At 69.6% G+C, this 109,364-nt stretch carries 99 protein-coding genes, 1 tRNA gene and 1 pseudogene; 51 read left to right on the forward strand and 50 right to left on the reverse strand.

Annotation, left to right across the window (positions count from 1 at the left end; genetic code table 11):
• A pseudogene (locus tag NJ4_RS07115) lies at window positions 1–241 on the forward strand (hypothetical protein); the annotation flags it as partial.
• Window positions 242–269: 28 nt separating this feature from the next.
• Here the strand turns inward: NJ4_RS07115 and NJ4_RS07120 are convergent.
• The 3 genes from NJ4_RS07120 to NJ4_RS07130 all read right to left on the reverse strand — a co-directional run bounded on the left by NJ4_RS07120 (window position 270) and on the right by NJ4_RS07130 (window position 3,969).
• Entirely contained in the window at window positions 270–1,178 is a 909-nt protein-coding gene (locus NJ4_RS07120) for a sulfite exporter TauE/SafE family protein (RefSeq protein WP_067432274.1), read from the reverse strand.
• A 107-nt stretch (window positions 1,179–1,285) separates the two neighbouring features.
• Complete coding sequence (locus tag NJ4_RS07125) at window positions 1,286–3,202, reverse strand: FtsX-like permease family protein (RefSeq protein ID WP_067432276.1); 1,917 nt, start codon at window positions 3,200–3,202, stop codon at window positions 1,286–1,288.
• Entirely contained in the window at window positions 3,199–3,969 is a 771-nt protein-coding gene (locus tag NJ4_RS07130) for an ABC transporter ATP-binding protein (RefSeq protein WP_067432277.1), read from the reverse strand. Before NJ4_RS07130 ends, NJ4_RS07125 begins: the two co-directional genes overlap by 4 nt.
• A gap of 108 nt (window positions 3,970–4,077) precedes the next feature.
• Between NJ4_RS07130 and NJ4_RS07135 the strand changes: the two genes are divergently transcribed.
• Together NJ4_RS07135 and NJ4_RS07140 are read left to right on the forward strand one after the other, a co-directional pair.
• Complete coding sequence (locus NJ4_RS07135; RefSeq protein ID WP_067432279.1) at window positions 4,078–5,379, forward strand: sensor histidine kinase; 1,302 nt, start codon at window positions 4,078–4,080, stop codon at window positions 5,377–5,379.
• Window positions 5,361–6,017: a response regulator transcription factor gene (locus NJ4_RS07140; RefSeq protein WP_169799227.1), complete on the forward strand. Its 657-nt coding sequence runs from the start codon at window positions 5,361–5,363 to the stop codon at window positions 6,015–6,017. Before NJ4_RS07135 ends, NJ4_RS07140 begins: the two co-directional genes overlap by 19 nt.
• A gap of 6 nt (window positions 6,018–6,023) precedes the next feature.
• Here the strand turns inward: NJ4_RS07140 and NJ4_RS07145 are convergent, their stop codons facing one another.
• Window positions 6,024–6,863, reverse strand: a complete 840-nt coding sequence (locus tag NJ4_RS07145) for a PhzF family phenazine biosynthesis protein (RefSeq protein WP_067432282.1) — start codon at window positions 6,861–6,863, stop codon at window positions 6,024–6,026.
• 84 nt (window positions 6,864–6,947) lie between these two features.
• On the opposite strand from NJ4_RS07145, the gene NJ4_RS07150 reads away from it, so the two are divergent.
• On the forward strand, window positions 6,948–8,144 hold the full coding sequence (locus tag NJ4_RS07150; protein ID WP_245644494.1) for an MFS transporter: 1,197 nt from the start codon (window positions 6,948–6,950) through the stop codon (window positions 8,142–8,144).
• Here the strand turns inward: NJ4_RS07150 and NJ4_RS07155 are convergent.
• Together NJ4_RS07155 and NJ4_RS07160 are read right to left on the reverse strand one after the other, a co-directional pair.
• Complete coding sequence (locus tag NJ4_RS07155) at window positions 8,137–11,949, reverse strand: S8 family serine peptidase (RefSeq protein ID WP_067432285.1); 3,813 nt, start codon at window positions 11,947–11,949, stop codon at window positions 8,137–8,139. The genes NJ4_RS07150 and NJ4_RS07155 overlap by 8 nt on opposite strands.
• A 129-nt stretch (window positions 11,950–12,078) precedes the next feature.
• Complete coding sequence (locus NJ4_RS07160; protein ID WP_067432289.1) at window positions 12,079–13,050, reverse strand: helix-turn-helix domain-containing protein; 972 nt, start codon at window positions 13,048–13,050, stop codon at window positions 12,079–12,081.
• Between the two features lie 123 nt (window positions 13,051–13,173).
• Between NJ4_RS07160 and NJ4_RS07165 the strand changes: the two genes are divergently transcribed.
• The gene (locus NJ4_RS07165; protein WP_067432292.1) at window positions 13,174–13,926 is read left to right on the forward strand and encodes an IclR family transcriptional regulator; all 753 of its coding nucleotides are present in this window, start codon (window positions 13,174–13,176) and stop codon (window positions 13,924–13,926) included.
• A gap of 53 nt (window positions 13,927–13,979) precedes the next feature.
• Window positions 13,980–16,454, forward strand: a complete 2,475-nt coding sequence (locus NJ4_RS07170; protein WP_067432295.1) for an amidohydrolase family protein — start codon at window positions 13,980–13,982, stop codon at window positions 16,452–16,454.
• Here the strand turns inward: NJ4_RS07170 and NJ4_RS07175 are convergent, their stop codons facing one another.
• Entirely contained in the window at window positions 16,455–16,946 is a 492-nt protein-coding gene (locus NJ4_RS07175) for an SRPBCC family protein (protein WP_067432298.1), read from the reverse strand.
• Between the two features lie 499 nt (window positions 16,947–17,445).
• Between NJ4_RS07175 and NJ4_RS07180 the strand changes: the two genes are divergently transcribed.
• From NJ4_RS07180 to NJ4_RS25575, 7 genes are all read left to right on the forward strand, one after another.
• On the forward strand, window positions 17,446–21,027 hold the full coding sequence (locus NJ4_RS07180; protein WP_067432301.1) for a (Fe-S)-binding protein: 3,582 nt from the start codon (window positions 17,446–17,448) through the stop codon (window positions 21,025–21,027).
• Window positions 21,028–21,181: 154 nt separating this feature from the next.
• Window positions 21,182–23,113: a CocE/NonD family hydrolase gene (locus NJ4_RS07185; RefSeq protein WP_067432304.1), complete on the forward strand. Its 1,932-nt coding sequence runs from the start codon at window positions 21,182–21,184 to the stop codon at window positions 23,111–23,113.
• Between the two features lie 137 nt (window positions 23,114–23,250).
• The gene (locus tag NJ4_RS07190; protein ID WP_067432307.1) at window positions 23,251–23,724 is read left to right on the forward strand and encodes a SigE family RNA polymerase sigma factor; all 474 of its coding nucleotides are present in this window, start codon (window positions 23,251–23,253) and stop codon (window positions 23,722–23,724) included.
• On the forward strand, window positions 23,724–25,244 hold the full coding sequence (locus tag NJ4_RS07195; protein ID WP_067432310.1) for a PASTA domain-containing protein: 1,521 nt from the start codon (window positions 23,724–23,726) through the stop codon (window positions 25,242–25,244). Before NJ4_RS07190 ends, NJ4_RS07195 begins: the two co-directional genes overlap by 1 nt.
• Window positions 25,245–25,315: 71 nt before the next feature.
• Complete coding sequence (locus NJ4_RS07200; protein WP_067432313.1) at window positions 25,316–25,861, forward strand: toxin-antitoxin system HicB family antitoxin; 546 nt, start codon at window positions 25,316–25,318, stop codon at window positions 25,859–25,861.
• 83 nt (window positions 25,862–25,944) lie between these two features.
• Window positions 25,945–26,769 carry a DUF4097 family beta strand repeat-containing protein gene (locus NJ4_RS07205; protein ID WP_067432314.1) on the forward strand — a complete coding sequence of 275 codons (825 nt, stop codon included), beginning with the start codon at window positions 25,945–25,947 and terminating at the stop codon, window positions 26,767–26,769.
• Between the two features lie 27 nt (window positions 26,770–26,796).
• Complete coding sequence (locus NJ4_RS25575; protein WP_157550876.1) at window positions 26,797–26,964, forward strand: hypothetical protein; 168 nt, start codon at window positions 26,797–26,799, stop codon at window positions 26,962–26,964.
• 27 nt (window positions 26,965–26,991) lie between these two features.
• Here NJ4_RS25575 and NJ4_RS07210 read toward each other — a convergent pair whose 3' ends face one another.
• A complete protein-coding gene (locus tag NJ4_RS07210; RefSeq protein ID WP_245644495.1) occupies window positions 26,992–27,939 on the reverse strand; it encodes a siderophore-interacting protein in 948 nt (315 codons plus the stop codon).
• 89 nt (window positions 27,940–28,028) lie between these two features.
• A complete protein-coding gene (dcd, locus tag NJ4_RS07215; RefSeq protein ID WP_067432316.1) occupies window positions 28,029–28,604 on the reverse strand; it encodes a dCTP deaminase in 576 nt (191 codons plus the stop codon).
• A 75-nt stretch (window positions 28,605–28,679) separates the two neighbouring features.
• On the opposite strand from dcd, the gene NJ4_RS07220 reads away from it, so the two are divergent.
• The 5 genes from NJ4_RS07220 (at window position 28,680) to NJ4_RS07240 (ending at window position 32,869) form a co-directional block, all read left to right on the forward strand.
• Window positions 28,680–29,444: an SGNH/GDSL hydrolase family protein gene (locus NJ4_RS07220; protein ID WP_067432318.1), complete on the forward strand. Its 765-nt coding sequence runs from the start codon at window positions 28,680–28,682 to the stop codon at window positions 29,442–29,444.
• Window positions 29,445–29,532: 88 nt separating this feature from the next.
• A tRNA-Gly gene (locus tag NJ4_RS07225) sits at window positions 29,533–29,608 on the forward strand.
• A gap of 287 nt (window positions 29,609–29,895) precedes the next feature.
• The gene (locus NJ4_RS07230; protein ID WP_067432321.1) at window positions 29,896–31,161 is read left to right on the forward strand and encodes a C39 family peptidase; all 1,266 of its coding nucleotides are present in this window, start codon (window positions 29,896–29,898) and stop codon (window positions 31,159–31,161) included.
• A complete protein-coding gene (locus NJ4_RS07235; RefSeq protein WP_067432323.1) occupies window positions 31,161–32,231 on the forward strand; it encodes a hypothetical protein in 1,071 nt (356 codons plus the stop codon). Before NJ4_RS07230 ends, NJ4_RS07235 begins: the two co-directional genes overlap by 1 nt.
• On the forward strand, window positions 32,228–32,869 hold the full coding sequence (locus NJ4_RS07240) for a DUF2461 domain-containing protein (RefSeq protein WP_067432326.1): 642 nt from the start codon (window positions 32,228–32,230) through the stop codon (window positions 32,867–32,869). The genes NJ4_RS07235 and NJ4_RS07240 overlap by 4 nt, the downstream gene beginning before the upstream one ends.
• 1 nt (window position 32,870) lies before the next feature.
• On the opposite strand, the gene NJ4_RS07245 is transcribed toward NJ4_RS07240, so the two are convergent.
• From NJ4_RS07245 to NJ4_RS07255, 3 genes are all read right to left on the reverse strand, one after another.
• Window positions 32,871–33,653 (reverse strand): hypothetical protein, encoded by a 783-nt coding sequence (locus NJ4_RS07245; protein WP_067432329.1) that lies wholly within the window; start codon window positions 33,651–33,653, stop codon window positions 32,871–32,873.
• A gap of 10 nt (window positions 33,654–33,663) precedes the next feature.
• Entirely contained in the window at window positions 33,664–34,167 is a 504-nt protein-coding gene (locus NJ4_RS07250; protein ID WP_056683310.1) for a SigE family RNA polymerase sigma factor, read from the reverse strand.
• A 90-nt stretch (window positions 34,168–34,257) separates the two neighbouring features.
• The gene (locus NJ4_RS07255) at window positions 34,258–34,704 is read right to left on the reverse strand and encodes a nuclear transport factor 2 family protein (protein WP_067432525.1); all 447 of its coding nucleotides are present in this window, start codon (window positions 34,702–34,704) and stop codon (window positions 34,258–34,260) included.
• 174 nt (window positions 34,705–34,878) lie between these two features.
• Between NJ4_RS07255 and NJ4_RS07260 the strand changes: the two genes are divergently transcribed.
• Window positions 34,879–35,466 (forward strand): hypothetical protein, encoded by a 588-nt coding sequence (locus tag NJ4_RS07260; protein WP_067432332.1) that lies wholly within the window; start codon window positions 34,879–34,881, stop codon window positions 35,464–35,466.
• A 108-nt stretch (window positions 35,467–35,574) separates the two neighbouring features.
• Here NJ4_RS07260 and NJ4_RS07265 read toward each other — a convergent pair whose 3' ends face one another.
• The gene (locus tag NJ4_RS07265; protein WP_067432335.1) at window positions 35,575–36,033 is read right to left on the reverse strand and encodes an RrF2 family transcriptional regulator; all 459 of its coding nucleotides are present in this window, start codon (window positions 36,031–36,033) and stop codon (window positions 35,575–35,577) included.
• 160 nt (window positions 36,034–36,193) lie between these two features.
• Here NJ4_RS07265 and NJ4_RS07270 point away from each other — a divergent pair, with 160 nt between their 5' ends.
• On the forward strand, window positions 36,194–38,089 hold the full coding sequence (locus tag NJ4_RS07270) for an acyl-CoA dehydrogenase (RefSeq protein ID WP_067432338.1): 1,896 nt from the start codon (window positions 36,194–36,196) through the stop codon (window positions 38,087–38,089).
• A gap of 153 nt (window positions 38,090–38,242) precedes the next feature.
• Window positions 38,243–38,467, forward strand: coding sequence for a DUF6458 family protein (locus tag NJ4_RS07275; RefSeq protein WP_067432341.1), 225 nt, complete (start codon window positions 38,243–38,245; stop codon window positions 38,465–38,467).
• An 18-nt stretch (window positions 38,468–38,485) separates the two neighbouring features.
• Here the strand turns inward: NJ4_RS07275 and NJ4_RS07280 are convergent, their stop codons facing one another.
• A complete protein-coding gene (locus NJ4_RS07280) occupies window positions 38,486–40,237 on the reverse strand; it encodes a serine/threonine-protein kinase (protein ID WP_157550879.1) in 1,752 nt (583 codons plus the stop codon).
• 175 nt (window positions 40,238–40,412) lie between these two features.
• Between NJ4_RS07280 and NJ4_RS07285 the strand changes: the two genes are divergently transcribed.
• From NJ4_RS07285 to mnhG, 6 genes are read left to right on the forward strand one after another with little or no spacing between them, the layout of a single operon-like run.
• On the forward strand, window positions 40,413–43,283 hold the full coding sequence (locus NJ4_RS07285; protein WP_067432347.1) for a Na+/H+ antiporter subunit A: 2,871 nt from the start codon (window positions 40,413–40,415) through the stop codon (window positions 43,281–43,283).
• Window positions 43,280–43,735, forward strand: a complete 456-nt coding sequence (locus NJ4_RS07290) for a Na(+)/H(+) antiporter subunit C (protein WP_067432350.1) — start codon at window positions 43,280–43,282, stop codon at window positions 43,733–43,735. The genes NJ4_RS07285 and NJ4_RS07290 overlap by 4 nt, the downstream gene beginning before the upstream one ends.
• Before the next feature lie 2 nt (window positions 43,736–43,737).
• Window positions 43,738–45,429 carry a Na+/H+ antiporter subunit D gene (locus NJ4_RS07295; protein ID WP_067432353.1) on the forward strand — a complete coding sequence of 564 codons (1,692 nt, stop codon included), beginning with the start codon at window positions 43,738–43,740 and terminating at the stop codon, window positions 45,427–45,429.
• A complete protein-coding gene (locus NJ4_RS07300) occupies window positions 45,426–45,968 on the forward strand; it encodes a Na+/H+ antiporter subunit E (RefSeq protein WP_067432356.1) in 543 nt (180 codons plus the stop codon). Before NJ4_RS07295 ends, NJ4_RS07300 begins: the two co-directional genes overlap by 4 nt.
• Complete coding sequence (locus NJ4_RS07305; RefSeq protein ID WP_067432359.1) at window positions 45,965–46,249, forward strand: monovalent cation/H+ antiporter complex subunit F; 285 nt, start codon at window positions 45,965–45,967, stop codon at window positions 46,247–46,249. Before NJ4_RS07300 ends, NJ4_RS07305 begins: the two co-directional genes overlap by 4 nt.
• Window positions 46,246–46,614 (forward strand): monovalent cation/H(+) antiporter subunit G, encoded by a 369-nt coding sequence (gene mnhG / locus NJ4_RS07310; RefSeq protein ID WP_082748269.1) that lies wholly within the window; start codon window positions 46,246–46,248, stop codon window positions 46,612–46,614. Before NJ4_RS07305 ends, mnhG begins: the two co-directional genes overlap by 4 nt.
• A gap of 55 nt (window positions 46,615–46,669) precedes the next feature.
• Here the strand turns inward: mnhG and NJ4_RS07315 are convergent, their stop codons facing one another.
• Window positions 46,670–48,415, reverse strand: a complete 1,746-nt coding sequence (locus NJ4_RS07315) for an NHL domain-containing thioredoxin family protein (RefSeq protein WP_067432362.1) — start codon at window positions 48,413–48,415, stop codon at window positions 46,670–46,672.
• Window positions 48,416–48,542: 127 nt separating this feature from the next.
• On the opposite strand from NJ4_RS07315, the gene NJ4_RS07320 reads away from it, so the two are divergent.
• Both NJ4_RS07320 and NJ4_RS07325 read left to right on the forward strand, forming a co-directional pair.
• Complete coding sequence (locus tag NJ4_RS07320) at window positions 48,543–49,349, forward strand: maleylpyruvate isomerase N-terminal domain-containing protein (protein ID WP_067432365.1); 807 nt, start codon at window positions 48,543–48,545, stop codon at window positions 49,347–49,349.
• Window positions 49,346–50,266, forward strand: a complete 921-nt coding sequence (locus tag NJ4_RS07325) for an oxidoreductase (RefSeq protein WP_067432368.1) — start codon at window positions 49,346–49,348, stop codon at window positions 50,264–50,266. The genes NJ4_RS07320 and NJ4_RS07325 overlap by 4 nt, the downstream gene beginning before the upstream one ends.
• Here the strand turns inward: NJ4_RS07325 and paaN are convergent.
• Window positions 50,263–51,939 carry a phenylacetic acid degradation protein PaaN gene (gene paaN / locus NJ4_RS07330; RefSeq protein ID WP_067432371.1) on the reverse strand — a complete coding sequence of 559 codons (1,677 nt, stop codon included), beginning with the start codon at window positions 51,937–51,939 and terminating at the stop codon, window positions 50,263–50,265. The two genes, NJ4_RS07325 and paaN, sit on opposite strands and share 4 nt — an antisense overlap.
• Before the next feature lie 60 nt (window positions 51,940–51,999).
• On the opposite strand from paaN, the gene NJ4_RS07335 reads away from it, so the two are divergent.
• The 5 genes from NJ4_RS07335 to NJ4_RS07355 all read left to right on the forward strand — a co-directional run bounded on the left by NJ4_RS07335 (window position 52,000) and on the right by NJ4_RS07355 (window position 57,418).
• The gene (locus NJ4_RS07335) at window positions 52,000–52,539 is read left to right on the forward strand and encodes a GNAT family N-acetyltransferase (protein WP_067432374.1); all 540 of its coding nucleotides are present in this window, start codon (window positions 52,000–52,002) and stop codon (window positions 52,537–52,539) included.
• A 66-nt stretch (window positions 52,540–52,605) separates the two neighbouring features.
• The gene (locus NJ4_RS07340; protein WP_067432377.1) at window positions 52,606–54,123 is read left to right on the forward strand and encodes a M1 family metallopeptidase; all 1,518 of its coding nucleotides are present in this window, start codon (window positions 52,606–52,608) and stop codon (window positions 54,121–54,123) included.
• A 95-nt stretch (window positions 54,124–54,218) separates the two neighbouring features.
• Window positions 54,219–55,202 (forward strand): NAD-dependent epimerase/dehydratase family protein, encoded by a 984-nt coding sequence (locus NJ4_RS07345; RefSeq protein ID WP_067432381.1) that lies wholly within the window; start codon window positions 54,219–54,221, stop codon window positions 55,200–55,202.
• Entirely contained in the window at window positions 55,199–56,677 is a 1,479-nt protein-coding gene (locus NJ4_RS07350; RefSeq protein ID WP_067432384.1) for a carboxyl transferase domain-containing protein, read from the forward strand. The genes NJ4_RS07345 and NJ4_RS07350 overlap by 4 nt, the downstream gene beginning before the upstream one ends.
• Before the next feature lie 33 nt (window positions 56,678–56,710).
• Complete coding sequence (locus NJ4_RS07355; protein ID WP_082748272.1) at window positions 56,711–57,418, forward strand: GTP pyrophosphokinase; 708 nt, start codon at window positions 56,711–56,713, stop codon at window positions 57,416–57,418.
• A gap of 6 nt (window positions 57,419–57,424) precedes the next feature.
• Here the strand turns inward: NJ4_RS07355 and NJ4_RS07360 are convergent, their stop codons facing one another.
• The 6 genes from NJ4_RS07360 to NJ4_RS07385 form a co-directional block, all read right to left on the reverse strand.
• Window positions 57,425–58,765, reverse strand: coding sequence for an LLM class flavin-dependent oxidoreductase (locus tag NJ4_RS07360; protein WP_067432387.1), 1,341 nt, complete (start codon window positions 58,763–58,765; stop codon window positions 57,425–57,427).
• Window positions 58,766–58,787: 22 nt separating this feature from the next.
• The gene (locus NJ4_RS07365; protein WP_067432390.1) at window positions 58,788–59,627 is read right to left on the reverse strand and encodes an ABC transporter permease; all 840 of its coding nucleotides are present in this window, start codon (window positions 59,625–59,627) and stop codon (window positions 58,788–58,790) included.
• A complete protein-coding gene (locus NJ4_RS07370; RefSeq protein WP_067432393.1) occupies window positions 59,620–60,465 on the reverse strand; it encodes an ABC transporter ATP-binding protein in 846 nt (281 codons plus the stop codon). Before NJ4_RS07370 ends, NJ4_RS07365 begins: the two co-directional genes overlap by 8 nt.
• A 1-nt stretch (window position 60,466) precedes the next feature.
• Window positions 60,467–61,516, reverse strand: coding sequence for an ABC transporter substrate-binding protein (locus NJ4_RS07375; protein WP_067432396.1), 1,050 nt, complete (start codon window positions 61,514–61,516; stop codon window positions 60,467–60,469).
• Window positions 61,517–61,637: 121 nt separating this feature from the next.
• Window positions 61,638–62,618, reverse strand: a complete 981-nt coding sequence (locus NJ4_RS07380; protein ID WP_067432399.1) for a DUF2804 domain-containing protein — start codon at window positions 62,616–62,618, stop codon at window positions 61,638–61,640.
• Window positions 62,608–63,519, reverse strand: coding sequence for a serine/threonine-protein kinase (locus NJ4_RS07385; protein WP_067432401.1), 912 nt, complete (start codon window positions 63,517–63,519; stop codon window positions 62,608–62,610). Before NJ4_RS07385 ends, NJ4_RS07380 begins: the two co-directional genes overlap by 11 nt.
• Before the next feature lie 151 nt (window positions 63,520–63,670).
• On the opposite strand from NJ4_RS07385, the gene NJ4_RS07390 reads away from it, so the two are divergent.
• Window positions 63,671–64,609 (forward strand): TauD/TfdA dioxygenase family protein, encoded by a 939-nt coding sequence (locus NJ4_RS07390; RefSeq protein ID WP_067432404.1) that lies wholly within the window; start codon window positions 63,671–63,673, stop codon window positions 64,607–64,609.
• A gap of 98 nt (window positions 64,610–64,707) precedes the next feature.
• Here the strand turns inward: NJ4_RS07390 and NJ4_RS07395 are convergent, their stop codons facing one another.
• From NJ4_RS07395 to pdhA, 3 genes are read right to left on the reverse strand one after another with little or no spacing between them, the layout of a single operon-like run.
• The gene (locus NJ4_RS07395; protein WP_067432407.1) at window positions 64,708–66,222 is read right to left on the reverse strand and encodes a dihydrolipoamide acetyltransferase family protein; all 1,515 of its coding nucleotides are present in this window, start codon (window positions 66,220–66,222) and stop codon (window positions 64,708–64,710) included.
• Between the two features lie 3 nt (window positions 66,223–66,225).
• Window positions 66,226–67,209, reverse strand: coding sequence for an alpha-ketoacid dehydrogenase subunit beta (locus NJ4_RS07400; RefSeq protein ID WP_067432409.1), 984 nt, complete (start codon window positions 67,207–67,209; stop codon window positions 66,226–66,228).
• Window positions 67,209–68,360, reverse strand: coding sequence for a pyruvate dehydrogenase (acetyl-transferring) E1 component subunit alpha (pdhA, locus tag NJ4_RS07405; protein ID WP_082748274.1), 1,152 nt, complete (start codon window positions 68,358–68,360; stop codon window positions 67,209–67,211). Before pdhA ends, NJ4_RS07400 begins: the two co-directional genes overlap by 1 nt.
• A gap of 264 nt (window positions 68,361–68,624) precedes the next feature.
• Between pdhA and NJ4_RS07410 the strand changes: the two genes are divergently transcribed.
• Both NJ4_RS07410 and NJ4_RS07415 read left to right on the forward strand, forming a co-directional pair.
• Entirely contained in the window at window positions 68,625–69,020 is a 396-nt protein-coding gene (locus NJ4_RS07410; protein ID WP_067432412.1) for a hypothetical protein, read from the forward strand.
• Complete coding sequence (locus NJ4_RS07415; RefSeq protein WP_067432415.1) at window positions 69,020–69,958, forward strand: hypothetical protein; 939 nt, start codon at window positions 69,020–69,022, stop codon at window positions 69,956–69,958. Before NJ4_RS07410 ends, NJ4_RS07415 begins: the two co-directional genes overlap by 1 nt.
• Before the next feature lie 28 nt (window positions 69,959–69,986).
• Here NJ4_RS07415 and NJ4_RS07420 read toward each other — a convergent pair whose 3' ends face one another.
• The 6 genes from NJ4_RS07420 to NJ4_RS07445 form a co-directional block, all read right to left on the reverse strand.
• Window positions 69,987–72,035 carry an iron ABC transporter permease gene (locus NJ4_RS07420; RefSeq protein WP_067432418.1) on the reverse strand — a complete coding sequence of 683 codons (2,049 nt, stop codon included), beginning with the start codon at window positions 72,033–72,035 and terminating at the stop codon, window positions 69,987–69,989.
• A gap of 10 nt (window positions 72,036–72,045) precedes the next feature.
• Entirely contained in the window at window positions 72,046–73,032 is a 987-nt protein-coding gene (locus NJ4_RS07425; protein WP_217996795.1) for an ABC transporter substrate-binding protein, read from the reverse strand.
• A gap of 28 nt (window positions 73,033–73,060) precedes the next feature.
• Window positions 73,061–73,876 carry an ABC transporter ATP-binding protein gene (locus NJ4_RS07430; protein WP_067432422.1) on the reverse strand — a complete coding sequence of 272 codons (816 nt, stop codon included), beginning with the start codon at window positions 73,874–73,876 and terminating at the stop codon, window positions 73,061–73,063.
• A gap of 68 nt (window positions 73,877–73,944) precedes the next feature.
• On the reverse strand, window positions 73,945–74,871 hold the full coding sequence (locus NJ4_RS07435; protein WP_067432425.1) for a cation diffusion facilitator family transporter: 927 nt from the start codon (window positions 74,869–74,871) through the stop codon (window positions 73,945–73,947).
• Window positions 74,871–75,206, reverse strand: coding sequence for an ArsR/SmtB family transcription factor (locus tag NJ4_RS07440; RefSeq protein ID WP_245644496.1), 336 nt, complete (start codon window positions 75,204–75,206; stop codon window positions 74,871–74,873). Before NJ4_RS07440 ends, NJ4_RS07435 begins: the two co-directional genes overlap by 1 nt.
• A gap of 103 nt (window positions 75,207–75,309) precedes the next feature.
• The gene (locus tag NJ4_RS07445) at window positions 75,310–76,830 is read right to left on the reverse strand and encodes an MFS transporter (protein WP_245644497.1); all 1,521 of its coding nucleotides are present in this window, start codon (window positions 76,828–76,830) and stop codon (window positions 75,310–75,312) included.
• Window positions 76,831–76,918: 88 nt separating this feature from the next.
• Between NJ4_RS07445 and NJ4_RS07450 the strand changes: the two genes are divergently transcribed.
• Window positions 76,919–77,458, forward strand: a complete 540-nt coding sequence (locus NJ4_RS07450; protein WP_067432431.1) for a TetR/AcrR family transcriptional regulator — start codon at window positions 76,919–76,921, stop codon at window positions 77,456–77,458.
• A 45-nt stretch (window positions 77,459–77,503) separates the two neighbouring features.
• Here NJ4_RS07450 and NJ4_RS07455 read toward each other — a convergent pair whose 3' ends face one another.
• From NJ4_RS07455 to NJ4_RS07465, 3 genes are read right to left on the reverse strand one after another with little or no spacing between them, the layout of a single operon-like run.
• Window positions 77,504–78,505, reverse strand: coding sequence for a glutathione S-transferase family protein (locus tag NJ4_RS07455; RefSeq protein ID WP_067432434.1), 1,002 nt, complete (start codon window positions 78,503–78,505; stop codon window positions 77,504–77,506).
• A gap of 57 nt (window positions 78,506–78,562) precedes the next feature.
• Window positions 78,563–79,639: a histidinol-phosphate transaminase gene (gene hisC, locus NJ4_RS07460; RefSeq protein WP_067432437.1), complete on the reverse strand. Its 1,077-nt coding sequence runs from the start codon at window positions 79,637–79,639 to the stop codon at window positions 78,563–78,565.
• 5 nt (window positions 79,640–79,644) lie between these two features.
• Window positions 79,645–80,235, reverse strand: a complete 591-nt coding sequence (locus NJ4_RS07465) for a VanZ family protein (protein ID WP_067432440.1) — start codon at window positions 80,233–80,235, stop codon at window positions 79,645–79,647.
• Between the two features lie 47 nt (window positions 80,236–80,282).
• Between NJ4_RS07465 and NJ4_RS07470 the strand changes: the two genes are divergently transcribed.
• The 7 genes from NJ4_RS07470 to NJ4_RS07500 all read left to right on the forward strand — a co-directional run bounded on the left by NJ4_RS07470 (window position 80,283) and on the right by NJ4_RS07500 (window position 86,575).
• Window positions 80,283–80,657: a phage holin family protein gene (locus NJ4_RS07470; RefSeq protein ID WP_067432443.1), complete on the forward strand. Its 375-nt coding sequence runs from the start codon at window positions 80,283–80,285 to the stop codon at window positions 80,655–80,657.
• Window positions 80,657–81,160, forward strand: coding sequence for a low molecular weight protein-tyrosine-phosphatase (locus tag NJ4_RS07475; RefSeq protein ID WP_067432446.1), 504 nt, complete (start codon window positions 80,657–80,659; stop codon window positions 81,158–81,160). The genes NJ4_RS07470 and NJ4_RS07475 overlap by 1 nt, the downstream gene beginning before the upstream one ends.
• A complete protein-coding gene (locus tag NJ4_RS07480) occupies window positions 81,157–82,011 on the forward strand; it encodes a fructosamine kinase family protein (RefSeq protein WP_067432449.1) in 855 nt (284 codons plus the stop codon). The genes NJ4_RS07475 and NJ4_RS07480 overlap by 4 nt, the downstream gene beginning before the upstream one ends.
• An 82-nt stretch (window positions 82,012–82,093) precedes the next feature.
• Window positions 82,094–82,798, forward strand: coding sequence for a response regulator transcription factor (locus NJ4_RS07485; RefSeq protein ID WP_067432452.1), 705 nt, complete (start codon window positions 82,094–82,096; stop codon window positions 82,796–82,798).
• A gap of 131 nt (window positions 82,799–82,929) precedes the next feature.
• On the forward strand, window positions 82,930–84,183 hold the full coding sequence (locus NJ4_RS07490; RefSeq protein WP_245644499.1) for a sensor histidine kinase: 1,254 nt from the start codon (window positions 82,930–82,932) through the stop codon (window positions 84,181–84,183).
• A 3-nt stretch (window positions 84,184–84,186) separates the two neighbouring features.
• Complete coding sequence (locus NJ4_RS07495; RefSeq protein WP_082748276.1) at window positions 84,187–84,939, forward strand: M50 family metallopeptidase; 753 nt, start codon at window positions 84,187–84,189, stop codon at window positions 84,937–84,939.
• A gap of 97 nt (window positions 84,940–85,036) precedes the next feature.
• On the forward strand, window positions 85,037–86,575 hold the full coding sequence (locus tag NJ4_RS07500; RefSeq protein WP_067432458.1) for a S1C family serine protease: 1,539 nt from the start codon (window positions 85,037–85,039) through the stop codon (window positions 86,573–86,575).
• A gap of 74 nt (window positions 86,576–86,649) precedes the next feature.
• Here NJ4_RS07500 and pabB read toward each other — a convergent pair whose 3' ends face one another.
• The 7 genes from pabB to NJ4_RS07535 form a co-directional block, all read right to left on the reverse strand.
• Window positions 86,650–87,954, reverse strand: a complete 1,305-nt coding sequence (gene pabB, locus NJ4_RS07505) for an aminodeoxychorismate synthase component I (RefSeq protein WP_067432460.1) — start codon at window positions 87,952–87,954, stop codon at window positions 86,650–86,652.
• Window positions 87,951–88,541, reverse strand: coding sequence for an anthranilate synthase component II (locus NJ4_RS07510; protein ID WP_067432463.1), 591 nt, complete (start codon window positions 88,539–88,541; stop codon window positions 87,951–87,953). Before NJ4_RS07510 ends, pabB begins: the two co-directional genes overlap by 4 nt.
• A 41-nt stretch (window positions 88,542–88,582) precedes the next feature.
• Complete coding sequence (locus NJ4_RS07515; RefSeq protein WP_157550890.1) at window positions 88,583–90,256, reverse strand: sulfatase-like hydrolase/transferase; 1,674 nt, start codon at window positions 90,254–90,256, stop codon at window positions 88,583–88,585.
• Window positions 90,257–90,504: 248 nt separating this feature from the next.
• A complete protein-coding gene (locus NJ4_RS07520; protein WP_067432469.1) occupies window positions 90,505–92,412 on the reverse strand; it encodes an anthranilate synthase family protein in 1,908 nt (635 codons plus the stop codon).
• A 141-nt stretch (window positions 92,413–92,553) separates the two neighbouring features.
• On the reverse strand, window positions 92,554–93,972 hold the full coding sequence (gene pntB / locus NJ4_RS07525; RefSeq protein ID WP_217996796.1) for a Re/Si-specific NAD(P)(+) transhydrogenase subunit beta: 1,419 nt from the start codon (window positions 93,970–93,972) through the stop codon (window positions 92,554–92,556).
• Between the two features lie 18 nt (window positions 93,973–93,990).
• Window positions 93,991–95,514: a Re/Si-specific NAD(P)(+) transhydrogenase subunit alpha gene (locus NJ4_RS07530; protein WP_067432475.1), complete on the reverse strand. Its 1,524-nt coding sequence runs from the start codon at window positions 95,512–95,514 to the stop codon at window positions 93,991–93,993.
• Window positions 95,515–95,717: 203 nt separating this feature from the next.
• Window positions 95,718–97,838, reverse strand: a complete 2,121-nt coding sequence (locus tag NJ4_RS07535; RefSeq protein WP_082748281.1) for an MMPL family transporter — start codon at window positions 97,836–97,838, stop codon at window positions 95,718–95,720.
• Window positions 97,839–97,936: 98 nt separating this feature from the next.
• On the opposite strand from NJ4_RS07535, the gene NJ4_RS07540 reads away from it, so the two are divergent.
• Complete coding sequence (locus tag NJ4_RS07540; protein ID WP_067432477.1) at window positions 97,937–98,710, forward strand: TetR/AcrR family transcriptional regulator; 774 nt, start codon at window positions 97,937–97,939, stop codon at window positions 98,708–98,710.
• Here NJ4_RS07540 and NJ4_RS07545 read toward each other — a convergent pair.
• The 3 genes from NJ4_RS07545 to NJ4_RS07555 are packed head-to-tail and all read right to left on the reverse strand — an operon-like array spanning window position 98,699 to window position 100,783.
• On the reverse strand, window positions 98,699–99,397 hold the full coding sequence (locus NJ4_RS07545; protein ID WP_245644498.1) for an NAD-dependent deacylase: 699 nt from the start codon (window positions 99,395–99,397) through the stop codon (window positions 98,699–98,701). The two genes, NJ4_RS07540 and NJ4_RS07545, sit on opposite strands and share 12 nt — an antisense overlap.
• Window positions 99,398–99,431: 34 nt before the next feature.
• A complete protein-coding gene (locus NJ4_RS07550) occupies window positions 99,432–100,052 on the reverse strand; it encodes a DUF4333 domain-containing protein (protein WP_067432480.1) in 621 nt (206 codons plus the stop codon).
• Window positions 100,053–100,111: 59 nt separating this feature from the next.
• Entirely contained in the window at window positions 100,112–100,783 is a 672-nt protein-coding gene (locus NJ4_RS07555) for a VOC family protein (RefSeq protein ID WP_067432483.1), read from the reverse strand.
• Between the two features lie 118 nt (window positions 100,784–100,901).
• On the opposite strand from NJ4_RS07555, the gene NJ4_RS07560 reads away from it, so the two are divergent.
• Together NJ4_RS07560 and NJ4_RS07565 are read left to right on the forward strand one after the other, a co-directional pair.
• Window positions 100,902–101,201: a type VII secretion target gene (locus NJ4_RS07560; protein WP_169799228.1), complete on the forward strand. Its 300-nt coding sequence runs from the start codon at window positions 100,902–100,904 to the stop codon at window positions 101,199–101,201.
• 31 nt (window positions 101,202–101,232) lie between these two features.
• The gene (locus NJ4_RS07565) at window positions 101,233–102,297 is read left to right on the forward strand and encodes a hypothetical protein (protein WP_067432488.1); all 1,065 of its coding nucleotides are present in this window, start codon (window positions 101,233–101,235) and stop codon (window positions 102,295–102,297) included.
• 7 nt (window positions 102,298–102,304) lie between these two features.
• Here the strand turns inward: NJ4_RS07565 and NJ4_RS07570 are convergent, their stop codons facing one another.
• The gene (locus NJ4_RS07570; protein WP_067432491.1) at window positions 102,305–102,784 is read right to left on the reverse strand and encodes a hypothetical protein; all 480 of its coding nucleotides are present in this window, start codon (window positions 102,782–102,784) and stop codon (window positions 102,305–102,307) included.
• A 128-nt stretch (window positions 102,785–102,912) separates the two neighbouring features.
• Between NJ4_RS07570 and NJ4_RS07575 the strand changes: the two genes are divergently transcribed.
• Window positions 102,913–103,197, forward strand: a complete 285-nt coding sequence (locus NJ4_RS07575; protein ID WP_157550898.1) for a Fic family protein — start codon at window positions 102,913–102,915, stop codon at window positions 103,195–103,197.
• 231 nt (window positions 103,198–103,428) lie between these two features.
• Here NJ4_RS07575 and NJ4_RS07580 read toward each other — a convergent pair whose 3' ends face one another.
• Complete coding sequence (locus NJ4_RS07580) at window positions 103,429–104,373, reverse strand: 1,4-dihydroxy-2-naphthoyl-CoA synthase (protein ID WP_067432497.1); 945 nt, start codon at window positions 104,371–104,373, stop codon at window positions 103,429–103,431.
• A gap of 184 nt (window positions 104,374–104,557) precedes the next feature.
• Here NJ4_RS07580 and NJ4_RS07585 point away from each other — a divergent pair, with 184 nt between their 5' ends.
• On the forward strand, window positions 104,558–104,995 hold the full coding sequence (locus NJ4_RS07585; protein ID WP_067432500.1) for a nitroreductase family deazaflavin-dependent oxidoreductase: 438 nt from the start codon (window positions 104,558–104,560) through the stop codon (window positions 104,993–104,995).
• Between the two features lie 53 nt (window positions 104,996–105,048).
• Window positions 105,049–105,540, forward strand: coding sequence for an FBP domain-containing protein (locus NJ4_RS07590; RefSeq protein WP_067432503.1), 492 nt, complete (start codon window positions 105,049–105,051; stop codon window positions 105,538–105,540).
• 47 nt (window positions 105,541–105,587) lie between these two features.
• Here NJ4_RS07590 and NJ4_RS07595 read toward each other — a convergent pair whose 3' ends face one another.
• The 4 genes from NJ4_RS07595 to recD all read right to left on the reverse strand — a co-directional run.
• Window positions 105,588–106,202, reverse strand: coding sequence for an ACT domain-containing protein (locus tag NJ4_RS07595; protein WP_067432506.1), 615 nt, complete (start codon window positions 106,200–106,202; stop codon window positions 105,588–105,590).
• Window positions 106,203–106,244: 42 nt separating this feature from the next.
• Entirely contained in the window at window positions 106,245–106,841 is a 597-nt protein-coding gene (gene thpR / locus NJ4_RS07600) for an RNA 2',3'-cyclic phosphodiesterase (protein WP_067432509.1), read from the reverse strand.
• A gap of 105 nt (window positions 106,842–106,946) precedes the next feature.
• Window positions 106,947–108,092, reverse strand: a complete 1,146-nt coding sequence (locus NJ4_RS07605) for an acyl-CoA dehydrogenase family protein (protein ID WP_067432512.1) — start codon at window positions 108,090–108,092, stop codon at window positions 106,947–106,949.
• Between the two features lie 68 nt (window positions 108,093–108,160).
• Window positions 108,161–109,364, reverse strand: a 1,204-nt coding sequence (gene recD, locus NJ4_RS07610; RefSeq protein ID WP_082748282.1) for an exodeoxyribonuclease V subunit alpha, incomplete at its 5' end; no start/stop codon positions are given.

The raw sequence follows: 109,364 nt of genomic DNA on the forward strand, positions 1-109,364 counted from the left end.
GACGGCCCAGCCGGGCGCGACGGCCCAGCCGGGACCGACGGCCCAGCCGGGCCCGATGACCCAGGCCGAGACCGGCCAGCACGCGGCAGCACCCCCCGCTGCGGGTCAGCCCACGGGCGAGGCCGTGCACCCCGAGGGCACCCTGCTCAACGCCGACGGCACGCTGACCTACCCCGACGGCAGCCTGCGCAACAGCGACGGCAGCCTGCTGGGCGGGGGAGGCCCCGGCCTGCGCCCCTGACGGTGGCCTGACCCGCGAGCCCGCTGCCTCAGACGGTGGCGGGCTCGTGCACGTCGGCGTCCGCCTCGGCCGCCAGGTCACGAGCCAGGCGCTCCTGCTTGACCGCCCAGACGATGCCGGAGATCCAGGCCGCGGCCAGACCGGCCACGATCGCCCAGACGGTGCCGGCCCCGAGACCGGTCGACTCCAAGATGGTGCGGGCGTTGGTGACCACGATCAGGCCACCGGCCGCGACACCGAGCACGCGTGCGGGCAGGATCCGCACGAGCCAGGCAGCGACCGGCGCGGCGACGACACCACCGGCGAGCAGCGCAGCCGCATAGCCCCACTCGATGCCCGACGAGCCGAGCGCGAGGATGAAGCCGAGCGAGCCACCGACGGCGACGACGAACTCCGAGGTGTCGATGGAGCCGATCACCTTGCGCGGCTCGAGCCGGCCCGACGACAGCAGCGAGGTCGTGCCGACGGGGCCCCAGCCACCACCACCGATCGCGTCGAGCGCACCGCCGAAGAGCCCCATCGGCGCGAGGAACCCGACCGAGGGCCGCTCCTTGAACTGCGGACGACGCCCGCCGAGCGCCAGGAATCGCCAGATCACGTAGGCACCGAGCAGCAGCAGGATCACGCCGACGATCGGCTTGGCCGCGTCGCCGTCGATGCTGACCAGGAAGGTCGCCCCGGCGAAGGCGCCGACGAACCCGGGCACGGCCAGGATGCCGACCGTGCGCCAGTCGACGTTGCCGAACTTGGCGTGCGAGAAGCCGGAGACCAGCGAGGTGCCGATCTCGGAGAAGTGGACCGCGGCAGAAGCTGCGGCCGGCGCGACGCCGGCGGCCAGCAGCAGGGTCGAGGAGGTCACGCCGTAGGCCATGCCGAGCGAGCCGTCGATGAGCTGGGCGAGGAGGCCGACGAAGCCGAGGACGAGGAGTTTCCGCACGGGTCGGGTCCCTTCAGTAGTAGATCAAGGCGATAGGTTTTGTTTATATAGTGAACAAGTAAAGATTATCGCCTTGGTGTACGTCAAGTCGGTGGCTCCGATCACCGTCAGCCGGTTGCCGCCCGGGCCGGCGACGCCTCCTTCAGCACGGCGCGCGCCGGCGCCACGGCCGCAACCATCGGGATCACCAGGCAGGCCACGACAATCGAGGCCAGGCTGAGCCAAGGAATCGTGAGGGGTACGTCGTCCAACCCCTCGGTCATCGGCATCCTCAGCAGCGAGCCGACCATCACCGTCGTGACGGCCCCGAGCACCAACGCGACGGCGGCGACCAGCCCGGCCTCGATGACCACCAGCCGTCGTACCTGGTGCTCGGTGGCACCGACCAGCCGCGTGGCGACGAACTCGTGTCGCCGTTGCATGCTGCCCATCAGGAGGGTGTTGGCAATCGCGATGGCCGCATACAACGAGCTCGGCCCGAGCACCAGAAACAGGCTCAGGGTGTTGTCGTCACGGGTGTCCCGGTCGCGATCGGCCACCCACTGGTCGGCCGGCATCGCCACGCCGTCCGTCAGGTCCTCCGAGAGCTCGTCGACCAACGTCCCGGCCCGGTTGCCGGGCGACGGCACCACGAACCACGTGTCGGACGGCTCGCCGCCGTGGCGCGCGGCCAGCGTGTGCGGGAGCAGGAAGGTGGCCTGCAGGTTGTTGGCGTCCTCGACCTCTGCCACCACCGTCAGCCGCATCCGGGTCCCGTCCTCGAAGCGGACCGGCACCGTGTCCCCGAGCCGGATCCCGTAGTCCCACGCCACTGATCGCGCGATCGCCATGCTCCTGCCCGTCAGCCCGTCGAGCTGACCCTTGCGCGCTCGGGTTCCTCGCGCGTCCGCGGCCAGCGTGGGGTCGACTCCCTCGAAGGTCTCGTCGTCCCACTCGCCGTCCCGACCGATCGCCACCTGCACCAGCAACCCGTTGTCGGCGACGGCGACGTTCCCACGCTGCCGGATCGTGTCGCCGTCGGCCGGTGAGGCGCCGCTGACCACCACCGGCGCCTCGAGCTGCTGCCTGGTCACGCCGTTGTCCCAGTCGGCGGCGAAAGAGAGCGACAGGATGAGGCTGCCCGCGATCGCCGAGATCGCCAGGATCGGCGACGCGAGCGACGTCGTACGCCGCGGCATCGCCACCAGGTTGTCCCGGGCCAGCGCGACCAGCACGTTGCCCCGCAATCCGAGTGTCAGCAGCCGCACGAGCTGCGGGATGAGCAACGGGCCGAGGCAGACCAGTCCGATCACGATCATCTCCGGCACGAAGAGCGCCAGCACCATGGCGAGCTCCGGGTTCCCGGCCCGGACCCCCACCAGCATCGTCACCGCACCGGCGAGACACGCCACGCCGACCAGCGCTCGCCACACCCCGATCCGGCCCCGCTCGGCATCCGCTTCTCGCAGGGCCTGCACCGGCGCGACCTTGGCCGCTCGCCTGGCCGCCACCCGGGCTCCGAGGAACGCGACGGAGATCCCGATGCCCGAGGCGATCACCATCGGCCACCAGGGGGCGGCCAACGGGACCGCGTCCGGCGCCAGGCCGCGACGGTGCAGCCCCCAGAGCACGGCGGGCGAGAGCAGCCAACCCAGAGCACACCCGGCCACGGAGGCGAGGACGCCGACCACGAGGGACTCCCCCAGCACCATGCGCCGGACCTGCTTAGGGGTCGCGCCGACCAGACGCAGCAGCCCGATCTCGCGCTGCCGGGCGTTGACCGCGAAGCTGAACGTGCTGGCCACGATGAATATCGCCATGAACCCGGAGAAGCCCGAGACCACGCCGAGCATCGCCATCAGGTCGTCGAGCGCGAGCAGGAGATCGGTCTCGGAGGGGTCCACCGTGGCGGTGTAGGCCTGGACCGACCAGATCAGGATCACGCTCAACGCCAACAGCGCCACACCCAGTCCCAGCGCCACGAAGGAGCCGGCGAAGAGCGTCCAGTTGCGGCGTACGTTCCGCTGGCTCAGGCGCAGCATCATCGCTCGAGCTCGCTCATGTGGGCCGCGATCTGCGCGCCGTCCGCACCGACCAGGTTGCCGACGACCTGCCCGTCCTCGAGGAACAGGACGGAGTCGGCGTACGACGCGGCCACCGGATCGTGGGTGACCATCACGACCGTGAGTCCTTCGGTGTCGACGGTCGAGCGGAGCAGCTCGAGAACCTGTCGACCGGTGCTCCGGTCGAGGGCGCCGGTGGGCTCGTCGGCGAACACCACATGGGGCCGTGAGACCAGCGCCCGGGCGATCGAGACCCGCTGCTGCTGGCCACCGGAGAGCTCGGAGGGGCGGCGATGGTGGAGCTCGGCCAGGCCGACGCGGGCCAGCACCTGCCGCACCGTCGACCGACCGGGTGCGGCGCCGGCCAGTCGCAGCGGCAGCGCGACGTTGTCGTGGGCGGTCAGGGCGGGCAGCAGGTTGTAGGACTGGAAGACGAAGCCCATCGTGTCCCTGCGGAGCCGGGTGAGACCCACCTCGGACAGCCCGGCCAGGTCCACCCCACCGACCCGGACCCGTCCCGACGTGGGGCGGTCGAGTCCGGCGGCGCACTGCAGCAGCGTCGACTTGCCGGAGCCCGAGGGACCCATCACCGCGGTGAACGAGCTGGGCGCGAACGTGTGCGTCACCCCCCGGAGTGCGTGGACCTTGCCGGCCTTCGACGAGTAGGTGCGGGTGATGCCGTCGAGGATCACGGGGTGGTCGATGGTTCTTGCGCTGATGTCCTGGTCGTCCCGGCTGCGAAGTTTCATGTCTCCAGAGAACCGTCGCTCGTGCCCACGATCGATGGCCTGTGCGCGAGACCCGGGGTAGCGCCAGCGCTACCGACACCGGTGCCCCGGGCACCTAGGCTCGTGTCCATGAGTCGACCAAGGACAGCCGGCGTCGCGCCGACCGCCTGGGCCGCACTCGCCGGGAACCCGGCCAGGTTCCTGCTCTCCTCGTGGCCGTTCCGGGCGTGGGCCTACCTCGCCGGCGCGTCCGTGATCGGGCTCGTGACGTTCGTCGGCTTCTTCACGCTCGTGGTGATCGGCATCGTGACCAGTCTGGTCGTGGTCGGACTGTTCCTGCTCGCCTCGATCCCTGTGCTGTTCGTGGCTCTCGGTGCGCTCGAACGCAGGCGATTGGCCGTCATGACCCCCGGGCAGCCGTCCCTCAGGAGCCCCCACCCGGCGACGACGGAACCGGGATGGCGGTCCTGGTTCCGCCAGCGTCGGGCCGAGCCGCTGCCACGGCGCGAGCTGGGGTACGGCGTACTGCTGGCCACCCTGCTCTGGTGGATCGACCTGGTGGTCGCGTTCAACGCCGTGCTCTTCCTCGCGCTGATGGCGTTGGCCCCCCTGATCGCCCACTACGACGAGTTCGTCGTGCTCGGGTGGGCGGCCGACTCCCCGCTGGAGGCGCTGCCGATCGGCCTGGTCGGGCTGGTCGTCTCCTACGTGTTCTTCGCGTACGTCGCCACGGCGCTCGCCGCCGCACAGGTCGCCCTGGCGCGGATCCTGCTCGGCGCCGACCAGGAGCAGCTGGAGCAACGGATCACCGAGCTGCGCCGCTCCCGGCTGGACCTGGTCGACGCCTTCGAGACCGAACGGAAGCGGATCGAGCGGCACCTGCACGACGGCGTCCAGCAGCGCCTGGTCGCCCTGACCATGACGTTGGGCCGTGCGGAGCTCGACGTGCCCGAGGGAGCCGGCCTGGACCTGGTCCGCCAGGCGCACGGCGAGGCCGAGGCCGCGTTGGCCGACCTGCGCGAGGCGGTCCGCGGCATCCATCCCCGGGTGCTGGTCGACCACGGCATCGAGGCGGCGGTGCGGGAGGTGGCCGACCGGATGCCGATCCCGGTCGCGGTCGACATCACCCTCCCCGAGAGACTGCCGGCGCCGGTCGAGGCGGCGGCCTACTTCGTGGCCAGCGAGACCGTCACCAACGTCGCCCGGCATGCCGGGGCCACCACCTGTCGGATCACCGGATGGGTCGAGGAGGACGACCTGGTCCTGACCGTGATCGACAACGGAATCGGTGGCGCCCGGGTCGGCGCCGGCACCGGGCTGGCCGGGCTGGTCACGCGCCTGGATGCGCTGGGTGGAAGGCTGCAGGTCGACAGCCCCGCCGGGGGACCCACCCGGATCAGGATGGAGTGTCCGTGCCGGATCGATCCTTGAAGGTCGTGATCGCCGAGGATCTCGCCCTGCTGCGTGAGGGCCTGGTCGGCATCGTCGAGCGCGGCGGCCACGAGGTGGTGGCGGCCGTCGACAACGCGGACGCGCTGGTCACCTGGGTGCACAACGACCCGCCGGACGTCGTCATCACCGACGTCAGGATGCCGCCCGGGCTCTCGGACGAGGGGTTGCGCGCGGCCGCACGCATCCGCGAGGAGCACCCCCAGGTCGGCATTCTGGTGCTCTCGCAGTACGTCGCCGACGCCTATCTCACCTCGCTCCTCGAGGCTCCGGGCCCCGGCGGCACCGGCTACCTCCTCAAGGACCGGGTCGGCCACGTGCGCGAGTTCCTCGACAGCATCGACCGGGTGGCGGACGGCGGGATGGCCGTGGACCCGGAGGTGGTCCGGCAGCTTCTCGGCCGGCGACGCGACGACGGCCCGCTGGCCGGCCTCACGGCGCGCGAACGCGAGGTGCTGGCGCTGATGGCCGAGGGGCTCACCAACGGCACCATCGCGGCTCGCCTGGTGGTGAGCGAGGCCGCGATCCGCAAGCACGTCGGCAACATCTTCGCCAAGCTCGACCTGGAGCAGGGCACCGATCGACGCGTCTCCGCGGTGCTGACCTACCTACGGGGCTGAGCGCCCTCAGAGCGCGACGGTGCCCCGGACCACGGTGGTCGAGGCGCCGCCGACCCACTGGTCCCCGGCGGCGTCGGTGGTGATGCGTACGTCGCCCGCACGGCCCAACGCCGTGCCCTGCCTGACCGTGTACGACGACCGCGCCACCCCGGCACCGATCAACCAGACCGCGAAGCCGGCGTTCAACGAGCCGGTGACCGGGTCCTCGGGCACAGCCAGCTCGGGACAGAACGCGCGCACCTCGAAGTCGGCCGGCCCGCCGGGGGCATGCGGTCCGATGACGCCGAGGTCGAGGTCGCCGATCGCCGCGTGGTCGGGAGCCAACGCGAGCACGTCCTCGGCACTGTCGAGCAGCAATCCCAACCAGCCGGGACCGTTGTCGATCCAGTTGGCGGCACGCACCTTCTCCGGTGGCACCCCGAGCGCGGCGACCGCCCTGGCCAGGGTCGCGTCGTCGACCGTGCCCGAACGCAGGAACCCCGGTGCCCGGAACGCCAGCGCGGAACCGTCGCGACGCAGCTCGACCAGACCGATGCCGCACTCCTGCACGACTCCGTCGCGCGAGGCCGGCGTACCGCCGTTCTCCAACCAGGCATGGGCGGAGCCCAACGTGGGATGCCCGGCGAAGGGCAGCTCGGCGGACGGCGTGAAGATGCGCAGCCGGTAGTCGGCGCGCGGGTCCGTCGGCGGCAGCAGGAACGTGGTCTCCGACAGGTTCGTCCACCGCGCGAACGCCGCCATCTGCTCGTCGGTCAGTCCGATCGCGTCGTGCACCACGGCCACCGGGTTGCCGGTCAGCGGAGCCGTTGCGAACACGTCCACCTGGGAGAAGTCGTAGCTCGTCATGCCTCCAACCTAGGGCGACGCATCTCACGGGTCACCTGACGAGACCGGGCAGCGTCCACGCGGCGCAGGGCGTTGACTCGGGCCGTGACCTCCACACCCCAGCGAACCGCCGAGATCTCGGACCTGCGCCGCTGGGCGATGCTCGCGGCCAGCACCGTCGCCCAGGCGGCCGGTGCGGTGATGATCCACGGGCCCGCGTTCCTGATCCCGGTGCTGCACGACCAGCGCGACCTGAGCCTGGCCACCGCGGGACTCGTCGCCGCGGCGCCGACCGTCGGCGTGATGCTGACCCTGGTGCTGTGGGGGCTGGTCGTGGACCGGTCGGGGGAACGCTTCGTGCTGCTCGCCGGTCTGGCCGGGACCACCGTCGCCGGCGTCGGCGCCGTCCTGGTCGACAGCACCGCACTGCTCGCGCTCACCCTGCTGCTCGCCGGAGCGGCCGCCGCCTCGACCAGCTCGGCCAGTGGCCGGGTCGTGGTCGGCTGGTTCCCGGCCGAACGCCGCGGGCTGGCGATGGGCATCCGGCAGATGGCCCAGCCCGTCGGGGTCGGCATCGCGGCGATCAGCATCGCCGTCATCGCCGACCGGCACGGGGTCGCCACGGCACTCCTCGTGCCCACGGTCGCGTGTGGCCTCGCCCTGCTCGTGGTCGCGGCCGTCGTCATCGACCCACCCCGACCGGAGCGCAGGGCGGGCGACGCCCCCAACCCCTATGCGACCGACGGCTACCTCTCGCGCATCCACGGAGTCTCGGTGCTGCTCGTGGTGCCGCAGTTCCTGGTCTGGACCTTCGCCCTGGTCTGGCTGGTCAAGGACCGCGACTGGTCACCGGCGGCAGCGGGCACCCTCGTCGCCACCGCCCAGATCGCCGGAGCCTTCGGGCGGATCGCCGTGGGTCATCTCTCGGACGTGGTGGGCAGCCGGATGCGCCCGCTGCAGTGGGTCGCGATCGGCGCCGCGGTGAGCATGCTGCTGCTCGGCATGACCTCCGGCGCGGACTGGCCGGTGGCGGTCGGCCTGATGGTGGTGGCCACCGCGATCACCGTCGCCGACAACGGCCTCGCGTTCACCGCGGTCGCCGAGCGGGCCGGCCCGTTCTGGTCGGGCCGGGCCCTCGGCATCCAGAACACCGCACAGTTCCTGGCCGCGTCCGCCGTACCCCCGATCGCGGGTCTCGCGATCACCGAGTGGGGCTACTCCGCCGCCTTCGCCGCGGCCGCACTGTTCCCACTGCTGGCCATCGGCCTGGTCCCGGTGCGCGACGAGGCCGCCCTCACTTGAGTCGGTAGGCACGCACCAGGGTCTGGTCGAAGGTGGTGCCGTGCACGTCGCTCGCGGCCACCCGCAAGGACACGAACTCCCCCTTGCGTGGGTGCCGATAGCTCGCCACGAACTGACCCCCGCCGCGTTCGACCACGCGGGTCGTCGCCCAGGACTCGCCGTCGTCGTAGGACACCCACACCCGCATGCTGTCGACGGCGCCGGCGCTCGATCCCAGCTGGTGCGTGGCATTGAGGCGCAACGAGACATCGTCGCCGTGACGAGCCGTGTTGGCCAGGTCGAGCGCGGGAGTCGACCCACCACGGGTCAGCCCCGAGTAGTCGACGTCGATCAGCGGCAGCGTCTGCTGGGCACCGGTGCCCGTCGAGGCGAAGGTCCAGACGGTGTGGGTGCGCGTGGAGAGTCCGAGCACCGAGCCGTCGTGCTCGGTGTCCGCCTCGAGCCGGTAGCCGGCCCGCGCGTCCGGGACCGCCACTCCCCCGGCCAGCGTGCCCGAACGATCGAGGAGCAGCTCGTCACCACGATAGAGGCGCAACGTCTCCCGGCTGCCGGCCAGCCCTTTCATCCAGTGGCCGTCGGAGTCGGTCAGTCCGGCGAGGTCGAAGCGCAGCTGCCCGCCGGCGGTGCGCTCGTTGAGCATCCTCCAGTTGTACGGCGTGGCCGTGTTGTTGGCGACCCCCGGCGAGAGGGGGGCACCCAGCCAGTTCTCGGTGACCTCCTGCCCCGGCCGCAGCACCCGCCGGTGCCGGGCGAAGAGCAGGTCACCGGGCATGTTGTAGAGGAACTGCCAGGCACCGTACGTCGTCATGTCCGGGTCGGCGGTGAGGTACTCGGTGCGGGTGTAGCCCAGCTCGGGCACGTAGTCGGCGGCCGTCGGCGTGCTGCACGCACACGGGGTCCAGGACCCGTAGCGCAGGCGCCACCCGTGCTCGCCGGTTCCGGTCGTGTGGAACCGCGACGAGACCGTGGCCAGGTCTCGCTCGCGCACCCGGTAGTCGATGACGCGTGGAATCTGCTGCTGCTCGACGAACGTCAGACCGTAGGCGTACGGCGTCCGCGGCGTACCGGTCAGCCTCAGCTTCGTCGGAGCGTTCCCCGTCGCCAGCCCGCGCAGGCGCAGGCCCTCGGCGCGGTCGACGGCGAGCACCGGCACCGGTCCCCCGACCCACGGATAGAACACCCCCTCCTCCGCCGAGTAGAGCATCACCATCGGTGCGCCGGCGTCCGCGGCGGCCTTCACCTGCTCGGCCCAGGTCATGGTCGAGGACTCCTGCACCAGGGCCACGGATCCCTGCAGCCGGAGGCCGCTCAGGTCGGCGGCGGTGGCGTGCCCGGCGTCGATGACGGGCAGGGTCTGCCTTCCCTCGATCGCGGGACCGCCCTCCTGGACCGCGCCCACCTCGTGGTGACCGCGGCCGACCACCTCCGAGGTCAACAGCGGGACGCCGCTCTCCCACTGCGAGAGCAGCTCGAAGGGGGCGTCGTCGACGCGTTCGGTCGGGGCGACGGAGACCTGCGAGGGCTCGCCGTCGGTGTAGTCCCAGTACCACTCGTCGGAGGTCGACAGATTGGTTCCGGGCTCGCCGCGGTGGAGCTTCATGGTGAGCTCGCGCGGTGTCGAGGTGCGCGGCGTGTGCAGCTGGACGGGTCGCGCGTTGCGGGCATCGAGCGTGACCGTGGAGTTGGGCGCCGTCACCGACACCTGGGGGTCCTGGACGATGCTCTGCTCCTCGACGAAGCGGCCACTGGGGTCCATCGTGGTGACCAGTCCGAAGAGGTTGTAGTCACCCTCCGGGAGCCGCAGCGTCCACTCGGTCTGCTCGCCGGTGAGGTAGATGTTCTCCGGGTAGTAGCGGCCGTCGTGGTCCAGGTACGGCGTGGCGCGCAGCCGTGCGATCGCTGGCTCACCGCGGGTGTTGAGCGCCCGGAACGTCACGTCGACGGTGTCGTCCTGCTTGAGGAAGCCGACCGTGGTCCGCAGCTCGAGCCCGGATCCGTCGGAGGCGGAGACGAGCCCGGAGAACTCCGCGGCCTCGACCTCGGAGACGTCCACGTGCACGGTGGCGTGTGCCTGCCCACCGGCCGGCACCGTCACGGACGACGGCGAGACGGAGAGGACGTCGCCGGAGACCGGATCGCCGTGGTCCTCGACCAGCGTGGTGGTGAGGTCGAGGGTGACCGGCTGGTCGGTGGTGTTGGTGTAGGTGAGCTGCTTGTCGGAGGTCAGCTCGCCGTCGACGAAGGGCCGGGCGAAGTAGCCCATGAACTGCACCCCGGTGTCGACGTACACACCCTGCCGGGTCGCCCGGCCGACGTCGACGACCCCGGCGCCCCGGTCGAATGCATCGCCCGAGGTGGTCGGCCGCGCAGTCGAGGCGAGCGCCGCCTTCACCTGCACGGGCGTCCAGTCGGGGTGCTGTTGCAGCAGCAGGGCGACGGAGCCGGCGACGTGCGGCGAGGCCATGGAGCTGCCGGTCATCGAGGTGTACGCCGAGTCGCCCGACCCGGTGCCGGCGGCGCGGGCGGCGACGATGCCCATCCCCGGTGCCATCACGTCGGGTTTGAGCCCGCCGTCACCGATCAGCCCGTTGCGCGAGCCCGACCACTTCGCGTCGGTCCGCGACACCGCGCCGACGGTCAGGGCACTGGCCGCCGAACCAGGGGTGGTCACGTCCATCGTGCCGGGCTGGCCGATGCTGCCGTTGCCGGCGGCGACCACGAACACCGTGCCGTTCTGCCGGCTGAGCTGGTCGAGGGCCTGGCTCATGGGGTCGTCACCCTTGGTGACCGGGCCGCCCAGGCTCAGGTTCACCACGTCGGCGTCGTTGGCCGAGGCCCACTCCATGCCGTCGATGACCCACGACGCGGCGCCGGCTCCCGAGTCGTTGAGCACCTTGCCGATCATCAGGTCGGCGGCCGGCGCGACGCCGCGGTAGGCACCGTCCGATGCGGCGCCCGATCCGCCGACGATGGAGGCGACATGGGTGCCGTGGCCCGCGTGGTCGACCACCGAGCCGCTGTCGGAGAAGTCGCGGGTCGCGCCGATGCGTCCGGCGAAGTCTGGGTGCGTCGCGTCGATGCCGGAGTCGAGCACGGCGACGGTGACGCCGTCTCCATCGAGCCCGGCCTCCCAGGCCTCCGGCGCCCCGATCTGCTTCGTGCTGCGGTCGAGTGTGGCCGCCACCCGGAAGTCGAGGGACACCTTGGCCAGGCCGGTGCTCAACCGTGCTGGGGCACGTCCGGTGCCGGCCACGTCGGCCCAGAACCTCTCGGCATCGGCCTTGGCGGTCGAGACGGCCAGCGCGTCGATACTCTCGAGCACCCGGTCCCTGGTGGCGCCCCGCGGTGCGGGCTCGTGACGCAGTGGCGTTCGGCGCGCCGCGGCCGCCGTGTACTCGACGATGACCGGCAGCGTGGCCCGGTGCGCGTCGTCGTACTGCTGGCGCACGAGCGAGCTGACGTTGAACAGCTCGGGATCCAGGCGGCCCGCCGCGAGCAGTGCCGAGGCCGACCCGGGCTCGACGTGGACGTCACCCTCCGAGGTGAACGTGTGATAGCCGGCGCGCGGGTCGACCCGGCGTACGACGGTCCCGCGCTGGGTGCCGTCCCCTGCGGTGTCGAGGCGTACGACGTCCCCGGTGACCAGGGTGACCGTCGCCGAGGAGGGGGTGCGGTTGGCCTTGTTGTCCGGGGACGGAGGCGGCGCGCCCACGGCCTGGGAGCCGCCCGGGGCCAGGCCCAGGACGGCGACCGGACCGACGACCAGGGCCAGGATGGTGCTGCGCCAGAACTGCGGTCCCCGCATGAATGAGCTCCTCGGATCGTGACGTGCGATGTCGAGGACCCTAGGGGCCGGGGCACCTCTGTGGGGGCCGGCGCGGTGGCCAGAACGGACATCGCCCCAATCGGCCAGCCGCGGCCGCCGGACCAGAGGTCAGATCAGTCCGCGAGCCCGCGCCTGGACCCCGGCCTGGAAGCGGGAGCGTGCGTCGAGCAGGTCCATCAGGGCGGCCACCCGCCGACGCACGGTGCGCGCGCTGACCTGCAGCTGTCGCGCGATCGCGTCGTCGCCCAACCCGGCGGTCAGCAGGGTGAGCAGCTGCACGTCGACGTCGGCCACCTCGGTGGGGCGGGCGTCGTCGCGGGCGTCCTCGAGCATCGACTCGAGTGGCACGGCACGCTCCCAGAGCGCCTCGAACAGCATCACCAGGGCGTCCAGCAGCGCGGAAGGACCGATCAGCAACCCGGTCGACCCGACCGACTCGGCGTCCATGGTCAGGGGGATCAGCGCCACCCGGCGGTCCGCGATCGACATCTTCAGGGGCAGCCCGCCCAACACCCGGGCCTCCTCGCCCGCGTCGGCTGCGGCGGCCAGCCAGTCGAGCTGGCCGGGCACGTCGAAGGCAGCGGTGTCGTAGATGCCGCGGCTGCGGGCACCGCGGGTGAGGTGCTCGATCTCGTCCTCGTTGACCCCGAGCGTCGACACGTAGGGCGGGCGGTCGAAGGTCAGCACCTCCTCGCGTGCGCCCAGCTGCAGCTGGCGATAGCGCGCCTGCAGGGCGGAGCGGCCGCGCACGATGTCGGCCACTCCGTAGCTGGGCTCCTCCCGTTGCTCGGCGCGGAACTCCTCGGCGATCGCCCGCGCGGCGGCCACGGCGCGCTGCAGCTCGCTCTCACGCTCGGCCACCAGTGCGTCGATGGCGAGGTCGGGTCGCACCGCGACCACCACGTCGTCCGGGTTGCGACTGACCAGACCGAGGGCCTCGAGCCGCCCGATGGCGGCGCCGACGTCGTTGGCGTCGTTGCCGACGGTGGAGCTGACGTCGATCAGCCGGGCCTCGCCGAGCCGCACGACCGCACGATAGACGGCGGTCTCGTCCGGGCTGATCCCGAGAGCTTCGAGCATGCTTCCTGCCTCGCACGTGGCCGGGTGGGCGGCTGGATGCTCCACACTAGTGCCGGGGCCCACCCGGGAGTCGAGGGAATTTCCGCCGGCAGGGCCGCGTCCGTCGCCGAGGAAGGAGCCGCCATGAGCCAGGTGCCCGCCGCCACCCGCACCTTGCGGGTGCTGCGCTTTCTCGCCGACCAACCCGGCCCCGTGCCGCTCGACCGGATCATGACCGAGGTCGACCTCCCCCGCAGCACGGCGTACCACCTGATCAACGCGATGGTCGACGAAGGCTTCGTCACCCACCTCGCCGACGAGCGGCGGTACGGACTGGGCGTCGCGGCGTTCGAGGTCGGCAGCGGCTACACGCGGCAGGCGCCCTTGCAGAGGCTGGCCCGCCGCCCGTTGGCCCAGCTCGTCGACCGCACCGGCCACAGCGCCCACCTGGCGGTGCTGCACGGACGCGACGTGCTCTACGTCGTCGAGGAGCGTGCCCCGGGACGGCCGCCGCTGGTCTCCGACGTCGGCGTGCGCCTGCCCGCGCACCTGACCGCCAGCGGCCGAGCCATCCTGGCCGCACTTCCTGCCCAGCAGGTGCGGGCCGCCTATCCCGATCGCGCCGCGTTCGTCGACCGGCACGGCAAGGGTCCGGCGGGGCCGCGCCAGCTCAAGGCCGTGCTCCAGGAGACTCGCCAGCGCGGGTTCGCCACCGAGGACGGCGAGGTCACGCCGGGCTTCGCCAGCGTCGCCGCTGCGGTGCTCGACCACAACGGCTACCCCGTCGCCGGCGTCGCGATCACCCACGAGTCCGACGAGGCGGTGGCCAACCTCGAGGCTGAAATACGACGTACGGCGGCCGAGCTCTCCCAACGTGTCTCGGGCCGACGGCAATAGAACCCGTTCTCGTTCAGGAGTGACCTGGGGCACACAGCTTCGTTGTGCACTGCATGAAGCTGACGGTCGACCGCTCGCAGTTGCGCCTCCTGATCGCCTCGGCGCTGGCCACCGGCCTCGTCGCCGCCGTGGTCACCGTGCCGTCGTACGAGCTCAGCAACACCGTGAGCGTGACCGACGCCTATGACGCAGCGCGGCCGGTGCGGGCCGCCGACGGTCACTGGCACACGCACGATCCCGCCCGCAAGAACGACCTCAGCCAGGCCGACGAGCTTTCCAACGGCACCGCAGCCTCTGTCCGTGCCGGAACGTCGGATCCGACCACCGCCGACCAGGCACGCAGGAACGCGGCGTACGTCGCGCGGAGCCGCACCAGCGTCGACCCGACGCTGACCAGGGCCACCCTGCGCAGCCCGCGCCTGACCGTGCCCGAGAACCGGTACGCCGTCGCGGGCGGCTGCTATGCGCTGGCGGGTGCACCGATCCGGTTCCAGGCCACCGACCTGGGCGCGAACCTGCTCTACACGAAGACCCGGGCGTTCCTCACCGCGTCGGGCAACGGCGCGGTGACCGCGGCGCCCAAACCGTCGGTCGACGCGGAGTGGGTCACCCGCAAGACCTCGGCCGGGTTCACCTTCCAGCTCGCCGACGGCCGCTACCTGGCCGGCAACGGAACCACCACGTCGGCGACTCCGCAGGCCTTCGGGCTGCGCACCACGACCGGCTGCCCGGCGTACCCGGAGGTCGAGGTGAACGTCACGGGCGCCCCGCACGCCGGGGTCACCTCGTTCCAGGAGGTGCGCGGCTACATCGACGCGCACGTGCACGGCATGGCCTTCGAGTTCCTCGGCGGCAAGATCCACTGCGGCAAGCCGTGGGACAAGTACGGCGCTCCCTCCGCCCTGGTCGACTGCCCGGACCACACGCTGACCAACGGCAAGGGCGCCCTGCTCGAGGCGGTCCTGTCCGGCAAGACCTCCCACGACCCGATCGGTTGGCCGACGTTCAAGGACTGGCCGGCACCGAAGTCGCTGACCCACGAGGGCACCTACTACAAGTGGATGGAGCGGGCCTGGCGCGGCGGCCAGCGCATCTTCGTCAACCTGCTGGTCGAGAACGGCAAGCTCTGCCAGATCTATCCGATGAAGAAGAACTCCTGCAACGACATGGAGTCGGCCAAGCTCCAGGCCCGGGACATGCGCGCGATGGAGCGCTACATCGACGCGCAGTACGGCGGACCCGGCAAGGGCTGGTACCGCATCGTCACCAGCCCGCAGCAGGCCCGCACGGTGATCAACCAGGGCAAGCTGGCCGTGGTGATGGGCATCGAGGTGAGCATCCCGTTCGGCTGCACGATGAAGCTTGACATCCCGCAGTGCGACAAGGGATCCATCAAGAGACAGCTCGACGACCTCTACGACATCGGCGTGCGCCAGATGGAGCTGGTCAACAAGTTCGACAACGCCCTCTCCGGGGTGGCCGGCGACGAGGGCGCGGTCGGCGCCGTGGTCAACCTGGCCAACTTCCTCGAGACCGGTTCGTTCTGGAACATGAAGCACTGCGAGCCGGCCGACGGCGAGTCGGCCGACAAGACCCAGTTCGCGCTGCCCGACATCAGCGGCGGCCAACAGGACGCCCTCTTCGGCGCCGTGGCCCAGATCGCCGGGATCGGCCTGCCGGCACTGCCGCTCTATGGCACCCCTCTGCACTGCAACCAGCGCGGGCTCACCGACCTCGGCAGCTATGCCGTGCAGCAGCTGATGGCCAAGAAGATGCTGGTCGACCCCGACCACATGAGCGTCAAGGGTCGCCAGGCCACCCTGACCCAGCTGGAGAAGGCGCACTACTCCGGTGTGGTCTCGAGCCACTCGTGGTCGACGCCCGACGCCTACCCGCGCATCTACAGGTTGGGCGGGTTCGTGGCCCCGATGGCTGGCGACTCCACCGGCTTCCTGAAGAAGTGGCAGCGACACCTGGGCTGGGCCGACAAGCGGTTCTACTTCGGGTTCGGCTACGGCGCCGACATCAACGGGCTCGCCGAGCAGGGCGAGCCCCGCGGCGCCGACGCACCCACCAAGGTCACCTACCCCTTCACCGGGCTGGGCGGTGTCCAGGTCGGGCAACAGCACAGCGGCCAGCGGGTCTATGACATCAACGTCGACGGGGTCGCACACTACGGCCTCTATCCCGACTGGATCGAAGACCTCCGCCACCTTGGCGGCGCCTCGCAGGGAAAGGCGATCGTCGAGGATCTCACCCGCGGCCCGGAGGCCTACCTGCAGACGTGGGAGCGCGCGCAGGGGATCAGGCCGGACTCGTGCCGCAACCCTGCCCTGCGTCGTACGCCGGCCGCAGTGAAGCGGCTGGTGCGCCCGGGCATGACCACGACCGCGGTGCTGCGGGCGGTGGGCCAGCCGTTCACCCGGCTGGGCACGACCTACGGCATCTGCGCAAGGACCAGCACCCGGGCGAAGGTGCGCATGACGATCACCTTCACCCGGGCCGGGCGAGTCAGCTCGGTCCGCTGATCAGCGGCCTTCGAGCTTCTTCTCGAGGGCACTGATCATCGAGCCGACCGCCAATGACAAACCAGGCTTGACGATCACGGCGCTCGGGCCGGCCAGTTTGGCCACCTCGACGGCGACGGTCCACGTCAGCCGCGACCCGGTGGGCGTGGCCTCGACGACGTAGTCCTCGGCGAAGCGACGGATCCCGGGCTTGGTGGACTCGGCGACCGCGAACGTCATCCGCTGGTTCTCGTCCCAGCGGTAGAACTTCTCGCGCACGGTGACGGCACCGCCGACGGTGACCTCGCGGATCGTGCCGACCCCGAAGGGCCGGCCACCCAGCCACTGCACCTTGGTGACACCGGGTCCCCAGGAGACGACCGCGTCGTCGGCGGCCAGCGCCTCCCACAGCGTCTCGACGGGTACGCCGACCTCGATCACCTTGGTGGTGACCGCCGGAGCGGTGCGGAGGAAGTCGTCGTCGGCCGGCTCGAGTGGGTACCAGTGGGTCATGTGGCGATCCTTTGGGAGCTGGAGGACGAGAAAGGGACTTCTTCATCGATGCACGAGCGGAGGGGTGGCCGCCCTGCGCAGGGCCCGCCGAGCCTCCGGCACGAGGCGATACATCGTCACATAGGAGTGCACCTGCCCACGCGAGATGATCAGCTTGTCGGCCACGCCGGCCCGCGTCACCGCTGGCGCCGCATGGGTGCTGGCGAGCGCCGCGAGGAGATCTTCGCCTGCGCCCGGCGCCTGTCCACCCAGGGCCTGCTGAGCATCGTCACGAGGTCCTGCCCACCGCCGTCCCGGGTCGCGACAAGGTGGTGCGGGCCAAGGGCCACCAAGCACCGGGCAGCGGAGGGTCGGACCCGGTGGTTACCAACAAGTAGGATCACTCTCACACCGCGGGACCCCTGACGTGGCGGCAGCTGCGGGAATAGGGTGCCCGAGAGCAGGTGCAGAGCGATCCGCCTGGGCCACCAGGGGTTTGACGACGAGGAGCAGTTCTTTCATGCAGATCTTCGCCATTGTGGTGTCGTTGGCGGTCACGGTTGTCGCCGTGGTGCTGACCACCCGAGCAGTCCGGGCCATGCTCGGCACGATCCGGATCGGCCAGCCGGCTCTCGGACGTACCGACCGCCCGGCGGCGCGCACCGTGACCATGCTGAAGGAGACCTTCCTCCACACGCGCATGCTGCAGTGGACCTGGGTCGGCATCCTCCACTGGTTCGCCTACGCGGCCTTCCTCGTGCTCTCGACCGCCGTACTCCAGGCGTTCTTCCAGCTGTTCAAGGCTGACTTCGCCTGGCCGATCATCGGCCACTGGGTGCTCTACGAATGGGTCTGCGAGATCCTCGGTCTGCTGGGCGCCATCGCGATCATCCCGCTCTCGATCTACCGCCAGATCAAGCACCCCAAGCGTCTGGGCCGCGAGAGCCGGTTCTTCGGCTCCACCATGTGGCAGGCCTACTTCGTCGAGGCGATGGTGTTCCTCGAGAGCATCGCGATCCTTTTCATCCGCGGCGCGGAATACAAGTTCGTCGATCACGCCGAGGCCTCGCACTTCCCGATCAGCCAGCTGTTCAGCCACCTCTACCCGGACTCGAAGTCCTCGCTCGAGAACATCATCTTCTTCATCGCGATGGTCAAGATCGTCTCCGCGATGGCCTGGCTGATCGTGATCTCCTCGAACCTGACGATGGGGGTCGCCTGGCACCGGTTCACCGCCTGGTTCAACATCTGGTTCAAGCGCGAGTCCTCCGGCGGCACGGCGCTGGGCGCCCTCAAGCCGCTGACCTCCGACGGCAAGGCGATCACCCTCGACGACATCGACGACCTCGACGAGGACTCCACGTTGGGCGTCGGCAGCATCACCGACTTCTCATGGAAGGGCATCCTCGACTTCACCACCTGCACCGAGTGCGGCCGTTGCCAGTCGCAGTGCCCCGCGTGGAACACCGAGAAGCCGCTCTCCCCGAAGCTCCTGATGATGGGTCTGCGCGAGCACGCCTACGCGACCGCCGGCACGATCGGTGAGCACGACGCCGAAGGCGCCGAGGCGGCCGAGCAGAAGTCCCTGATCGGCAAGGCCGAGCCCGGCGAGGGCGGCGACGTCACCGACTGGTTCTACAACCCCGAGGGTGCCGACTTCGTCATCGACGAGGACGTGCTCTGGTCGTGCACGTCGTGTGGCGCCTGCGTGCAGCAGTGCCCGGTCGACATCGAGCACGTCGACCACATCATCGACATGCGCCGCTACCAGGTGCTGGTCGAGTCGAACTTCCCGGCCGAGCTCAACGGCCTGTTCAAGGGCCTGGAGAACAAGGGCAACCCCTGGAACATGTCCGCCACGGCGCGCATGGACTGGGCCAAGGACCTGCCGTTCGAGGTCAAGGAGGTCGGCAAGGATCTTGACGACCTCGAGTCCGTCGACTGGTTGTTCTGGGTCGGCTGCGCCGGTGCCTACGAGGACCGCGCGAAGAAGACCACCCGAGCCGTGGCCGAGCTGCTCGACATGGCCGGCGTGACCTTCGGCGTGCTCGGCAACGGCGAGACCTGCACCGGCGACCCGGCCCGTCGCGCCGGCAACGAGTTCGTCTTCCAGGGCCTGGCCCAGCAGAACGTCGAGACGTTCAAGGAGTTCAAGGTCAAGAAGGTCGTCTCGACCTGTGCCCACTGCTTCAACACGCTCAAGAACGAGTACAAGGACTTCGGCATCGAGCTCGAGGTCGTGCACCACACCCAGCTGCTCAACCGCCTGGTGCGCGAGGGCAAGCTGACCCCGGTCACCGAAGGTGCCGGCGCCGCGAAGCGCTCGATCACCTACCACGACCCGTGCTACATCGGCCGCCACAACGGCGTCTACGAGCCGCCGCGCGAGCTGCTGCAGGTGCTGCCCGGCGCCGAGGTCAAGGAGATGCCGCGCAACTCCGAGAAGTCCTTCTGCTGTGGCGCCGGTGGTGCCCGCATGTGGATGGAGGAGACCATCGGCGAGCGGATCAACGTCAACCGCACCAAGGAGGCCGTCGCCACCGGCGCCGACCAGATCGCCGTCGGCTGCCCGTTCTGTCGTGTGATGCTCTCCGACGGCCTCACCGCCGAGCAGGCCAACGGCGGTGCCCGCGAAGAGGTCGAGGTGCTGGACGTCGCGCAGATGCTGCTCGCCTCGGTCAAGGGCGAGGTCGCCACCCGTGTCCGCAAGCCCGAGGCCAAGAAGGCCGCGGCGACCAAGGCCGAACCGCAGGCCGGCGACGTCACGCAGACCGAGTCCACGGTGTCCAGGACCGAGGACGTCGGCCCCGCCGCCAAGGCCTCCGGTGGCTCGTCACTGTTCGACACCCCGGCCGACTCCGCGCCTGCCGAGAAGCCCGCAGCTTCGGGCGGGTCGCTGTTCGACACCCCGGCCGACTCCGCACCTGCCGAGAAGCCCGCGGCCGAAGCGAAGTCGGACGACCTGGGTTCGGGCGGCTCACTCTTCGACGTCGCGCCCGAAGCCCCGGCCGAGAAGCCCGCGGCTGCGCCGGCGGCCACGGCGGAGCCCGAGGCCGGCACCACCGACCTGGGCTCCAGTGGGTCCCTCTTCGACGTCGCGCCCGACGCGCCCGCCGACAAGCCCGCAACCGCACCCGCGCCCAAGGCGGAAACGGCAAAGGAGGCCGAGGCCGCTCCGGCAGCCCCGCCGGAGACTCCCGACCTGGGATCTGGCGGATCGCTCTTCGACATCCCGGCCACGGAGCCGGCTGCCCCGGCAGCCAGGACCGAGGCGCCGGAGACGACCGGGGCCACCTCGGAGCCGACCACCACGGAGTCCGCCGCTCCCGCGTCCCCGAGCACCGCGCCGACGCCGAACACGGACGTCGACCTCTCCAGCGGATCGCTCTTCGACATCCCGGCACCCGAGGCGGCACCGGTTGCGAAGGCCGCTGCCCCCGCCGACTCCGACGAGGCCGACTCCGACGAGGCAGCAGGCGTCACCGCACCAACCCCGGAGTCCGACCCGGAGACGATCCTCGACGCCGACGACGCTCCGGCCGAGGAGCCGAAGGCCCAGCCCGCCGTTGCTGAGACGCCGGCTGCAGCGGCCGGCGCGGCGTCGGCCCCGGCCACGGACGTCGACATCTCCAGCGTCGGGTCGCTGTTCGACATCGCCGCCCCTGAGGCGACGACGGTCGAGAAGTCGGCAGCAGCACCGGCCGCATCGACAGCCGACGCTCCTGCTCCCGAGGCACCGGTTTCCAACGAGGCGCCGGTTTCCGACGAGGCGCCGACGACGGAGGCCGTGGCTGAGGAGTCAGCGAGCGAGCCGGCAGCCGAATCGGCCCCGGCAGAGGCTGAGGCACCGCTCTCGGGCGCCGAGCTCTCCCAGGCAGCGACGGAGGCCTCCCCGGAATCCGACCCGGAGACGATCCCCGACGCCGAGGACGCCGAGGTCCCCGCACCCGTGGTGGAGTCAGAGAACGAGCCGGTCGAGGAAGTCGCTGGCGAGGAGGAGGCCGACCAGGTGCCGACCCAGGCACCCGCGAAGCCCCAGGCCGAGGCTCACACCCCGAAGCAGGCCGACATCAACGAGGCGGGCTCACTCTTCGACCTCTGAGCCCGGTCTCGACAACTGCTGCACCGGATCCCAGTCACCTGTGGCTGGGATCCGGTGCAGCAGTTCATTTCAGGCGCTGTGACCTTTCCACACCCGGCTCGTTGGGCGAATCAGGTGCAACCCGGGAGGGGTTGTCACGCCCGAGAGGTGCTCCATGCGAATCCGTCGAACCGCCACGTCCGTTCTCGCCGGCCTGGCCGGCCTCGCGCTGGTCGCCGCCACGGGGCTGGCCCCCGCCCAGGCGACCGGCGCCTCCGCGGCCCCGTCACCGACGGCAGTCGGCGTCGACCTGGTCCGGGCAACGGCAGCCGGCGACACCTGGACCCCGCGCGCTGAGGACTACTCCGACACCGTCACGATCACGGATCTCGCCATCCCGATGTCGGACGGCGTCACGCTGCGCGGCGACCTCACGGTCCCCGCCGGGCCCGACGGCACGGCGATCGAGACCAAGCTGCCCGTGGTGGTCACCATCACGGCGTACAACAAGTCGCTGCAGGCGTACGCCGGCGGGTTGGCCGGTGGCGATCAGTCGTACCTGGTCAAGCGTGGCTACGCCCAGCTGACCGTCGACGCGCGGGGCACCGGCAGCTCCGAGGGCACCTGGCAGGCGTTCGCCGCCCGGGAGAACAAGGACGCCGGCGAGATCATGACCTGGGCCCACGAGCAGGAATGGTCCAACGGGAACACCGCGATGACCGGGCCGTCGTACATGGGGATCAGCCAGATCTGGGCCGGCTCCGCTCAGCCGCCCGGGCTCAAGGCACTGTTCCCACAGGTCCCGGGCGCCGACGTCTACCGCGACGTCGTGGCCTCCGGCGGACAGATCGACGTCGGCTTCATCCCGCTGTGGATCGGCATCGTCACCGGGCTCGGTGTGCTGCCGCCGGCGGTCACCGCCGACGACCCGGCCTCGGGAATCGGGGCGCAGCTCTCGCACCTCTCCGGCGCACTCACGTTCACCACTCCCCTCCTGCTCAACGCGGTGCTCGGCAACGAGCCGTCGTACGACGGGCAGTTCTACAAGGAGCGCAGCGCGATCAACGTGGTCGACAAGGTCAACGTGCCGACGTTCTTCGTCTCCGGTGAGTACGACCTGTTCCAGCGCGGCACCCCGCTGCTCTTCGAGAACCTGCAGTCCCGGGGCGTGCCGACCAAGATGATCATCGGCCCGTGGGACCACCTGCAGGGCAGCTCGGGTGAGGACATCGACCAGGCCGGCCACGGCGAGCTCGGCGAGCTGCAGCTGCGCTGGTTCGACCACTACGTGAAGGGCCTGCCCGACCCGACGCTCGACTCCGACATCGCCCCGCTGACCTACTACGAGCAGGGCACCGGCGACTGGCGCACCAGTCAGAAGTGGATCGGACCGCAGCTTCGGGCCACCTCCTACCGCCTGTCCGGGTCGGCCACGACCGGGGTGAAGAACGGTGGCCTGACCACGGGTACGCCGACCGCCGGCACCGCCGACGTACTCCCGATCCCGGTGGCCGGACTGTGCACCCGCTCGATGAACCAGTGGACCGCGGGCCTGCCGAACATGACCGGCCTGGCCAACCCGTGTCTGACGAACAACGCGCTCAACGACAAGGCGGGCGTGGTCTTCGAGACCGAGCCGGTGACGACACCGGTCTCGATCCAGGGACCGATCAATGCGCGGCTCTACGTCTCGAGCCTGAGCGGCGACGGCATGCTGTCGGTCGCGGTCGAGGACGTCGCCCCCGACGGCACCGTCTCGCGTCTGACCGGGGGCTGGCAGGTGATCTCGTTCCGCGAGCTCGACACGGCGAAGTCGCGCCATCTCGACGGCAAGCTGATCCAGCCCTTCCACCCGTTCACCAAGGCGTCGAAGAAGAAGTTGCTCGGCGGTGCGGTCGAGCCGGTCGACGTCGAGGTCTTCCCGACCGCTGCGCAGATCCAGAAGGGCCACCGTTTGCGTCTCGCCGTCCAGGCCTTCGACATCCCGCACTTGCTGCCGACCCTGCCCGACCTGCTCGGCCACCTGACGATGATCAAGGTCCACTCCTCAGCGACCTACCCCTCCGAGCTCACCCTGCCCACGATCAAGCCGGCGACCCCGCGATGACCGAGCACGTCCACTGAGCGCACGATCCGTGTCGACTTCGTCGCGAATCTCGACCGATTTCGTGCGCTCAACGCGTCGTTGGGAACCGATCGCCACACCTCCCCGGTCATACGGTGTGAACGGGGAGAGGAGCCCACGTGGACTTCGCCGAGTACGTCGCCGCGCGCCGGCCAGCGTTGGTGCGCTGCGCGGTGCTCCTCGGCTGCCCGTCACCTGACGCGGAAGACCTCGTCCAGACCACGTTGACCAAGGCCTTCCGGCACTGGCGGCGCGTGTCGAAGGCGGACCAGCCCGACGCCTACGTCCACCGCATGCTGGTCAACTGCCTGCGCGACGCCCGGGCCCGGCGCTGGGGTGGCGAACTGCCGACCGAACACCTTCCGGAGCCGCCCGCCATGAACACCGATCTGGCCGACGGCTTCGCCGTACGACGGGCGCTGGCGGCAATGAGTCCGCAGCATCGCGAGGTGCTCGTGCTCAGGTTCTACGCCGACCTCTCCGAGCGCGCGGTCGCCGACGCGCTCGGCCTGCCCGCCGGCACTGTGAAGAGCCGGACTTCCCGCGCGCTCAAGGCGCTGGCCGCGGACGAAAACATCGTGAGGAGCATCTGATGTTCGACGAACACGAAGCCCGCAGGCTGCTGGGCCGGGCCGCGGACACGATCGAGGTCTCGTCGGCATTGTCCGCTCCGCCTCCCCCGCGTCGACGTACGGCGCTCATCGCCGCAGCAGCCGTGGCCGCACTGGCCGTCGGCGGCGGCATCGTGGCCAGCCAGCTCGACATCGGAGACGACAATCAGGATCCAACTGCTCCACATGCTGACGGGACCGTGCCGTCCGTGTTCAGCCACTCGGAGGGCTCCGCTCGGGCCTTGCTCAGTGCAGCGGGCTACGACGTCAAGATCGAGGAACGGCACGCATGCACGGAGGCAGGCCGCGCCGAGCAAACTCGCCCTGTCGCCGGCTCACCCCTCCCCGCGCGCTCCGCCGTCACCCTCGTCGTGTCACTCGGCCCTGCGCCGGGTTGGTTGTGCGAATCGATCAGCAACAAGTCCGACTGGGAATTCCTCGACTTCGCGAACGGACGAGGTCCGGCACCGCGCTTCGCCAAGACCGTGACCGTGGTGCTCGATGGCGGGAAGCCCTACACGCTCACATCCGACGAGGCCTCCGACCCGGACGCGTGGGGTGACCCCCTGCCCCTGAAGGTGCTGGCTGACGCCACTCACGAGGTTCAGCAGATCAACGGAACATGGGTCACTCCCGTCCTGGCCGTGACGAACGGGATCCCCAAACTCGACCGGTGCGGAGTCACGCGACCCGCCTTCGTGGGTTTCCGGGAAGCCCGCACGCTCGACATCGAGTTTCTTGTCGACGGCGTCTTCGGCTGTCCGCCGTCCGTCGATGTCTATCGCACGGACGGCTTGATCGACAGCGTGGTGATCCACAACAAGAAGGGGTTCGGCGCCGGCGGTCCGGAGCACGTCGGCGTACCCATCCTGGTCGGCCACACCTACGCCGAAGCCGAGGATCGGCTGCGCAGCCTAGACCTCGTGGCGGAGGCCCGCCAGGTCGCGACCTGCACCGATCGGCCCGGCCGGGTGATCGCCCAGCGCCCTCGCCAGACCAGCAGAGCTGTGCGGGGATCGGCAGTCATGCTCGACGTGGCCAAGGCCCCGGCGTCCGGGTGCGACTACGGCGCAGCGCCCGACATGGAGGACGTCGCCGAACTGTTCGTCAAGTTCGCACGTGGAGAAATCTCATCCCCTCCGGTGGACACGCCCGTCGACCTCTATCTCGGCCACACGCTTCAGAAGACGATCGGTGCTGTCGATGCGAACGACCCCGCGACCTATGACCTCTGCACGGCGTACGCGGGCGTCTCCTGTCCGATGTCTGCGGTGCGCCTGATCTCAGAGCATGCGGGCGGACTGCAGTACGACGCGGCGATTCCGAACCTCTCGTGCCTGGAGACGCTTGGCGAGCTGCCGCCCGGCCTGGACGATCCACGCCGCACGGTTGCGATCTCGCCTCGCGAAGCAGGCGGCTGCGGCGAACAGTGGGTCGTACTCCTCTCGGTCAACGACGTCGGCCAGGTCGGAGCCGTCGACGTCGTCCTTGGCGCGCCCTGACGCCACCGTGACGCCAAGTGATGTCACGATGTCCTTGACTTGGACGTCAGAGTGATGTCATTGTGGTGCGCATGGACATCACGCCGTACGTCGACAGCCTCCGCCGAGACCTCGTGGCCGCGGCCGACACCGGCGACGCCCAGATGAAGGCCGCCGCCGAGCGCCTGGCGATGGCGCTCGACCCGGCCGCCCGACTGGCGCTCATGGAGGCCATCTCCCACGCGGCGAACGAGATCACCTCCGAGATGCCCTCGGGCTCGGTCGACGTTCGCCTCAACGGCCGCGAGCTGGGCTTCGTGATCGACACCCCGGCCGCCGCCCCCGCTCCGCCGCCGCCCCCGGCGCCGCCGGCCCCCGAGGACGTCGAGGAGGACGGCGCGGTCGCCCGCATCACACTCCGCATTCCGGAGTCGGTGAAGGCCAAGGCCGAGGAGAAGGCGGCTCGCGCCGGACACTCGCTCAACACCTGGCTGGTCAACGTGGTCCGCTCAGCGACCAACGACAACGACAACGCGATCAACGTCGACATCGACCTCTCGAGCCTGCCGTTCCTCGGCGGCGACCCGTTCGGGCGAGGCCAGGCTCGCGGCAAGCGCCGCATGTCCGGCTGGGTCTGACCGAAGACCGCAAACCCCATCCAACACCCGCACGCTCCAGCACCCAGGCTGGAGTGGTGGACGAACACACCCTGGAGAGCCCCATGGAACGCACCTTCGCAACGCCCCAGCCCGTCGAGCTGTACGTCGAACTCGGCCGCGGCGCGCTGTCCGTCGCCACCGGTGACGTCACGCAGACCACGGTCACCGTCACCGGCAAGCACGCCGACGAGGTGCTGGTCGAGCAGAACGACACCCTGATCTCGGTCATCGCGCCCCGCGATCGCGCCGGCTTCTTCGGCACCAACGAGGCGCGCCTCGACGTCACGGTCTCCCTGCCCGCCGACTCGCGAGTGATCACCAAGACCGGGTCCGCCGACCAGGTCCTGGAAGGCCGTTACGAGCTCGGCAAGCTCAAGTCCGGGTCGGGCGACATCCGCATCGACGACGTCACCGGGGCACTGGTGGTCAACACCGGATCCGGCGACATCGCGATCGCTTCCTGCGCCGGCGATCTCCGGATCAAGAGCGGCTCGGGCGACGTCCGCGTCGCCCACACGACGGCCTCCGCGGGCGTGTCGACCGGCAGTGGCGACATCACCTTCGAACGGACCGACGCCGACGTGGTCGCGAAGTCCGGCTCCGGCGACCTCGGCATCACGCTGGCCGGCGGTGACGTCACCGCGCAGACCGCCAGCGGCAACGTCACCGTTCGCGAGCTGCGCCGCGGCAGCCTCACCTCGAAGAACGCCTCCGGCAACATCGCGGTCGGCATCCCCGCCGGCATCCCGGTCTGGACCGACGTCAACACCGTCACCGGCCGCATCGCCTCCGACCTTGCCGGTGCCGGTCAGCCCGAGCCCGACCAGGACTACATCGAACTCCGCGCCACCACCGTCAGCGGCGACATCAGCCTCAAGCAGCTGTGATCGCCCACCCTCGCGAAAGGAAGCACCATGACCACGAGCTACGAAACCTCAGAGATGGCCCGCCAGATGATCGAGCAGCGCATCTCCCGGGCATCCGAAGACCGCCTGGCCCACGACCACGTCCGATTCCCCGAACCCCGCCGGCACGCGCTGGCCCGGCGGCTGCGCCGGGTGGCCGACGCGATCGACAACTGAGCGGCCCGACTCAACGAAGACTGAGGGTCAGGAGCGCATGGCGACGCCGCGGCGCCAGTAGCCCATGAACGCCACCTGGTGCCGGTCGATCTCGAGCTCCTTGACCAGGGCACGACGCAGGGTCGTCACGACCTTCGACTCGCCCGCGATCCACGCGTAGATGCCGGCCAGGTCATGACCCACGACCACGGCTGCGTCGTCGAGCTCCTCGCCCGAGGACGAGTACGTCGGGGTCTCCCACAGGTCCGGGTCGACCGCGTCGTCGGTCACCGGCTCGACCACCGGAGGCAGGCCGAAGTGGTCACGCACGGTGGCGATCTGCTTCTGGCCGTGCGGGGCTCCGTCGCGAGGCAGCCAGATCAGCTCGATCCCCTCGGGATGGGCCAGCTCCTGGACGTCACCGGCGACCGGAACCTCGAGGATCGCCGTGCCGATGGCCGTGGCCGGCAGGCCCGCCAGGATCGAGGCGATCGCCGGGACCGCGGTCTCGTCGCCCGCCAGGAACAGGTTGCGTGCCGCACCGGGGTCGAACTCGATGCCACCGAACGGGACACCGCGGCGCGGCGCCAGGATCACCAGGCGGTCACCCACCGTGGCCGTCGCGGCCCACGAGGAGCCCGGACCGGTCGCCCCGTCGGCCAGGTGCAGCACGAAGTCGATGACCAACCGGGTGTCGGCTCCCTGGCCACGCACCTCGCGGACGGTGTAGGTGCGCATGTGTCCGCGCTCCTCGGCGGGGATCTCCATCCACGTCGTGAACCAGGACTCGTCGGCGCCTTCGAACGAGGCCAGGTTGCCGGAGTCGGTGGGAAAGACCAACTTGATCCGCTGGTCGTGGAGCGGACCGTCGACACCGAAGTCGGCCAGCGCCTCGCTGGCCAGCTCGGCACGGACGAAGGTCGGGCTGATCAGCTCGACCGCGGTCACCTCGACCTCGGCAAGGATCATCGGGAGTTCTTGCGTGGCGGTGCTCATGCGAGAGGCGTCCTTCCTGGACGAAGACTAAGTTAGGTGAGCCTAACCTTTATCTCCTCCGGGTGACACCCCGATCCCAGACTTCGGCGTCAGATCTCCGTGCGGTGGAAGTTCTGGAACGAGCGCGAGGGCGTCGGTCCACGCTGGCCCTGGTAGCGCGAGCCGTACTTCTCCGAGCCATAGGGGTGCAGCGACGGTGAGGTCAGCCGGAAGAAGCAGAGCTGGCCGATCTTCATGCCGGGGTAGAGCTTGATCGGCAACGTCGCGACGTTGGCCAGCTCGAGCGTGACGTGACCGCTGAAGCCGGGGTCGACGAAGCCGGCGGTGGCGTGGGTCAGCAGGCCCAGCCGGCCGAGCGACGACTTGCCCTCGACCCGCGCCGCGATGTCGTCGGGCAGGCTGACCACCTCGTACGTCGACCCGAGCACGAACTCACCAGGGTGGAGGATGAACGGGTCATCGCCCTCGGCCTCGATCTCGCGAGTCAGGTCGGACTGGTCGGCCGCCGGGTCGATGTGGGGGTAGCGGTGGTTCTCGAAGACCCGGAAGAACCGGTCGAGGCGGAAGTCGATGCTCGAGGGTTGCACCATCGCCGGGTCGTAGGGCTCGACGGCGATCCGCTTCGCGTCGATCTCGGCCAGGATGTCGCGGTCTGAGAGAAGCACGCCGACAACCTACCCGGCGCAGCCCCGCTGGGGACCCCCCTCCGCCCATCGAGCCACCTCGTTCCATCATGGAGCATGACCTTTCACCGGTACGTCGCCATCGGCGACTCCTTCACCGAAGGGGTCGGCGATCCCGATCCGACCCGTCCCAACGGCCTGCGAGGCTGGGCGGACCTCGTCGCCGAACAGCTCGCCGCGGGCGTCCCCGACTTCGGCTACGCCAACCTGGCGATCCGCGGCCGCAAGCTGGACGGCGTACTCGCCGAGCAGATCGAGCCGGCGGTGGCGATGCGGCCCGACCTGGTGACGATCTATGCCGGCGGCAACGACATGCTCCGCCCGAAGGTCGACCTCAACGGCCTGGTCAGTCGCTACGACGACGGTCTCGGCAAGCTGGCCGCCGACGGCGCCCACCTCGTGATGTGGACCGCGCACGACCCAAGCGCGTCACGGTTCTACGCCCCGCTGCGCGGCCGCTTCGCGATCTACAACGAGCTGATCCGTGAGCTCGCCGAGAAGTACGACGCCACCCTGATCGACTTCTGGCGCATGCGGGAGTACCAGGGCTGGGAGCTCTGGTCCGACGATCGCCTGCACATGAACTCCGCGGGCCATCAGCGCATGGCGATCGCGGTTCTCGACGGGCTCGGCATCGAGCACACGCTCGAGATGCCCGCGGCGGCACCCGCGCGCCCGCCACTACCGCGTCGCGACGCCGTGGCGCAGAACCTCCGGTGGACCAGGGCCGAGGCCCTGCCCTGGGTTCATCGGCGCCTGACCGGGAGGTCCTCGGGAGACACGGTCAACCCTCGACGCCCGGTTCTCGGCCCGGTCGAGTAGCATCTCCCCGTCCGGCTCTGCTCTGCGAGAACGGGCTCACGTGGTTCCACAACGCGTGGCCCCGCCCCACACAGTCCGACCGGACACTGCGGACGTAGCTCAGTTGGTAGAGCGCGACCTTCCCAAGGTCGATGTCGCGAGTTCGAGTCTCGTCGTCCGCTCCACTCCCCCTCCCTACCCACGAGTCGTGGGTTTCCGTGCGTTGAGTCGTGGGTTTCCGTGCGTTGAGTCGTGGGTTTCCGTGCGGCGGCAATCACCAAACCCCCACGTCGAGCGACCAGAACTCACAAGTCGCGACCCCAGAATCAACAACTCGTGAATGACAAGGGTGTGATTCATCGGCGTGTCGCTCTCATGTTTCTTGTGTGACTAGTGGGACACTTGACGATTCGTGTGATCTCTGGGGAGAGTGGGACGCGGCCCACTCCCCCACCCCATCGAGGTCTTCCTCATGAACCGCCGCCGAAGTGCCGCGATCGGCACCTTCGCTCTCGTCCTGGCCAGTTCCGCCTTCCTCTCCGGCGCCAGCGCCTCGTCGACCGCCTCGTCGACCGCTGCGCCGGGCGCTCCCGCCGAACCGGCCCTCCCGGCCAACGCCACCGCCACCCAGGGCCGGGTCACGCCGGCCATGCAGGCCGAGATCGACCGTGTACTCGCCGAGGGGAGCTCCACCTCCGCGCGTCGCAGCGCCGCCACCGAGACGAATGCCTCCGCCCTGGCCACCAGCCAGGTCCGGTGCGCCGACCTCGAGGGCCAGCGCTACTGCCTCGGCACCGGGTGGACCGACCAACCCGAGGCCGACGTGGTGGCCGAGGCCACCGCACAGACCCGCACGCTGCTGACCCGGTCCGCGCCCCGCGAGACCACCGGCGACCTCGACCTCGCCGACGAGCTGCGCCAGCGCGCGTCGATGAGCCCGGCCGCCCGCCGCGAGGTCGAGCGCGCCGAGCTGGTCGAGGCCGCCCGCTCCGTGGCCAAGGTGTGGCTGCTGCGCCACCAGATCCAGGGCACACCGCTCCCGCAGGGCTTCGTCGAGCGCCACCCCGAGATCCGAGCCGGCTCCCTGCCCTCGGCGCGTACGACGACCGACAGCACCACCCTGGCGACCACCGAGTCGGCCACCCGGACCGCCACCAAGACCTCGGCCGACTACCCCGAACGCGACCAGATCCTCTCCTCGAAGCGGGTCGCCGAGCAGACCAGGACCTACTGGTGCGGCCCGACCGCGATGCAGATGATCGGCTGGGGCTGGCGGGGCTACCGCAACACCCAGAACTACTGGGCCACCAAGCTCGGCACGACGCGGAGCGGCACCGCGATCAGCGAGATGGTGCGCGTGACGAACGCGAACACCGGGTTCGACAACCCCCGCCGGGCCGGCGAGTACGTCGTCCTCGACATCGGCAGCTGGACCTGGGGACAGTGGTGGATGCTGCAGATGCGCCACATCCACGACTACCAGGCACCGGTGATCCTGCACCCGATCCTGCTCAAGAAGTTCTACCCCTACCTCGATGACGACGCGAGCGGGCACTTCCAGGTCGGGCGCGGCTACGACAAGAACGGCAACGGCGGCCGTCTGCTCAAATACTTCGAACCGTGGAACCAGCAGCGCTTCGACCCCTCGGAGCCGTTCATCTCGCGCAACCAGACCCGCTACGGCTACCGCTCCTACCGCGCGAACCTGGCCCACTCGATGCACAACATCGGCGTCTGATGCGGGCAGCCGGACTCGCGGTCGTCGTACTCCTCGCAGCGACCCTGACCGCCTGCGGGAGCGACGGCGACGGCACGAAGTCGGTCGCCGACCGGTCGCCCACCCCGAGCCAGGACGGTACGACGACCGCCGGCGGGCCGGTCAGCGCGACCGAGAACCTGCTGGACTGGAAGCCACTGGACTCGGCCGCGGACACCGTCGTCAGCAGCGGTGAGTGGAGCCTCGCCGTGCCGTCGGGGGCAACGGCGGCGATCCTCGACGGGCCGGCGCGGACCAAGGTGGCGGCCGGAGCGGGTCGCAAGATCGTGGACACCTTCCTCACCGACACGACCGCCGTCGTCGTCGCCCAGGACCAGGCCGAGACGCGACCGCAGGTGATCACCGTGGTCGACCTCGCGTCGGGGAAGAAGAGCACCGTCACCGACCCGCCGCCCGGCCCGGGCGGCCCGTTCGCGGTCTCCGGCGCCACGCTGGCCTACGCCACCTACAAGCCCGGCGGCGACTACTGCCTGGCCACGTTCGACCTCGGCTCCGGAAGCGGCGAGAAGGGCTACTGCGCCCCACGACGGCACGGCTTCTCGAACATCGCGGTCACTCCCGCAGGGACCGCGATGATGACCTTCGACGCCGCGCGTCCGGTTGCCTGTCGCACCCTGGTCGACGTGGACGGGGCGGGCGTGACGCCGGTCGAGGGCGTCAGGAAGTGCACGGGGTGGGATGTCGCCGCGACGCCCACCGGCCACATCTGGTCGACGCTCCCCCACGAGAACCGGGTGGAGCTGGGCGACTTCCACGCGTCGGCCGACGGGACGACGTACGACCTCGGGCAGGGGCAGACCGGCACGCTGACCTGGTGCGGCGACTCGGCGTACTTCGCCCGCGACGGCGGCGGCAAGGCCAGGGCGTCGCTCCTGCGCTGGACTCCCGAGGCCACGCTGGAGGTCGTCTACGAGGCGCCCGGTGAGGGCGAGTCGTTCCTGGCCGCGCCGACCTGTGCCGGCACCGTGCTGACCGTCGAGGCCTACGGCGAGGGCGGCGACGAGATCGTGTCGGCTACCGTGCCCGGGTGAGCACCTTCACCGGATTCCCCGAAGCGGCACTGGACTTCTTCGACGATCTCGAGGTCGACAACACCAAGTCGTTCTGGGAGGCGCACAAGGCGGTTCACGCCGAGTCGGTGAAGGCGCCGATGCTGGCGCTGACCGCGGTGCTGGAGCCGGAGTTCGGCGCTGCGAAGGTGTTCCGGCCCTACCGCGACGTTCGGTTCGCCAAGGACAAGACGCCCTACAAGACCCACCAGGGTGCCTTCGTCGGCGTGGCTCCGGCGACCGGGTGGTACGTCGAGATCTCCGCGCGTGGCGTCCGGACCGGCGGCGGGTTCTACGAGGCGAGCTCGCAAAGACTGGCCGCAGTACGAGACGCGATCGATGACGAGCGCACGGGCAAAGAGCTCGAGAAACTCCTTGCCAGGTTGAGGAAACTCGGTTGGAGCGTCGGCGGCGACCGGTTGAAGACCAAGCCTCGCGGCTACGACGCCGACCACCCGCGGATCGACCTGCTGCGACACCGATCACTGACCCTGGGCCGCGACCACGGTTTCGAGCCGATCATCCACACGCCCGAGTTCGCGGACGTCGTCCGTCAGGACTGGCGCGAGCTGCGACCCGTGGTGGAGTGGATCGCAGCTCGCACCGACATCCTGGAGTGACTCAGCGGTACCAGAGGTCGCTGCTGATGATGGTGGCGAGCTGCTCGGAGGTCAGCGGTGGCTCCACGGCCACGATGCCGCCGGAGCCCTTCTCTGCGCCGGTGTTGAGCGCCATCGAGTAGAAGCGGTAGCCGTCGACGCCCCAGAAGGACGCGTCGTTCGAGACCTGGTTGGCCGGCCCCATCCCCTCACCCCACTGAGGGACGCGGCTCTCCTTGCGCAGGTAGGAGCCGTCGTCGGCCTGCTCGCAGCTCGACGACTGCGCGCACTCGGAGTCGATCGTGATCGGCTCGTAGCCCTTGTCGAGCCGCCACTGCGGGTTGTACTGGTCGATGTAGATCGAGACCGACGCGCCGTCGACGGTGAAATTGATGCGGTGCGCCGGGCTCTTCGGGTCTGCTCTGTCAAAGCGCACGCTCAGGCCCGTGACGGCGAGTCCGGCCGGCAGGAGTCGGCGTACGACGGCCTCCATCTGGTCGGTCGGGATCAGTGCGCGCTGGGCCCTCACCTCGGGAGCGGAGGCCACCTGACGGTTCTCGTCGGCGCCGCGGGCACCCCGTGCCGGAGTCGAGGCGTCACCGAACAGCTGGGGTACGACGACCGCGCCGGCACCGATGACGCCAACGGCGGCCACCGACGCGATCGCCGTACCCACCCGTCGGCGCTGCCTACGGGTCCGGCCACGGGCGATGCCACCCGCGACAAGTGTTTCGACGTCCGGGGAGAGGTCGCCGGTCGCCCGGTGCAGCAGGTCCTGGACGCCAGGTTCTTGGTGATTGGTCATGAGGGTTCCTTCAGGGGATGAGCAGATCGGGGAGTGACGTGCCGAGGACGTCCCGGATGCGGGACAGGGCGCGCATGCTGCGATTGCGGACGGCCCCGGGGCTCACGCCGAGCCGGTCGGCCACCTCGGCGACGGAGACGTCGTCGAGGTAGCGCAGCACCAGCACCGCGCGGTCCATCGGGTCGAGCGCATCGAGCGCGGCGGCGAGCGAGAGCCTCAGGCTCGGGTCACCGTCGGGCGTTCCCTGTTCCGGCAGCTCGCCGACGGGCCGCTCGTGCGAGCTGCGCCGGCGCTGGTGGTCGATCCAGGTGTGGACCAGCGCCGTGTGTGCGTAGCCGGCCGGGTTCTCGAGTCGTCGACCGAGCTTCCGGGTCCAGCGCACGTACACCTTGGCGAGGGTGTCCTGGACCAGGTCCTCAGCCCGATGGGCGTCACCGCACAGCAGCCAGGCCGTGCGGTAGAGGTGAGGGGTCCGCAGCACCGCGAACTCCTCGAACTCCTGGTCCTTCGACATGTCACTCCTTCGGACAGTTGGCGTCACCCCTGATGACGCATCGACCTGCCCGATCTGTCACAGACCCCTTTTCTACTCCTTCAGGAGCAGCTACTCCTTGCGGAGCGTCGCCATGGTGCGCTCGACCTCCCAGTGCGCGGCCATCGAGGCGATCAGCCCGTCGTCGGTGAGGCGGTACGTCGCGATCAGGTCGGTGTCGGCGAGCGTGCCGTCCTGCATCCGCGTGCTGAAGGTTCCGATGTTGGCGCAGGCGTTGCCGTTGGCGAACGAGTCGCGGATGGTGAACCGGAACTCGGCGACCGGCGCGATGGCCAGGTCCCAGAAGGCGGCGATCGCCTCCTTGCCGCGGTGCCCCTTGCCCTCCTCGTCGAAGAACGACGGTCCGACCGGGTCTTCGAGGATCGCGTCGTCGGCGAAGAGGGCCAGCCACTCCTCCTTCGCCTTGCGGGAAACGGCGTCGTAGGACCGCTGAGAGAGGCGGCGGGCGGGGTGGTCGCCGTCGGGCGCCTCCCAGGTGATGGCGTCTGACTCGATCATGTCCGGCATCGTACGCCGAAACTGCAACGTGTTCTCGTTTCTGCCCGGCCGTTTCTGCCCGATCGACGGGATGTTTCGTGTCGATCGGGCAAATTCACAGGCGGGCCTGTGAATTTGCCCGGAGCCTCCCGCGCGTTCATCGCGAGGTCGCACGCCCCTGCCAGCGTGAGCGCCATGGCACGCAAGAAGAAGATCCTCCTGCACATCGGCCCGAACCCGTCGCAGGCGACACAGACACATGACTCACTGACGGCCGAGGCCCCGCTCCTCGAGACCATCGGGTACGCCGTCGCGCGCACGACCGCGGACGAGCTGGATGCCGCCGCCCACGAGATGCTCCGCAGCCACAAGGCCGTCGGCCTCAAGCGCAAGGACGTCGAGGGGTCCTGGGCGTCGCTGTGTCGCAGCATCGCGAAGGCCAAGACCGACGCGGTCATCAGCCAGCCCCGCTTCTGCACCGCGGACGACGCGCAGATCGCTCTCATCGTCGACGCGCTCGCCGGTCTCGACGTACACGTCGTGGCGACGCCCGAGGAGGGCGAGGAGCTCGATGACCTGGTGGCCCGCTGGTCGAAGCACCTGAAGCCGGGTCGCACGCACATCGCACCGCTCAGCGCGGACGCGGCGGCCGTCGACCTCGCCGAGGAGCTCGTCGGCATCGCGCTGTGCCTGCAGCAGCGGCAGCTCGACGCGAAGATCACCAAGCTCAAGCAGCGTCGCAAGCTGGTGCGTCAGCGATTGGCCCTGCGCGAGGCCTCCTGAGGTCAGCTCCCCGTGCATTCCTGCCCGATTGACATGAAGTTTCATGTCGATCGGGCAGTTTCACAGGCGGGCCTGGGCGGACCCGCCCTGTGAAACTGCCCCGCCAGGTCAGTGCGGCTGCCAGGCATCCTCGTCGGCGGTGCGCGAGGTGACCGCCTTGGGCAGCTTGCCGGCCGCGAGCTGGGCGATCGAGACCTCTTCGAACACGTCGCGCAGGGAGCGGCGGGCGGCGATCCAGACGTGCTGGAGCACCGAAGCCTGCTCGTTGTAGGTGACCGCCTCGGGGCGCAGGCCGTAGACCGAGACCAGCGGACCGTCGACGGCCCGGATCACGTCGGCGACACTGACGTCTGTGGCCGAACCACTCAGCCGCCAGCCACCCGACTGACCGCGCTGCGAGACCACCACGCCGGCGCGACGGAGGTCGGCGAGGATCGCCTGCAGGAAGCCGTGCGGGATGTCCTGCCGACGCCCGAGCTCCTCGGCACTGACCGGGGAATTGTCGGTGCGCCCCGCCATCTCGATGAGGGCACGCAGGGCGTAGTCGGACTTGGCAGACACTCGCATGGGCCCAGTCTCGCAGATTGTTGAGCGAAGAACTCGACCAACCGCCATGGTGCGTGACGCTTCTCGCCTTGCATCTGGGCCACGGACGATTCATAATTAAGTTACTGACGAGTAGCACGACATGAATCGTCGATTCCCTTCACATGGAAAAGGTGGGTCTGTGAGCCACTACAAGAGCAACCTCCGCGACATCGAGTTCAACCTCTTCGAGGTCCTCGGTCGTGACGAGGTCCTGGGCCAGGGTCCGTTCGCCGATGTCGACTCGGAGACCGCGCGGGCGATCCTCTCCGAGGTCGAGCGCCTCTCCCGCGAGGAGCTCGCCGCGTCGTACGTCGACAGCGACCGGAACCCGCCGGTCTTCGACCCCACGACTAACACGGCACCGATCCCCGAGTCGTTCAAGAAGAGCTACCAGGCCTGGGCCGACGCCGAGTACTGGCGCCTGAGCATCCCTGCCGAGCTCGGCGGAACCCCCGCCCCGTCGACCCTGAACTGGGCGATCGGCGAGATGGTGCTCGGCGCGAACGCCCCGATCTGGATGTACGGCGCCGGCCCGGCCTTCGCCGGCGTGGTGTTCAACAACGGCAACGAGCGTGACAAGAAGATCGCCCAGCACATCGTCGACCGCCAGTGGATCACCACGATGGTGCTCACCGAGCCCGACGCGGGCTCCGACGTGGGCGCCGGCCGCAGCAAGGCCACGCTGAACGACGACGGCTCGTGGAACATCACCGGCGTCAAGCGCTTCATCACCTCGGCCGAGAACGACATGACCGAGAACATCATGCACCTCGTCCTCGCCCGCCCCGAGGGCGTCGAGGGGGTCGGCGGACCGGGCACCAAGGGCCTCTCGCTCTTCCTCGTCCCGAAGTTCCACTTCGACCACGAGACCGGCGAGCTGACCGGCGAGCGCAATGGCGCCTACGTCACCAACGTCGAGCACAAGATGGGCATCAAGGTGTCCAACACCTGCGAGCTCACCTTCGGCGACCCGCAGGTCGGTGGCGGCGAGGCCGCCCAGGGCTGGCTGCTCGGTGAGGTGCACAACGGCATCGCCCAGATGTTCCAGGTCATCGAGAACGCCCGCATGATGGTCGGAACCAAGGCCATCGCCACGCTGTCGACCGGCTACCTCAACGCGCTCGAGTACGCCAAGGAGCGGGTCCAGGGTGCCGACCTGAGCCAGGCGGCCGACAAGACCGCCCCGCGGGTCACGATCACCCACCACCCCGACGTACGCCGGTCGCTGATGACGCAGAAGGCGTTCTCGGAGGCGATGCGTGCGCTGGTGCTCTACACCGCGTCGTACCAGGACCAGGTGATGATCGCCGAGGCGAACGGCGAGGCCGACACGAAGGAGGCCAAGCTGGCCGCCGCGGTCAACGACCTGCTGCTCCCGATCGTCAAGGGCTACGGCTCCGAGCGCTCGTGGGTGCTGCTGGGCACCGAGTCGCTGCAGACCTTCGGTGGCTCGGGCTTCCTCCAGGAGTACCCGATCGAGCAGTACGTGCGTGACGCCAAGATCGACACGCTCTACGAGGGCACCACCGCGATCCAGGGCCAGGACTTCTTCTTCCGGAAGATCGTCAAGGACCAGGGCCGCGCGCTGGGCCACCTGGCCGCCGAGATCGAGTCGTTCATCAAGAACGCCGAGGGTGACGCCGACGGCCGTCTGAAGGTCGAGCGCGAGCTGCTCGCCAAGGCCCTCGAGGACGCCAACGCCATGGTCGGCACGATGATCAACGACCTGATGTCGGCCGACGCGTCGGCCGAGGGCGGCGACCTGCGCAACATCTACAAGGTGGGCCTGAACACCAGCCGCCTGCTGATGGCGCTGGGCGACGTGGTCTGCGGCTGGCTGCTGCTCAAGGGTGCCGAGGTGGCCCTCGGCAAGCTCGCCGGCGAGGTCTCGGAGAAGGACCGCCAGTTCTACACCGGCAAGGTCGCCGCGGCGCAGTTCTTCGCGCAGAACAACCTGCCGAAGCTGACCTCGGAGCGCCTGCTCTCCGAGAACGTCGACCTGTCGCTGATGGACCTCGACGAGGCCGCCTTCTAGAAGGCACCGACCCACCCGGGCACGAATCACAGGGCCGCAGCGAATCCCTTCGCTGCGGCCCTGTCGTGCGTTCCGCGACCCTTCGACTGGTCCGGTGAGGCTGCTTCGGCTCATCGGGGGTACAGAGACGTACGTCGAACAAGGGAGCAACTCATGGGTATCGGCCTCGGAATTGTCCTGTTGGTGATCGGGCTGGTCTTCGCCCTGGGCGCCATCGACCTGCCAGCCAGCATCGATGACGTGGTGGCCAGCGAGACGCTCGGCTGGATCCTCGTCGCGGTGGGAGTCCTGGCCATCGTGCTGGCGCTGGTGATGAACGCCCAGCGCGCGCGCACCACGCACGTCGTCGACGACCGTCGTCCGCCGCCGCAGGTGTGAACCGAGCCGGTCACCGGGTCAGCGGCGGACGGCCTTGATGTTCGACGGGGGCCGCCACGGGCCGGTGAGCTTGACACCCCAGGTGCGGGCATCCGGGTTCACTGCGTTCCACTGGATGGAGTAGGCCACGTCCTGATAGATGCGTACGCCGATGTCGCGCCCGTCGGTGTTCCGCAGGATCTGGTAGCCCCACGACGTACCCCGGGTCGGCCGCCACGCCGTCGCGTTCCTCGACCAGTGCTTCTGCAGATCGGTCACGGCCCGCGACGTCGAACCCCAGCGGGCGATGTTGATGTAGTTGGCCTTGCCGTAGACGCACTGCCATGCCTCGACGTCACCCCCGGTCCAGGTCATGTCCTTGAGGTGGCAGTTCCGGATCGCCTTGCTGGTGGAGAGGCCCTTGAACAGCCAGGTCGCTCCGGTCCACCCGGTCGGCAGCCCACAGGCGTCCTTGGTCGCGGCGGTGGTTCCGTTCCAGCAGGCCCACGGATCCCGCGGGGGCGCCGTCGTGGTCGGCGGGGCCGACGTCGGTGGTTTGGTGGTGGTGGCAGCCGTGGCCGGACGCTTCGTGCGTTGGGGCCTCGGGTTCCGGGTCCGTGACCTCTCGACAGCCACGAGGCCCGGCACGTCCTCAGGTTCGGCGGCACTGCGCGAGGACCATGACGCCGCCGTACGGGTCGAGCCGACCGGGACCAGCACCGGGGGTTCGTTGATCACCTTGGTTGCGGTGCTGGGCGAGCCCGAGCCGCCGGAGAGCGCCTCCTGCCCACCCCCGGACCGGTTTCCGTCCAGGGCTCCGGCCGCGAACAGTGTGCCGAGGAGGACCGCACCGGTGGCAGCGGCCGCGACGACACCGGGCACCCACCGCCGACGGCGCTGCTCCTTGATGTCGAGCGCCGCCCGGTAGGCGGTCGAACCGGGCGGGATCACCGCATCCGGCGCCAGCACCGCGATGCGTTGCAGCTCGACCTGGAAGGCGTGGGCGCTGGCGAGCCGCTTCTGCGGATCCTTGGCCAGCGCCTTGCGCAACAACGCGTTCACAGCCGCGCTGAACTCTCCCTTGCCGGGCAGCTGCGGGATCGGGCCCTGCAGGTGGCCCATGGCCACCTCGACGTCGGTGCCGGCGTACGGCGCCGACCCGGTGAGTGCGTGCCAGAAGAGGCAGCCGGCGGCATAGACGTCGCCCGACGGGCCGGTGTTCTCGCCGCGGTGCCGTTCCGGCGCCATGTAGGGCAGGCTGCCGGCGACCGTTCCGGTGCGAGAGAGATCGGCTCCGGGGGTGGTGGCGATGCCGAAGTCGCACAGGAACGCCTCGAGCTCGCTGCCCCGGCCGCGCAACAGCACGTTGGCCGGTTTGATGTCCCGGTGCACCACACCCACCGCGTGGGCGTCCTCGAGGCCGCGGGCGACCTGGCTGACCACGTCGACGGCCCGCGCCGGCGGCAACGCGCCGTCCTGGGTGATCAGCCGGAGCAGGTCACCGCCCTCGATCAGCTGGGTGACCAGGAACAGGACGCCGTCCTGCTCTCCGAAGTCATGGATGTGCACGATGTGCGCGGAGTCCAGCTTGGCCAAGATGGCCGCCTCGCGTTGGAAGCGGGCCCGAAACTCCGGGTCCGCCGCGAACTGGGGCGCCACCAGCTTGACCGCCACGTCACGGTCCAGCGTGGTGTCGCGAGCCGCGTGGACGACGCCCATGCCGCCCTGACCCAGTGGACGCAGGAGGCGGTAGCGACCGAAGCTCTCACCCGCGACGGGCAGGCGGATCATCCCGAGCACCTCACAGCTGACATGGCTCCTACGACGTCCCCGAGTGTAGGTGGGTTCCCTGGTCGCCGCCCTCTCGGCAGTCCTCGAAGGATATGGGGTCGGGAACCGATGCTGCGGGCGGTGGGTCCCCACCTAAGATGGATGTTGCCCCGGACCCCCTCAGTGAGGCCCTCGTTTGCTCGCGCTCGTCGCTGCCCATTTCATCGTGGCTGCGCTGACCCCTGCCCTGGTCAGGTTCTTGGGCCCGCGCGTCTTCCTGGTGGTCGCCGCGGTGCCGCTCGTCACGTTCGGCTGGGCAGTCGCCATGGCGCCACGGGTCACCGGCGGCGAGGTGCTCACCCAGTCGATCGAGTGGCTGCCCAACCTGCACTTCGACATCACCCTCACCCTCGGTGTCCTGCCATGGCTGATGACGTTGATCGTCAGCGGCATCGGGGTCCTGGTCCTGGTCTACTGCCGGTGGTACTTCGCCGACGACGACCCGTCGTTGGGACAGTTCAGCGGCGTCTTCCTCGCCTTCGCCGGCGCCATGCTCGGGCTGGTGCTCTCCGACGACCTGCTCCTGCTCTACGTCTTCTGGGAGCTGACCACGGTCTTCTCCTACCTGTTGATCGGCAACGACCCCGGCCGGCGGGCCAGCCGGCTCGCGGCCATGCAGGCGTTGATCGTGACGACGCTGGGCGGGCTGGCGATGCTGGTCGGCGTCCTCATGCTGGGGCAGCTCAGCGGCACCCACCTGGCCAGTGAGCTGGTCGCGGATCCGCCGACCGGGGCGGTCGCGACGGTGGCCGTCGTCCTGGTCCTGGTCGGGGCAGTGAGCAAGTCGGCGTTGGTCCCGTTCCACTTCTGGCTGCCGGGCGCGATGGCGGCGCCGACGCCGGTCAGCGCCTACCTCCACGCCGCCTCGATGGTGAAGGCCGGCGTCTTCCTGGTCGCCCTGCTCGCCCCCGGCTTCGCCGACACCCCCGGCTGGCGACCCACCGTGCTCACCCTGGGCGTGCTGACCATGCTGCTCGGTGGGTGGCGGGCGCTGCGGCAGTACGACGTCAAGCTGCTCCTGGCCTACGGCACCGTCAGCCAACTCGGCTTCCTGCTGGTGGTCTTCAGCATCGGCACCCGCCACGCCGCCCTCGCCGGGTTGGCCATGTTGCTGGCGCACGCACTGTTCAAGGCGACCCTGTTCCTCGTGGTCGGCATCATCGACCACAACGCAGGCACCCGCGACCTGCGCGAGCTCTCCGGTGTCGGCGCTCGTCTGCCGGTCGTCTTCGCGGCCTCGGTCGTCGCCGCCGCCTCGATGGCCGGGCTGCCGCCGATGCTCGGCTTCGTCGGCAAGGAGAGCGTCTTCGGTGCCCTGCTCGAGGACGGCAACTGGCTGGTGGTCGCGGGGGTGGTGGCCGGGTCGGCGCTGACCATGGCCTACACGCTGCGGTTCCTGTGGGGTGCGTTCGCCAGCAAGCCGGGCGTCGAGGAGACGCAGGTGGTGCCGGTCGCCCCCGGCTTCGCGGCCTCGCCGGTGATCCTGGCCTCGCTCACTCTCGGCCTGGGCTTCTTCGGACCAACGCTGACCCACGCCTTCGAACCCCACGTGGCCCAATTCCCCGCGAGCCACCACCACGCCGAGCTCGCCCTCTGGCACGGCCTCGAGCTCCCCCTCCTGCTCTCCTTCGTCGCGATCGGTCTGGGCCTGCTGCTGTTCTGGAAGCGGCGTCTCTTCGCGCAGTTCCAGACCCTCGCGTCCTCCACGTGGAGCGCCGAGCGTCTCTACCGCGCGGGCATGCGAGCCGTGGACCGCAGTGCCGTCGAGGTCACCGGCTTCACCCAACGCGGCTCCGTGGCGGCGTACCTCGCGTTCATCCTGCTGGTCGTGCTCGCCCTGCCCGGCACGGTGATGCTGGCGAACCTGGGCACCGACCTCGACGTCGTGCTGTGGGACTCGCCCGCGCAGGGCGTCGTGGGCGCCCTGATCGTGGTCGCGGCGATCTTCACCGCCCGTTCCCGACGTCGACTGCGCGCCGTGATCCTGGTCGGCACCACCGGCTACGGCACCGCACTGCTGTTCCTGCTGCACGGTGCGCCCGACCTGGCGCTGACCCAGATCCTGGTCGAGACCACCAGCCTGGTCGTCTTCGTGCTGGTGCTGCGGCGACTCCCCGAGTACTTCACCGACCGGCCGCTGAGCGGTCGTCGTTGGCTCCGCATGCTGCTCGGTCTCGCCGTCGGACTGGCCGTCGCCGGCTTCATGCTGCTCGCGACGAACGCACGCAGTGCCGACCCGGTCTCGGTCGACTTCCCCGAACCGGCGCTGGCCTACGGCGGCGGGCACAACATCGTCAGCGTGATCCTGCTCGACATCCGCGCCTGGGACACGCTCGGAGAGATCTCGGTGCTGGTCGCCGCCGCCACCGGGGTGGCCAGCCTGATCTTCCTCGACACCCGCCTGTCCGGCATCCGACGCGTGCGCGAGATCCCCTACCCCGAGACCGTCGAGAAGCTGCCCACCGCGGCCGGCCGTCGGGTGTGGCTCCCGGGCCCCCGCACGCTGAGCCCGGACCGCCGGTCGATCATCTTCGAGGTCGTCACCCGGCTGATGTTCCACACCATGGTGGTGCTCTCGATCTACCTGCTCTTCGCCGGCCACAACCACGTCGGTGGCGGCTTCGCGGCCGGCATGGTCACCGGACTCGCCCTGATGGTCCGCTACCTGGCGGGCGGCCGCTACGAGCTCGACGAGGCGGCCCCGGTCGACGCCGGCATCCTGATGGGCACCGGCCTGTTCCTCGCCGCTGCGGCAGCGCTCGCGCCGATCGCCTTCGGCGGCACGGTGCTCCAGAGCGCCCAGGTCGACTTCCACCTCGGGCCGCTCGGCGACCCGCACCTGGTCACCTCGGTCTTCTTCGACCTCGGGGTCTACCTCGTCGTGGTCGGGTTGATCCTCGACCTGCTGCGCACCTTCGGCTCCCGGCTCGACCGGCAGATCCTCCGGGCCGAACGCGAGTCCGATGAGGTCGCCGACCGTACGACGACAGTGGGTGTCACCCAGTGAACGCGAACCTGACCTTGATCCTGACCGCGTCGTTCCTCTGCGGAACCGGCGTCTACCTGATCCTCGAGCGCAGCCTGACCCGGGTCCTGGTCGGGCTGCTGATGCTCGGCAACGGGGTGAACCTGCTGTTCATGGTCGCCGCCGGCCCGGCCGGCGGCCCGCCGATCATCGGCACCACGCCGACCGACGACATGGCCGACCCACTGCCGCAGGCCCTGGTCCTCACCGCGATCGTGATCGCACTCGGCACCACGGCGTTCCTCCTGGCCATGGCCCACCGCAGCTGGCAGCTCAACGGGCACGACGACGTCCAGGACGACGTCGAGGACGCCGCGATCCGGTCGCTCGCCCAGGCCGACGAGGCCTCCGACAGCCACGACCTCTCCCACGAGCAGACCACGGACGACCCCGGCGACGAGGACCAGTTCGAGGAAGAGGGTGCTCCCTCGTGAACATGACCACGCTGGTGCCACTGCCCGTCGTCCTCCCCCTGCTCGGGGCCGGCGCCGCCCTGATGCTCTCCCACCGACCGCGCGCGCAGCGCCTCGTGACCATCGCCATCCTCAGCGCGGTGGTCATGGTCGCCGCGATCCTCGTCGTCGAGGCCGACCGCAACGGGCCCCAGGTCCTCTGGATCGGCGGATGGGCCTCGCCACTCGGCATTGCCCTGGTGGCCGACCGGCTCTCGGCCCTGATGCTGCTGGTCTCCGCGGTCGTCACCCTGCTGGTGCTGCTCTACTCCCTCGGCCAACGGATGACCGGCGACGAGACCGAGGCACCCCTGTCGATCTACCACCCGACCTTCCTGGTGCTGGTGGCCGGCGTCTCCAACGCTTTCCTGGCAGGTGACCTGTTCAACCTGTTCGTGTCGTTCGAGATGCTGCTCTTCGCCAGCTACGTGCTGCTGACCCTGGGTGGCACCGAGGCGCGCATCCGGGCCGGCACGATCTACGTCGTGGTCAACATGCTCTCCTCGAGCCTGTTCCTGATCGCCCTGGCCGCGGTCTACTCGGCCACCGGCAGCCTCAACTTCGCCCAGCTCGCGACCCGTCTCGATGAGCTGCCCGACGGCACCGCGTTGATGTTGCAGCTCCTGCTGCTGACCACGTTCGCGATCAAGGCGGCCATCTTCCCGCTGTCGTTCTGGCTGCCGGACAGCTATCCGACGGCACCCGCGCCGGTCACCGCCGTGTTCGCGGGGTTGCTGACCAAGGTCGGCGTGTACGCCATTCTGCGGGTGCAGGTGCTGCTGTTCCCCGACTCGCCGCTGTCCGACCTGCTGCTGTGGGCGGCCCTGCTGACCATGCTGGTCGGCATCCTGGGCGCGGTCGCCCAGTCCGACATCAAGCGCATGCTCTCGTTCACCCTGGTCAGCCACATCGGCTACATGGTCTTCGGCATCGGCCTGGCCACCGAGGCCGGCATCTCCGGCGCGATCTTCTACGTCGCCCACCACATCACCATCCAGACCGCGTTGTTCCTGGTCGTGGGACTGATCGAACGCCGCGCCGGCAGCACCAGCCTGATCCGCATCGGTGGCCTGGCCCGGTTGTCCCCCGTGCTGGCACTGCTCTTCTTCGTGCCCGCGATGAACCTGGCCGGCATCCCACCGATGTCGGGGTTCCTCGGCAAGGTCGGGCTGCTCCAGGCCGGCATCGAGGTCGGCACGCCGATGGCCTACACGCTGGTCGCCGCCGGCGTGGTGACCAGCCTGCTGACGCTCTACGCCATCGCGAAGACCTGGGGGCTCGCCTTCTGGCGCACGCCGGAGCAGGCGCACGAGATGATGCGCGCGCTGCCCGCGCTCGAGGACGACCTCGACGACAGTCATCACCGACAGGGATTCACCATCCACGGCCAGCACGTCCACATGGGTGGCACCGCGTTCGGCACTCGCGAGCTCGCCGAGGCCCGACGCGTGGTCGACGAGGACCAACCCGATCGTGACCTGCACCAGCGTCTCGACGACGGATCGCTGCCGACCCGACTGCCGCTCGGCATGGTCGTGCCGACCGCCGTCCTGATCGGCTTCAGTCTGGTGCTGACCCTGGTCGCCGGCCCCCTGTTCGGGTTCACCGACCGGGCCGCGCACGACCTGCAGGAACGGACGCCGTACATCTCGGCCGTGCTGGGGGACAACGGATGAGCCCGCAGCGGATGCCCCGCCACCGCACCCTCCAGTGGCCGATGCTGGTGTGGCTGACCCTGGTCTGGTTGATGTTGTGGCGCGACTTCACCCTGGGCAACGCAGTCTCCGGATTCCTGGTCGCCCTCGGCGTGTGCCTGTTCTTCCCGCTGCCCCCGTTGCGCATGCACCTGCGGGTGCGCCCGGTCGCGCTGGTGTGGCTGCTGGTCCGGTTCCTGTGGGACGTCGTGGTCTCCAGCCTGCTCGTCGCGAAGGCGACGCTGGGGCCGACGAAGAACCTGCGCAACGCCGTGGTCGAGGTGAACCTGAAGACACCGTCGGACTTCGTGCTCACCGTCGTCGCCGAGATGATCTGCCTGATCCCGGGCAGCCTCGCCGTCGAGGCTCGGCGCTCCACCCACACCGTGTTCTTCCATGCCTTCGACGTGCGCGACGAGGCCGGCGTGGAGATCTTCCGGCAACGGGTGCTGGCCCAGGAGCGTCGCGTGGTGAGGGCCTTCGGCACGCACATCGCCCACCTCGAGGAGGCGTCGTCATGACCGTCGTGCTCTACCTCTGCGCCGGCATGCTGGGCCTGGCCGCACTTCTGCTGCTGGCCCGGATGACGATGGGGCCGACGATGCTCGACCGCACCGTCGCCCTCGACGTGCTCACCGCGGTCGGCATCTGCGCCCTGGCCCTGGAGGCGGCGCTGCACCGCAACACGACGACCCTGCCGATCCTGCTGGTGCTCACCCTGCTCGGCTTCGTGGGCTCGGTGAGCATCGCCCGGTTCAGCCGCGGCAGCGACGACATCGAAGCGGAGGACAGCGAGTCGTGAACTGGACCACCGTGGCCGACGTGATCGCCGCCGCCTGCATGCTCAGCGGAGCGACGCTGGCGCTGATCGCGGCGATCGGCGTCCTGCGCCTGCCCGACCTGCTCAGCCGGATGCATGCCGCCACCAAGCCCCAGGTGCTCGGCCTGCTCCTGGTGCTGACCGGCCTCGGTTTCCGGCTGCGCGACCCCGAGGCGATCGGCGTCCTGGTGCTGGTCGGGTTGTTCCAGCTGTTCACCTCGCCGGTGGCCAACCACATGGTCGGCCGAGCCTCGTTCCGCGCCGGCCAGGTCGACCACGACCGCCTGATCGTGGACGAGCTCAGCGACTGCCTGCCGCAGATGGAGGAACCCCGCGGCGCCCCCTGATCCACGAGTTGTGGGGTTTCGCGCGTCGACTTGTTGATTTTGGTCCGTCGAGTCGTCAGTTCTCGTCGACGCCGCCCAGCGGGAGGACGAGCTCGGCGTCTCCTCCGGGAGTGATCCGGATCGGGATGCCCCAGTCCTGCTGATGCATCCGGCAGGCAGCGCCCTCCCCACCCTGGACGTCGCACGACGCCGCGCGGGCGGCCACGTGCAGCACGCCCTCCCCGACCACAGGGTCGAGCTCGAGGGTCCGGTCCAGGTCGGTGCCGCGGCCGTCTCCACCCCGGATCAGGGCCGTCGGCGTGGCGGTCACCACCAGCTGGCTCGACGGGCCGAACCGGTCGTCGACCTTCTGGCCCGGCGGTGGCGCGAACGGCGTACGCAGCTGGAGCGTCGTGGCCACGTCGGTGACCGGTCGTTGCGTGCGGGACTCGAAGTCGGAGCTGGCCTCGTTCGTGTCCAGGGGGACGTCGGTGATGCGGTGCGCTGCCGACTCGACGACGTACGCCGTGTCGCCGCGCACGAGCAGGCCGGACGGTTCACCGAGCCCGGAAGCGATCGTGCTGACCAGGCCGGTCACCGGGTCGAAGCGGCGCAGAGCGCCGTTGTAGGTGTCGCAGACACCGATCGTGCCGTCGGGGAGGACGGCGACGCCCAGTGGGTGCTGGAGTCGTGCGTCGTCGCGCCCGCCGTCCTTGAAGCCGAAGTCGAAGAGTCCGTGGCCGACGACGGTGTGCACCTCGCCGGCCTCGACGAAGCGCAGTGACGAGGTCTCGGAGTCCGCGAGCCAGAGCCGCTCGCCGTCGACCGCCAGCCCGCTGGTCTGCGCGAACCAGGCCCGCTCCAGGGGCCCGTCGAGCAGCCCCTCGTTCGTCGTACCTGCGGCAACCGCGACCGCACCGGTCCGCGGGTCGAAGGTCCAGAGCTGGTGGATGCCGGCCATCGCCACCCAGACCCTGCCCTGCCACCACGCGACGTCCCACGGGCTGGAGAGCCGCCGGGTGGATTCACCCTGCATCCACTGGGTGCCGTCCCCGGCCAGGGTGCGGACCTCGCCGGTGCTCAACGTGATGCCGGCCAGGCGATGGTTCACGGTGTCGGCGACCACCACGTCGTAGCCGACCTCGGCGGCCACGTCGTCCGGCAGCAGACACAGCCCGTTCGGCTCGCGGAAGCCGTCGAGTCGGCGTACGACGTCCTCCCCGTCGAGCTCGACGACCTGGTGGTGTCCGGCATCGGCCACGAGGGTGTGCCCGTCGGGCAGGGCGATGGCCTTGGCCGGGAAGCGCAGGTCGGTCCGCTCCGGCTCCGGCGGGACGTAGGGCGAGTCGCCGGGCTGGAGGGTGCCCTTCGAGCGGTGGGTGGCGACGAGCTCGCGGACCATCGCGCTGATCGCGTGCGCATGACCCTCCCCGGCATAGTGCGCGACCACGTAGCCCTCGGGGTCGATCAGCACCAGCGTCGGCCAGGCCCGGGCGGTGTAGTTCTGCCAGGTGATCAGCTCGGGGTCGTCGAGCACGGGATGTGCCACGGCGTAGCGCTCGACCGCGGCTGCGAGGGCGACGGGATCGGCCTCGTGCACGAACTTCGGTGAGTGGACGCCGATGATCACCAGCTCGTCGGCGAACTCCTCCTCGACCTCGCGCAGCTCGTCGAGCACGTGCAGGCAGTTGATGCAGCAGAACGTCCAGAAGTCGAGGAGCACGATGCGGCCGCGCAGCTCGCGCAGGGTCAGCGGTCCGTCGGTGTTCAGCCAGCCGCGGCCCCGGAGCTCGGGGGCGCGGACGCGTGGGGTGGCGCTCATGGCAACAAGTCTCCCGCGGCCTCGCAAGTCGAGCTCGACCGACCCACGGCCGCGTGAACGGGGCCGCGCAGGCGCCCGGCCTCCCCGCGGTCGCCCCTCAGCGACGAAGCCCTCTAGTCTCGGGCCCATGACTGACGCGCAGCGACTCGCCCGCTACATCGAGGTCTGGTGGCAGGCGATCGACGACTTCACGGCCCTGCTGGAAGAGCTCGCCGACCCCGACTGGACGAAGCCGACCGACCTGCCCGGTTGGAAGGTCCAGGACGTGGCGGCCCACACTGCCCATCTCGAGGCCATCCTGGCCGGAGCACCCGAGGAGTCGATCGACATCGGCAAGCCCGACCATGTCACCGGCCTGCTCGGGCACTACACCGAGCAAGGGGTGGCGGCGCGCCGCGACCGCACTCCCGACGAGCTGATCAACGAGATCAGGCAGTCGACGACCAAGCGTCGCACCGAGCTGCTCGACGACCCGCCGACCGACGGCAAGGGCATGCCCGCACTGGTCTTCGGCGGCCTCCCCTGGGACTGGAACACCCTGCTGCGCAACCGTCCCCTCGACGTGTGGATGCACGAGCAGGACATCCGCCGCGCGACGGACCGCCCGGGCAACCTGGACTCGGCAGCCGCCCGGCACACCAGCGACTACATGCTCGACGCGTTGCCGGTCATCGTCGGCAAGCGCGTGGCCCCGGCCAAGGGCACGACCGTCGTGCTCGCGGTCGCCGGCAACGAGGAACGGGCCGTGGTGATCGGGGACGACGGTCGCGCCGCACCCGTCGAGGTGCCGTGGAACCCGACCGTCCGGATCAGTCTCGGTCGCGAGGCGTTCATCGTGATGGCCGGCGGTCGTCGTACCCCCCTCGGTGTGGAGTTCCAGGGCGACGCCACCCTCGGCCAGGCCGTCGTCGACGCGTTCCGGACCACGCCGTGAGCTGGGACCTGGCGCAGATGCCCGACCAGTCGGGCCGCACGATCCTGGTCACCGGCGTCACCAGCGGTCTCGGCACGCACAACGCCCGCGAGCTGGCCCGTCGAGGAGCCCGGGTGATCCTGGCCGCACGCAACCCGGAGAAGCTCGCCGCCACGAAGGCGTCGCTGCTCGAGGAGATCCCCGAGGCCGCTCTCGAGGAGCTCGTCGTCGACGTCTCCTCCCTCGACGACGTACGCCGGGCCGCGGCTGACGCCGAGCGGTTCGGCGCGATCGACGTGCTGGTGCACAACGCCGGTGTGATGGCCACGCCCGAGCGTCGTACCGTCGACGGCCTCGACCTGCAGATGGGCACCAACCACTTCGGCCCGTTCCTGATGACCGGCCTGCTGCTGCCCCAGCTGATCGCCTCAGGCGACGGGCGCGTGGTCAGCGTGGCCTCCAACGCGCACCACCTGACCAAGGTGGCGCCGTTGTGGGACCCGCGCGAGCCCCGGGGCAGGTACAAGCGCTGGGTGGTCTACTCGCAGTCGAAGCTGGCGAACCTGCTCTTCACCTACGAGTTCGACAGGCGTGCCCGCATGGCCGGCATTCCGGTCAAGGCGCTGGCCGCACATCCCGGGTACGCCGCCACGCACCTGCTGTCCTACGGCCAGACGCTCAAGGGGTCGGGCGGTCTGACCAGCATCCTGGACGCCGCGATGAAGGCCGGCGCGCAGTCCGCCGAGATGGGCGCGTTGCCGACCTTGATGGCGGCGACCGACGACCTGCCCGGCGGCACCTACTGCGGCCCGGGCGGGTTGCGCCAGATGCGTGGTCTGCCGCGGGTCGTCGGCTCCAACCGCCTCTCCCGGGACGCCGAGAGCCAGGGCCGGCTCTGGGAGATCTCGGAGGAGACGGTCGGGGTCGCGTACCCCTAGACGTGTCGGCGGGACTGCACGATCCGGAAGCGGGAGGCGACGTACGCCCCGTCGGTGTAGGACGCGTTCGCGGCCGGGTTGGCGCCGGTGCCGTGGAAGTCGGAGAACGCCGCCGACTGGTTGACGAAGACGCCGCCGAGCAGGTTCTCGCTCAGCGCGACGCCGGCATCGAGCGCAGCCTCGCGCATGTCGGCGATCACCGTGTCGTCGGTCGAGTAGACAGCGGCGGTCATCGCGCCGTGGCGTTGCACCGTGTCACGGAACAGGTCGATCGACTGCGCGGTGTCGGCGGTCGAGATGAGGTAGGCGACCGGCCCGAAGCACTCACTCTCGTAGACGTCGGAGTCGTCGGCGCTCAGCCCGACCAGGGTCGGAGTGCGCACGGTCGCGTCGGCGTACGCCGGGTGGGTGACCTCACGGGAGGCGACCAGCACGTCGCCACGCTCACCTGATCCGGCGCCGGCCAGTCGCTCGAGCACACCGGGGTTGACCACACCACCGAGCAGCTCGACCGCTCGGGCGTCGTCGCCCAGCAGCTTGCCGAGCGCGGCCTCGATCCCGGCGGCCACGTCGGCCGGGGTCTTGGTCCCCTCGTCGGTCGCGATGCCTGCGGCGGGCAGGTAGAGGTTCTGCGGAGCGGTGCACATCTGGCCGGAGTAGAGGGAGAACGAGAACGCGAGGTTCGCGCACATCGCGCCGAAGCTCGACGTCGAGTCGACCACGATGGAGTTGACGCCGGCCTTCTCGGTGAACACGGTGGCCTGGCGGGCGTTGAGCTCGAGCCAGTCGCCGAACGCGTTGCCACCGGTGAAGTCGATCAGCCTCACGGCATGGTGCAGGGCGAGGTTGGAGGCGAGCTTGTCGGCCGGGTCCTCGGCCGCGAGCGTGACCAGGTCGGCGTCGAAGCCGGCCTCGGTCAGCACCTCCTGGCAGACCTGCACGGTGATCGCCAGCGGCAGCACGGCCTGCGGGTGCGGCTTGACCACGACCGGGTTGCCGGTGACCAGCGAGGCGAAGAGGCCGGGCCAGGAGTTCCAGGTCGGGAAGGTGTTGCACCCGATCACCAGCGCGACGCCGCGCGGCACGACGGTGAATGTCTTCTCCATGCGCAAGGGTTCGCCGCGGCCGGGCTTCTCCCAGAGCGCGGTGGCCGGGGTTCGGGTCATCTCGGCGTGGGCGTAGGCGATCGCCTCCAGCGCGCGGTCGAGGGCGTGCGCGCCGCCGGCCTGGAAAGCCATCACGAACGCCTGGCCGCTGGTGTGCTGCACCGCGTTGGCCAGCTCGAAGACGCGCGCGTGCAGCCGGTCGAGGATCTCGAGACAGACGCCGGTGCGGGCGTCGGGGCCAGCGTCGCGCCAGGCCTTCATGCCGCTCGCGGCCGCCACGAGCAGTGCCTCGACGTCACGGGCGCGCGGGTAGCTGACGCCCAGGTCGAAGCCGTACGGCGACCGCTCGGTCGCCACCGTGCCCTCGGCACCGGGAGTGCTCAGCGGGAAGACGGTGCCGAGCCAGGCGTCGAAGGCCGCCTTGCCCTCGGCCGCGGCGGTCTCGCCGTAGACCTTGGGCGAGGGCGACTCGTTGAACGCGGAGAAGTAGGCCCGGCTGGCGCAGGCCTCCGTGGCCTTCTCGAGACGATCGGCGTGACGGGCGAAGAAGTCAGTTTGTGACACCATTCCGCCACTGTGGCACATCACTGTAAGAGGGCCAACTCAACGGTCCACTAGCCTGCCGCCATGCCCCTCCTGCGCCCGATCACGCCCGCCGACCACGCGTTCGTGCTGGACCTGAACCACCACAATGTCGAGCTCCTCTCCCCGTTGGACCAGGATCGCCTGGGGACACTGCTCGACTGGGCCGACCGGGCCGACGTCATCGAGCACGAGGGCCGGCCCGCGGGATTCGTGCTGACCTTCGCACCGGGTTCGTCGTACGACTCGGAGAACTACCGGTGGTTCAGCGATCACTTCGGCGACGCCTTCCTCTATCTCGACCGGATCGTGCTCGACCACCGCTTCCGCCGTCTCGGCCTGGGCCGCCGGGTGTACGACGAACTCGAGCGACACGCTGCGACGTACGGCCGCATGGTGCTCGAGGTCAACGCCGAGCCACCGAACCAGGCGTCGCTCGACTTCCACCGCAATCGCGGCTACACCGAAGTCCACCGACTCGGCTCCACGCCGGGCTCCACGCCTGCCCCCACAAAAATCGTCGCCCTGATGGAACGGGTTCTAGGGCAGACTCGTCCCATCACTCCGGTCGCGGACCGCGATTGAAGCCCGCAACAGCCGGGTAGGAGTGGCGTCGTCGCAGTGGATGACGCCGAAGACAGGGGTAGGCACGTGAAGTCCAAGCTCATCGCCATCGTGGGCGTCGTCGTGGCCGTGGTCGTCGTGGCCGTGGTCGCCATCCTGGTCGGCGGCCTCGCCGTCGGCGGCGACGACAACGGCACGGCGGGCAAGAAGGCAGTGCGATCGGGCGGTCCGACGACGGTCGACACCACGGACTCCGATCCCGGCACCACCACCGACCCGGAGGACCCGGCGTTCAAGGCGGCGCTGAGCAAGCCCGTCGAGGACAGCCTCTACCCGAACGTCGGTGACCCGATCGTCGACTCGCTCCACTACGGCCTCGACCTGACCTGGGACCCCGAGGACAAGGTGTTGACCGGCCGGGCCGAGGTGGCCTTCCGCGCGACCGCCTCGCAGCAGGAGTTCCAGCTCGACTTCGGCGAGGGCCTCGAGGTCACGGCCGCGACCCTCGACGCGCAGGAGGTCGAGGTCACCCACGTCGGCAAGGACCTGGTCATCAAGGCTCCGGTCACCAAGGACCAGAGGTACCTCCTCGTCGTCGACTACGAGGGCACGCCCGAGCCCGCCGATGCGCCGACCACGCGCAGCGACTTCTCCACCACCGGCTTCACGATCACCGACGACGGCGACGTGTGGACGATGCAGGAGCCCTATGGCGCCTACACGTGGTACCCGGTCAACGACCAGCCCTCCGACAAGGCGTTCTACGACTTCACGATCACCACACCGGCGCCCAGGGTCGGCATCGCCAACGGCCAGCTCACCTCGCAGACAGAGGTCGACGGCAACTCCGTCAGCAGGTGGCACCTCGACAGTGCCGCGTCGTCGTACCTGATCACGCTCGCCATCGGGGAGTACGAGCAGACCGAGGACACGTCGGCCAGCGGCGTCCCGCTGACCTACTGGACCGCCCCCGGCGACGCCCGCGCCCTGAAGGCCATGAAGTACACCAAGCGCGCGGTCGACTGGCTCGAGGAGAAGCTCGGCCCCTACCCGTTCAGCTCGCTCGGCTCCGTGGTCGTCGACTCCGAGAGCGCGATGGAGACCCAGCAGATGATCACGTACGGCGACAGCGACTACACGCTCTCGCCCGACGTCGTGGTGCACGAGATCGCGCACCAGTGGTACGGCGACATCACCTCACCCAGCGACTGGAAGGACGTCTGGATCAACGAGGGCATGGCGATGTACGTCCAGGGAGTCTTCGAGGCCCAGCAGACCGGGCGCACCGTCGACGACGTGATGGACGAGTGGGCGACGTGGGAGAAGCAGTACCGCGCCACCGCCGGCCCACCCGGCAACTACGACCCTCGCACGTTCGGGGAGAGCAACATCTACTACGGCCCTGCCTTGATGTGGCACGAACTGCGCAAGAAGCTCGGCGACGAGAAGTTCTGGGCGATGGTGCGCGCGTGGCCCACGGTGCACAAGCAGGGCAACCCCACCCGCGAGGAGTACCTCGACTGGATCGAGCAGGAGACCGGCGAGGAGCTCACCGACTTCTTCGACGCCTGGCTGATGGGCGAGAAGACTCCGAAGCGCAGCTGATCCCCCGGTTCAGCTCTGCTCAGGGCTGCTCTGCTGACAGCGGACGGCGGCCGGTCTCCCTTGTGGGAGGCTGGCCGTTTCGCTTGTGTGGAGACATGAAGATCCTGGTGCTCGGTGGCACGGTGTTCCTGTCCAAGGCGGTCGCAGTCGAGGCCGCGGCGCGCGGCCACGAGGTGACCTGCGCCTGCCGGGGGACGTCGGGCTCAGTGCCCGAGGGGGCACGCCACGTCGTCCTCGACCGCGAAGCGCCTGACTGGTCGGCCCTGGAGACCGCCTACGACACGGTGATCGACGTCGCGCGCCACCCGAGCCGGGTGAGAGATGCCGTGGCGACCTTCCCCAGCGCCCACTGGGTGTTCGTCTCGACGGTCAACGTCTACTCCGACGACTCGATCCCCGGTGGCACCCCGGACACGTTGCCCCTGCATGACCCGATCACCACCGACGAGGACCCGATGGCCTCGCCGGAGGTGTACGGCGCGATGAAGGTGGCCTGTGAGCAGATCGTCCGCGAGGGCGCGGCGACGTCGACCGTGATCCGGCCGGGGCTGATCGTCGGACCGGGCGATCCCAGTGGTCGGTTCTCCTACTGGCCACCACGCGTGGCCGACGCCGGTGAGGTGCTGGCACCGGGCTCCCCCGATGACCCGGTCCAGCTGATCGACGTCCGCGACCTGGCCGGCTGGATCGTCGGTTGTGCCGAGCACCGCACCGACGGCACCTTCGACGGCACCGGACACATCACCACGCGCGGCGCGTTCCTCGACGAGGTGTCCCGCGGTGTCGGCACCCGACCGCAGTGGACCTGGCTGCCCCAGGAGTTCCTGGTCGAGCAGGAGGTGGACCCGTGGTCGGGCGATCGCTCCCTCCCGGTCTGGCTGCCGCTGCCCGAGTACGCCGGCCTGATGGCGCACGACAGCGCTGCGTCCTTCGCTGCCGGACTGACCACCCGCCCCCTGGCCGACACCGCCCGTGACACCCTCACCTGGCTGCGTGACGACCCGGACTCGACGACCACAGGTCTCAGTCGTGAAGACGAGGCCGCGGTGCTGCGGGCCTGGCATAGCCTCGGCGAGTGACCACGACACGTCTCTCCGCGCGGCAGCTCATCGACCTCGTCCTCGACGACGGGTCGTGGACCTCCTGGGACGTCCCCCCGGCACGCCGTGACGTCACCGAGGAGTACGCCGCCCAGCTGGCTGCCGCACAGGAGAAGGCCGGCACCGACGAGTCGGTGATCACGGGCGAGGGTCGAATCCGCGACCGACGCGTCGCCGTGCTCATCGGCGAGTTCGGCTTCCTGGCCGGGTCCATCGGTCGCGATGCCGCCGACCGACTCGTCGCCGGCATCGAGCGCGCCACGGCGGAGGGGCTGCCGCTGCTGGCCGCGCCGATCAGTGGCGGCACCCGGATGCAGGAGGGCACGCCGGCGTTCGTGCAGATGGTGCGGATCAGTGCGGCGGTCGCGCAGCACAAGGAAGCCGGACTCCCCTACCTCGTCTACCTGCGCAACCCCACCACCGGTGGGGTGATGGCGTCGTGGGGATCGCTGGGTCACGTGACGGTCGCCGAGCCCGGGGCGCTGACCGGGTTCTTGGGTCCTCGGGTCTATGAGGCGCTCTACGACCGTCCGTTCCCCGAGGGCGTGCAGACCGCCGAGAACCTCTACGCCCACGGCATCATCGACGCGGTCCTGCCGCCCGAGGCACTGGCCGACATCGTCGATCGCGCCCTGGCGATCCTGCTCGCGCCGCGCCACGGCGTCGACCCGGTCGCCGAACCGGTCGAGGAGCCGATCCCCGACGTCGACACGTGGGACGCGGTGACCCGGTCCCGCAACCCGGAGCGACCCGGCGTACGACGACTGCTGAAGTACGCCGCCACCGACGTCGTGCCACTGAACGGCACCGGCCAGGGCGAGGCCGACCCCGGACTGTTGATCGCCCTGGCCCGGTTCGGCGACGCGCCGTGCGTGTTCCTGGGCCAGGACCGGCGCGGCCAGACCACCGACCACCCGATGGGCCCGGGCGCATTGCGTGAGGCCCGCCGCGGCATGCGGCTCGCGGTCGAGCTGGGTCTGCCGCTGGTGACCGTGATCGACACCCAGGGCGCCGCGCTGTCGGTGGAGGCCGAGGAGGGCGGGCTGGCCGGTGAGATCGCCCGCTGCCTGGCCGACCTGGTCACCCTGGAGGCGCCGACCCTGTGCCTCATGCTGGGCGAGGGCAACGGCGGCGGGGCACTGGCCTTCCTGCCGGCCGACCGGGTGATCGCTGCCCAGCACGCCTGGCTGTCCCCGTTGCCACCCGAGGGGGCCAGCGCGATCGTGCACCGCGATCTCGACCACGCCGCCGAGATGGCCGAATCCCAGCAGGTGCTGGCGATCGGCCTGCACACCCGCGGAGTGGTGGATCGGATCGTGCCCGAGAAGCCGGACGCCGCCGAGGAGCCGGAGGCGTTCTGCCACCGCGTCGGCGGCGTGCTCGAGTTCGAGCTGTCCCGGCTGCTCGACTCGGGTCCGGGCTCGGCGCAGGATCGCACCGCCCGCTATCTCTGAGCCGGCAACCGGCGGTCGCGGATACTGGGTGACATGAGTGAACCCGTGTCCGACGCCCCACGCATCGACCTGCTCCGCGGGCTGATCGAGGGAACCACCGACCCCGCGGATGCGGAGCGAAGCCTGCGAGAGATCCAGACCCAGCTGAACGCGTTCCGGCTCGAGTACTCCTGCGGCATGGAGGAGGTCGCCACCAAGATCAACATCCTGCGCCAGGAGTTCGAGCAGACCCAGGACTACGGTCCGATCGAGCACGTGAAGACCCGACTGAAGTCGATGGACAGCCTGGTCGACAAGATGCGCCGCATCGACTGCCCGCCCGACCTGGCCGCCGTGCGCGAGAGGATCCGTGACATCGCCGGCATCCGGGTGACCTGCGCGTTCGTCGAGGACACCTACCGGGTGGCCGAGATGCTGACCCGGCAGCCCGACCTGACCTTGCTGGAGACCAAGGACTACATCGCCACCCCCAAGGCCAACGGCTACCAGAGCCTGCACCTGATCGTCGAGGTCCCGGTGTTCCTCTCCGACCGCTCGATCAACGTGCCGGTCGAGCTCCAGATCCGCACGATCGCGATGGATTTCTGGGCCAGCGTCGAGCACCGCATCTACTACAAGTACGCCGGCGCGGTGCCCGACGACCTGCAGCAGGCCCTGCTGTCGGTGGCCAGCACGGCCTCCGACCTGGACCGGCAGATGGGTCGTCTGCGCGACGAGATCAGGTCGCTGGCCACCGACTGATCCAGCTCAGCCCGTTTGGGGGAGGCCACCCTCGGTGCCGGGCACGGGCAGACCGTAGTGCTCGCGCAGCGTCGTCCCGGCGTACTCGCGACGGAAGAGACCACGGTCCTGCAGGATCGGCACCACCTGCTCGACGAACAGCTCGAGGCCCGAGGGCAGGACCGCCGGCATGATGTTGAAGCCGTCGGCGGCACCGGAGGTCACCCACTCCTCGATGGTGTCGGCCACCTGCTCGGGCGTGCCGACGAAGGCCCGGTGGCCACGACCGCTACCGAGCCGCAGCAGCAGCTGCCGGACGGTGAGGTCGTCACGCCGCGCCATTGCCACGGTCAGCTCATAGCGGGCCTTGTTGCCCTCGATCTCGTCGGCCGATCGGATGTCGCGCGGGAGGGGGCGGTCGAGGTCGAGCTGGTCGACCGGGATGCCGACGTCGGCGGCCAGCTGGCGGAGCGGGTGGTCAAGGACCACCAGGTCGTCGAGCTGACGCTCGAGGTCACGGGCCTCGGCCTCGGTGCTGCCCAGGATCGGCACCAACCCGGGGAGGATCCTGATGTGGTCGCGGGAGCGTCCGGCGGCCACGGTGGCGTCCTTGAGCCTCCGGTAGAAGTCGCGGCCCTCCTCGATGGTGGGCGTGGCGGTGAAGACGGCCTCGGCGTACTTCGCGGCCAGCGCGATGCCGGGGCCGGACGAGCCGGCCTGCACGATGACCGGCCGCCCCTGCTGACTGCGTCCGACGGTCAGCGGACCCGCCACGTCGAACCTGTCGCCGGCGTGGTCGATGGAGCGCACCCGGGCCGGGTCTGCCCACACCCCGGCGGTCTTGTCGGCGATGACCGCATCAACCGCCCACGAGTCCCAGAGGGCGAGGACCACCTCGAGGAACTCCTCGGCGCGCTCGTAGCGCTCGGCATGCGTGGGGGCGGTGGTGTAGCCGAAGTTGGCACCGGCCTTGAGGTCGGCGCTGGTCACCACGTTCCATGCGGCCCGGCCGTTGCTGATCGCGTCGAGCGAGGCGAAGCCGCGGGCCAGGTTGTAGGGGTCCTCGTAGGTCGTGGACGACGTGGCCACGAGCCCGATCCGTTCGGTGGCGACGGCCATCGCGGAGAGCAGCAGCCGCGGCTCCAGCGTCTCGCTCGGGCGCCGGGCGGGATCGGTCATCAGCGACGGGCTGTCGGCGAAGAAGACGGAGTCCAGCTTGCCCCGCTCGGCCGTCCGGGCGAGCTCCTGGAAGTAGGTGACGTCGCGCGACACCCGCGGGTCGGCGTCGGGCAGGCGCCACGATGCCTCGTGGTGGCCGGTGCCCATCAGGAAGGCGTTGAGAGTGATGGAGGGACGTGGTTCGGACATGAGGCATCTCCTGTTCGGTGGTTCAGGCGCGCCAACGCTGGAAACGACGCTCCAACGTGACCAGGGCGAAGTTGATCAGCAGGCCGACGACGGTCGTCGCGATGATGGCGGCGTACATCTGCGGGATCAGGAAGTTGTTGTTCGAGTAGTTGATGAGATAGCCGAGACCCGCCGTCGCGCCGATCATCTCGGCGGCGATCAGCACCAGGATCGCGGCCGCACCCGAGATCCGGATGCCGGTGAAGATCGTGGGCACGGCCGCCGGGAAGACGATCTTGCGGAACGTCTCGATCGGCGACAGCCCGAGCACCCGGGCTGCCCGCAGCAGCTGGACGTCGACGTTCTGCACGCCGCCGATGGTGCTGAGCAGGATCGGGAAGAAGCAGGCGAAGAGCACGATCGCGATCTTCGAGGTCTCCCCGATGCCGAAGACCAGCATGAAGACGGGGAGCAGCGCCAGGGCCGCGGTGTTGCGGAAGACCTCGAGCACCGGGGTGGTCAGCTCGCGCACCGGGGTGTACCAGGCGATCGCGGTGCCCAGCGGGATCGCGGTGACCAGGGCCAGGCCGAAGCCCGCGCCCGAACGGATCAGGCTGGCACTCAGGTGCTTCCACAGCTCGCCGGTCTCGATCAGCCGCCACAGGGCCTTGAGGTCCTCCGAGAGCGGCGGGACGAAGATCGGGTTCAACAGCTCGAGGCGCGGGGTGATCTCCCAGACGGCGGCCAGCACCAGCAGGCCGACCAGCCCTCGCGAGAATGTGATCACGCGCCTTCGGCCGGGCGAGGACTGGCGCACCTGGGCCGCCTCCGCCTGGCGCGGGTTGAGGCCGGGAGTGGCCTTCTCGGTGAGCAGATCAGGCAACGGACTCAACCTCTTCCTGGGTGTTCCGGTTGGCGGCACGTCGCTTCCCCAGCTCGCCCTGCCGCAGCAGTGACCAGATCTGATTGCGGTAGTGACCGAACTCCGGCGTGGAGCGGATGTCCTGGTCGGCGAGGTGGTCACGATCCAGGTCGACGGTGATCATCTCGGCGATGCGTCCGGGCCGGGCGCTCATCACGGCCACCCGCTGACCCAGGAAGACGGCTTCCTCGATGTCGTGGGTGATGAAGACGACCGTGGTCCCGGTGCTGGCCCAGATCTCGAGCAGCTGCTCCTGCAGGTGCTCGCGGGTCTGGGCGTCGAGGGCGCCGAAGGGTTCGTCCATGAGCAGCACCTCGGGCTGGTGGGACAGGCTCCGGGCAATGGCCACGCGCTGCTTCATGCCGCCGGAGAGCTCATGGGGGTAGCGGGTCGCGAACTCCGAGAGGCCGACCAGGTCGAGGTACTCCCGGGCACGGTCGGATCGCTCACGTCGGCTCAGTCCGCCGGCGGCCTCGAGGGCCAGCTCGACATTGCCGAGGGCGGTCCGCCACGGCAGCAGGGTGTACTGCTGGAAGACCACACTGCGGTTGAGGCCGGGTCCGTCGATCGGCTCACCGTCGACCAGCAGCCGACCCGACGTGGGTGTCGAGAGCCCGGCGATCAGGTCGAGGACGGTCGACTTGCCGCAGCCGCTGGGGCCCACCAGGGAGAGGAACTCGCCGGCCTCGACGTGCAGGTCGACACCCTGGAGGGCCACGAAGTCCTGCTGCCTGCCGTCGTCCTTGCCCCGGACGGCGAACACCTGTCCGACATCGATCAGGTCGATGCTGCTGCTCATCTCAGTTCCTCCGCTTCGCGTAGGGGTTGAATTCGTTCGTGTAGAGGTCGGAGATGTCGATGTTGTCGACGTCGATCTGCCCCTCGGCGTCGAGCCAGTCGATCCAGGCGTCGAAGTCCTCGTCCCTCAGCACGCCACCGGGTGTGGCGATGCCGCTGCCCCGCCAGTTCATGAGCGACTCGACCTCGTCGCCGCGCCCGTGGTCCTTCAGCCAGGCGCCCATGACCCGCTGGACCTCGGCGGCCTCATGGGTCTGCTCGAAGTGGATCGCCTTGGCGATGCCCGCGACGAGGGTGCGGGTGAGCCCCCGGTGCTCGTCGATGAAGGAGGTGCGCAGCGTGTAGGAGCCACCGTTGTAGTCGCCCATGAGGTCGACGTCCGCGGCCAGGGAGCGGAGCCCGCCGTTCTTCAACGCGAACTCCTTGGGTGCTCCGTTGAGGACCGCCGCGTCCACCTTGCCGGAGCGCAACGCCGCCTCGGTGTTGATGCCCGGCAGTGGCACCAGGGTCACCTTGTCGATCTCGTCCTGGCTGAGGCCTTCGGAGGTCAGCCAGGTGTCGACCACGGCCTCAGCGTTCGCGCCGAGGGTGTTCACCGCGACGCTGCCGCCGATCAGGTCCCTGGCCGAGTGGATGTCCGAGTCCTCGGGGGTCATCACCTCCATGCCCTGACGGTTCTTCCTCGTCGAGCCGTACGTCGCTGCCACCGCCTTGAGCTCGACTCCCGTGGAGACGACCCGGGCCGTTGCTCCGTGGAAGGGACCGATGGCCAGGTCGCTCTGGTTGGTGGCCAGCGAGCGGAGCAGCTCCGGTCCACCGGCGACCTGGCCGAGATTCTCGAGCGTGATGCCGGTGCCGTCGTAGTAGCCCAGGGCGTCGGCGAGCTCGAGGTGGTTGATCAGGCCGGGCCCCGAGTGATAGCGGATCGTGAGCGCCTCCGCGTCGGTGCGCTCACTGGTCGCACCCAGTGCCTGACAGCCGCTGAGCATGGCCAGCGACAGCAGGGTCGCGAGCACGATCGCGAACGGAGTCGTGTGCGGTCCTCGGTTCATCCCTGCTCTTCCCTCCAACGCTCGGTTCTACATGTACTTGAGTAACTTACTGTACTTACATGTAAAAGCGTTGAATCTCCCGGTGCATGAGACAACGCGCCTGTCCGGGTGGAGGGTCAGGTCACCAACGGTTGTGGGCCTCCTCGGCCCAACCGGTGAGGCCGTCGAGGCTCACCTGCTCACCTTCATCAGTGCTCGCCCAGCCGGTGAAGTGCCCGAAACACTGGTGGGTCTCCCCGGCCACGATCATGAGGTTCGACTTCGCGACCCGTTCGTGGAACGGGGTGAAGGCGACCTGGACCCGCTTCCCCTCGATCCGCCAGGGCGCCATCCAGTCGTCGCGGTCGTAGACCCAGCGCAGATCCTCGTGGATCTTGTGGAGTCGTCCGTCGACGAAGAGTCCGTTCTCGGTCTGGCCGGTGCCGTCCGTCCACGCGCCACCGAGCTGGATGGCGAGGTCGCCACCCGGACGGCTCCCGGCCGCCCAGTTCCACCGCATCGAGTACGGCCACTTGCCCCGACCGTGGTCCAGCACCGCGAAGGAGTCCGCCGGCGACACGTCGTACGTCGTGCCGGCCACCCGGATGTGGCCGCTGACCGGTCGGCCCACGTCCTTGACGGTGTACTGGAATCTCCGGGCACTCCACGGCACCACGACGGCCAGGCAGTCACGGTCGGGCACCGCCGGAATCCGGAGATCGAGCTCGAGCTCCGGCGCCGCGGCCTTGAGTGTCACCCCGCCCGAGTCCTGGACGAGCCCGATCTCGAAGCCGCGCCCGACGCCGCGCACCGGACCGGAACCGCTCACCTCGGGCAGCACGACACCGCGCGCGAAGGGGACCACCACCTCGGGCGCCCACTCCCGACCGGTCCGCCGATCCAACACATAGAGGCTGTGCACTCCCGCGTAGTCCAAGGAGGAGACCACGACTCCGACGATGAGGACGGGCGTGACGATCCCCCAGTACTCCCAGCGTTTGTTGCGGCCCCACCCCTGGAGGTTGGCGTGATGCAACGGAGTCCGGGACCACCCGACCGCCGCCGGGTCGAGAGTGCCGTCAGGCAGGCACAGGTCGATGGGTTCCGTCAGCTCACGAGGCACCCGCCGATTGTGCCCCAGCGAACGACACCAGCGAACGCACCGCGTCACGAAGCTGCGCGGCGCTGGCGAACCGCTCCGCCGGGTCCTTGGCCATCGCCCGCAGCAGGACCCTGTTGAGCGCGGCAACCTGCGGGTCGTCACCGTCCAGCTCGGGCACCGGGGCCGTGATGTGCGCGGTCATCAGCTGGTAGTCACCGGTGCTCCATGAATACGGCGCCTCGCCGACGAGCAACGCCCAGAGCAGGCAACCGAGCGCGTAGACGTCACTGGCCGTGCTGGCCTCGACGCCGTGGTGCAGCTCCGGCGCCATGTAGGAGGCCGTCCCCAGCATCCCGGAGGTCTCGGTGAGCTCCGAGTGCGGCGTACGGGCGATGCCGAAGTCGGCGATCCACGCATGCAGGCGGCTCGTACGGCGGCCGAGCAGGATGTTGGCCGGTTTGATGTCCCGGTGCACCAACCCGGCCGCATGCGCATCGGCGACACCCGACGCGACCTGCACGACGAGGTCGAGCGCCAGCGCCCGGTCAGGGGTTCCGTGGGCCCGAAGAGCTGCGGCCAGGTCGCCGCCGTCGATGAACTGGGTCGCGGTCCACAGCAGACCGTCCTGCTCGCCGTGGCCGATCACCGGGACCACGTGCGGCGACTGCAGCCCCGCCTGGGCACGCGCCTCGCGGACGAAGCGGGCCCGCATCACCGGGTCGTCCGCGTGCCGGGTCGACATCACCTTGAGCGCGACCGTGCGATCCAGCGACACCTGCGTGGCTTCGAAGACCACGCCCATGCCGCCGTGGCCCAGCGTGCGCTCGATCCGGAACTCGCCGAGCAGCGAGCCCGGCCCGAGGGCGGAGGTGTCGAGGGCTGCGGCGGCCGGTCGTGCGACAGAGACGCGGGTTGCGGACATGACTCCACCCTCGTGAAAACGGTCACGGGCCACATCCGCACGCGTACTCAGGTCGCGTGGAGTACTTACTCGGAGTGAGTATAGTGACTTACTACATTATACGCAGGACGAGAGACCCCGTGGTGACAACCAACGCCCTCAGGAGGACTTCATGAACATCCGCATCACCCGGCCGCAGACCGCGCTCACAGTCCAGAAGCTCGGCGGCCGCATCGGCGCTCGCATCGACGGCGTCACCCTCGGTGCCGACCTCGGCGACGAGACGGTGGCGACGATCCGGGCCGCCCTGCTCGAGCACAAGGTCGTCTTCTTCCGCGGCCAGGAGCACCTCGACGACAAGGGCCACATCGCCTTCGCCGAGCAGCTCGGCTCGCTGACCACCGCCCACCCGACCGTCAACACCGGCAGCGCCCGCGTGTTCACCCTGACCGCCGACAAGGGCATGGCCGCCAACAGTTGGCACACCGACGTCACGTTCGTCGACCGGATCCCGGCGATCAGCATCCTGCGGGGCGTGGTCATCCCGGAGTACGGCGGCACCACGAACTGGGCCAACACCGTGACGGCGTACGAGTCCCTCCCGACGTCTCTGCGCGCCCTGGTCGACAACCTGTGGGCCGTGCACACCAACGACTACGACTACGGCGAGCACACCGAGAACGGTGTCGTGGTCGATCAGCAGGACAAGCAGTTCAGCCGCTCCGACTTCGTCTCCACCACGTTCGAGACCGAGCACCCCGTCGTCCGCGTGCACCCGGAGACCGGCGAGCGCTCACTGGTGCTGGGCCACTTCGTGAAGAAGTTCGTCGGCCTCAACCAGAAGGAGTCGGCGATCCTGTTCAACCTGCTCCAGGACCGGGTAACCAAGCTGGAGAACACCATCCGTTGGACCTGGCAGAAGGGCGACGTGGCCATGTGGGACAACCGCGCCACCCAGCACTACGCCGTCGCCGACTTCGACACGCAGCCGCGTGAGGTACGCCGGATCACGGTGGCCGGCGACATTCCCGTGGGCATCGACGGACGCCGCAGCATCCCGATCACCGGTGACGCGGGTTCGTTCTCCGACGTCAGCGCCCTGGTCAGCTGACCGGCGCCCCGGTGAGGGGCTCCGACGCAACAAGGCCGTGGATCGCAGTCACCTGGTGACTGTGATCCACGGCCATGTCTGCGCAGGTCCGCTGCGACTCAGAACAGCAGCGCGCTGGCCGGGTCCTCGAGGATGCCGGCCACGTCGGCGAGGAAGGTCGAGCCCTTCTCTCCGTCGACGTGACGGTGGTCGAACGAGAGCGCGAGCGTGGTCACGTCGCGCACGCAGAGCTCGCCGTCCGCGTCGACCCAGGGCTTCTTCTTGATCGAGCCGAAGCACAGGATCGCGGACTCGCCCGGGTTGATGATCGGCGTGCCGGCATCGACACCGAAGACGCCCACGTTGGTGATCGTGAACGTGCCACCACTCATCTCGGCCGGCTGGGTCTTGCCCTCGCGCGCGGTCTTGGTGAGCGCGTTGAGGCCCTCGGCGAGCTCGAGCAGCGAGAGCTGCTCGGCACCCTTGACATTGGGCACGACCAGGCCGCGCGGGGTGGCCGCGGCGATGCCGAGGTTCACGTAGTCCTTGAACACGACCTCGCCGGCCGGCTCGTCCCAGAACGAGTTGATCTCCGGCGTACGACGCATCGCCAGCATCACCGCACGCGAGAGCACGAGCAGCGGCGAGACCTTGACGTCCTTGAACTCGCGACGCTTCTTGAGCCGGTCGACGAACTCCATGGTCGAGGTGACGTCGATGGTGATCCACTCGGTGACGTGCGGGATGGTGAACGCGGAGTTCACCATCGCCTGGCCCATCATCTTGCGGACGCCCTTGATCGGCTCGCGCCGTTCAAGCCCCTCGTTGGACGAGTAGCGAGCGCCAGCGAGCGTGTCGAGACCAGAGCGCGTCTCGACACGGCCCTCGTCCCTCGGGCCTGCTCGACCAGCGAGATCAACCGCGGCGTGCACGTCGTCACGCGTGACCGTGCCGTTCGGGCCGGTGGCACGCAGCGACGTCAGGTCGACGCCGAGGTCCTTGGCCAGCTTGCGCACCGGCGGCTTGGCGAGGGCACGAACCGCACCGGGCTCGGTCGCCGAGGCCGGCACGAAGGCCGGGGTCTCGAACTGCGGGGTGCGAGCAGACTGCGAGGGCACCGCCGGCTCGTCGGCCTCGATCACCGGGTCGGACTGGGCACCACCGGGCGCGAACGCCCCTTGCACCTGCATCTGGGTGGCGGCCGCCGACTCCGTCGACGGGGAGGCCGAACCCTTGCGCGGTCGACGCACCGGGCCGCGCTCGGCCTTCATGCGGCCAACCAGGCTCTCGCCCTCGCCACCGCCACTGGCGGCCGGGTTGGAGAGGTCGATCTCGCCGATGTCACGGGCGGGCGCCTCGGCCGACGGCGCCGCGGGGGCGGCCGGGGCGGGCGTCTCGTTCGGGTCGCCGACCGAGATGATCGGCGTGCCGACCGGGATCATCTCGCCCTCGGGCGCCAGCAGCGCCAGCACCGTGCCGGCGTACGGTGAGGGCAGCTCGACCAGCGACTTGGCGGTCTCGATCTCGACGATGATGTCGTTGACCTCGATGACGTCGCCGACCTTGACCTTCCAGGCCACGATCTCGGCCTCGGTGAGGCCTTCTCCGACGTCGGGCAGCTTGAACTCAGCCATTTCTCAGAACTCCAAGGATCGGTCGACGGCGTCGAGCACCCGGTCGAGGTCGGGGAGGTAGTCCTCCTCGATCCGCGACGGCGGGTAGGGGGTGTCGAATCCGCCGACACGGAGCACCGGCGCCTCGAGGTTGTAGAAGCACTGCTCGGTGATCCGTGCGGCCACTTCGGCGCCCATGCCGAGGTTGACGTGTGCCTCGTGCGTGATCACGGCGCGGCCGGTGCGACGGACCGAGTCGAGGACCGGGCCCATGTCGAGCGGTGAGAGCGTGCGCAGGTCGATGACCTCGATCGACTTGCCCTCGGTCGCGGCGGCCTCGGCCGCCTTCATCGCGGTCTTCACCGTCGGACCGTAGGCCAGCAGGGTCAGGTCAGTGCCGGCCTTGACCACCCGCGAGGTGAACAGCGGCTCGGGGGCGATCGAGTCGTCCAGCTCGGCCTTGTCGGCGTGGTACTGGCGCTTGGGCTCGAGGAAGATCACCGGGTCGTCGGAGGCGATCGCCTGCTGGAGCATCCAGTAGCCGTCGACCGGGTTGGAGCAGGCGACCACCTTGAGGCCGGGGGTGTGCGCGAACTGGGCCTCCGGCGACTCCGAGTGGTGCTCGACCGCGCCGATGCCACCACCGAACGGGATCCGGATGACCATCGGCATCTTGGTGTTGCCCTTGGAGCGGAAGTGGATCTTGGCGACCTGGCAGACGATCTGGTCGTACGCCGGGTAGACGAAGCCGTCGAACTGGATCTCGACGACCGGGCGGTAGCCACGCATCGCCATGCCGACCGCGGTGCCGACGATGCCGGACTCGGCCAGCGGCGAGTCGATGACCCGGTCTTCGCCGAAGTCCTTCTGCAGGCCGTCGGTGATGCGGAAGACACCGCCGAGACGGCCGACGTCCTCACCCATGACGAGGACCTTGGGGTCGTCCTCCATCGCCTTGCGCAGGCCCATGTTGAGGCCCTTGGCGAGAGTGATCTTCTGGGTGGCCATCAGTGCGCCTCCTCGAATCCGGCGTGGTAGGCCGCGAACGCATCACGCTGCTCGGCCAGCTCGGCGGGGATCTCGTCGTAGACGAAGTCGAAGATCGCGTGCGGGTCGGGGTCGGGCAGCGCCTTGCAGCCCTCACGCAGCCGGACGCCGAGCTCGTCGGCCTCGACCTTGACCGTGTCGAGGAAGCCGTCGTCGACCAGGCCGTTGCGCTTGAGGTAGGCCTCCACCCGGGCGATCGGGTCCTTGAGCTTCCAGTGCTCCACGTCCGCGGAGAGCCGGTAGCGGGTCGGGTCGTCGGTCGTGGTGTGGGCACCCATGCGGTAGGTGTAGGCCTCGATCAGGGTCGGCCCCTGTCCCTCGCGGGCGCGCTGCAGTGCGGCCTTGGTGACGGCGTACGTCGCCAGCACGTCGTTGCCGTCGACCCGGACGCCGGGGAAACCGAAGCCGAGAGCACGCTGGTAGAGCGGGATGCGGGTCTGGCGCTCGATCGGCTCGGAGATCGCCCACTGGTTGTTCTGGCAGAAGAACACGACCGGAGCGTTGTAGGAGGCGGCGAAGATGAAGCCCTCGTTGACGTCGCCCTGCGAGGACGCGCCGTCGCCGAAGTGCGCGATCACGGCCGCGTCGCGCTCGGGGTCACCGGTGCCGACGACGCCGTCGCGCTGCATGCCCATGGCGTAGCCCGTGGCGTGGAGCACCTGGGCGCCGATCACGATGGTGTACTGCCCGAAGTTGTTGTCGGCGGGGTTCCAGCGACCGTGGTCGACCCCGCGGAACAGGCCGAGCAGGTCGAGCGGGTCGACCCCGCGGCACCAGGCGACGCCGTGCTCGCGGTAGGTCGGGAAGACGTAGTCCTGCGGGCGCAGGGCACGTCCGGCACCGATCTGGGCGGCCTCCTGGCCGAGCAGCTGGGCCCAGATGCCGAGCTCTCCGTGCCGCTGGAGCGCGGTGGCCTCGGTGTCGATGCGCCGGGTGAGGACCATGTCGCGGTAGAAGCCGCGCAGCTCCTCGGCGCTGAAGTCCATGTCGAACTCTGCGTGGTGGACACGCTCCCCTTCGGGGGTCAGGAGCTGGACGAGCTCAGGGCCGCCGTCCTGCTGTGAGGGACCGAAGACCTCGACGAGGTCTGGTCCGAACTCTGCCTGGGACACGTGGGCACTCCTTCTCTTCGCCGGCCTGCGGGGTCACCGGGGCCGGGTGTGGGAACAACGCTTCGGGGCCGCTCCAGTGGTGGTGGGACGGACCCGAGAACGGGCTAACCGGCGCGCGGAACCGTCTGTGACGGGCAACACACTGCCGTTCTCACAAGGTACCCGTCCAGTCGGCACCGCCGCCAATCCGGCGTTTGCCTTGTCCTCGGGCGGGCATGAGTCGACAACTCAATCTGATGCACGTTGACGACAGGGAGAAGACACATGGCCACGGAAGAGTTCGTCGCCGGAGTCGAGGAGCTCTATCACGCGGGCGTGGTCGAGGTTCCCGACATCGCGACACGGTTCACCTCGGCCCGCGAGCACCTGCCCGGTCCCACCCTGGAGTGGGCCTTCAGCAGGGCGGGCAGCATCGGCTACTCCAGCCACGGGCCATGGCAGGCCTGGAGCGATCTGGCCGAGGACCTCGGCGGCTTCATCGGCAGGACCGAGAGGGATCTCATCGATGCCGGCGCGAACCTGGTGAAGTGCGCCGAGAACTACGCCGCCACCGACGACGCGATCCGGGCGAACCTGGACGACGTCCGGGCCGAGATCGACAAGGAAGCCAGGACTCCCGAGAGCAAGATCGACCCCGCACACACCCACGGAGACGACTGATGAGCTGGGACGAGATGTCCGTACACGTCGGAGACATCTACCGATTGGCCATCTCGAACGAGCTGCGCGGCTACGGCTTCTGGCTCGACGGGTCCGAATGGCAGTACCCCGAGATGCCGATGGCCGACGTGGGCTCGCCCTACGGCCCGCGACCCAGCGACACGGTGACGCAGGTGCACCTCAGATGGGGAGATGTCCTCAATGACTTCAGCGACTTCACCCAGATGCCGGACCCCGAGGCCTTCGACCCCGCCATCACCCAGATGGAGAAGGTGGTCGAACGCCTGTCCGTGACTGCCACCATCGACCCGACGACCGAGGAGTCGATCCCGCCGAACGGGATGGACGGGCACATCAACAGCCTCAGCGACGTGCGTCTGGCCAGCTGGAAGGGCGACGCCGCCGACGAGTTCCGTCTGTACCTGGCTCACCTGGGGGACAAGACCGGCCACCAGTGGGCTCTCGCCTGGGTGCTCCTGAACGCCTTGCGGGCCGAGCAGGGCATCTGGCAACGGGCCCAGGTCGACGTGGACCAGGTGGCACACAAGGCTCTGAGCCGACTCTCCGGCGAGGGCAGCGGTGAGGGTGGAGGATCAGCCGGCAAGGTCCTGAATGCGCTCACCACGCTTGCCGGGTTCGCCCTTCCGGGGCTCGGCAGCACGGTCAAGGTCTTCACGGCCACCGGAGCGGTGGCCCAGCTGGCAAGCCTCCTCCCGAAGGAAGAGGGTCTCCCGGGCGACCCCAGCCACATCATCTCCGACATGCGCGACGACCTCCGGAAGGTGAAGGAGGCCGTGGAGCAGAAGGAGAGCGAGCTGCACGACGAACTGACCTCCGTGGCCGGGGCGGTCAGCCGCAAGGCCATGGAGTACTACCTTGAGCGGCCATCGCTGTCCAAGCCGGGCAACATCCGCGACAAGAGGGGCACCTTCAGCTGAGTTCGCCCGAGCTGTCCGGGCCGCAGCTTCAGGCCCGGGAGCGCCAGAGCAGCCAGACGAAGTACGGCGTACCGATCAGTGCGGTGACCATGCCGGCGGGAACCTGGTCGGGGGCGATCACGTTGCGGCCGAACGTGTCGGCCAGGCTGACCAGGATCGCGCCGAGCAGCATCGCCACCGGGAGCACCCGGACGTGACGCGAGCCGACGACGGCCCGGGCCGCGTGCGGGGCGACCAGGCCGGTGAAGACGACCAGACCGATGGCCGACGCGGAGGCCGCGGTGAGCACGACCGCGGTGACCAGCAGGGTCAGTCGGGTCCGCTCCAGGGAGAGTCCGAGCACCCGCGGGGTGTCGTCGTCGAGGGCCATCACGTCGAGGTCGTTGCGGTGCCGGAACAGGATCGGCACGGCGACCAGCACGACGATGACGAGCGGGACGACCTGCTCGTAGGTGCGGCCGTAGGTGGAGCCGTTGAGCCAAGTCAGGGCGAGCTGGGTGTCGTAGGGGCTGAAACTGATCAGGATGAACGCGATCAGCGCCTGCCCGAGCGCGGCGACACCGACCCCGACCAGCACCAGCCGGATCGAGTCGAGGCCTCCGCGCCAGGAGACGGCGTACACGATGCCGAACGCGACCGCGGCCCCCACCACCGCGGAGATGTTGATCAGCCAGAGCGCGGTCACGCCTGCGAACGCGATGCAGGTGATCGCGCCGACTCCGGCGCCGGCGGTGACCCCGAGCAGACCCGGCTCGGCCAGCGGGTTGCGGCACACCGCCTGGGTGGCGCAGCCGGCCAGGGCCAGGGCGGCGCCGGCGAACGTGGCCGCGAGGAGGCGCGGCACCCGCTCCTCGAGGGTGTAGTGCACGAGTGGCCCGGCGTTGCCGGAGAGCCAGTTGACCACGTCGCCGAGGAGCAGGCGGTCCTCCCCCATGAGCGTCCACCCGCGACCGGCCAGCAGCCCGAGCAGCGTGGCTCCGACCAGGAGCACGGACAGCCCGGCGACCAGGAGCGCGGTGAAGCGGAACGGCGAGCCGGTGCGCGAGCGGGCCGAGGGTGCCTCCGGGACGGTGCCGCCCTGGCGGAAGCCGCGGGCGATGCCGATCAGCACCATGGCCCCGAACATCGTGGTCGCCACTCCGGTGGGTACGCCGGGCCCGAACGCCCCGGTCGGCACGAGCCGCATCAGGACGTCGGCCACCACCACCAGCACGATGCCGATCAGTCCCGAGAGCGGCAGCAGGACCCGGTGCCTGTGCACGTCCTTGACCCACCTGCCCGACAGCCTGGCCAGCACCGGCGCGCAGAGCCCGATGAATCCCATCGGGCCGGCGACGGTGACGGCCAGGCTGGCCAGCAGAACGGCGAGGAGGACGGCGACCAGCTGGATGAGGCGCACGTTGACGCCCAGGCTCGAGGCGGCGTCGTCGCCGAGTGCGAGCAGGTCGAGCCGTCGGCACAGCAACATCGCGACGAGCACCACCGCGGTCACCGCCACGGCTCCCTGCGCCGGGGCGTCGATGCTGATCTGGACCAGGTTGCCGTTGCCCCAGGCGAACAGGCTCTGGGTCTGCTCCTCGAAGAGCAGGAGCAGCATGCCGGTCATGGAGCCGAGCGCCAACGCGAGCGCCGACCCGGCGAGCACCAGACGCGCCGGCCCGGAGGCACCCCCGGAGAGCGTCAGGACGAGTCCCGCGCCGACCAGGCCTCCGACGAAGGCGATGCCCCCTTGGAGGAAGAGCGGCAGCGAGATCCCGAAGGCGGCCACCACGGTGGCCGCGAACCAGGCGCCACCGTTGATCGCCAGGGTGTCCGGCGAGGCGAGTGGGTTGCGGGTGACCGACTGCAGCAGCGCCCCTGAGACGCCGACGGCCAGGCCGACCACCAGCCCCGCCAGCAGGCGCGGGAGCCGAGAGCCCATGAGCACGTCACGGGTCAGCTGGTCCCCGCGCCCGACGGCGAGGTCGAGCAGGTCGTGGAAGCCGATCGCCGAGGTGCCCTGGGTCACGTGCACGGCACCGGCCGCGAGGGCCACCAGGACGAGCCCGGCGAGGCTGGTGAAGCTGCGCAGGGTCACGAACGGTGGGTCACGCGGTCAGGTCGGCGACGATCTGGTCGACGAACTCCTGCGCCGAGACGGGGCCACCGAAGGTCCACACACCCTTCTCCAGCGGGTAGAGGTGGTCGCTGGTCACGAACTCGAGCTTGTTCCAGATCGGGTTCTTCTCGAGCTGGTTGCCGAACACGTCGTCGGCCTCGACGGGGCTGTTGTAGAAGAAGCGCACGCCGTCACCGAGCGTGGTGAGGCCCTCGGGGTCGGTGGTGCCCAGGCCCCAGTCGGGGTCCACCTCGCCGGTCCAGGCGTTGTCCAGGCCGAGGCCCTCGGCCAGGTCAGACATCAGCGAGCCCTTCCCGAAGAGCCGGATGGTGACGTTGCCGCCCTCGGCCCAGCCGTCGGCCATCGCGAACTTCGCGTCGGCGGCGTCGCTGGCGGCAATCGCCTTCTTCCCGGCCTCGAGGGAGGCGTCGAGGTCGCCGATGATCGTGTCGGCCTCCTCCGTCTTGCCGACCGCCGCGGCGATGGTGCGCACGTTCTCCTTCATGAGGTCCAGCTGGCCCGAGCCGTCGGCGGTGTCGAGCACGAGCACCGGGACGTCCTTCTTCTCGAGCTGCTTGACGATCGCCTCGGGACCGCTTGCGTCGGTGATCACCAGCTCCGGACCGGTCTTCATGATCTCGGTGAAGCTGGGCTCGCTGCGCTTGCCGACGTCCTTGACCGAGTCGTCCACCCGGGCGTTGGCCACCCAGGAGTTGTATTCGTCGCCGTCGGCGTGGGCGACCGGCATGACACCGAGGCTGACCAGGGTCTCGGTCTGCATCCACTCCAGCGACACGACCTTGGTGGCCGGGTGCTCGAGCTGGATGGTCGTGCCGCGGGAGTCGGTGACCGAGACCGGACCGCCCGTCGCTTGCGACTCGGACTCGTCGTCCTTCGAGGGTTCGGTGGTGCCGCAGGCGGAGAGCACCAGGGCGAGGGGGAGACCGGCCAGGACGAGGCCGCGCAGGGTCTTCACGTGGGTTGTGCCTTTCGGGGAGGGAGGGTCAGGCGGACTGCCGGAGCCGGCGCTCGGTGCGGTGCACCGGCTGCACGGTGACCCGGGAGGTCGCCTGGTCGCGGCGAACCACGACGGAGAGTCCGTAGACCTCGGAGACACGCTCCGAGGTCAGGACCTCGCTCGGGGATCCAGTGGCCTGGATGACGCCCCGGTGGAGCAGGGTGATCTGGTCGGCGGTGTCCGCGGCGTGGTTGAGGTCGTGGAGCACGACCCCGACCGCCACCCCGTGGTCGTCGGCCAGGTCGCGCACCAGGTCGAGGATCTCGACCTGGTAGCGGAGGTCGAGGTGGTTGGTCGGCTCGTCCAGCAGCAGTACGTCGGTCTGCTGGGCCAGGCAGCAGGCCAGCCAGACCCGCTGCAGCTCACCGCCGGAGAGTTCGTCGACACCCCTGGTGGCCATGTCGGCCACGCCGGTGACCTCCATCGCCCAGCCGACGGCGGCCGGACCCTCGGGGTCACGGGCGCGCCACTTGCCGCGGTAGGGGTGGCGGCCGAACTCGACCACCTCGGCAACCGGGACCCCCGAGGGAACCGGTCGATTCTGGGAGAGCAACGTGATCACCCGGGCGAACTCGCGCCTGCTCAGCGTGGAGACCGACTCGTCACCGAGGGTCAGGCTGCCGGCGTCCGCGGCGTGCAGCCGCGCCATCGCCCGCAGCAGCGTCGACTTGCCGCTGCCGTTGGGTCCGACCAGGGCGTGCACGCGGCCGGACTCGACGGACAGCGAGGCGGCATGCACCACCGTCCGGTCGAAATAGGACAGGTCGAGACCGTCGCCGCAGAAGACCGTGCCGTCACTCATGAAGCCAAGGCTAACCTAACTTCACTCACCTGCACAGGTCGTCCGACCATCGGACTGTCGGACTGCGCTCAGTCGCAGCCGGCCTCGCCGAGGTCCTCGTGGCCGCGATGGCTGGCGGGTTCGATCTGGAAGGTCGCGTGGTGCACGTCGAAGTGGGTGGCTGCGCACGCCTGGAGCCGGTCGAGGAGTCCACCCACGCCGACGGTGGCCAGGATCTCGTCGGTCACGGTGACGTGGGCGGAGAGGCTGGGCATGCCGCTGGTGATGGTCCAGGCGTGCAGGTCGTGCACGTCGGTCACCCCAGGCACCCCGGCCAGGTGGAGTCGAACGTCTTCGAGGTCGAGGCCCTCCGGAGCGATCTCGAGCAGCACGCGCACGGAGTCGCGCAGGAGCACGAAGGAGCGGGGCAGGATCATCACCGCGATCACCAGGGAGGCGATCGGGTCGGCACGGTCGAAGCCCGTGGTCAGGATGACGATGCCCGCGGCCACGGCGAGGACGGAGCCGAGCAGGTCGGCGAAGACCTCGTTCACGGCGCCGCGCATGTTCAGGGACTCACCGTCGGCCCGGCTCAGGATCGCCATGGACACGGCGTTGGCCAGCAGGCCGATGACCGCGAACCCGATCATCGGGCCCGCGTCGACCTCGGTCGGGTCGGCCAGCCGACCGATGCCGGCCCAGGCGAGATAGCCACACACGCCCAGCAGCACCAACGCGTTGAGCAGGGCGGCCAGGATCTCGGCCCGGTGATAGCCGAACGTGGAACGCGGGCCGGGACGCAGCGTGGCGACGTACGACGCCCCGAGCGCGAGCAGGACCGCCGCGGCATCGGTGGCCATGTGGCCTGCGTCGGCCAGCAGCGCGAGCGAGCCGCTGACGAAGGCACCGACGATCTCGACCACCATCACCGTGGCGGTGACCAGCAGCACGATCCTGAGCCGCCTGCGGTCCTCCGCACGGCCGGCCGCGTGGCCGTGACCGTGTCCGTGGCCCATCAGCGGTCCCGGTGCCTGACCACGGCGTCGACCGCGTGCTCGGCCTGGTTGAAGGCCACCTCGACCAGCTCGAGGGCGTGCTGGTTGGCCAGTCGGTAGAACACCCGGTTGCCTTCCTGGCGGGTGGCCACCACCCGACTCATCCGCAGCTTGGCGAGGTGCTGGGAGACCGCGGCCTGCGACTTGCCGACGTCGTCGGCGAGCACGCCGACGGACTGCTCGCCGTCACGCAGGGCCAGGACGATGCGCACCCGGGTCGCATCGGCGAGCAGCGAGAAGATCTCGACGGCCACCGGAAGATGGGCGTCGAGCTCTTCATCGGTATATGCGTGCATGCGCATATAGTCGCACACCCGTCGACCCGTCGCCAGTTCGCCGAATTCACGACGGGTCAGCCCGAATTCACGACGGGTCAGCCCGAATTCACGACGGGTCGAGTCAGACGCGTGAGCTCAACACCCGGTGGGCCGCGAACGCGACCGCCAGGGAGAGCAGGGAGCCGATCGCCGCGGTCAGCGTGACTCCCGAGTCGAAGGCCTGCGCCGCAGAGGCGAGGAGCGCGTCGGCCGACGCGGACGGGAGCCCCTGCGCCACCTCGACGGCACCGCCCAGGGTGGCGCGGGCGTGCTCGGCATCAGCCCCGGCGACCGTCACCGGCACGTCCACGCCCTGGCGGTAGGCCAGGTTGAGCAGGCTGCCGAGGACGGCGGTGCCGAGCACCGCGCCGATCTCGTACGCCGTCTCCGAGACCGCCGAGGCGGCACCGGCCTTGGCCGGCGGAACGGCACCGAGGGCGAGGTCGTTGGACACGGTCTCGGACATGCCGACCCCGGCACAGACCAGCACGAAGCCGATCAGCAGCCCCGCCGCCGAGCCGGTGTGACCCGTCACCGAGACGGCCGCATAGCCGGCCGCGTTGAGGAGTACGCCGGCCACCATCACCCGCGCCACCCCGAAGCGGCGCACCATCGGCACCGCACCGAGGCCGAGAACCACGGTCACCACGAGTCCGGGCACCATCATCAACGCCGCATCGAGGGGCGAGTGACCCGCGATCAGCTGCAGGTGCTGGGCCAGGAAGTAGATGAAGCCGACCAGCGCGAAGATGCTGACCAGGTTCACCACCAGTGACACCGAGAACACCGGGTTGGCGAAGAGCCGCACGTCGAGCATCGGGTTGGTGCGACGGAGCATCCGGCGCACGAAGGCAGTGCCGCAGGCGATGCCGACAGCGGCCGCCACCACGGTCAACTGGTCGAGCCCGTGGGTGGCCACCGACTTGATCGCGAAGACCGAGGCGGCCAGGGCGACCGTGACCAGGACGATGCCCACCGGGTCGACCGGCCCCGGATCGGGGTCGCGCGACTCGGGGAGCAGACGCGGGCCGAGCACCAGCAGCGGCACCAGGAGCGGGACGGCGATCAGGAAGATCGAGCCCCACCAGAAGTGCTGCAGCAGCCAGCCGCCGACCACCGGGCCGAGCGCGGCACCGGCGGAGAAGCCGGCCATCCAGATCGCGATCGCCGTGCGCCGCTCGGCGGCGTCGGTGAAGATGTTGCGGATCAGCGAGACCGTCGCAGGCATCAGCATCGCGCCGAAGATCCCGAGCAGCGCACGGGCGGCGATCAGCCAGCCGGCACTCGGCGCGAAGGCGGCGAGCACGGAGACCGCCGCGAAGCCGGTGGCTCCGCCCAGCAGGATCCGGCGCCGACCGATCCGGTCACCGAGGCTGCCCATGGTGACCAGCAGCGCGGCCAGCACGAGCGGGTAGACGTCGATGATCCAGAGCAGCTGGTTGCCACTCGGCGCGAGGGACTGGGACAGCGACGGCACGGCGAAGCTGAGCGCGGTGTTGTCGATCGAGACCAGCAGCACGGGCAGCATCAGCACGGCCAACGCCACCCACCGGGAACGGCGGGAGAGCTGGTCGGGAGCGAGCGGGAGCTGGTAGATCGTCACCCGCACAACTGTACCGTCCAGACGGTATAGTTACTACGGGATTCCATGGTGATCTCCGCCTCGTCACCGCGGTCGGTAGGGTCACCCCATGGCCCGTCCCCCCAAGGCACGCGAGTCGGCCCTCGCGGCGTACTGCGAACTGCTGCGCAGCGACGGCGAACGCGCCACGACCATCGATGCGGTGGCGGCACGGGCCGGGGTCTCCAAGGGTGGCGTGCTCTACCACTTCCCCAGCAAGGAGGCGCTCGCCGAGGCCGCGCTCGAGGCGTTCCGCGAGGCCTGCGCGCGCGATCTGGTGATCATGGCCGAAGCCCCCGAGGGACCGTCACGTCACTACGTGCGCACGTCCTGGACCAGCGGCAGCGACCTCGACACCTACTACACCGCCATGGTCCGGCTGGCCCAGTCGTCGTGGCAGCCCGCGATCAGCGCTCTCGAGACCGTCCACTCGTCCTGGCTCGACCTGATCCGCTCCGAGGTGGGCGACCGGCACGCCGCCGAGGCGATCATGCTGGTCGGCGAGGGCCTCTACCACCACTCCTCGATGCCCGGGGAGTGGTCACGCAGCACATTCGCCCGCTCGCTGAACCAGCTGCTCGACCAGGTCGACCGGCTCAAGGCGAAGTAGGCGACTCCCCGGCGTGTGGCGCCGGAGAATCGCCGTGTTCCGCGCCTACAGCGCCTCGCGACCGTGCGGTGCGTGCCAGCCCTCGAGCGAGGGGCCCTTCGGCACGATGCCGGACGGGTTCACGTCACGGTGCACGACGTAGTAGTGCGCCTTGATCTGCTCGAAGTCGATCGACTCGCCGAATCCGGGCGTCTGGAACAGGTCGCGGGCATAGCCCCACAGTGCCGGCATCTCGGTCAGCTTGTTGCGGTTGCACTTGAAGTGGCCGTGGTAGACCGCGTCGAACCTGGCCAGCGTGGTGAAGAGACGCACGTCGGCCTCGGTGATCGCGTCGCCCATCAGGTAGCGCCGGTCGGTCAACCGCTCCTCGAGCCAGTCCATCGCCGTCCAGAGCCGGTCGTACGCCGCGTCGTACGACTCCTGCGAGCCGGCGAAGCCGCACCGATAGACGCCGTTGTTGACCTCGGTGAAGACCCGCTTCATCACGGCCTCCATCTCGTCGCGCAGATCGTCGGGCCACAGGTCCGGGGCGTCGGGGCGGTGATGGTCGCGCCACTCGAAGAACAGGTCGTGGGTGATCTGGGGGAAGTCGTTGGTGACCACCGCCTTGGTGGGCACGTCGACGATCGCCGGCACGGTGATGCCGCGCGGGTAGTCGGGCACCCGCGCGAAGTAGGCCTGCTGGAGCCGCTCGTGGCCGAGCACCGGATCGACGCCACCGGGATCGAGGTCGAAGGTCCAGCTGCGCTTGTCGTGCGTGGGTCCGGGCATCCCGAGCGAGAGCACGTCCTCGAGGCCGAGCAGGCTGCGCACGATGATCGCGCGGTTCGCCCACGGGCACGCCTTCGCGGCGACCAGCCGGTAGCGCCTCGGCTCGACCGGCCACACCTGCACCTCGCGGGGACTGTCCTTGCTGCCGCTGGGGAACTCGTCGTCGAGCGGGTCCGCGGAACGCGCTCCGGCAAGGATCCGGTCCGGGATGTAGTTCATGTCCCGGGAGAACTCCTTGCCCTGCTCGACGTACGCCGCTGTCTGGTCGTCGTTCACGCGTGCCTCCTGGAGAAAGTTGCTCCTTCAACCATACCGGGCGAGGTCCTGACCAGGTCAGTGCGGAAAGGAGCCGGCCAGGTCGATGAGGCGGTCGTTGGCCTCGGGCTCGCCGATGCTCGCACGCACGCCCTCGCCCGCGAAGGGGCGGACGACGATGCCCACCTCGTCGGCTGCTGCCGCGAAGTCTCCGGTCCTGTCCCCCAAGGTGAACCAGACGAAGTTGCCCTGCGGCTCGGGGATCTCCCACCCGGCCGCGCGGACTCCCGCGAGCACGCGGTCCCGTTCACCGACGAGGGAGTCGACCCGTTGCAGCAACTGCTCCTCGGCGGCGAGTGAGGCGATGGCCGCGGCCTGCGCGACTCCGGACACACCGAAGGGCAGTGAGACCGCGCGCAGCGCGCCGGCGATCGGTGCCCGGGCGACGGCGTAGCCGACCCGGAAGTTCGCCAGCCCGTAGGCCTTCGAGAACGTGCGGGTCACCACCACGTTGTCGAAGTCGCGGTAGACCGCCAACCCGTCGACGGCGTCGTCCATGCGCACGAACTCGACGTACGCCTCGTCGACCACGACCAGAACTCGCGAGGGCACCTTGGCCAGGAACTCGAGCAGCGCCGTCTGGGTGACGGCCGGGCCGGTCGGGTTGTTCGGCGTGCAGACGATGACGACCTTGGTCTTGTCGGTGATCGCCTCGGCCATCGCGCCGAGGTCGTGCTCGCCGGTCGCGGTCACGGGCACCTGCACCGACGTGGCGGCGGCGGCAGTGACCGCGATCGGGTAGGCCTCGAAGGACCGCCACGCGTAGACGACCTCGTCGCCGGGGTCGCAGAACGACTGGAGGATCTGGTAGATCAGCGCGACCGATCCGGTGGCCGCGGACAGGTCCTCGACGGGCACGTCGAAGCGCTCGGCCAGGGCGGCGTACAACGCGGTGCAGCCCATGTCGGGGTAGCGGTTCATCTGCCCGACGACACCCATCGCGGCCTCGACCACGCCCGACAGCGGGGGGTAGGGGTTCTCGTTCGAGCTCAGCTTGTACGTCGTGAAGTCGGCGCGTGGGACGGGCGGCTTCCCGGGAACGTAGGCGGGGATGTTGCCGACGTTCGCACGGGGCTGGGGAGTCGAGGCGGTCATGCCCGTCAGGTTAGTGGGTTGCGTTGCCGACGCTGGTGGCGCTTGCGGTGCTTGTGCCGCCACGGCTGGAAGATCACGATCAGGACCAGGCCGAGACCCACGCCGAACGCCGCCCCCGTCACGTTGTCGACGATGTCGGTCAGGTCGCAGGCCCGGTCGATACGGGCCACCTCGAGCTGGGCCTTCTCGATCACCGCGGAGTACGCCGCCAGCGCGACCAGCCCCAACGGCGTGAGGATCCACCCGGCCCGCCAGCGTGCCACCGAGAGCACCAGCAGGGCGCCGGCCGGAACGAACAGCGCGGTGTTCAGGGTCCGCTGCCCGGACTCGAGGATCCAGAAGCCCTCGGGCGCCGGACCGCCCACGTCCCACGAGCACGTGGCCATCCGGCTCTCCTCGGGGATGGCCAGGTCGATCGGGTTCAACGGCACGAGCGTGACCAGCCCGATCACCGTGATCGCCCACAGGAACCCGGCCATGGAGAAGGCCGAGACCCAGCCGAGCGGCTTGAGCAGAGCGAGCGCGAGCAGGCCGAACAGCACTGCCGAGCCCACGGCTCCGAGCAGCATCGCTCCGGTCCCCGAGAACTCGTCCACGCCGCAGAGGCTACAAGCGACTGGGACCTGCTGAGTACGCTGGCGGCGTGAAGTTCCTCGCATGGCTCCTGACCAACACCGTGGCGTTGGCCGCCGCGGCGTGGTTGCTGGACGGGATTCGCTTCGACGGAGCCGACTGGCAGGCCAAGATCCTCCCGGCATTGCTGGTCGCCCTGATCCTCTGCGTGGTGACGATGTACGTCGCCCCGGTGGTCAAGGTGCTCTCGATTCCCTTCATCATCGTGACCATCGGGCTGTTCCTCCTGGTGATCAACGCGGCGATGCTCCTGCTGACCGCGTGGATCGCGGACAAGGTCGACATCGGGTTCCACGTCGACGGGTTCTGGAACGCACTCTTCGGCGCCATCGTGATCACCCTGGTCGGTGGCCTGGTCCGCGCCGTCGTGCTCGAGGACGACTGATGGCGCTCCCCGCCCCGCTCACGCCGGGCGAGTACCGCGTCGCCCTGGTCTGCCTCGGCAACATCTGCCGCTCCCCCATCGCCGACGTGGTGGTCAACGCCCGGCTCGGGGATGCCGGCCTCGCCGAGCACGTGCACGCCGACAGCTACGGCACCGCTGACTACCACGTCGGCCGGCCGATGGACCCGCGCTCGGCCTCGGTGCTCCGCGACCACGGCTACGACCCCACCCGGCACCGCGCCCGACAGTTCGGCGCTGCGGACGTCACGGCGTACGACCTGGTGCTGGCCATGGACCACGACAACCGACGCAACCTGCGCGACCTCGGCGTTCCCGAGGAGCGACTGCGTCTCTTTCGTGACTTCGACCCGCAGCCCGGCGACGGTGTCGTCCCCGATCCCTACTACGGCGGCGACGACGGCTTCCGCGACGTGCTCGCCATGGTCGAACGCAGTGCCCGCGCCTTCACCGAGGCCGTGAACCAGGAGGTCGTCCCGACATGACGCGCAACTCCGCCACGGCCCGCAAGGCCGAGGAACTGCTCGGCGGCCCGGTCGTCGCCACCGCACCGGTGGCCGGCGGCGACATCTGCACCGCCACCCGGCTCAAGCTCTCCGACGGCCGTTCGGCCCTGATGAAGACCCACGTGCACCCGCCGCCGGGTTTCTTCGCCGCCGAGGCGCGGGGCCTGCGCTGGCTGGCCGAGGCCGACGGAGTCGCGGTTCCCGAGGTGCTCGCGGTCGACGAGGACTGCCTGATCATCCCGTTCGTCGAGACCGGCAAGCAGATCCCTGACGCGGCAGTGGCGTTCGGACGAGCACTGGCGCGGACCCACGCGACGGGCGCCGACACGTTCGGTGCAGCGCACGACGGTTTCATCGGCAAGCTGCCGATGCGCAACACCCCCGCCGACACGTGGGCCGAGTTCTACGCCACCAACCGGCTGCTGCCCTATCTCAAGGTGGCCCGCGACCGCGGCGCGATCGACGAGTCGGGCGCCGGCGCCATCGAGTCGCTCGTCGGCCGCCTGGGTGACCTGGTGCCCACCGAGGCACCGGCGCGGCTGCACGGCGACCTGTGGAACGGAAACGTGCTGTGGGGCACCGACGGGGTCATCCACGTGATCGACCCGGCTGCCTATGCCGGTCACCGCGAGGTCGACCTGGCCATGCTCTCCCTCTTCGGCATGCCCCACCTGCCGCGCGTCCTCGATGCCTATCACGAGACCCAGCCGCTGGCCGACGGCTGGGAGGACCGTCTCGGGCTGCACCAGCTCTTCCCGTTGCTGGTGCACGCCTGCATGTTCGGGGGCGGGTACGGCGCCCGTGCGGCCGGCGTCGCGGCGCGCTATTGAGCGCCCCCGCTCTCGGTCAGCCTCCCCACGCGATCCGCTGGTTTCTCAGCCACGCCTCAGGACTCTTTGGCACAGTGGTGACGTGAGCACCGCTGCGTCCAAGCCCCACGCGCTCGTCGTCGACGACGACCGCGCCGTCCGGGAGTCGCTGCGGCGTTCCTTGGAGTTCAACGGATTCACCGTGTCGATGGCCGAGGACGGCGCACAGGCGCTGGCCGGCATCGGCAACCTGAAGCCCGACGTGGTCGTGATGGACGTGATGATGCCGCGACTGGACGGCATCGAGACCACCAAGGCGCTCCGCACCGCGGGCAACGACATCCCGATCCTCGTGCTCACTGCCCGCGACGCCGTCGGCGACCGGGTCGACGGACTCGACGCCGGCGCCGACGACTACCTCACCAAGCCGTTCGCCCTGCAGGAGCTGCTGGCCCGGCTCCGCGCGTTGCTGCGCCGGGTCGTTCCCCATGACGAGCTGGTCGACGAGACGCTGGCCTTCTCCGACCTGACCCTCGACCTGGCCAGCCGAGAGGTCCGCCGGGGCAAGCGGGCCATCGAGCTCACCCGCACCGAGTTCGCGCTGCTCGAGATGTTCCTGCGCCGGCCGCGCCGCGTGCTGGAGCGCGCCTTCATCCTCGAGGAGGTCTGGGGCTACGACTTCCCCACCACGGCCAACTCACTCGAGGTCTACGTCGGCTACCTGCGCCGCAAGACCGAGGCCGAAGGCGAACCGCGTCTCCTGCACACCGTGCGCGGGGTGGGCTACGTGCTCAAGGAATCGCCCTGAGCACCCTGGGTCGTGACCCCGGCGGCTGGCACTACCGGCGCAGCCTGGCCAGCCGGGTCACCCTGCTCACCACCTTCGCGGTCGGCCTGACGGTCGCCGTCCTGGCCCTGGGCGCCTATGTCACCGTGCGCATGCAGATGCAGGCCAGCCTCGACGCCTCGTTGCTCGACCGCGCCGAGAGCGCCGCGAAGACGCCGACCCTCTCCGAGCTCACCGTCGAGATGCGTTGGCCGTCGTGGGCCTTCGGTGCCGCCGATGTGCGCATCGCCTTCATCACCACCAGCCGTACCTGGTCGATCGACGGCGGTCCGACGCTCCCGCTCGGCAAGCAGGAGATGGCCGTGGTCACCGGCAAGGACGCCCACTCGATCCGCACGATCGAGGCTGGAGACACCCGCTACCGCGTGGTGACCGTGCCCACCCGCGACCACGGCGTCGCGTTGGTCATCGCCCAGTCGCTGGACGCCCAGGAGAAGGTCCTGGGCCGCCTCGGCATCGTGATGCTGCTGTTCGGGGTGGCCGGCGTGATCGCCGCCGGAGTGGCCGGATGGGGCGTGGCCCGCAGCGGGCTGAGACCCGTATTCCGGCTCACGGACCGGGTCGAGCACATCGCCCGCACCGAGGACCTCACCCCGATCGCGGTCGAGGGGAACGACGAGATCGCGCGACTCTCGTCAGCGTTCAACACGATGCTGGCCGCCCTCGAGGCCTCGCGCGAACGACAACGCCAGCTCGTTGGCGATGCCGGCCACGAACTGCGCACTCCCCTGACCTCCCTGCGCACCAACCTCGACCTACTGCTGCAGGCCGACGCCGCCGGCGGCATGCCGGACGACGCCCGGGCCGAGCTGCTCGACGACGTCCAGGCCCAGATCGAGGAGATGACCACGCTGATCGGCGACCTGGTCGAGCTCGGCCGCGACGAGCACGCCCCGCACCAGGTCGAGCTCGTCGACCTCAAGGAGGTGCTCGACCGAGCGATCGCCCGGGTCCGGAGACGCGCGTCATCGATCGAGTTCGACGTCGACGCGGAGGACTGGTGGGTCACCGGCGAGTCGGCCGCCCTGGAACGGGCGGTGATGAACCTGCTCGACAATGCGGCCAAGTGGAGCCCACCGGACGGCACCGTCACCGTGCGCCTGGGCGACGGTGTCCTCACCGTCAACGACCAGGGCCCGGGTTTCGCCGAGGCCGACCTTCCCTACGTCTTCGATCGGTTCTACCGCTCGCAGGAGTCCCGCTCGATGCCGGGCTCGGGTCTCGGACTCTCGATCGTGCGGCAGACCGCCGTGCGTCACTCGGGCACGGTCGCTGCCTCGAACCTGCCCGACGGCGGCGCCTGCCTGACCTTGCGCCTGCCCGGTCGCACGTTGCAGCAAGCCTGATCGATGGCGCTGTCTGTTCTGGCCCTGTCTGAGTTGGCCCTGTCCGAGGTGGCCCTGTCCGAGGTGGCCGGTGAGGTCTGGGGCCGGGCCACCACCGTGCAGGACCCGCCCCCGCGCGAGGTGGTGCTGGTGATCGTGGCCGTCGCCCTCGCCCTGGTCCTGCACCCGCTGACCTGGCACTGGGTGCGCCACCTGGTCACCGTGGTGCACGAAGCCGGGCACGCATTCGTCGCGCTGCTCGTGGGTCGTCGGCTCTCGGGGATCCGGTTGCACTCGGACACCTCCGGGGTCACGGTCTCCCGGGGGCGGCCGCGAGGCCCCGGCATGGTGGCCATGCTCTGCGCGGGCTACCTCGCACCGGCCGCCGTGGGGCTCGGCGCCTCCGTGCTGCTCGCCAACGGTCGCGCCCTGGCCCTGCTGTGGCTGGTCGTCCTCGCCCTGGTGCTGATGTTCCTCCAGATCCGCAACTGGTACGGCGCACTCGTGCTGCTCGTGATCGGTGCGGGCCTGGCCGCCGCCTCCTGGTACCTCTCCGCATCCGTGCAGTCCACGATCGCTCATCTGCTCACGTGGGTGTTGCTCTTCGCCGCTCCCAAGCCAGTCCTCGAGCTGATGCGTGAGCGGCGCGGTCGTCGTACCGGCTCTGACGCCGACCAGCTCGCCCGCCTCACTCCGTTGCCCGCGGGTTTCTGGATCGGCGTCTTCGGGCTGGCCAACCTGGCCGGTCTCGCCCTGGCTCTGTTCGCCGTGATCTGAACGGGTCGACCGGCGCGGGCGCCCCGAGTCGCCCGGCCGCAGACTTCGGGGCTCCCGCCGGGTTTCCGAAGCGTCGGTGCACGGCATGATGTCGGCCATGAGCGATGAGAACGCGGGCGACGCGAAGGAACCGACCACCGCGATCCGCCCCGGCGCGCGGGCAGACCGGATGCAGGCCGAGCAGAGAGGCCCTGCCGGGCAGCCCGAGCCGACCCTGCGGCTCGACATCAACGACGACCACTCGACACCTCGGCACCAGGCACCGCACCAGCCGGGACCGCAGCACTCAGCGCCTCACCACCCTCAGCAGCAGTGGGGGCCGCCGCAGGGCCAGCAGCCCCAGTCACCATCGCGGTTCGCGCCCCCGCAGGAGTCGGCCCAGCCGGGGCCGGCCCAGCACGAGGCGCCGCAGCAGCCGGTCCATCAGCCGGCGCAGCAGTGGGGCCCACCGCAGCAGCCGCCCGCCCAGCAGCCCTACCCGGCGCCTCCGGGCAAGCGACGCAAGGACGGTTCGGCCCGGGCCGGACGGTCGGGAGGTGCCGGCATCGGGCTTCTCGCCGGCGCCCTGATCCTGGGTGCGGGCGCCGGGTTCGGCGGCGGCTACCTGCATGACGAGACCTCCGGCGGCGGAGGAGATGGCGACAAGGTCGACGCGGGCCAGATCGACATCGGCGGTCTCAACCTCCAAGATCTCGTCTCCGTGCAGACCGTGGCCGAGAAGACCCTGCCGTCCGTGGTCAAGATCGAGGCGCTCGGCGCCAGCAGCGGCAGCACCGGCTCGGGGATCATCCTCAGTGACGACGGCCTGATCCTGACGAACTATCACGTCGCGTTCAACGGCATCGACGGCGACCTGACCATCTTCTTCGACGACGGCTCAAGCACCACCGGCTCGTTCGTCGGCGCCGACCCCGACCTCGACATCGCGCTGATCAAGGCCGACGACTCATCGGGGCTCACGCCGATGAAGTTCGGCGCCGCGGAGGACCTCAAGGTCGGTCAGGCGGTCGTCGCCGTCGGGTCGCCGTACGGTCTGGAGTCGACCGTCACCGCGGGCATCATCAGCACCGTCAACCGGCCGGTCAACGTGGGACCGGTCGCCCCCGGACAGAAGGTGATGGCCTATCCGGCGCTGCAGACCGACGCAGCGATCAACCCCGGCAACTCCGGTGGCGCCCTGGTCAACATCAAGGGCGAGCTGGTCGGGATGAACTCCGCCAACCGTACGGCGGTGCGCGACACCGGCGACGCGGGCGACCTCGGCTCGATCGGCATCGGCTGGGCGATCCCGATCAACGTCATCTCACCGATCGTGGAACAGCTCAAGAACGGTGACGACCCCACTCATGCCTGGCTGGGCATCGTGCCCGGCAACGCCCGGGAGTCCGGAGTCGCCCAAGGCGCCCAGGTGGCCGACTTCACCTCCGACAGCCCCGCCGAGGCGGCCGGTCTCGAGACGGGCGACGTCGTCGTGGCGATCGACGACTACCCGATCGCGGAGGGTCTCGGCCTGATCACGACGGCGCTGCTCTACCGTCCCGGCGACAAGGTGACGCTGCGGGTGCTCCGCGACGGCGAGGAGCAGACCATGGACGTGACGCTTGCCGAGAAGACCCAGCTCTTCGACGATCTGTGAGGTGCCGGTCAGTTTCACAGGCGAGCCTGTGGTTCTGCCCGGTCAACGGGAAACTTCGCGTCAATCCGGCAGTTTCACCCAGGTGAGCCTGTGAAACTGCCCGACCCGGGCTGGTCAAAGACGCGGGCCAGACGCTCGGCCTTCCACCGCGACTCGGCGTACTCCTCGTCGACGTCCGAGCGCACGGTGATGCCGCCACCGGTGCCCAGCTGCCAGGTGCCGTCACCCGTCGTGGTCAGGCTGCGGATCACCACGCCTAGGTCCGCGCGACCGTCACCGGAGATCCAGCCGAACGCACCGGCATAGACGCCTCGGGCCGATGCCTCCACGTCGCGAATGATCTCCATGGTGCGCAGCTTCGGGGCACCTGTCATCGACCCGGCCGGGAACAGCTCGCGCAGCGCGCGGATCGTGGTCACGTCATCACGCAGATGCCCCCGCACCGTGGAGACCAGCTGATGCACCGAGCGATAGGACTCGACATCCATCAGCACCGGGACCTCCACCGAGCCCACGTCGCAGACCATGCCCAGGTCGTTGCGCAGAAGATCGACGATCATCAGGTTCTCCGCGCGGAACTTCGGGTCAGTGGCCAGCAGACGACGCAGGCGTTCGTCCTCCTCCGGCGTCTCGCCCCGGGGCGTGGTGCCCTTGATCGGCTTGGTCTCGATCCGACGGTGCCGGTCGATGGTCGCGTACCTCTCCGGCGACGAGCTCAACAACCAGGCACCGCGGTGCTGGAGGAACCCGGCGTACGGCGCCGGATTGAGCTCACGCAGCCGCAGGTACGCCGTCACTGGGTCGAGGCCGGAGAGGATCGTGCGGCGATAGGTCAGGTTCACCTCGTAGGAGTTGCCGGCATGCAGCTGTTCCTGCACGTGGGCGAACTCGTCGCGGTAGTCGTCGGGCGCGTCGATGGTTGAGGAGCGAGGGGTGGCTGCGCCGCTCCGACCCGGCGCACCAGCGTGGTCCTCGAGGATCTCCGGGCCACCGGGTACGTCCGGGTGCTCGAAGATCCGCACGTTCCTGGTCCGCATCCACACCGCCGTGGGCATCGGGTCGTCGGGATCCACGAGCGACGGCAGGTCGGGACGGCTGGCGTAGCCGAGGTAGCCGACCCAGTGCACGTCGGCGTCATCGTCGGCCGACTCCGCCTCGAGTGCCGCGAAGATGTCCTCGCCCATGACCTCAGCACGGCTTCCGACGATGCGCTGCACCTGACGCGTGCGGGCGTCGTACGTCAGCGAGATGTCGTCCTCGTCGAGCCAGCCGACGATCGAGCGACGCCCGGACCAGGGGCGTGCGCCCCCGCCGTCGAGCCAGAAGCAGCGATCATGTGCACCGGCGATCTCGAGGAAGTACGGCACCGGGTCGGTCATGGGAGCTCCAGGAAGTTGGCGACCAGCTCGACGCCGTGCCGGCTCAGGATCGACTCGGGGTGGAACTGGACACCGTGCAGAGGCAGGGTGCGATGCCGCACCCCCATCACCACGTCGGGCTCACCGGGCTCCCCGTTGCACACCGCCGTCACCACCAGGTCGTCGGGCACGCTGGTGGCCGCGAGCGAGTGGTAGCGCACCACGTCGAACGACGCGGGCAGCCCGACGAAGACCGACGTGCCGTCGTGCCGGACCGAGACCACGTCACCGTGGGCGGGGGTGATCCGCTCGACCGTGCCGCCGTACGCCGTGACCAGGCCCTGCATGCCGAGACACACACCGAGCACCGGCGTCGTGCCAGCGCGCAGCACGTCGGTGCCGACCGCGAAGTCAGCCGGGACCGCAGGGTGCCCCGGGCCCGGCGAGAGCACCACGTGCGTGAAGGCGAGAAGGTACGCCGCCTCGGTCGCGTCGTGCTGCACGACCACGGGGAGCTCCCCGGTGACCGCGGCGACGAGGTGCACGAGGTTCCACGTGTAGGAGTCGTGGTGGTCGACCACCACGACCCTCGTCTCCGCATCGGCCACATGCGCAACCTACTGGGTGAGGTGGCTCCTGCGTCACGCGCTCATCGTGTCAGCGCGCGGCACCTCGCCGGCACCGCGTCGTCACCCGACTCCCGGCAGCGCGCGAAGCGTTCGAGCCGGCGCTGCATCCGGCGCACCTCACCCTGCTTCGCGGGGTCGGCGTAGCTGTTGCTGCGCTCGTAGGGTGCATCCCGGTAGTCGTAGAACTCCCAGGCGTAGTCGGTGCTCTCCCAGTCGTCGTCGAGGTCGAGGCGCACCAGCAGTGCGTCCCGACTCCGGATCGCGAGGTACGACGGGATGATGTCGATGGTTCCGCCCGAGTAGACCTTGTCGGGATCCATCCCGAGCGAGGGTGCGTAGGTGTGCTCGAAGAACGCGTAGCGGCTGCCGTGCGTCGCGGCGTCGGCGAGACTGGGCGCGAGCGACGTACCCGAACGCCACGCCGGTGGGGCGACGCCGGCCAGGTCCTGGAAGGTCGTGGCGAGGTCGATGTTGTTGACCACCTGTCGGCGCACGCCCGGCTCGACGGCGGGACCGACCACGAGCAGCGGCACGTGGGCGTCGGAGTCGTAGGGCGCGCCCTTGCCGCGTTCGAGGTCATGCTGGCCGAGGTGGAACCCGTTGTCGGACGTGAGCACGACGTAGGTGTCGTCGTCGACCGCGGCCAGGATCCGCTCGACCATGCGGTCGATGGAGGCCACCATGCGGGCCCGGTTGCGCAGGTCGACCACGGCATCCTCACCCTGCAGGAGCGTGGTCGTGGGCTTCCACCCCGGCGCCGGCCTGCCGTCCGCGCGCACCGGCAGGTTGTCGGTCTGGTCGTCGCCGTGGCCCACGAGGTCGTCGAGGCCGAGGTCGCCGCAGTCGACCCGGCCACAGTTGCCCAGGGCACCGTGGTGGCCGACACGATCACGCATCGCCGGCGGGAAGAGCGGCTCCTCGGGCCAGGGTGTGTCCCCGTTGACCCTGCTGTGAGGGCCGTAGGGCGCCACCTCGAGATAGAAGGGCTCCTCGCGCGGGGTGCGCCGGCGGATGAAGTCGAGGGCCAGGTCCTGGGTCACCGTGCCGGCGTAGGCAGCATCCTTCTCGGCGTCGCTCGCCGATGCGGGAGGTATCGGGTGCTCCCTGGTGCGCAGCTCGCCGCCCTCGACGTACGAGCTGGCGAAACCCCAGCCGTCGTACGCCGACCCGAACAGGGCGTTGAACTCGCTCCACCCCGCCGGCAGCTCCAGGTCGGTCATGCCGGGCTCGAACTGGTTGAGGTACTTGCCGACGAAACCGGTCGTGTAGCCGGCCTCCCGGAGCTGCACGTTGACCGATCGGTGGGTGTTCTCATTGGCCGAGAACGCCTCCCAGCCGCCGATCGGCCCGTAGGGGTTGGGCAGGTTGGCGGTGTTGGTCAGCACCCCGGTCTGGTGCGGGTACTGCCCGGTCATCAGGCTCGAGCGCGACACGCAGCACAGGGAGTCGACCACGAACGCCCGGTCGTACGTCGCCCCCTGTCGCCGCATCGCCTCCGCCGAGCGCATGGTCTGCAGCAGGTCCATGGAGAAGTCGTCCATCAGCACCAGCACGATGTTGGGTCGGACCGGGATCTCGGCCGGCGCCGCGATCGTGGTGGGCGGCGCGCCGTGCGCGTTCGCGTCGGCGACGGTGGCCGGAGAGCGCCCGGTCACGACGACGACGGCGGCCACGGCGACGAGGAGCGTCGCCAAGAGCGCAAGGGACAACACCCGGAACCGCACCCGCAAACCCCCGTCTGGTTCGAGCCTCTGCCCTGTAGACGTCGGTGAGGCCCGAAAGGTTGCGCCGGGGAGGGCGTGATCTTCTCAGGAGATGCCCGATCGATCTGCCGGACCGTGCGACAGGTAAGTCCCTGCCGTGGCGCCGATCCCGGGCGTGCCAGTCGCGGTTCGGGGCCCGGTTACCTGTCCTGCGGTCCGGGTCGGCTCCCGGTCGCGGCTCAGGTCAGGAGCTCGCGCATCAGGTCGTGGATCAGGTCGTAGCCGTTCTCGGTCAGGATCGACTCCGCGTGGAACTGGATACCCCGGAAGTGCGGCCCGCGCACGAGGTGCACGTCACCGGACTCGGGGTCGGCCTCGACCGTGACCCCGTCGGGAGCCTGACCCTCGACCCTTCCGACGAAGGTGTTGTAGAAACCGACTCGTTCGGTGCGGCCGTCGATCGTGACCGGCGACTGGGTGCCCTGGAAGACGATGTCCTTGTAGGCAAGGGGAATCCCCAACCGCTGGCACAGCGTCTGGTGCCCCAGGCACACCGCGAGGAACGGCTGCTCGGCGGCCAGGAGCGCGTCGACCGCGGTCCGGAACGTGACGATCTTCGGGTGGCCGTCGTCGCGCGGGTCACCAGGGCCGGGGCCGACGATGACCAGGTCGAACCCGTCGAGCGCACCCGGCGCGTAGTCCTCGTGGCGGACCACGGTCGAGGTCATGCCGAGCACGGTGAGCACGTGCCGCAGCATGTTCACGAAGTCGTCCTCGCCGTCGAGGATCACCACGGACTTGCCCTTCAGGGCGACGTCGGGCGCCGCCCCTTCCTGGTCGGTGAGCCAGAACTTCGAGAGCCGCTGGTTGCGGGCGTTCAGGGCGATCAGCACGTCCTCGTCACGGGCCAGCTCGCCGAGACTCTCGGGAGGCGCGGCCGCCGGGGGCACCAGCCCGAAGGCGCTCAGGATGCCGCCCGCCTTGGCGTGCGTCTCGCGCACCTCGGTGGCCGGGTCGGAGTCCCGCACCAGGGTGGCTCCGGCGACCACCCGGAGCACGCCCTCGGTGCTGACGTCTGCGGTGCGGATGACGATCGGGCTGTCGAGGGTCGGCTGTCCCTCGCCGTCGCGACCGAAGAGCGCCAGCGCTGCACCGTAGTAGGCGCGGCCCTCGGGCTCGTACTTCGCGATCAGGCGGCAGGCGTTCTCGACGGGCGAGCCGGTGAGCGTGGCGGCGTACATCGTGTCGCGCAGGACCTCGCGCGGGTCGCGGTCGGTGCGGCCGGCCAGGAGGTACTCGGTGTGCACGAGGTGGGTCATCGGCTTGAGGAACGGGCCGAGCACCTGGCCGCCCTCGTGGCAGATGTCGCACATCATCTTGAGCTCTTCGTCGACGACCATGAAGAGCTCGTAGATCTCCTTCTCGTCGGCGAGGAACTCCAGCAGCTGCGCCTTGGTCTGCTCCTGCGGTTGCGCCTGCTTGGGCAGGTGGAACGTGCCCGAGATCGGGTTCATCCGCACGTCGCCGCCCTGGATGCTGACGTGGCGCTCCGGGCTCGCCCCCACGAGGTAGCGGTCGCCGGTGAAGAAGACATAGGTCCAGTACGCACCGCGCTCGCGCTCGAGCAACCGGCGCAGCACGGTCAGCGCCTGGTCGTCGCCCCAGCCGCGGGCCTTGGCCCGGTAGTTGCGGGCCACCACGAGGTTGGCGCCCTCTCCGTTGCCGATCTCCTCGGCGATGACCTTCTCGACCACGTGGGTGTAGTCGTCGTCGCTGGAGTCGAAGCCGCCCGGGTCGTCGAACTCGACCGGTACGTCGGGCAGGGCGGCGAGCAGGTCGGCGTACGCCACGTGCTGCTCGAGGTCGATGTCGACGACGACCAACGGGGTTTCGTCGTCGATCGCGTCGAAGCCGCGCTCCCGGACCTGGCGGTAGGGCACCGCCACGAGTCGGTCGAACTGCCGGCCGTCGGTGGGGACGCCGGTCTCGAGCGGCACGTCGAGCAGGCTCTCCACGACGGTGCGCCGGCCGCCGACCAGCGACAGGGTTGCTGCGTCCTTCTGGCGGACGATGGCCCAGGCCTCGTGGCCCCGCAGCTCCTCCAGCGCAGCGCGCGCATCGGTCGGGGCGGCAGGGGTCTCGGGCATGGCCGAAGCCTAGCGGCGCACCACGGTACGGCGGCACAGTGCTCACGTGGTGGGTTCGGGCCCCGGATGCACGAAGTCGCCGTCCGGTTGGACCCGGACGACGACTTCGTGGCGCGTGCGGCGATGTACGCCGGCGAGCGGTCAGAGTGCGCGGAGGATGTCCTCCACGCGGTCCTTGGCGTCACCGAAGAGCATCTGCGAGTTCTCCCGGAAGAACAGCGGGTTCTGGACGCCGGCGTAGCCGGAGGCCATCGACCGCTTGAACACCACGACGTTCTCGGCGTTCCACACCGTCAGCACCGGCATGCCGGCGATCGGGCTCGACGGGTCCTCCGCGGCGGCGGGGTTGACGGTGTCGTTGGCACCGATCACCAACACCACGGTGGTGTCGTCGAAGTCGTCGTTGATCTCGTCGAGCTCCAGGACGATGTCGTAGGGCACCTTCGCCTCGGCGAGCAGCACGTTCATGTGACCGGGCAACCGGCCGGCGACCGGGTGGATGCCGAAGCGGACCTCGATTCCCTTGTCCCGCAGCTTGGAGGTCAGCTGCGCGACGCCGTACTGCGCCTGGGCCACCGCCATCCCGTAGCCGGGGGTGATGATCACCGACTTGGCGTGGGTGAGCAGGTCGGCGACGTCCTCGGCGTTGGTCTCGCGGTGCTCGCCGTAGTCGGTGTCCTCCGACGGGCCGGCCTCGATGCCGAAGCCACCGGCGATCACCGAGATGAACGAGCGGTTCATCGCGGTGCACATGATGTAGGACAGGTAGGCACCCGAGGAACCGACCAGCGCGCCGACGATGATCAGCAGGTTGTTGTTGAGCAGGAAGCCCGACGCGGCCGCGGCCCACCCGGAGTAGCTGTTCAACATCGACACGACCACGGGCATGTCACCGCCGCCGATCGAGGCGACCAGGTGCCAGCCCAGGGCCAGCGCGACGATCGTGACCACGATCAGCAGCCACAGGGACGGGTCGATCACGAACCACACCGTCAGGGCTGCGAAGAGGACCAGGGCACCGAGGTTGATGAAGTTCTTGCCCGGCAGCACCAGGGGCGCGGACTTCATCTTCGCCGACAGCTTCAGGTTGGCCACGATCGAGCCGGTGAAGGTGACCGCACCGATGAACACGCCGATGAAGACCTCGGCGGAGTGGATGCCGAGCAGGTCGGCGTGCTCCAGGATCCGGGCGTCGGCACCGTGCGGGTGCGCCTCGATGTGCAGGTAGCCGTTCCAGCCGACCAGCACCGCGGCCAACCCCACGAAGGAGTGCAGCAGGGCGATCAGCTCGGGCATGCCGGTCATCTCGACCGTGCGAGCCAGTTGCAGGCCGACCAGGGCACCGACGATCACGGCCGCGATCAGCAGGCCGAGCCCGAGGCCCTCGATGTCCTTGTCGATGGCCAGGACCACGGTCGCGACCAGGGCGATCGCCATGCCGGCGATGCCGTAGTAGTTGCCGGCCTTGGCGGACTCGTGCTTGGACAGCCCGGCGAGGGCAAGGATGAAGAGCAGGGCGGCTACGACGTAGGCAGCGGCCGATGCGGATTCGATGCTCATGATTTCCTCAGCTACCTATCAAGACCTGGAGAACATGGCGAGCATGCGGCGGGTCACCGCGAAGCCACCGAAGACGTTGATGCTGGCGAGCAGGATCGCCACGAAGGACACCGCGGTGATCGTGCCGTCGTAGCGGCCGATCGTCTCGAGCGCGCCGACGACGATGATCCCGGAGATCGCGTTGGTCACCGACATCAGCGGCGTGTGCAGCGCGTGGTGGACCTTGCCGATCACGTAGTAGCCGATCACCACGGCCAGTGCGAAGACGGTCAGGTTCATCTGCAACTGGGCGGGAGACGCCGCGACCAGCAGGAAGAACAACAGGGCCGCGCCACCGATGATGCCGTAGGTGCGCGCCGGGCTGGCCGGCTTCTTCTCCTCCTTGACCGCCACCTCGGCGGCCGGAGCTGCGACGGGCGCGGCGGAGACCTGCACGGGCGGTGCCGGCCAGGTCGACTCACCGTTGCGTACGACGCAGATCGAGCGCTGCACCACGTCATCGAAGTCCAGGACCAGCTGCCCGTCCTTCTCCGGCGTCATCAGCTTGAGCAGGTTGACCAGGTTGGTGCCGTAGAGCTGTGAGGCCTGGGCCGGCAGCCGACCGGCGAGGTCGGTGTAGCCGATGATGGTGACGCCGTTCGCGGTGGTGACCACCTCGCCGGCGACCGAACCCTCCACGTTGCCGCCGGACCCGGCAGCCATGTCGACGATGACGCTTCCCGACTTCATCGAGGCGACCATCTCCGCGGTGATCAACCGCGGAGCAGCGCGCCCCGGGATCAGCGCCGTGGTGATCGCGATGTCGACCCCGGGCATGGTCTCGGTGTAGAGGGCGGCTGCGCGGGCGTTGTAGTCGTCGCCCATCTCCTTGGCGTAACCGGTGGCCGACACCTCGGCGGACGGGTCCTCCACCGCGAGGTACTCACCACCGAGCGACTTCACCTGGTCCGCGACCTCGGGGCGCGGGTCAGTGGCCTTGACCACCGCTCCGAGTGAACCGGCCGCACCGATCGCGGCGAGACCCGCGACACCGGCACCGGCAACCAGCACCGTGGCCGGCGGGACCTTGCCCGCAGCCGTGACCTGGCCGGTGAAGAACCGACCGAAGACATGAGCAGCCTCGACCACGGCGCGGTAGCCCGCGATATTTGCCATCGAGCTCAACACGTCGAGCGACTGCGCACGCGAGATGCGCGGCACGGCATCCATCGACAGGGCGGTGATCGGACGGGCCGTGAGATCAGCGACGACACTCTCGTCCAGCCGGGCGTTGAGGATGCCGATCAGCGTCGCGTTCTCCCGCAGCTGGTCCAGCTGAGCGTCCGCCGGCGCGTTCACGCCGAGGACGATGTCGCCCTCGAACGGATCGCCGATGCTCGCGCCCGCCTCGACGTACGCCTCGTCGGCGAAGCTGGAGGCGACACCGGCGCCGGTCTCGACGATGACGTCATAGCCGAGCTTGAGCAGCTGGCCGACAGTGGCAGGAGTCGCAGCGACCCGGGTCTCCCCGGACTGTGCCTCCCTGATGACGCCGATGATCATGTGATCACTCCGATTCGATGCTGATGACGACCGCGCGGTCTGTTGCGACGTACCCGGTTCCGGCAGGGCTCCGCATGGGTCGCGGACACCTGTCGGTTGGGTGGCAATCTAGGGCCCAGCCGCTCAGTATTCGGGCACCCGTCCCACCATGCGGATCGTGAGTCACGCCTCAGTGCCCGGCGCGCCCATCCTCGGACGCCGACTCAGTGGCCTCTGAGACCGTAACGCTCCCACCAACGCAGGAGCGGGCCGGGGGCCCACCAGTTCCAACGCCCCAGCAGCTTCATCGTCGCCGGCACCAGCAGAGCCCGGACGACGGTCGCGTCGAGAAGCAGCGCGACGAGCATGCCGATGCCGATCATCTTCATGAACACGATGCCGCTCAGCCCGAAGGCGCCGATCACGATCGCCAGCAACAGGGCAGCACTGGTGATGATCCGTCCGGTCTTCTGCAGCCCGATCGCGACCGCCCGGTCGTTGTCATGGCTGAGGTCCCACTGCTCCCGCACCCGGGAGAGCAGGAACACCTCGTAGTCCATCGAGAGACCGAACAGGATGGCCAGCATGAGGATCGGCTGGGTGGCGTCGAGGTAGCCCTGCGACTCGAAGCCGAGCAGACCCTCGAGGTGACCGTCGGCAAAGATCCAGGTCACGACGCCGAACGAGGCCGTGATCGAGATCGCGTTCATCACCACGGCCTTCACCGGGAGCACCACCGACCCGAACGCGAGGAAGAGCAGGAGCAGCATCACGCCGATCACGATCAGGCCCATCCAGGGCAGGTGGGCACCGACGGAGTCGAGCAGGTCGACCGTGGTCGCGGCGAGCCCGCCGACGAGCACCGTGCCGCCGTCGGGCCGAAGCTCGCGGATCCGCTCGACGACGCGTTGCGACAGCTCCGACTGACTGTTTCCCTCCCAGGTGGCCTGCAGGAGCGTCACGTCGCCCGCGGTCTCGACCGGCCGCACCGACACCTCGGGGGCGCGCAGGCCTTCGATGCGGTCGACGTACGCCGCCACGTCGGCCTTGCTGACCCCGTCCAGGAGCAGATTGGCACTGGAGGCCTCCGGGCCGAACTCGGTGTTCAGCTTGTCGGCAGCCACATGCGCCGGCGCATCCGAAGGCAGCACGCGGTAGTCGACGCTTCCCCATGTGACACCGAGGAAGGGGGAGGCGATCGCGAGGAGGCTGACGGTGACCACGACGGTCACGACCACAGGCCGGCGCATCACACCGTGAGCCAGACGCGCCCAGGCGCCGTGGTCGTTGCCGACCGAGACCGGGCGGTGCCGACGCCACGGCAGCCGTCCACCGTCGACCCGGCGGCCGAGCAGGCGCAGCACGGCCGGGAGCACGGTCAGTGCGGAGACCATGGCCACGATGACCGCCGCCATGCCGCCGTACCCCATGGACTTGAGGAAGCTCTGCGGGAAGACCAGGAGCGAGCTCAACGCCGCGGCGACGGTCAGCCCCGAGACCAGCACCGTGCGGCCGGCGGTGGCCATGGTCACCGTGATCGCCTCCCCCGCGGCGTCCGGATCGTCCTCCGGCCGGCGGGCCAGCTCCTCGCGGAAGCGGCTGATGATGAACAGCGCATAGTCGATGGCCAGACCCAGCCCGATCAGCGTGATCACGTTGACCGAGAAGATCGACACCTCGGTGAAGACGGTGAGCAGGCGTACGACGGCCAGCGCGCCCACGACCGCGATGGCGCCGACCAGGACCGGCATGGACGCCGCGACCAGGCTGCCGAAGATGAGCAGGGAGAGCAGGAGGACGACCGGGGCGGAGATCATCTCGGCCTTCGCCAGGTCCTTCTCGGTGATCTCGTTGACGTCGCCGTAGACCGCGAAGGCGCCGGCGACGTCGGTCTCGAGACCGTCGGCCCCGAGGTGCGGCTCGAGCTCGTCCCAGCTCTCGAGCAGCTCGTTCTGGGTGTCGCCCTCGAGCGAGATCGGCACCTGAAGGGCGTGCTTGTCGTGGCTGACCAGCGACGGCGACGGCGTCTCGTAGAAGTTGACGACCTGCGTCGTCACGCCGGGCAGGTCGGCGATCGTGGCGCGCACCGAGGACTCGAAGGTGGGATCGCCGACGGTGTGGTCGTCGCTGGAGTAGATCGCGACCACATCGACGGTGCGGTTGCCGAAGACCTGACGCTCGCGGACCAGCTCGCGGGAGGACTCGCTGGCCGAGTCGTCGAAGCCGCCCTGCGACAGCGAGTCGAAGACGCCGGCCCCGTAGGCACCTGCGCCGAGCACGGCGAGCACGCCGACGACCAGGATCTGCACTGCCCTGCGGGCGATGATCGCACCCCAGCGTTCCATGACGGACATCCCTTTGTGATGGTGTATCAGAATAGTTAACGCCGTTAACGGTAAACAGTGTAAACTCGCCGCGTCAACCACGTATCGAAGGATTTCTCGTGACAGCTGCACCCGGTCGCCGCGAACGCCAGCGGCAGGCGACCCTCGACGAGATCGTCGAGGCGTCGCGCGCGATCCTCGCCGCCGGCGGCGAACTCTCCCTGCGTGCCGTGGCCCAGCGCATGGGCATGACCGCCCCGGCCCTCTACCGCTACGTCGCGTCCTACCAGGACCTGCTGCGGGTGGTCGCGATCGGCATCGATGCCGCGATGGCCCGCGAGTTCCTCGAGCCTGCTCGCGACAGCCAGCCCGAGGACGACCCGGCCGCCCGGATCACGGCCGCGGCACTGGCGTTCCGACGGTGGGCACTGGCCTCACGCAACGAGTTCTCCGTGGTCTTCGCCAACATGGACGTCGCCTCCCTCTGCCTCGACCCGACCCTGGTCGAGACGACCTTGGCCAAGGTCTCCGCATCGGGCGTGCTCTTCAACGACCTCCTGGTGGAGATCTGGCAGAAGTACGACACGCCGTACCCCGAGCTGGCGGACCTCGACGACGACCTGGTCGAGATCCTGCGGGATCCGATCATGCCCGGGGCTCCCGTGGAGATTCCCGACGACCTGCGCGGCCTGCTGTGGGTGTTCACCCAGTCGTGGGCCGCGCTCTACGGCACGGTCACGCTCGAGGTGTTCGGCCACATCGACCCGCGGATGATCAGCACCGGCGTGCTGTTCCGGCAGATGTTCCGCACCCAGGCGGGCATTCTCGGCCTCGCCGACGAGCTGCCGCGGTTGGAGCCGCTGATCGTCGCCGGCCTCGGCTCACAGGGCTGAGCGGGTCATCATCTCGTCGACCCAGACCGGCACCAGCTCACCGGCCGGGCCGTGGCGCGCCTCGTCGAAGAACGCCGTGCCTTCACTGGGGACGAGGTTCAGCTCGAGGGTCCGGGCGCCACACGCCTTCGCCATCTGCACGAATCCGGCCGCCGGGTACACCGCTCCCGACGTACCGATCGAGACGAACAGGTCGGTGCGCATCAGCGCCTGCTGGATGCGGTCCATCTCGTAGGGCACCTCCCCGAACCACACGACGTCCGGCCGGAGCTCAGGCACGCCGCAGCGTGGGCAGGGTGGGAAGTCGCTGAGCCCCTGCTCCCACGGCGAGCGCCCGTTGCAGCCGCGGCACAGCGCCGAGAGCAGCTGACCGTGCATGTGCAGGACGTGGCGCGATCCCCCGCGCTCGTGGAGGTCGTCGATGTTCTGGGTGACCAGCAGCAGGTTGTCGCCCAGGATCTCCTCGAGACGGGCCAGTGCGGTGTGCGCCGGGTTCGGCTCGACACCGGCCAACGCTGCCCGGCGGTCGTCGTAGAACTTCTGCACCATCGACGGGCGTACGTCGTACGCCTCGGGGGTGGCCACGTCCTCGACCCGGTGCCCCTCCCAGAGTCCGTCGGCGTCGCGAAACGTGGGGACTCCGCTCTCGGCTGAGATCCCGGCACCGGTCAGTACGACGACATTCACAACCAGCACCCTAAGGGCAGTCGCCCTCCCAGGGTCAGGACGTGACCTCCGCGAAGGTGTAGCTCATCGTGAACGCGGCCAGGTCGACCTCGGTCGCGGTGACCTCGATCTTCTTCTCCTCGTCGTTGACCGTCAGGTCGCAGGTGATCGTCGAGCCGTCCACGCCCTCGAGGTCGGGGCAGTCGATCGCCGAGGGCGCCGCGCCGAACTTCGTCTGCGCCTGGTTGGAGAGGTCGGCCTCGATCGACTCGCCAGTGGTGCCGAACGTCTGCGGGGTCGTGTCCATCTGCACGTGCAGCGCGAAGTCGTCGTCACGCAGATCGGTGACGTCGACCTGTCCATCGATCGTGAGGTAGTAGCCCTCGGCCTCGGAGGAGCGGGTGCACGTGGCGGTGGCGCCCACCTCGCGCTCGAGGTCCGGGCACTCGAAGCTGCCTTCGGCGAGCTTCTCGACCTCGCCGGCCAGGGCGGTCTCGGCCTTCGCGGCGACCTGGTCCCCCGGGATCATGTCGTCCGAGGTCTCGCTCTCGGTCGGGCTTGCCGACGAAGTCTCGTCCTTGTCGTCCTTGTCGCCGTCGTCGCTGCCGGAGTTGCAGCCGGTCAGGGCGATCAGGCTCGCGATCGCGAGAGCGGTCGAGATCTTCAGGCGGCGCATGGGTGCTCCTCGTGGTTGGCGTTCCGTCCGACCACAGTCCTGCCCACCCCGAGCCGGCATCAATCACTGCGCCCGATGTGGGTGCAGACACAGACCTTGTTGCCCTGGGCGTCGGCCAGGACGGTGAACCGGGGCGCCTGGTCATCGGAGACCAGCACACCACCGGCGGCCAGTGCCGCCTCGATGCGCTGCTCCGCGAGCTCGGGCGGCACCCGGAGGTCGAGGTGGAAGCGCTGGCGAGGCTCGTCGTGCTGGTCGGCGTCCTGGAACCAGAGCGTCGGCAGGTTGCCGGACGGGTCGTTGAGATCCTCCTCGTAGCGCGGCGACTGCTCGAGTCCGAGCACGGCCGCCCAGAACGGCCGGATCTCATCGGCGTCCCAGGTGTCGAGTCCGAGCTCGACCTCCTGCATCGCCCCGGGGTCGGCGGAGATGCCCATGCCCGCGGCGATCTCGCTGATCTGCCGCGCCAGATCGACGTCACGCTGTGTCTTGGCGTGGACGTCGTGACTGCTCAGCACGACATCGACGTAGGGGTAGCGCAGATCCACGTCAGGGTGGTGGTTGGCGGCCTCCGCGGCCTCACCGATCGCGTTCACCAGCCGCAGTCCGGTGACGAAGTCACCGGTGGTGAAACGGGTTCGCAGGGTCAGGTTGATCGAGCGCCAGTCGTCGACGCCCATCGTGGCGATCTCGTCACCGCTGAGTCGGCCCTTCGGGATGTCTTCGCTCATGGTTTCCACCTTGCCACTCGTGATCCGTGGCCGGAACCCGATTCGGTCGGCGAACGATGTTTCAGCGACGCGATGTCGGGTACGCGCGCAAGACACCACCCCCGATCGAGGAGATCCCATGAGCGGAGAAATCCGTGTGGACCCACCGTCCCTCCGGCGACTGGCCGGCGATCTCGACGACGTCATCCAGCTCCTGTCCGAAGCACAGCAGGCCATCGCCGACTCGGACACCCAGGCCGACGCGTTCAGCCCCTCGGGCCAACCGCTGGCCTACGCGTTCCTCGGCGCCATCGAGTACGCCGGCAACGACGCGTACGAGCAGGCCGACCAGATCGCCTCGATCCAGAACCGCCTGAACCTGACTGCGGACTATTGGGACAAGGCCGAGGAAGCAGCGACCGTGAGAGTCGTCGAGTGAGAGCGCCCGCCACCACCACTGAGGAGCGAATGTGACCATCGCCGAAGGCGTCGACGCAGGAGTCGAGGCAGCCGTCCGCGTCAACCAGGGCTTCTGCATCTATGCGGGCTGTTTTCCGATCAACGTCCTTCCGCCGCCGATGTCGATCATCGCCGACCTCGCGCTCACCCAGGGCGCCAAGTCGTTCCCGGCCATCGGCGACGGCGGAACCCTCGGTCGACACGGCATCGTCAAGAGGCGGAGCAGCCTGGGTGGACTGAACCGGAATCCGGGCCTGAAGTTCAACAACGGGACGGCTTGGATCATGGGCGACGGCCTGGGCGCGCCCTTCGCCGTCGGCGAGGCGGCCGACAAGTGGTTCGACGCCGCCGGCAAGCTCACGCAGGCCCGCACGCGTCTGGAGGAGCTGACCTACAGCCTCAACGCCGACCAGTGGTCGGGCGACGATCGCGAGGCGTTCAACAAGGAGCTCGGTGAGCTGGCCAAGCAGATCGGGGACGCCGAGCTCTTCGCCACCATCGTGGGGTGGTCGCTGGTCGCGGGCGTCGTACCCCTCGGGGCCTGGCCGCTGGGCTGCAGCATCGTCGGCGTCCTCCAGTTCGCGAACGCCACCCTCTTCTACGCAGCGGTCGCCAGCATCGTCGGAAACCTCGGCCCCTCCGAGGTCATCTACGCCGAGGGCCTGGCCACGGCGGTCACCTGCAACCGCAGCCTGAAGATCGGATCGGTCGTGCTTCAAGGCGTCCTGGCGGCGGCTGCTGCGGGGATCGTGGGTGGCGCCCTCTTCGACGCGGGCCAGCAGAAGAGCCACGGCGACGAGGATGCGTGGACCGACCTGGGACGTGCCACCGTCGAGATGGCCATCGAGCAGGGCGTCAAGAACCTGGCCGCGAGCGGCATCGAGTCGCTGACGCCGTGGCCGGTTGACGTCGGCAACCGGATTGTGAACCCGGAGGACTACCTGGGCAAGAACAACGACCCCATCCAGGAGGGCGTCGACGAGCACCTGGGCGGGGCTGCCGAGGACGCCGGCAACAAGGGTGGCGACATCCTGTTCGGGGAGGACGAGCCGGACCGGGGGCCCTACAGCGGCTGACTGAACCTCAGCCGGGGGCACCGGGGCGGTCGGCCCGCTTCGACGGGTTGTACTGCTCCCGGAGCCGTGCCACCCGATCGAGTTCCTCGCCGCTGAGCCGGAACGCGCCCATCATCTCCTCGCGGAACTTTCCGAGCTGGCGCTGCGCCTCCTCGGGGTCAGGCATCTCAGGCGTCGCGACACCCAGGTTGTTGACGATCTCCATGGTCTGGTCGCGCAGGTGCTCGATCGCCTGTGCGATCGCGACCTTGACCTCGCGGGAGAGGATGCCGGACGTCAGCCGAAGGGCGCGCGGGTCGAACTCCAGGTCCTGCAGGCCCGTCTGGGTCCAGGTGACCCGGACCTTGCCTTCGGCACCGAAGCCCTCGCCAACCAGCTCAGCGAGCTGCGGTTCGATCTTGCGGAACTCGCCGAGCTTCCGCTCGTTCTCTCGCATCTCCTGCTCTGCCTGCTCGAGATACTGATGAATCTGGTCGTGGAATGACATCCGAGAGATCTCCAAAACACGGTGGGCACTTTCGCTCTCACCGTACCGGGGCCGCGACAACGGTCTACGACGTTCTCGCCGCCACCGGTCGTGGGACGTGGAACCCCGGCAACGACGCGGCCCTTTGGGTGAAGTTCAACCTGAGGGCACACCATATGCAGGCGCAGACCGTCCGACGTCGGTTCGACGAGGCCGAGATTCAGTGGCCAAAGATCGACGAACTCATCGCGGATCACAGGCTCAACGAACGGATCGGAGCGGCTCTCTTCGACGCGTTGATCGGTCTCCGAGTCACCCGGCCGTCCTACGTGAAGCTCACGGAGCTCGACGAACGCACAGCCACCCGCGACTTGGTCAACGCCGCCAACACCGGCCTGCTGGAAGCACGTGGCGAGCGCCGCGGCCGCCACTAGGTTGCCGGTGAGCCGCTCCGCCAGATCCAGGCGGCGCTACGGGCCGAGCGAAGTCCCCTGGCCGATCCCTACCCGACTCTCATCAGCGAGATCCGGCGAGCATTGCCGTGAGGACCCCGACGAATAACCCCGTCGGGACAGCAGCCCAGTCCGTGGTCAAGGCGCAGTGCGAGCCTCTCGGTTGGGGAGTTGCACCAAACCCCGAGCACGACCTTGCACCGACGCGCCAGATCAGTAGTACCAGGGGAACTCGGACCAGTCGGGGTCGCGCTTCTCGAGGAACTGGTCACGGCCCTCGACGGCCTCGTCGGTCATGTAGGCCAGGCGAGTGGTCTCACCCGCGAAGAGCTGCTGACCGACCAGACCGTCGTCGATGAGGTTGAAGGAGTACTTGAGCATCCGCTGCGCCGTCGGCGACTTGGCGTTGATCTTGCGGCCCCACTCGAGGGCCTCCTTCTCGAGGTCCGCGTGGTCGACCACTTTGTTGACCGCACCCATGGCGTGCATCTGCTCGGCGTCGTACTCGTCGCCGAGGAAGAAGATCTCGCGGGCGAACTTCTGCCCCACCTGGCGGGCGAGGTACGCCGACCCGAAGCCACCGTCGAACGAGCCGACGTCGGCATCGGTCTGCTTGAAGCGACCGTGCTCACGGGAGGCGAGAGTGAGGTCGCAGACCGCGTGCAGGGAGTGCCCACCGCCCGCGGCCCAGCCGTTGACCAGGCAGATGACGACCTTGGGCATGAACCGGATCAACCGCTGCACCTCGAGGATGTGCAGCCGCCCCAGCCTGGCCTTGTCGATCGGGCTCGGATCCTCGGCCCCGGTGTCCGTGTTGCCCGCGGATCCGGCCTCGTACTGGTAGCCGGCCCGGCCGCGGATCCGCTGGTCGCCTCCGGTGCAGAACGCCCACTTGCCGTTCTTCTCGCTCGGGCCGTTGCCGGTGAGCAGCACGCAGCCCACGTCGGCCGACGTTCGCGCATGCTCCATCACGGTCAGCAGCTCATCGACCGTGTGCGGGCGGAACGCGTTGAGCACGTCGGGCCGGTCGAAGGCCACCCGGACGGTGCCGTGCGCCTTGGCCCGGTGGTAGGTCAGGTCGGTCAGGTTCTCGAAGCCGGGCACCACGTCCCACGCCTCGGCATCAAAGATCTCGGAGACTCCAGCAATCGCACTCATGGGCGCAGGCTATCGCCGAACGACCCGTCAGCCGACGGTGACGTCGGTGACCTCACACCTGACGCCCTTGGGCTCCCCACCGGCCTGCACCAGGCTTGCCGTCGGCTGCCTTGTCGGAGCCACACGCACCCAGGGTGCCCCCCGACACTGGAATCTTCGCCCCCGGCATGGTGTTGTGGAAGGTATGACACTACAAGGGGAGTACCAGCCCAGCGCCGCGGAATGGGTCCGCAACCAGGTCGCGGCCTACGAGGCATCGAACGGCGAGGAGGCGAACACGCTGCCCGACGGCCGACCGATCGTGGTGATCACCTCGCGCGGCCACCAGTCCGGCAAGCTGCGCAAGAATCCGGTGATGCGCGTCGAGCACGACGGCGTCTACGCGGCCGTGGCCTCCAAGGGCGGCGCGCCGGAGCATCCCGAGTGGTTCCACAATTTCGTCGCGGACCCGCACGTCGACCTGCAGGACGGTCCCGAGCCGCACGAGTACGTCGCCCGCCTCGCCACCGACGGGGAACGAGCCGAGTGGTGGCCGCGCGCGGTCGAGGCATTCCCGCCGTACGCCGAGTACCAGGAGAAGACCGACCGCGAGATCCCGGTGTTCCTGCTCGAACGCGCCTGACCCTTCCAGCAAACCCGCTGGATCGCCGGACGCTGCGCGGCTACCGTCGTCCGGTGCAACCCCTCACCGCCGACCAGATTCGCGCCTCCTTCGTCAACTGCTCCCAGGGTGAGGCCAAACGTGCGGCACTGCCCGACCTGACGGTGGTGCCGTGGGCGGACCTCGACTTCTTGGGCTGGACCGACCCGTCGGGATCCTCGCGGGCTTACCTCGTCGCGGAGCACGACGGCGAGCTCGTCGGTCTGCTTCTGCGGCAGAACCCCGCCGGCACGGGGCAGGCAAGACGCAGCAAGCTCTGCGAAGTGTGCGTAACGGCTCACACTGACACCGGCGTGTGCCTCACGGTCGCCGCGAAGACCGGTGCGGCCGGGAAGCGTGGCGACACCGCCGGCATCCATCTGTGCCGCGACCTGGCCTGCTCGCTCTACGCCCGCGGGCAGAAGAGCTCCGGGGTGCCGAAGCTGCGCGAGACCCTGTCGACCGACGCGATGGTCGAGCGGGTCCGCACCCAACTCGACGTGTTCGTCCGTCGGGTGCTGGCCTGAACTTCGAACCGCCGCTCGGCCGCTCGGCCGCTCGGCCGATCGGCCGGTCAGGACCGGGAGATCGACACCGCCAGGCTGACCAGGTGACTGAGCCGGGCCAGCTCGGAGCCGAGGATCTCCGGACCCCCGCGGCGTCCGATCAGGATCAGCTCGTTCGACATCAACGGGGCCGCGGCGAAGAGGTTGTTCTCGTCACCGGAGGGCACCTCGGTGGCACGGTCGATGTCGTACCAGTCGAAGGTGTCGGGCGCGGCCGGGGTGGCGTGCACCCGCACGACCCCGTCCGGCGTACGACGAACGCGGGCGCCCCAGTCGGCGCGGAAGGTCAACGGCAGCAGCTCGACCAACCGGTCGAGCGCCTCGGTGGGGTGCGCGGTGAGCTCCTCGACGGCCTCGAGGTCCATGACCAGGTTGCCGCCCGCCGCGTAGCGGGAGATCCACACGACGTTCACACCGTCGACCGTGTTGCAGGCCGAGACGATCGAGTCCGGCATGGCACCCGGCGCCATCTCGAGCAGCACGTCGTCGACCGCGGTGCCGTCATGGCGGTGCTCGACGATCTCGATCGCCTCGATGTCACCGCCGGCCTCACCGATCGTGGTCGCCAGGCGCCCCAGAGACCCAGGGACGTCGGGCAGTTCGACACGGAGCAGGAACGGCATGCAATGACTGTATCGGGCTGATGTTTCAGCCGGATTGCCGTTTCAGACGCTGACTGGCCCACGGCCGCGGCCGCGGCCTCCCAGCGGAAAGGTCTGCAGTACCTCGTGGCGCGGACGGCGTCTCGGGCCCTCACCCAGGTGTGACTCGATCAGGGTGATTTCGTCGACGGTCCAGGTCGGACCGGCGTACGCGCCGAAGAGACGGACCCAGTCGGAGACCTCCCCCGGCCGACCCAGCCTGGCCAGGGTGAGGTGGGGCTTGAAGCGGCCGCCGTCGACCTCGGCTCCCGCTTTCGCGGCTGCGGCGCGGGCACCGGTGGCCAGCCGGCTCAGCTCGGTGGAGGCAGCCTCGTCGGCGACCACGCCTGCCCATACGACTCGGGCGCGATCCGGTCCCGGGAACGCTCCGCCCCCTGCCACCCGCAGGTCGAACGGCGTACGCCGGTGCGCGGCGCGCTCGAGCCGCTCGACCAGGTCGTCGAGGTGGCGCTCGGCGACTGCGGGCGCGAAGGCGAGGGTGAGATGCCACTGCTCTGGCAGCGTCCAGCGAAACTCCGCCGCCTCGCGCCGCGGCTCGAGGAACTCCTCGAGGTCCTCGAGCACCTCCGCCGGCGGCACCACCGCCACGAACACCCGCACCCCACCAATCTGGGTGCTGGAGTGCGTGCATCGCAAGGCGGAGAGCCGAAGGCGGCCTTCGAGCGGAGCGGGCCGTCGAGGCCCGACAACGCCGCGAGGTGCGTGCTACAGCCCCAGATCGCGGCCGATGAGCTCCTTCATGATCTCGTTGGAGCCTGCCCAGATCTTCGAGACGCGGGCGTCGCGCCAGGCGCGGGCCACGCGGTACTCGTTCATGAAGCCGTAGCCGCCGTGCAGCTGCACGCAGTGGTCGAGCACGTCGTTCTGCACCTGCGAGGACCACCACTTCGCCTTCGCGGCGTCGATCGGCGTGAGCTCACCCTTGTCGTGCGCGATGACACACTGGTCGATGTAGGACTCGGTGACCTCGATCTGGGTGAACAGCTCGGCCAGCAGGAACTTGTTGTGCTGGAAGGAGCCGATGCCCTGGCCGAACGCCTTGCGGTCCTTGGCGTACTGCAGCGTCTCGATCAGGATCTGCTTGGCGTGCGCGACGTTCGAGATCGCGCAGCCGAGGCGCTCCTGCGGCAGCTTCTGCATCATGTGGATGAAGCCGCCGTCGAGGTCGCCGACGATGTGGTCGTCACCGAGGCGGACGTTCTCGAAGAACAGCTCGGCGGTGTCGGACTCGTCCTGGCCGACCTTGTCGAGCTTGCGGCCACGGCTGAAGCCCTCGGCGTCGGCGGGGATCGCGAACAGCGTGATGCCGCGGGCGCCCTTCTCCGGCGAGGTGCGGACGGCGGTGATCACGAGGTCGGCCGAGTAGCCGTTGGTGATGAAGGTCTTCGAGCCGTTGATCACCCACTGGTCGCCGTCGCGGACGGCGGTGGACTTGAGCCCGGCCAGGTCGGAGCCACCCGAGGGCTCGGTCATGCCGATCGCCAGCAGGATCTCGCCGGCGGCCACGCCGGGGAGCCACTTCTGCTTCTGCTCCTCGGTGCCGAGCTCGACGAGGTACGGCGCGGTGATGTCGGCGTGGATGCCGGTGCAGGAGCCGAGCGCGGCGTTGACCTTGTTCAGCTCCTCGAAGAGCACCGCGTTGAAGCGGTAGTCGTCGGCACCGGCGCCGCCGTACTCCTCGGGGATGGAGAGCCCCAGGAAGCCCTGCTTGCCGGCCTCCAGCCAGAACTCGCGCGGGAGTGCCTTGTTCGCGGCGTGCTCCTCCACGTTCGGAATGACCGAACGCTCGAGGAACTCGCGCACGGAGGCGCGGAAGGATTCGTGGTCGGCGTCGTAGATGGTGCGCTTCATGGCCTGAATTCTACCCGCGAGTCACTTGTGCCGAGCGACGGTCCGCCCCGGGTCGCACCGCGGGCCGGTCAGCGTGGCTCCGGTCCGCGAAGCCGCTGCTGCAGTCCACTCGGCCGGATCGCCCGACGGGCGACCGCGAGCCGCACCGCGGTCTCGCTGCCGACCACGACCACCCGCTCCTTGGCGCGGGTGACGGCGGTGTAGAACAGCTCGCGGGTCAACAACCGGGACTCCTCGTCCGGGAGCAGCACCGTGACGACGGTCGCCTGGCTGCCCTGGGCCTTGTGGATCGTCATCGCGTGCATGGTCTCCACCGCATCGAGGCGGCTCGGCGCGAAGTCGAGCAAGCCCTCGGCGCCGCGGAGCACGACCCGCAACGCCCCGTCGGACGAGCGGCGGATCACCACCCCGGTGTCGCCGTTGTGCACGCCGAGCCCGTAGTCGTTGGCGGTCACCAGCACCGGGCGGCCGACGTACCAGGTGTCGTAGAGCGGGTCGCCGGTCGCCTCGGAGAGCCACGCCTCGACCTGCCGGTTCCAGTGGCGTACGCCGAACGGTCCCTCGCGGTGGGCGCACAGCAGCCGGTGCTCGTCGAGCGCGGCCAACGCGGCCTCCGCATCACCCGCCTCCGCGTGACGTCGTACGGCGAGCGCGGCGGCGGTGATCGTGGCGCGCAGGGCAAGAGCGGGGTCCTCCGCGGTGACGAACTCGACCTCGGCCCGGGACCCCTCGTTCAGTGCCGTGACCGCGTCGTCGTCGCGCCCGTCGCGCAGGGCCTCGGCCAGCCTGATGATCTGCTCGGTGGAGCGGTGGTTGTCGCGCAGCGCGATCACGGTGCCGTCGTCGGGCAGGCCCAGCACCAGGTCGTTGAGCACGGCACCGGCGTCGACGGAGGCGAGCTGGTCGCGGTCGCCGACCAGGACCAGTCGGGCCTCGGGGCGCACCGCTTCGAGGAGCCGGGCCATCATCGTCAGGGACACCATCGACGTCTCGTCGACCACGACGATGTCATGGGGCAGCCGGTTGGCGCGGTGGTGGCGGAAGCGGGTGCCGTTGTCGTGGCGCGCGCCCAGCAGACGATGCAGCGTGGACGATGTGAGGCCGGCCAGCCGGGCCCGGTCCTCGTCGGGGAGCTTTGCGGTCTCGGCCTGCACCGACTCCTGGAGCCGGGCGGCGGCCTTGCCGGTGGGCGCGGCCAGGGCGATGTGGGCCTGGTGCCCGGCGAGCTCCGCCTGCTCGATCAGCACGGCGAGCAGCCCGGCCACGGTCGTG

The sequence above is a fragment of the Nocardioides jensenii JCM 1364 = NBRC 14755 genome (assembly GCF_001552535.1).
Taxonomy (GTDB): Bacteria; Actinomycetota; Actinomycetes; order Propionibacteriales; family Nocardioidaceae; genus Nocardioides; species Nocardioides jensenii.

Excerpts from the sequence above, each read along its gene's own strand:
- NJ4_RS07125 (WP_067432276.1), bottom strand. The coding sequence starts at position 3,202 with ATGATGCTGCGCCTGAGCCAGCGGAACGTACGCCGCAACTGGACGCTC.
- NJ4_RS07130 (WP_067432277.1), bottom strand. The coding sequence starts at position 3,969 with ATGAAACTTCGCAGCCGGGACGACCAGGACATCAGCGCAAGAACCATC.
- NJ4_RS07135 (WP_067432279.1), top strand. The coding sequence starts at position 4,078 with ATGAGTCGACCAAGGACAGCCGGCGTCGCGCCGACCGCCTGGGCCGCA.
- NJ4_RS07145 (WP_067432282.1), bottom strand. The coding sequence starts at position 6,863 with ATGACGAGCTACGACTTCTCCCAGGTGGACGTGTTCGCAACGGCTCCG.
- NJ4_RS07155 (WP_067432285.1), bottom strand. The coding sequence starts at position 11,949 with ATGCGGGGACCGCAGTTCTGGCGCAGCACCATCCTGGCCCTGGTCGTC.
- NJ4_RS07160 (WP_067432289.1), bottom strand. The coding sequence starts at position 13,050 with ATGCTCGAAGCTCTCGGGATCAGCCCGGACGAGACCGCCGTCTATCGT.
- NJ4_RS07165 (WP_067432292.1), top strand. The coding sequence starts at position 13,174 with ATGAGCCAGGTGCCCGCCGCCACCCGCACCTTGCGGGTGCTGCGCTTT.
- NJ4_RS07170 (WP_067432295.1), top strand. The coding sequence starts at position 13,980 with ATGAAGCTGACGGTCGACCGCTCGCAGTTGCGCCTCCTGATCGCCTCG.
- NJ4_RS07175 (WP_067432298.1), bottom strand. The coding sequence starts at position 16,946 with ATGACCCACTGGTACCCACTCGAGCCGGCCGACGACGACTTCCTCCGC.
- NJ4_RS07180 (WP_067432301.1), top strand. The coding sequence starts at position 17,446 with ATGCAGATCTTCGCCATTGTGGTGTCGTTGGCGGTCACGGTTGTCGCC.
- NJ4_RS07185 (WP_067432304.1), top strand. The coding sequence starts at position 21,182 with ATGCGAATCCGTCGAACCGCCACGTCCGTTCTCGCCGGCCTGGCCGGC.
- NJ4_RS07195 (WP_067432310.1), top strand. The coding sequence starts at position 23,724 with ATGTTCGACGAACACGAAGCCCGCAGGCTGCTGGGCCGGGCCGCGGAC.
- NJ4_RS07200 (WP_067432313.1), top strand. The coding sequence starts at position 25,316 with ATGGACATCACGCCGTACGTCGACAGCCTCCGCCGAGACCTCGTGGCC.
- NJ4_RS07205 (WP_067432314.1), top strand. The coding sequence starts at position 25,945 with ATGGAACGCACCTTCGCAACGCCCCAGCCCGTCGAGCTGTACGTCGAA.
- NJ4_RS25575 (WP_157550876.1), top strand. The coding sequence starts at position 26,797 with ATGACCACGAGCTACGAAACCTCAGAGATGGCCCGCCAGATGATCGAG.
- NJ4_RS07210 (WP_245644495.1), bottom strand. The coding sequence starts at position 27,939 with ATGAGCACCGCCACGCAAGAACTCCCGATGATCCTTGCCGAGGTCGAG.
- NJ4_RS07220 (WP_067432318.1), top strand. The coding sequence starts at position 28,680 with ATGACCTTTCACCGGTACGTCGCCATCGGCGACTCCTTCACCGAAGGG.
- NJ4_RS07230 (WP_067432321.1), top strand. The coding sequence starts at position 29,896 with ATGAACCGCCGCCGAAGTGCCGCGATCGGCACCTTCGCTCTCGTCCTG.
- NJ4_RS07235 (WP_067432323.1), top strand. The coding sequence starts at position 31,161 with ATGCGGGCAGCCGGACTCGCGGTCGTCGTACTCCTCGCAGCGACCCTG.
- NJ4_RS07245 (WP_067432329.1), bottom strand. The coding sequence starts at position 33,653 with ATGACCAATCACCAAGAACCTGGCGTCCAGGACCTGCTGCACCGGGCG.
- NJ4_RS07250 (WP_056683310.1), bottom strand. The coding sequence starts at position 34,167 with ATGTCGAAGGACCAGGAGTTCGAGGAGTTCGCGGTGCTGCGGACCCCT.
- NJ4_RS07255 (WP_067432525.1), bottom strand. The coding sequence starts at position 34,704 with ATGATCGAGTCAGACGCCATCACCTGGGAGGCGCCCGACGGCGACCAC.
- NJ4_RS07260 (WP_067432332.1), top strand. The coding sequence starts at position 34,879 with ATGGCACGCAAGAAGAAGATCCTCCTGCACATCGGCCCGAACCCGTCG.
- NJ4_RS07265 (WP_067432335.1), bottom strand. The coding sequence starts at position 36,033 with ATGCGAGTGTCTGCCAAGTCCGACTACGCCCTGCGTGCCCTCATCGAG.
- NJ4_RS07275 (WP_067432341.1), top strand. The coding sequence starts at position 38,243 with ATGGGTATCGGCCTCGGAATTGTCCTGTTGGTGATCGGGCTGGTCTTC.
- NJ4_RS07280 (WP_157550879.1), bottom strand. The coding sequence starts at position 40,237 with ATGATCCGCCTGCCCGTCGCGGGTGAGAGCTTCGGTCGCTACCGCCTC.
- NJ4_RS07295 (WP_067432353.1), top strand. The coding sequence starts at position 43,738 with ATGACCACGCTGGTGCCACTGCCCGTCGTCCTCCCCCTGCTCGGGGCC.
- NJ4_RS07300 (WP_067432356.1), top strand. The coding sequence starts at position 45,426 with ATGAGCCCGCAGCGGATGCCCCGCCACCGCACCCTCCAGTGGCCGATG.
- NJ4_RS07305 (WP_067432359.1), top strand. The coding sequence starts at position 45,965 with ATGACCGTCGTGCTCTACCTCTGCGCCGGCATGCTGGGCCTGGCCGCA.
- NJ4_RS07315 (WP_067432362.1), bottom strand. The coding sequence starts at position 48,415 with ATGAGCGCCACCCCACGCGTCCGCGCCCCCGAGCTCCGGGGCCGCGGC.
- NJ4_RS07320 (WP_067432365.1), top strand. The coding sequence starts at position 48,543 with ATGACTGACGCGCAGCGACTCGCCCGCTACATCGAGGTCTGGTGGCAG.
- paaN (WP_067432371.1), bottom strand. The coding sequence starts at position 51,939 with ATGGTGTCACAAACTGACTTCTTCGCCCGTCACGCCGATCGTCTCGAG.
- NJ4_RS07335 (WP_067432374.1), top strand. The coding sequence starts at position 52,000 with ATGCCCCTCCTGCGCCCGATCACGCCCGCCGACCACGCGTTCGTGCTG.
- NJ4_RS07345 (WP_067432381.1), top strand. The coding sequence starts at position 54,219 with ATGAAGATCCTGGTGCTCGGTGGCACGGTGTTCCTGTCCAAGGCGGTC.
- NJ4_RS07355 (WP_082748272.1), top strand. The coding sequence starts at position 56,711 with ATGAGTGAACCCGTGTCCGACGCCCCACGCATCGACCTGCTCCGCGGG.
- NJ4_RS07360 (WP_067432387.1), bottom strand. The coding sequence starts at position 58,765 with ATGTCCGAACCACGTCCCTCCATCACTCTCAACGCCTTCCTGATGGGC.
- NJ4_RS07370 (WP_067432393.1), bottom strand. The coding sequence starts at position 60,465 with ATGAGCAGCAGCATCGACCTGATCGATGTCGGACAGGTGTTCGCCGTC.
- NJ4_RS07375 (WP_067432396.1), bottom strand. The coding sequence starts at position 61,516 with ATGAACCGAGGACCGCACACGACTCCGTTCGCGATCGTGCTCGCGACC.
- NJ4_RS07385 (WP_067432401.1), bottom strand. The coding sequence starts at position 63,519 with ATGTCCGCAACCCGCGTCTCTGTCGCACGACCGGCCGCCGCAGCCCTC.
- NJ4_RS07390 (WP_067432404.1), top strand. The coding sequence starts at position 63,671 with ATGAACATCCGCATCACCCGGCCGCAGACCGCGCTCACAGTCCAGAAG.
- NJ4_RS07395 (WP_067432407.1), bottom strand. The coding sequence starts at position 66,222 with ATGGCTGAGTTCAAGCTGCCCGACGTCGGAGAAGGCCTCACCGAGGCC.
- NJ4_RS07400 (WP_067432409.1), bottom strand. The coding sequence starts at position 67,209 with ATGGCCACCCAGAAGATCACTCTCGCCAAGGGCCTCAACATGGGCCTG.
- NJ4_RS07410 (WP_067432412.1), top strand. The coding sequence starts at position 68,625 with ATGGCCACGGAAGAGTTCGTCGCCGGAGTCGAGGAGCTCTATCACGCG.
- NJ4_RS07415 (WP_067432415.1), top strand. The coding sequence starts at position 69,020 with ATGAGCTGGGACGAGATGTCCGTACACGTCGGAGACATCTACCGATTG.
- NJ4_RS07430 (WP_067432422.1), bottom strand. The coding sequence starts at position 73,876 with ATGAGTGACGGCACGGTCTTCTGCGGCGACGGTCTCGACCTGTCCTAT.
- NJ4_RS07435 (WP_067432425.1), bottom strand. The coding sequence starts at position 74,871 with ATGGGCCACGGACACGGTCACGGCCACGCGGCCGGCCGTGCGGAGGAC.
- NJ4_RS07440 (WP_245644496.1), bottom strand. The coding sequence starts at position 75,206 with ATGCACGCATATACCGATGAAGAGCTCGACGCCCATCTTCCGGTGGCC.
- NJ4_RS07450 (WP_067432431.1), top strand. The coding sequence starts at position 76,919 with ATGGCCCGTCCCCCCAAGGCACGCGAGTCGGCCCTCGCGGCGTACTGC.
- hisC (WP_067432437.1), bottom strand. The coding sequence starts at position 79,639 with ATGACCGCCTCGACTCCCCAGCCCCGTGCGAACGTCGGCAACATCCCC.
- NJ4_RS07475 (WP_067432446.1), top strand. The coding sequence starts at position 80,657 with ATGGCGCTCCCCGCCCCGCTCACGCCGGGCGAGTACCGCGTCGCCCTG.
- NJ4_RS07480 (WP_067432449.1), top strand. The coding sequence starts at position 81,157 with ATGACGCGCAACTCCGCCACGGCCCGCAAGGCCGAGGAACTGCTCGGC.
- NJ4_RS07490 (WP_245644499.1), top strand. The coding sequence starts at position 82,930 with ATGCAGATGCAGGCCAGCCTCGACGCCTCGTTGCTCGACCGCGCCGAG.
- NJ4_RS07495 (WP_082748276.1), top strand. The coding sequence starts at position 84,187 with ATGGCGCTGTCTGTTCTGGCCCTGTCTGAGTTGGCCCTGTCCGAGGTG.
- NJ4_RS07500 (WP_067432458.1), top strand. The coding sequence starts at position 85,037 with ATGAGCGATGAGAACGCGGGCGACGCGAAGGAACCGACCACCGCGATC.
- pabB (WP_067432460.1), bottom strand. The coding sequence starts at position 87,954 with ATGACCGACCCGGTGCCGTACTTCCTCGAGATCGCCGGTGCACATGAT.
- NJ4_RS07520 (WP_067432469.1), bottom strand. The coding sequence starts at position 92,412 with ATGCCCGAGACCCCTGCCGCCCCGACCGATGCGCGCGCTGCGCTGGAG.
- pntB (WP_217996796.1), bottom strand. The coding sequence starts at position 93,972 with ATGAGCATCGAATCCGCATCGGCCGCTGCCTACGTCGTAGCCGCCCTG.
- NJ4_RS07530 (WP_067432475.1), bottom strand. The coding sequence starts at position 95,514 with ATGATCATCGGCGTCATCAGGGAGGCACAGTCCGGGGAGACCCGGGTC.
- NJ4_RS07535 (WP_082748281.1), bottom strand. The coding sequence starts at position 97,838 with ATGGAACGCTGGGGTGCGATCATCGCCCGCAGGGCAGTGCAGATCCTG.
- NJ4_RS07550 (WP_067432480.1), bottom strand. The coding sequence starts at position 100,052 with ATGCGCCGCCTGAAGATCTCGACCGCTCTCGCGATCGCGAGCCTGATC.
- NJ4_RS07555 (WP_067432483.1), bottom strand. The coding sequence starts at position 100,783 with ATGAGCGAAGACATCCCGAAGGGCCGACTCAGCGGTGACGAGATCGCC.
- NJ4_RS07560 (WP_169799228.1), top strand. The coding sequence starts at position 100,902 with ATGAGCGGAGAAATCCGTGTGGACCCACCGTCCCTCCGGCGACTGGCC.
- NJ4_RS07570 (WP_067432491.1), bottom strand. The coding sequence starts at position 102,784 with ATGTCATTCCACGACCAGATTCATCAGTATCTCGAGCAGGCAGAGCAG.
- NJ4_RS07580 (WP_067432497.1), bottom strand. The coding sequence starts at position 104,373 with ATGAGTGCGATTGCTGGAGTCTCCGAGATCTTTGATGCCGAGGCGTGG.
- NJ4_RS07585 (WP_067432500.1), top strand. The coding sequence starts at position 104,558 with ATGACACTACAAGGGGAGTACCAGCCCAGCGCCGCGGAATGGGTCCGC.
- NJ4_RS07595 (WP_067432506.1), bottom strand. The coding sequence starts at position 106,202 with ATGCCGTTCCTGCTCCGTGTCGAACTGCCCGACGTCCCTGGGTCTCTG.
- NJ4_RS07605 (WP_067432512.1), bottom strand. The coding sequence starts at position 108,092 with ATGAAGCGCACCATCTACGACGCCGACCACGAATCCTTCCGCGCCTCC.